This window comes from Luteimonas galliterrae, from assembly GCF_023374055.1.
Classification (GTDB): Bacteria; Pseudomonadota; Gammaproteobacteria; order Xanthomonadales; family Xanthomonadaceae; genus Luteimonas_C; species Luteimonas_C galliterrae.
This window is the reverse complement of sequence record NZ_JAMBEP010000001.1, coordinates 2155009-2270351: the sequence shown is the minus strand read 5'-3', so window position 1 is coordinate 2270351 and position 115343 is coordinate 2155009. Positions and strand designations below refer to the sequence as shown.

The 115343-nt window shown below is 65.6% G+C and carries 93 protein-coding genes and 1 tRNA gene (2 of these 94 only partly in view); 53 read left to right on the top strand and 41 right to left on the bottom strand.

From position 1 onward, the window contains the following. The 4 genes from M2650_RS10350 to M2650_RS10335 form a co-directional block, all read left to right on the top strand. Positions 1-1532 carry the 3' portion of an MMPL family transporter gene (locus M2650_RS10350; protein WP_249473952.1) on the top strand. 814 nt of this gene lie to the left of the window's left edge, so 1532 of the gene's 2346 nt are visible here — the last part of the coding sequence; its start codon lies off the left edge, out of view; its stop codon occupies positions 1530-1532. Between the two features lie 90 nt (positions 1533-1622). Beyond that, the gene (locus M2650_RS10345; RefSeq protein WP_249473949.1) at positions 1623-2045 is read left to right on the top strand and encodes a hotdog family protein; all 423 of its coding nucleotides are present in this window, start codon (positions 1623-1625) and stop codon (positions 2043-2045) included. A gap of 95 nt (positions 2046-2140) precedes the next feature. Next, positions 2141-2872 carry a 3-oxoacyl-ACP reductase FabG gene (gene fabG / locus M2650_RS10340; RefSeq protein WP_249473945.1) on the top strand — a complete coding sequence of 244 codons (732 nt, stop codon included), beginning with the start codon at positions 2141-2143 and terminating at the stop codon, positions 2870-2872. 86 nt (positions 2873-2958) lie between these two features. Further along, positions 2959-3432 (top strand): hypothetical protein, encoded by a 474-nt coding sequence (locus M2650_RS10335; protein WP_249473942.1) that lies wholly within the window; start codon positions 2959-2961, stop codon positions 3430-3432. A gap of 12 nt (positions 3433-3444) precedes the next feature. Here M2650_RS10335 and M2650_RS10330 read toward each other — a convergent pair whose 3' ends face one another. The 5 genes from M2650_RS10330 to M2650_RS10310 form a co-directional block, all read right to left on the bottom strand. Beyond that, complete coding sequence (locus M2650_RS10330) at positions 3445-4704, bottom strand: cation:proton antiporter (RefSeq protein WP_249473940.1); 1260 nt, start codon at positions 4702-4704, stop codon at positions 3445-3447. A 70-nt stretch (positions 4705-4774) separates the two neighbouring features. Then, positions 4775-6445: an NAD(P)/FAD-dependent oxidoreductase gene (locus M2650_RS10325; protein ID WP_249473938.1), complete on the bottom strand. Its 1671-nt coding sequence runs from the start codon at positions 6443-6445 to the stop codon at positions 4775-4777. Next, positions 6442-7257, bottom strand: a complete 816-nt coding sequence (locus tag M2650_RS10320) for a glycosyltransferase family 2 protein (RefSeq protein WP_249473935.1) — start codon at positions 7255-7257, stop codon at positions 6442-6444. The genes M2650_RS10325 and M2650_RS10320 overlap by 4 nt, the downstream gene beginning before the upstream one ends. Further along, the gene (locus M2650_RS10315) at positions 7250-8038 is read right to left on the bottom strand and encodes a beta-ketoacyl synthase chain length factor (RefSeq protein WP_249474379.1); all 789 of its coding nucleotides are present in this window, start codon (positions 8036-8038) and stop codon (positions 7250-7252) included. The genes M2650_RS10320 and M2650_RS10315 overlap by 8 nt, the downstream gene beginning before the upstream one ends. Positions 8039-8156: 118 nt before the next feature. Further along, positions 8157-9338 carry a beta-ketoacyl-[acyl-carrier-protein] synthase family protein gene (locus M2650_RS10310; protein ID WP_249474377.1) on the bottom strand — a complete coding sequence of 394 codons (1182 nt, stop codon included), beginning with the start codon at positions 9336-9338 and terminating at the stop codon, positions 8157-8159. A gap of 108 nt (positions 9339-9446) precedes the next feature. Here M2650_RS10310 and M2650_RS10305 point away from each other — a divergent pair, with 108 nt between their 5' ends. Beyond that, on the top strand, positions 9447-10139 hold the full coding sequence (locus M2650_RS10305) for a YdcF family protein (RefSeq protein ID WP_249473934.1): 693 nt from the start codon (positions 9447-9449) through the stop codon (positions 10137-10139). 105 nt (positions 10140-10244) lie between these two features. Further along, positions 10245-12584 carry a S9 family peptidase gene (locus M2650_RS10300; protein ID WP_249473931.1) on the top strand — a complete coding sequence of 780 codons (2340 nt, stop codon included), beginning with the start codon at positions 10245-10247 and terminating at the stop codon, positions 12582-12584. Between the two features lie 250 nt (positions 12585-12834). Here M2650_RS10300 and M2650_RS10295 read toward each other — a convergent pair whose 3' ends face one another. Then, positions 12835-13527 carry a glutathione S-transferase N-terminal domain-containing protein gene (locus M2650_RS10295; RefSeq protein ID WP_249473930.1) on the bottom strand — a complete coding sequence of 231 codons (693 nt, stop codon included), beginning with the start codon at positions 13525-13527 and terminating at the stop codon, positions 12835-12837. Positions 13528-13662: 135 nt separating this feature from the next. On the opposite strand from M2650_RS10295, the gene M2650_RS10290 reads away from it, so the two are divergent. Then, positions 13663-14292, top strand: coding sequence for a TIGR00645 family protein (locus M2650_RS10290; protein WP_249473928.1), 630 nt, complete (start codon positions 13663-13665; stop codon positions 14290-14292). Positions 14293-14527: 235 nt separating this feature from the next. On the opposite strand, the gene M2650_RS10285 is transcribed toward M2650_RS10290, so the two are convergent. Beyond that, positions 14528-15481, bottom strand: a complete 954-nt coding sequence (locus M2650_RS10285; RefSeq protein WP_249473924.1) for a M61 metallopeptidase family protein — start codon at positions 15479-15481, stop codon at positions 14528-14530. A 63-nt stretch (positions 15482-15544) separates the two neighbouring features. On the opposite strand from M2650_RS10285, the gene uvrD reads away from it, so the two are divergent. The 4 genes from uvrD to M2650_RS10265 all read left to right on the top strand — a co-directional run bounded on the left by uvrD (position 15545) and on the right by M2650_RS10265 (position 25114). Continuing rightward, positions 15545-17731 (top strand): DNA helicase II, encoded by a 2187-nt coding sequence (gene uvrD, locus M2650_RS10280; RefSeq protein ID WP_249473921.1) that lies wholly within the window; start codon positions 15545-15547, stop codon positions 17729-17731. Positions 17732-17910: 179 nt separating this feature from the next. Beyond that, positions 17911-23199 carry an RHS repeat-associated core domain-containing protein gene (locus M2650_RS10275; RefSeq protein ID WP_249473919.1) on the top strand — a complete coding sequence of 1763 codons (5289 nt, stop codon included), beginning with the start codon at positions 17911-17913 and terminating at the stop codon, positions 23197-23199. Next, a complete protein-coding gene (locus M2650_RS10270) occupies positions 23200-23670 on the top strand; it encodes a hypothetical protein (protein WP_249473916.1) in 471 nt (156 codons plus the stop codon). Positions 23671-23926: 256 nt separating this feature from the next. Further along, complete coding sequence (locus M2650_RS10265) at positions 23927-25114, top strand: threonine aldolase family protein (protein ID WP_249473913.1); 1188 nt, start codon at positions 23927-23929, stop codon at positions 25112-25114. Between the two features lie 19 nt (positions 25115-25133). On the opposite strand, the gene M2650_RS10260 is transcribed toward M2650_RS10265, so the two are convergent. The 6 genes from M2650_RS10260 to M2650_RS10235 all read right to left on the bottom strand — a co-directional run bounded on the left by M2650_RS10260 (position 25134) and on the right by M2650_RS10235 (position 28740). Then, positions 25134-25382, bottom strand: coding sequence for a hypothetical protein (locus M2650_RS10260; protein ID WP_249473911.1), 249 nt, complete (start codon positions 25380-25382; stop codon positions 25134-25136). An 87-nt stretch (positions 25383-25469) separates the two neighbouring features. Further along, the gene (locus tag M2650_RS10255) at positions 25470-26213 is read right to left on the bottom strand and encodes a 2OG-Fe(II) oxygenase (RefSeq protein WP_249473908.1); all 744 of its coding nucleotides are present in this window, start codon (positions 26211-26213) and stop codon (positions 25470-25472) included. Then, positions 26210-26989 carry a methylated-DNA--[protein]-cysteine S-methyltransferase gene (locus tag M2650_RS10250; RefSeq protein WP_249473906.1) on the bottom strand — a complete coding sequence of 260 codons (780 nt, stop codon included), beginning with the start codon at positions 26987-26989 and terminating at the stop codon, positions 26210-26212. The genes M2650_RS10255 and M2650_RS10250 overlap by 4 nt, the downstream gene beginning before the upstream one ends. Before the next feature lie 78 nt (positions 26990-27067). Beyond that, on the bottom strand, positions 27068-27901 hold the full coding sequence (locus M2650_RS10245; RefSeq protein ID WP_249473902.1) for an alpha/beta hydrolase: 834 nt from the start codon (positions 27899-27901) through the stop codon (positions 27068-27070). Between the two features lie 102 nt (positions 27902-28003). After that, the gene (locus M2650_RS10240) at positions 28004-28432 is read right to left on the bottom strand and encodes a GNAT family N-acetyltransferase (RefSeq protein ID WP_249473899.1); all 429 of its coding nucleotides are present in this window, start codon (positions 28430-28432) and stop codon (positions 28004-28006) included. Positions 28433-28434: 2 nt separating this feature from the next. After that, a complete protein-coding gene (locus M2650_RS10235) occupies positions 28435-28740 on the bottom strand; it encodes a DUF2782 domain-containing protein (RefSeq protein ID WP_249473897.1) in 306 nt (101 codons plus the stop codon). 118 nt (positions 28741-28858) lie between these two features. On the opposite strand from M2650_RS10235, the gene polA reads away from it, so the two are divergent. Then, the gene (gene polA / locus M2650_RS10230) at positions 28859-31618 is read left to right on the top strand and encodes a DNA polymerase I (protein WP_249473895.1); all 2760 of its coding nucleotides are present in this window, start codon (positions 28859-28861) and stop codon (positions 31616-31618) included. Between the two features lie 424 nt (positions 31619-32042). Then, positions 32043-32531, top strand: a complete 489-nt coding sequence (locus tag M2650_RS10225; RefSeq protein ID WP_249473892.1) for a DUF421 domain-containing protein — start codon at positions 32043-32045, stop codon at positions 32529-32531. Positions 32532-32685: 154 nt separating this feature from the next. Here the strand turns inward: M2650_RS10225 and hemF are convergent, their stop codons facing one another. Next, the gene (gene hemF / locus M2650_RS10220; protein ID WP_249474375.1) at positions 32686-33597 is read right to left on the bottom strand and encodes an oxygen-dependent coproporphyrinogen oxidase; all 912 of its coding nucleotides are present in this window, start codon (positions 33595-33597) and stop codon (positions 32686-32688) included. A 302-nt stretch (positions 33598-33899) separates the two neighbouring features. Here hemF and M2650_RS10215 point away from each other — a divergent pair, with 302 nt between their 5' ends. Then, complete coding sequence (locus tag M2650_RS10215; protein WP_249473889.1) at positions 33900-34487, top strand: cysteine dioxygenase family protein; 588 nt, start codon at positions 33900-33902, stop codon at positions 34485-34487. 157 nt (positions 34488-34644) lie between these two features. On the opposite strand, the gene M2650_RS10210 is transcribed toward M2650_RS10215, so the two are convergent. The 3 genes from M2650_RS10210 to M2650_RS10200 all read right to left on the bottom strand — a co-directional run bounded on the left by M2650_RS10210 (position 34645) and on the right by M2650_RS10200 (position 40613). Next, complete coding sequence (locus tag M2650_RS10210; RefSeq protein WP_249473887.1) at positions 34645-37026, bottom strand: S9 family peptidase; 2382 nt, start codon at positions 37024-37026, stop codon at positions 34645-34647. A gap of 383 nt (positions 37027-37409) precedes the next feature. Further along, a complete protein-coding gene (locus M2650_RS10205) occupies positions 37410-39203 on the bottom strand; it encodes a hypothetical protein (RefSeq protein ID WP_249473886.1) in 1794 nt (597 codons plus the stop codon). A gap of 360 nt (positions 39204-39563) precedes the next feature. Further along, positions 39564-40613, bottom strand: a complete 1050-nt coding sequence (locus M2650_RS10200; protein ID WP_249473884.1) for a YadA-like family protein — start codon at positions 40611-40613, stop codon at positions 39564-39566. 248 nt (positions 40614-40861) lie between these two features. On the opposite strand from M2650_RS10200, the gene M2650_RS10195 reads away from it, so the two are divergent. From M2650_RS10195 to M2650_RS10180, 4 genes are all read left to right on the top strand, one after another. Next, positions 40862-42268 (top strand): cytochrome ubiquinol oxidase subunit I, encoded by a 1407-nt coding sequence (locus tag M2650_RS10195; protein ID WP_249473882.1) that lies wholly within the window; start codon positions 40862-40864, stop codon positions 42266-42268. Positions 42269-42424: 156 nt separating this feature from the next. Continuing rightward, entirely contained in the window at positions 42425-43432 is a 1008-nt protein-coding gene (gene cydB / locus M2650_RS10190; protein ID WP_249473880.1) for a cytochrome d ubiquinol oxidase subunit II, read from the top strand. 280 nt (positions 43433-43712) lie between these two features. Next, entirely contained in the window at positions 43713-43970 is a 258-nt protein-coding gene (locus M2650_RS10185; protein WP_249474373.1) for a YcgL domain-containing protein, read from the top strand. Further along, a complete protein-coding gene (locus tag M2650_RS10180) occupies positions 43963-47229 on the top strand; it encodes an ankyrin repeat domain-containing protein (RefSeq protein WP_249473878.1) in 3267 nt (1088 codons plus the stop codon). Before M2650_RS10185 ends, M2650_RS10180 begins: the two co-directional genes overlap by 8 nt. Positions 47230-48018: 789 nt before the next feature. Here M2650_RS10180 and M2650_RS10175 read toward each other — a convergent pair. Further along, on the bottom strand, positions 48019-49866 hold the full coding sequence (locus tag M2650_RS10175; RefSeq protein ID WP_249473876.1) for a monovalent cation:proton antiporter-2 (CPA2) family protein: 1848 nt from the start codon (positions 49864-49866) through the stop codon (positions 48019-48021). An 89-nt stretch (positions 49867-49955) separates the two neighbouring features. Here M2650_RS10175 and M2650_RS10170 point away from each other — a divergent pair, with 89 nt between their 5' ends. Next, positions 49956-51170: an NAD(P)/FAD-dependent oxidoreductase gene (locus tag M2650_RS10170; protein ID WP_249473874.1), complete on the top strand. Its 1215-nt coding sequence runs from the start codon at positions 49956-49958 to the stop codon at positions 51168-51170. Here M2650_RS10170 and M2650_RS10165 read toward each other — a convergent pair. Next, a complete protein-coding gene (locus tag M2650_RS10165; RefSeq protein ID WP_249473873.1) occupies positions 51151-51681 on the bottom strand; it encodes a GAF domain-containing protein in 531 nt (176 codons plus the stop codon). The two genes, M2650_RS10170 and M2650_RS10165, sit on opposite strands and share 20 nt — an antisense overlap. A gap of 180 nt (positions 51682-51861) precedes the next feature. On the opposite strand from M2650_RS10165, the gene M2650_RS10160 reads away from it, so the two are divergent. The 3 genes from M2650_RS10160 to M2650_RS10150 are packed head-to-tail and all read left to right on the top strand — an operon-like array spanning position 51862 to position 55143. Next, positions 51862-53112: a hypothetical protein gene (locus tag M2650_RS10160; protein ID WP_249473872.1), complete on the top strand. Its 1251-nt coding sequence runs from the start codon at positions 51862-51864 to the stop codon at positions 53110-53112. Between the two features lie 22 nt (positions 53113-53134). Then, a complete protein-coding gene (locus M2650_RS10155; protein ID WP_249473871.1) occupies positions 53135-54544 on the top strand; it encodes a peptidoglycan-binding domain-containing protein in 1410 nt (469 codons plus the stop codon). A gap of 8 nt (positions 54545-54552) precedes the next feature. Beyond that, positions 54553-55143 (top strand): hypothetical protein, encoded by a 591-nt coding sequence (locus M2650_RS10150; protein WP_249473869.1) that lies wholly within the window; start codon positions 54553-54555, stop codon positions 55141-55143. 130 nt (positions 55144-55273) lie between these two features. Here M2650_RS10150 and rho read toward each other — a convergent pair whose 3' ends face one another. After that, complete coding sequence (rho, locus tag M2650_RS10145) at positions 55274-56962, bottom strand: transcription termination factor Rho (RefSeq protein ID WP_249473867.1); 1689 nt, start codon at positions 56960-56962, stop codon at positions 55274-55276. Positions 56963-57267: 305 nt separating this feature from the next. Further along, on the bottom strand, positions 57268-57600 hold the full coding sequence (gene trxA / locus M2650_RS10140; protein ID WP_249473866.1) for a thioredoxin: 333 nt from the start codon (positions 57598-57600) through the stop codon (positions 57268-57270). Positions 57601-57763: 163 nt separating this feature from the next. On the opposite strand from trxA, the gene rhlB reads away from it, so the two are divergent. The 7 genes from rhlB to M2650_RS10105 all read left to right on the top strand — a co-directional run bounded on the left by rhlB (position 57764) and on the right by M2650_RS10105 (position 66689). Then, entirely contained in the window at positions 57764-59458 is a 1695-nt protein-coding gene (gene rhlB, locus M2650_RS10135; protein WP_249473864.1) for an ATP-dependent RNA helicase RhlB, read from the top strand. Positions 59459-60328: 870 nt separating this feature from the next. Further along, positions 60329-61018 carry a cell division ATP-binding protein FtsE gene (ftsE, locus tag M2650_RS10130; RefSeq protein WP_249473862.1) on the top strand — a complete coding sequence of 230 codons (690 nt, stop codon included), beginning with the start codon at positions 60329-60331 and terminating at the stop codon, positions 61016-61018. Then, entirely contained in the window at positions 61011-61949 is a 939-nt protein-coding gene (gene ftsX / locus M2650_RS10125) for a permease-like cell division protein FtsX (protein WP_249473860.1), read from the top strand. Before ftsE ends, ftsX begins: the two co-directional genes overlap by 8 nt. Next, complete coding sequence (locus M2650_RS10120) at positions 61949-62791, top strand: response regulator (protein WP_425602520.1); 843 nt, start codon at positions 61949-61951, stop codon at positions 62789-62791. Before ftsX ends, M2650_RS10120 begins: the two co-directional genes overlap by 1 nt. A gap of 107 nt (positions 62792-62898) precedes the next feature. Next, entirely contained in the window at positions 62899-63606 is a 708-nt protein-coding gene (gene ung, locus M2650_RS10115; protein WP_249473858.1) for a uracil-DNA glycosylase, read from the top strand. 181 nt (positions 63607-63787) lie between these two features. Continuing rightward, positions 63788-65380: a DUF418 domain-containing protein gene (locus M2650_RS10110; RefSeq protein WP_249473856.1), complete on the top strand. Its 1593-nt coding sequence runs from the start codon at positions 63788-63790 to the stop codon at positions 65378-65380. Positions 65381-65420: 40 nt separating this feature from the next. After that, positions 65421-66689 (top strand): DUF418 domain-containing protein, encoded by a 1269-nt coding sequence (locus tag M2650_RS10105; RefSeq protein WP_249473855.1) that lies wholly within the window; start codon positions 65421-65423, stop codon positions 66687-66689. A gap of 789 nt (positions 66690-67478) precedes the next feature. Here M2650_RS10105 and M2650_RS10100 read toward each other — a convergent pair. Further along, positions 67479-68459, bottom strand: coding sequence for an alpha/beta fold hydrolase (locus M2650_RS10100; protein ID WP_249473853.1), 981 nt, complete (start codon positions 68457-68459; stop codon positions 67479-67481). Positions 68460-68596: 137 nt separating this feature from the next. On the opposite strand from M2650_RS10100, the gene M2650_RS10095 reads away from it, so the two are divergent. The 9 genes from M2650_RS10095 to M2650_RS10055 all read left to right on the top strand — a co-directional run bounded on the left by M2650_RS10095 (position 68597) and on the right by M2650_RS10055 (position 76802). Beyond that, entirely contained in the window at positions 68597-69430 is an 834-nt protein-coding gene (locus M2650_RS10095) for a helix-turn-helix domain-containing protein (protein ID WP_249473851.1), read from the top strand. A 282-nt stretch (positions 69431-69712) separates the two neighbouring features. Then, positions 69713-70336, top strand: a complete 624-nt coding sequence (locus M2650_RS10090; RefSeq protein WP_249473849.1) for a hypothetical protein — start codon at positions 69713-69715, stop codon at positions 70334-70336. Between the two features lie 70 nt (positions 70337-70406). Further along, positions 70407-71048: a hypothetical protein gene (locus tag M2650_RS10085; protein ID WP_249473848.1), complete on the top strand. Its 642-nt coding sequence runs from the start codon at positions 70407-70409 to the stop codon at positions 71046-71048. After that, complete coding sequence (locus tag M2650_RS10080; protein WP_249473847.1) at positions 71045-71512, top strand: hypothetical protein; 468 nt, start codon at positions 71045-71047, stop codon at positions 71510-71512. Before M2650_RS10085 ends, M2650_RS10080 begins: the two co-directional genes overlap by 4 nt. Beyond that, positions 71512-72309, top strand: a complete 798-nt coding sequence (locus M2650_RS10075) for a COG1470 family protein (protein ID WP_249473846.1) — start codon at positions 71512-71514, stop codon at positions 72307-72309. The genes M2650_RS10080 and M2650_RS10075 overlap by 1 nt, the downstream gene beginning before the upstream one ends. Before the next feature lie 35 nt (positions 72310-72344). After that, complete coding sequence (locus M2650_RS10070; RefSeq protein WP_249473844.1) at positions 72345-74276, top strand: carboxypeptidase-like regulatory domain-containing protein; 1932 nt, start codon at positions 72345-72347, stop codon at positions 74274-74276. Between the two features lie 29 nt (positions 74277-74305). Further along, complete coding sequence (locus M2650_RS10065; RefSeq protein ID WP_249473842.1) at positions 74306-75073, top strand: EAL domain-containing protein; 768 nt, start codon at positions 74306-74308, stop codon at positions 75071-75073. A 260-nt stretch (positions 75074-75333) separates the two neighbouring features. Further along, complete coding sequence (gene rpoH, locus M2650_RS10060) at positions 75334-76209, top strand: RNA polymerase sigma factor RpoH (protein ID WP_425602519.1); 876 nt, start codon at positions 75334-75336, stop codon at positions 76207-76209. A 125-nt stretch (positions 76210-76334) separates the two neighbouring features. Then, positions 76335-76802 (top strand): DUF1203 domain-containing protein, encoded by a 468-nt coding sequence (locus tag M2650_RS10055; protein WP_249473839.1) that lies wholly within the window; start codon positions 76335-76337, stop codon positions 76800-76802. Positions 76803-77140: 338 nt separating this feature from the next. Here M2650_RS10055 and M2650_RS10050 read toward each other — a convergent pair whose 3' ends face one another. The 3 genes from M2650_RS10050 to M2650_RS10035 form a co-directional block, all read right to left on the bottom strand. Further along, positions 77141-78400: an NAD(P)/FAD-dependent oxidoreductase gene (locus M2650_RS10050; RefSeq protein ID WP_249473837.1), complete on the bottom strand. Its 1260-nt coding sequence runs from the start codon at positions 78398-78400 to the stop codon at positions 77141-77143. Positions 78401-78439: 39 nt separating this feature from the next. Further along, positions 78440-79504 (bottom strand): double zinc ribbon domain-containing protein, encoded by a 1065-nt coding sequence (locus tag M2650_RS10045; RefSeq protein ID WP_249473836.1) that lies wholly within the window; start codon positions 79502-79504, stop codon positions 78440-78442. Between the two features lie 165 nt (positions 79505-79669). Beyond that, positions 79670-82033, bottom strand: a complete 2364-nt coding sequence (locus M2650_RS10035) for a primosomal protein N' (RefSeq protein WP_345779850.1) — start codon at positions 82031-82033, stop codon at positions 79670-79672. Between the two features lie 443 nt (positions 82034-82476). Between M2650_RS10035 and M2650_RS10030 the strand changes: the two genes are divergently transcribed. Both M2650_RS10030 and M2650_RS10025 read left to right on the top strand, forming a co-directional pair. Then, a complete protein-coding gene (locus M2650_RS10030) occupies positions 82477-83463 on the top strand; it encodes a hypothetical protein (protein ID WP_249473834.1) in 987 nt (328 codons plus the stop codon). After that, entirely contained in the window at positions 83450-84088 is a 639-nt protein-coding gene (locus M2650_RS10025) for a DUF3106 domain-containing protein (protein ID WP_249473832.1), read from the top strand. Before M2650_RS10030 ends, M2650_RS10025 begins: the two co-directional genes overlap by 14 nt. 7 nt (positions 84089-84095) lie before the next feature. Here the strand turns inward: M2650_RS10025 and M2650_RS10020 are convergent, their stop codons facing one another. Both M2650_RS10020 and M2650_RS10015 read right to left on the bottom strand, forming a co-directional pair. After that, positions 84096-84443, bottom strand: a complete 348-nt coding sequence (locus M2650_RS10020) for a DUF4286 family protein (protein WP_249473830.1) — start codon at positions 84441-84443, stop codon at positions 84096-84098. A 7-nt stretch (positions 84444-84450) separates the two neighbouring features. Next, the gene (locus M2650_RS10015; protein WP_249473828.1) at positions 84451-85731 is read right to left on the bottom strand and encodes a DUF3667 domain-containing protein; all 1281 of its coding nucleotides are present in this window, start codon (positions 85729-85731) and stop codon (positions 84451-84453) included. A 99-nt stretch (positions 85732-85830) separates the two neighbouring features. Between M2650_RS10015 and M2650_RS10010 the strand changes: the two genes are divergently transcribed. Further along, on the top strand, positions 85831-87216 hold the full coding sequence (locus M2650_RS10010; protein WP_249473827.1) for an MATE family efflux transporter: 1386 nt from the start codon (positions 85831-85833) through the stop codon (positions 87214-87216). 52 nt (positions 87217-87268) lie between these two features. Next, entirely contained in the window at positions 87269-89155 is a 1887-nt protein-coding gene (sppA, locus tag M2650_RS10005) for a signal peptide peptidase SppA (RefSeq protein WP_249473826.1), read from the top strand. Positions 89156-90044: 889 nt separating this feature from the next. Here sppA and M2650_RS10000 read toward each other — a convergent pair. Beyond that, a complete protein-coding gene (locus tag M2650_RS10000) occupies positions 90045-90272 on the bottom strand; it encodes a hypothetical protein (protein ID WP_249473824.1) in 228 nt (75 codons plus the stop codon). Between the two features lie 60 nt (positions 90273-90332). Between M2650_RS10000 and M2650_RS09995 the strand changes: the two genes are divergently transcribed. Beyond that, positions 90333-91109 (top strand): SDR family oxidoreductase, encoded by a 777-nt coding sequence (locus M2650_RS09995; protein ID WP_249473822.1) that lies wholly within the window; start codon positions 90333-90335, stop codon positions 91107-91109. A gap of 32 nt (positions 91110-91141) precedes the next feature. On the opposite strand, the gene M2650_RS09990 is transcribed toward M2650_RS09995, so the two are convergent. The 7 genes from M2650_RS09990 to M2650_RS09960 all read right to left on the bottom strand — a co-directional run bounded on the left by M2650_RS09990 (position 91142) and on the right by M2650_RS09960 (position 99075). Next, a complete protein-coding gene (locus M2650_RS09990; RefSeq protein WP_249473821.1) occupies positions 91142-91792 on the bottom strand; it encodes a DUF4124 domain-containing protein in 651 nt (216 codons plus the stop codon). Next, positions 91792-92460: a DUF4124 domain-containing protein gene (locus M2650_RS09985; protein ID WP_249473820.1), complete on the bottom strand. Its 669-nt coding sequence runs from the start codon at positions 92458-92460 to the stop codon at positions 91792-91794. Before M2650_RS09985 ends, M2650_RS09990 begins: the two co-directional genes overlap by 1 nt. A gap of 91 nt (positions 92461-92551) precedes the next feature. After that, the gene (gene tsaC, locus M2650_RS09980; RefSeq protein WP_249473818.1) at positions 92552-93115 is read right to left on the bottom strand and encodes an L-threonylcarbamoyladenylate synthase type 1 TsaC; all 564 of its coding nucleotides are present in this window, start codon (positions 93113-93115) and stop codon (positions 92552-92554) included. 262 nt (positions 93116-93377) lie between these two features. Continuing rightward, the gene (locus M2650_RS09975; protein ID WP_249473817.1) at positions 93378-95882 is read right to left on the bottom strand and encodes a DNA topoisomerase I; all 2505 of its coding nucleotides are present in this window, start codon (positions 95880-95882) and stop codon (positions 93378-93380) included. A gap of 293 nt (positions 95883-96175) precedes the next feature. Next, positions 96176-96649: a DUF494 family protein gene (locus M2650_RS09970; protein ID WP_249473816.1), complete on the bottom strand. Its 474-nt coding sequence runs from the start codon at positions 96647-96649 to the stop codon at positions 96176-96178. Beyond that, complete coding sequence (gene dprA / locus M2650_RS09965) at positions 96646-97827, bottom strand: DNA-processing protein DprA (RefSeq protein WP_249473815.1); 1182 nt, start codon at positions 97825-97827, stop codon at positions 96646-96648. Before dprA ends, M2650_RS09970 begins: the two co-directional genes overlap by 4 nt. Before the next feature lie 72 nt (positions 97828-97899). Beyond that, positions 97900-99075 carry a LysM peptidoglycan-binding domain-containing protein gene (locus M2650_RS09960; RefSeq protein WP_249474367.1) on the bottom strand — a complete coding sequence of 392 codons (1176 nt, stop codon included), beginning with the start codon at positions 99073-99075 and terminating at the stop codon, positions 97900-97902. Between the two features lie 143 nt (positions 99076-99218). Here M2650_RS09960 and def point away from each other — a divergent pair, with 143 nt between their 5' ends. The 4 genes from def to M2650_RS09940 all read left to right on the top strand — a co-directional run bounded on the left by def (position 99219) and on the right by M2650_RS09940 (position 103922). Beyond that, positions 99219-99734: a peptide deformylase gene (gene def / locus M2650_RS09955; RefSeq protein ID WP_249473813.1), complete on the top strand. Its 516-nt coding sequence runs from the start codon at positions 99219-99221 to the stop codon at positions 99732-99734. A gap of 121 nt (positions 99735-99855) precedes the next feature. Further along, positions 99856-100776 (top strand): methionyl-tRNA formyltransferase, encoded by a 921-nt coding sequence (fmt, locus tag M2650_RS09950; RefSeq protein WP_249474365.1) that lies wholly within the window; start codon positions 99856-99858, stop codon positions 100774-100776. Then, positions 100773-102065: a 16S rRNA (cytosine(967)-C(5))-methyltransferase RsmB gene (gene rsmB / locus M2650_RS09945; protein ID WP_249473812.1), complete on the top strand. Its 1293-nt coding sequence runs from the start codon at positions 100773-100775 to the stop codon at positions 102063-102065. Before fmt ends, rsmB begins: the two co-directional genes overlap by 4 nt. Positions 102066-102212: 147 nt before the next feature. Continuing rightward, positions 102213-103922: an ArnT family glycosyltransferase gene (locus M2650_RS09940; protein ID WP_249473810.1), complete on the top strand. Its 1710-nt coding sequence runs from the start codon at positions 102213-102215 to the stop codon at positions 103920-103922. Positions 103923-103960: 38 nt separating this feature from the next. On the opposite strand, the gene M2650_RS09935 is transcribed toward M2650_RS09940, so the two are convergent. Genes M2650_RS09935 through M2650_RS09920 form a run of 4 tightly spaced genes read right to left on the bottom strand, consistent with a single transcriptional unit; the run spans position 103961 to position 107640 of the window. After that, the gene (locus M2650_RS09935; RefSeq protein ID WP_249473809.1) at positions 103961-104716 is read right to left on the bottom strand and encodes a glycosyltransferase family 2 protein; all 756 of its coding nucleotides are present in this window, start codon (positions 104714-104716) and stop codon (positions 103961-103963) included. Between the two features lie 8 nt (positions 104717-104724). Next, entirely contained in the window at positions 104725-106227 is a 1503-nt protein-coding gene (locus M2650_RS09930; protein WP_249473807.1) for a PH domain-containing protein, read from the bottom strand. Beyond that, on the bottom strand, positions 106214-106723 hold the full coding sequence (locus M2650_RS09925; protein WP_249473805.1) for a PH domain-containing protein: 510 nt from the start codon (positions 106721-106723) through the stop codon (positions 106214-106216). Before M2650_RS09925 ends, M2650_RS09930 begins: the two co-directional genes overlap by 14 nt. Further along, the gene (locus M2650_RS09920) at positions 106723-107640 is read right to left on the bottom strand and encodes a lauroyl acyltransferase (protein ID WP_249473803.1); all 918 of its coding nucleotides are present in this window, start codon (positions 107638-107640) and stop codon (positions 106723-106725) included. Before M2650_RS09920 ends, M2650_RS09925 begins: the two co-directional genes overlap by 1 nt. Before the next feature lie 1011 nt (positions 107641-108651). Here M2650_RS09920 and dtd point away from each other — a divergent pair. Further along, positions 108652-109092, top strand: a complete 441-nt coding sequence (gene dtd / locus M2650_RS09915; RefSeq protein ID WP_249473800.1) for a D-aminoacyl-tRNA deacylase — start codon at positions 108652-108654, stop codon at positions 109090-109092. 57 nt (positions 109093-109149) lie between these two features. After that, on the top strand, positions 109150-111000 hold the full coding sequence (rpoD, locus tag M2650_RS09910; RefSeq protein WP_249473798.1) for an RNA polymerase sigma factor RpoD: 1851 nt from the start codon (positions 109150-109152) through the stop codon (positions 110998-111000). Between the two features lie 165 nt (positions 111001-111165). Here the strand turns inward: rpoD and M2650_RS09905 are convergent, their stop codons facing one another. Beyond that, positions 111166-111537: a nuclear transport factor 2 family protein gene (locus tag M2650_RS09905; protein ID WP_249473796.1), complete on the bottom strand. Its 372-nt coding sequence runs from the start codon at positions 111535-111537 to the stop codon at positions 111166-111168. 70 nt (positions 111538-111607) lie between these two features. After that, entirely contained in the window at positions 111608-112486 is an 879-nt protein-coding gene (locus tag M2650_RS09900) for an alpha/beta fold hydrolase (RefSeq protein ID WP_249473795.1), read from the bottom strand. Between the two features lie 126 nt (positions 112487-112612). Here M2650_RS09900 and M2650_RS09895 point away from each other — a divergent pair. The 4 genes from M2650_RS09895 to M2650_RS09880 form a co-directional block, all read left to right on the top strand. Next, a tRNA-Ile gene (locus tag M2650_RS09895) sits at positions 112613-112688 on the top strand. Positions 112689-113425: 737 nt separating this feature from the next. Next, positions 113426-113998 carry an RNA polymerase sigma factor gene (locus M2650_RS09890; RefSeq protein ID WP_249473794.1) on the top strand — a complete coding sequence of 191 codons (573 nt, stop codon included), beginning with the start codon at positions 113426-113428 and terminating at the stop codon, positions 113996-113998. A gap of 6 nt (positions 113999-114004) precedes the next feature. After that, positions 114005-115012: a FecR family protein gene (locus M2650_RS09885; protein ID WP_249473792.1), complete on the top strand. Its 1008-nt coding sequence runs from the start codon at positions 114005-114007 to the stop codon at positions 115010-115012. Positions 115013-115252: 240 nt separating this feature from the next. Then, positions 115253-115343: the start of a TonB-dependent receptor gene (locus M2650_RS09880; RefSeq protein WP_249473791.1), read on the top strand. It continues 3134 nt past the right edge of the window; only the first 91 of its 3225 coding nucleotides appear in the window; the start codon lies at positions 115253-115255; the stop codon falls past the right edge of the window.

Here is a 115343-nt window from a genome sequence, read left to right as displayed (position 1 = left end):
CGCTGCTGGGCGTGCTGCCGCTGGCCAGCGCGGGATTGGCCGGGCTCGGCGCGGTCGCGGCGCTGTTCGACGGCGTGCACGGCATCACCGTCGCGTTCGGCTTCACCCTGATCGGCGTGGTGCAGGATTATCCGATCCACCTCTTCAGCCACCAGCGCCCCGGCCTGTCGCCGAAAGCCAACGCGCGCGCGTTGTGGCCCACGCTCGCCACCGGCGTCGCTTCGACTTGCATCGCTTATTTCACGTTCCTGTTTTCGGGCGTCGACGGCCTCAAGCAACTGGCGGTGTTCACCATCGCCGGGCTCGCCACCGCAGCGTTGGCGACGCGGTTCCTGTTGCCGGCGCTGATCGACCCCGCGCCTCGCGACTTCGCCGATTCGCGCCTGCTGGCGCGGATGTGGGCGCAGGTCGCGCGGCTGCCGCGTCCGCGCTGGTCGCTGCTCGCGGTCGCGCTGGTCGCAGCGGCGGCCGCCGCCTTCGCGCCCGGCGCGTTCTGGCAGAACGACCTGGCCAAGCTGACGCCGGTGCCGGCCGACGCGCTGGCGCGCGACGCGCAGTTGCGCGATGCGCTCGGCGCGCCCGACGTGCGCTACGTGATGACCGTGCAAGGACGCGACGCCGAGAGCGTGCTGCAGGCGTCGGAGAAGTTGCGTCCGGCATTGGACCGCCTGGTCGCCGACAAGGCGATCGCCGGCTACGACATGGCCGCGCGTTATCTGCCGAGCGCGCAGATCCAGCGCGCACGCCAAGGCAAATTGCCGGATGCCGCGACGCTCGGGCCGACGCTCGTCGATGCGGTCGCCGCCAGCCCGTTCCGCGCCGACGCTTTCGACGAATTCGTCGCGGACGTCGCCGCGGCAAAACGCGCGCCGCCGCTGGCGCCGCGCGATCTCGAAGGCACGCCGCTGGCCACCAGCGTCGCCGGCCTGCTGCTGGTCAGCAGCGACCACGCCACCGCATTGGTATCGCTGAGCGGACTGACCGATCCCGCCGCGGTGGCGCGCGCGGCGCAGGCCCGCGGCGCGCAGCTGCTCGACTTGAAGGACGCGTCCGAATCGCTGGTCGCGACCTACCGCAGCCGCGTGCTGGCCGCGCTCGGCATCGCCGCGCTGCTGCTGGCGGGGACGGTATGGATCGCGCTGCGCTCGCCGCGGCGCGTATTGCGGGTCTTGCTGCCGATGGCGCTGACCACGCTGCTGATCGTGGCGGTACTACGCGCGCTCGGCGTGGAGCTGACCCTGTTCCACTTGGTCGCGCTGATCCTGGCCGCCGGCCTGGGCCTGGACTATGCGTTGTTCTTCGACCACGCCGGCGACGATTACGCCGACCAGCTGCGCACGCTGCACGCGCTGATCGTCTGCAGCCTGATGACCCTGCTGGTGTTCGCGCTGCTGGCGCTGTCGTCGATACCGGTGCTGCGCGCGATCGGCAGCACGGTCGCGCTGGGCGTGGCGTTCAATTTCGCGCTGGCGCTGCTGGTGTCTCGCCAGCCAACCGCTTTTGTGGGAGCGGCTTCAGCCGCGAGCTCTTGATCTCGATTTTCGCGGGATCCGTGAAAAGCTCGCGGCTGAAGCCGCTCCCACAAAAGCCGCTCCTGCCATTGGATTGAGGGTCGAAGTTGCATGATAGGACGCGACGAAATCCAAGCAATGATCCCCCACCAGGGCGCGATGTGCCTGTGGGACGAAGTCTTGGAATGGGACGCGACGCGGATCCGGCTGCGCGCCGACAACCATCGCGACCCGGCGCATCCGCTGCGTTCGGGCGGCTTGCTGCGCGCCGTGCATCTGTGCGAATACGGCGCCCAGGCGATGGCGGTGCATGGCGGCCTGTGCGCAAGCGGCGCGGCCAAACCGGGTCTGCTGGTGGCGCTGCGCGGCGTGGCGCTGCACGTCGCGCGCATCGACGATCTGCCGGGCGCGCTCGAGTGCGAGGCCGAAGTGCTGGCCGAGGCCGAAACCAGCCAGCAGTATGCGTTCCGCATCCTGCATGCCGGAAAATTGCTGGCCGAAGGCCGCGCCGCGGTCATGCTGCAAGAGACGTAGCCCGGGTGGGGCCGCAGGCGATACCCGGGGCTTTCGCGAGGCCTCGGGTATCGCGTGCGGCCCCACCCGGGCTACGGGTCCGTTAGGATTGCCGGATGAATACGACTATGAAACGTGCGCTCGTCACCGGCGGCAGCGGCGATATCGGCGGTGCGATCTGCCGCCGGCTCGCCGTCGACGGCGCGCACGTGATCGTGCATGCGAATGCGAACCGCGAACGCGCCGAAGCGGTCGTCGCCGATATCGTCGCCAACGGCGGCAGCGCACAAGCGATCGCATTCGACGTGGCCGATGGCGAAGCGGCGCGCGCCGGCATCGAAACGCTGCTGGCCGATGGCCCTATCCAGATCCTGGTCAACAACGCCGGCATCCACGACGACGCGCCGCTGGCCGGCATGACCGAAGCGCAATGGAAGCGGGTGATCGACGTTTCGCTGCACGGCTTCTTCCACGTCACCCAGCCGCTGCTGCTGCCGATGGCGCGCACGCGCTGGGGACGCATCGTCAGCGTGTCGTCGGTCGCGGCGGTGCTCGGCAACCGCGGCCAGGCCAATTACGCGGCGGCCAAGTCCGCCCTGCACGGCGCGACCAAGTCGCTGGCGCGGGAGATGGCTTCGCGCGGCATTGCCGCCAATGTGGTGGCGCCCGGCGTGATCGCGGGGCGGATGGCGGAGGCGGCATTCCCGCCCGAAACGGTCAAGCAACTCGTGCCGGCGGGCCGCGCCGGTGCGCCCGAGGAAGTCGCCGCGCTGGTCGCCTTCCTGTGTTCGGATGCGGCCGGCTACGTCAACGGGCAGGTGATCGGCGTCGACGGCGCGATGACTTGAACGCTTCAGCAACCGCGGCCATGCGGTGACGATCGGTTCAGCCGAAGCGCGGGATGATCGCCGCAGGCCATCCTGAGGCTGCCGCCATGCGCCTGTCCCACGCCTTCGCCATTGCCGTCGTCGCGCTGTCGGCGGCCGCCTGCGCCAGTTCCGCACTGGTCACCGGACGCCCGCGCCCGCCGATCGACCCGGCCCAGGTGCGGGTTTATTTTTCCGCGCCGCCGGGTCCCTACGAAGAGATTGCGCGCCTGCAGACCGGCAGCGGCGCCTTCACTTACGGCGAACAGAACAAGATGAATTCGGTGATCGCCAAGCTGCGCAAGGAAGCCGCGAAGCTCGGCGCCAACGGCGTATTGTTCACCGGCACCGAAGACGGTTATGGCGGCAGCAGCGTCGGCGTCGGCGCGGGCGGCGGCCGTGTCGGCGGCAGCAGCTTCAGCAGCGGCGGGATAGGCGTCAGCATCAGCCCCAGCCAGAAATACGCGTACGGATTGGCGATTTACGTGGCCAATCCGCCGCCGGCGCAATACGGCACGCCGGTCCCGCCGCCGAACAAGTGAACCGGCGGCGGATCAGGCGTTGCCGTTGCGCCGCGCCTGCGGCACGACGGCGTCGCGGGCGCGGCCGGCGAACAGGTTCAACAGCGGTCCGGTCATCACCGTGGTCAGCAGCGCCATCACCAGCAGCATGGTGAACAGTTCGGGGCCGATCAGGCCGGCATCCAGGCCGACCTTCATCACGATCAGTTCCATCAGGCCTCGCGCATTCATCAGAGAACCGGTCGCCAGGCTTTCGCGCCAGCCGTAACCGGTCAGCCTTGCGCCCGCCGCGCCGCCGGCGAGCTTGCCGAAGATGGCCGCGAACAGGATCAGGGCCAGCGCGCCCAGCCCGGCGCCGGCGAAAGCGTCCGCGGTCGTGTTCAAGCCCGCGAGCGCGAAGAAGATCGGCATCAGCAGCACGACCGCCAGGTATTCGACGCGTTCGGACAGGTATTGCAGCAGGCGATCGTCGCGCGGCAGGCAGGCGCCGAACAGGAAGGCGCCGAATACGGCATGCAGGCCGAGCCATTCGGTGAGCGCAGCGCAGACGAGCAGGGCGATCAGCATCGCCGCCAGCAGCATCAGCGAAGGTTGTCCGTTCGGCGCGTGCGCGCGCAGCAGGTGCGCGAACAAAGGTTTGAGCAAGCCGAATACGAGGGCGCACAGCGCCAGCAGTCCCAGCGTGGTCTTGGCGAAACCCAGGTAACCCTCGCCCGAGCCGATCAGCGCCACCACGAAAGCGAGCACGATCCAGGCGAACACGTCGGCGATCGCCGCCGAGCTCAGCGCGAGCCGGCCGAGCCGCGTCTGGGTCATGCCGCGATCCTTCAGGATCCGCGCCATCACCGGAAACGCGGTGATCGACATCGCCGCCGCCATGAACAATGCGAACGGCCAGAAGTCCACGCCCGCCGGCGCCAAGGTCGGGTACAGCCAAGGCGAAATGCCGACGCCGAGCGCCATCGGCAGCAGCACCCCCAGCGCGCCGACCGCACCGGCCGCTTTCAGCTGCGCGCGCACGCCGTCCGGCGCGCGCAGTTCGGCGCCGACGATGAACATGAAAAGCACCAGCCCCAGCATCGACAGCGACGACAGGCCCGGCAGCGATTCTTTGGCGAACAGCGCCGTGTGGAATTCCGGAAACAGCGCGCCGAACACGATCGGCCCGAGCAGGATGCCCGCGGCCATCTCGCCGATGACCGCCGGCTGGCCGAAGTAGCGCAGCAGCAAACCGCAGGCGCGCGCGGTGACCAGGATGATGACGAGTTGGAGCAATAGCGGGCTGTGCAGCATGAATCCCCTCGGTCCCGTCATCCCAGCGAACGCTGGGGCCCATTTTGATTTGTTTTTTGGCTTCTCGGTATTACGGCACAGCAACAGCAAAGCGGGTCCCAGCGTTCGCTGGGATGACGGTTTGAGGTTCAATCTCCGCATACCATTTCGGCGCCAACGACGGCGGTTCCGCGGTCGCGGCCCCAAGCAGCGCGTCGAGCCCATGATCGCCGATATCGGCATGCGCCTGCCGTGCGTGCGCCAGCAGTTCCCTGGCCAGCCAACCCATGCGCGCCACGTTGGCGCGAATGCGGTCCGCGAAAGCATCGTCGTCGAGCGTATCGTTCAACGCGCGGTTCATCTCGTGGAACCAGTCGATGCCGTACTGGTCCAGCATCCGCAGGTCCGGCGTCAATGGCCCGGCATTGCGCCCGCCCCATTCGTGCAGCAGGGCCTGCACGCTTCGGTTGAGCGCGCGGCCCTGCGCGAATTCCGCCTTCAGACGGCCCAGCATGCGCAGATCGGCGATCCGGCCGGCGAAGAACAGCGGCGCCAGCAGCGCCCAGTAGAAGGTGTAGTCCCAGATCACCTTGACCGGCATCACCTGCGCATCGCCGAACAGCGGGTACTGATCCTGGTAGAGCGACAGCGTGTTCTCATAGAACGAGAAATACAGCTGCTGGTAGATCGCCGCGTAAGGCGCGAAATCATCGCCGGCGCGGTCCTTGCCGATCAGCTCGCAGATATAGGTGTTGCTGATCGCGATGAAATCGCTGCCGGGCGAATAGAACGGGTCCAGGAACAATCCCGCTTCGCCGGTCAGGGCCCAACGCCCGCCGGAGAACACCTGTTTGCAGCCGTACGAGAAATGGCGGAAGAACAGGAAGTCCTGCAGCTTGTGTTCGGGCTTGTCCACGGACGCGGCGACCTGCGGCTGGTGTTCGTACAGCCATGCCATCGCTTTGTCGAAGGTGTTCATCGTTTCCAGCGGATGCATCTTGGCGTCGCAGACGATGCCCAGCGAATGCGCGCCGGACGCCAGCGGTATCAGCCAGAACCAGTAGCCGGGGCCGCACATGTGGTTGGTCGAGCGCCAGCGGTCCGGCGGATCGCAGCGCCGCAGCCAATCGGCGTCCGCCGACCACTGGTTGGGATCGACGAAGCCGTCCACGCGCCACCACACCGCGTTGGCATCGTGGTCGTTGGCTTGGGCGAGATCCAGCTTGCGCTTGATCAAGCCGGCGCGGCCGCTGGCGTCCACCAGCCAGCGCGCGGCGATCGCATCGCTGCCGCGCGCGGCTTCGAAACTCACCGTATGCGGCTGCTCGCCTTCGCCGAACGCGATGCCGCGCACGGTCGCGCCGTCGACGAAATCCACGCCCAGGCCGCGCGCCTGCTCGCCGAGGAAATTCTCGAAGCGGCCGCGGTCGAGCTGCCACGACGGCGTCGGCAACAACTGGCTGACGCCCAGTTCGGTGCAGCGGTCGATATCGTTGCGGCCTTCTGAAAAGAAGAAGCGGAAACCGAATTTGCGGATCTGCCGCGTTTCCAGGTGTTCGCGGAAGCCGAGCACATGAGCGAAATAGTGGGCGCCGATTTCCACGGTCGATTCGCCCACTTTGAACGCCGCTTCGCGCACCGGATGGCTGCGCCGCTCTATCACCGCGACTGCGAGCGATGGATCGCGTTGCTTCAGCTGGATCGCCAGGGTCAGCCCGGCCAGTCCGCCGCCGAGGATCGCGACATCGCTCGTGCGGCTCATATCCGTCTCGCTGTCGTCAGTCCCGGTTCGAAAGCGGTGCCGAATTCGCCGCTGGGGTCGTCGATCACCGGCGGGTTGGCGCGGATGCGGCGGTACATCGCAGGGATGCCGCCGCGCTTCACACATTGCAGGACGATATGCGAAGTGATGCGGGTGAAATCGCGCACCGGCTTGAAATGGCTGGCGCGGAACTGCTCGCCGCCGTGCACGGTCTTGTAGCGCGATTCTATCGGCACCGACACGCAGCGCGTGCCCAGCTGCTGCGCGGCCGAGATCAGGATCTGCGCTTCGAACACGAAATCCTCGCCGGGCACGCGCTCCAGCGCGGCGACCGCGGCCGGATAGAAGCGCTGTCCGCTCTGGCTGTCGGCGATCTGGTAACCGGTGCCCCAGGCCACGCCCCAGTCGCCGAATTCGTTGGCCAGGCGCCGGTAGGTGGGTTGTTGCGAACGCTTGCGCAGACGCGCGCCGATCACGATGCAGCCGGGATGGCGGTTGGCGGCGTCGAGCAGGCGCGGCAGGTCTGCGGCGGAATGCTGGCCGTCGCCGTCCATGGTCAGTACGCCAGCGTGGCCCTGGCGCAACGCTTCGCGGAAACCGTCGCGCAGCGAGGCGCCCTTGCCCATGCGCCGCGCATGGCGCAGCAGCGTGACCGGCAGATCGGAAACGCAGTCGGCCGTGCCGTCGTCGGAGCCGTCGTCGACGACGATCACGTGCGGGCATTGCGCGAGCGCGCCTTGCACCACTTCGCGGATCCGCAGTGATTCGTTCAGCGCGGGGATCACGACGGCGACGTGGTTGCGGTCAAGCATCGGCCAGCTCCACCCGCAGCACGCGCCCGGGTCCGGCCTTGAGTATCACCGAATCGGCCGTGTGCGGAGCGTCTAAGGCCAGCGCGTCGAACAGGGGCAGCATCGGCGCCATGGCATTGCCGCCGGCCCGCCGCGCCAACGGTCCTCGCGCGGGCGGCGGTTCGCCTGCGGCTAGGCTCGCCCCCAGCCGAAGCGCGCCTGAACGCGGCGCCGACAGCAGCAGCGCGCCGCCCAGCAACCCGGTGCTGCTCCATACCGAGGTCAGCGCCCCGGTGGCGGCGCTGTCGTAGCCGACCAGCAATACCGCTTCGCTGCCGGCCGCCAGCTGCGCCAGCGCTTCCAGCAGGCCTTGCGCGAAACTGGCGTCGAAGGACGAGATCGCGGTGGTCGGCGCCATGCAGCCGGCGCCGATGGTCCAGTAGCCGGCGGCGGCGTTGTGCACGGAATTGTGGAAGCGGATCGGCGAGATCGCGCGCGGATCGCTGGCCAGGGTCGCGGCCATGTAATCGGTGATGCCCAGATCGCCGTGGGTGGAGGCGAACACCGACGGCAGCGTTTTCGGATCGCGGCCTGCGGCCTGGCACGCGGCGAGCGCGACGTCCAGCGCCACCGCGACGGTATCGGGCGCGCGGCGGCGCTCGTTCGGCGGCAGCAGTTGCGGCGACGGGCGCGCCGGCGCGCCTTCGGGCAGCGTCCCGTCGCGCGCGAAATCGCGCGCGGCCTGCCACGAGGGCAGGCCATTGCTCCAGAAGCCAATGCCTTCGATGGAAGCCGAAAGCATGCTCATCAGGGCAGTGCCCTTCGTAAGAGCGGCTTTAGCCGCGAGCTCTTCAAGGTCGCCGCCGTGTCGCAAAAGCTCGCGGCTAAAGCCGTTCCTACGAAGCGCCGGTTCGTCGTCTTCATGCGCGCCCGAACACCAGCGAACAGTTGTTGCCGCCGAAGCCGAACGAATTGTTCATCGCGTAATCGATCTCGCGTTCGGCATTGCCGAAGCGGATCTGCGGTCCGTTGTTCGGATCGGGCGCACCGCTGTTGAGGATGCCAGGCAGCAGGCCGCGCTCGAGCGCCAGCAGCGCGAACACCGATTCGACGATGCCCGCCGCGCCCAGCGTATGGCCGGTCCAGCCCTTGGTGGAACTGGCATGCAATGTCGACGGAAACAATGCGGCCACCGCGTGCGCTTCGATCGTGTCGTTGGCCGGCGTAGCGGTGCCGTGCAGGTTCAGATAACCGACCTGCGCGGCATCGATGCCCGCGCGCGCCAAGGCGTCGCGCATCGCCAGCTGCGCGCCCAGGCCCTCGGGATGCGGCGCCGACATGTGGTGCGCATCGCTGGATTCGCCGTAGCCACGCAACTGCAATCCGGATTCTCCGGCCGCCGCGCGTTCCAGCACCGCGAAGCCGCCGGCTTCGCCCAGCGACAAGCCGTTGCGTGCGGCGTCGAACGGCCGGCACGGCTGCGCGGAAACCAATTCCAGCGAGTTGAATCCGAACAGCACGCTGCCGCACAAGGTATCGACGCCGCCGACCAGCGCCGCATCGGCCAGGCCGGCATCGATCAGGCGCGACGCCTGGGCGAACACTTTCGCGCTGGAAGAACAGGCGGTGGCCACGGTCACGCAAGGTCCGTCGAGTCGCAGCGCCTCCAGCACGAAGCCGCCCAGCGAATGCGGCGTGTGCACGCGCGGCCGTGCCAGGTCCGCGGGAAAGCGGTTTTCCGCGTCCAGCCGTTCGTAGGCTTCTTCGGTTGCGCCGATGCTGGCGGTCGATGTGCCCAGCACCACGGCGATGCGGTCGGCGCCATGGCGGCGCTTGAGCGTTTCGACGGCGTCGATCACGCCGTCCTGCTGCAGCGCCAGCCAGGCCAGGCGGTTGTTGCGGCAGTCCCAGGGCGCCTGCGCCGCGGGCAGCGCCGCCGCTTCCAGGCCGTCGACGCGGCCGATCCAGGTGTCCAGCGGGTCCTTGCCGAAATCGTTGCGGCGCAGGCCGCTGCGGCGTTCGCGCAGCGCATCGGCTTGGGCATCGCGGCCGCGGCCGAGCGCGGTGGTGGCGGTGTAAGCGCGGATGGCCAGCGGCTGGATCGGCGGCACTTGCGGCTCCGTTGGTCGTGGCCGCGGAGTATAGCGAGCGTCGCACAACCGTCTCTTCGCATCGCTAAACTAAACTCCTCGGTCCAGTTTGCCCGCCGAATGTCCAGCCGAACCGCCCACCGCTTCCGCTTGTTCAGCGACCCCGACGTATTGCATGCGATGGCGGTCAGCACGGCCGCCTGCGTGTTCAGCGCCGGCCTGGTGTACGTCGCCTATTTCGTGCACGTGCTGCGGGTGGCGCGCAATGCGCCCTGCGCGCCCGAGCACGCGCGATGCGTGCTGCTGTTCGGCAAGCATTCGCCGCGCGGCAGGATCGACCGCGATTTCGACGCCCGCCTGGAACGCGCCGCCCGGCTTTGGCATGAACGCTCACCGCGCACGCTGGTGCTGCTGGGCGGCGGCCCGCCCGGCGTGGCCAGCGAGGCGGAAGTGGCCCGCGCCGCGTTGTGGGCGCGCGGCATCGCCGCCGATGCGCCGCTGCAACTGGAAGCCGGCTCGCGCGACACGCTGCAGAACCTGCGCAACGCTCGCCAGATGCTGGCGCAGGCGCCGCAAGCCGGCATGGGCCGCGTCACCCTGCTCAGCAGCCGCTATCACCTGGCCCGCTGCGCGCTGTTCGCGCGCCAGCTCGGTTTCGACTGGGAATTGTGCGCAGCGGAAACCCGCCTGCGCTGGTCGCCGGGCACGCTGTGGCGGATCGCCGGCGAAGCGGCCTATGTCTGCTGCACCGACCTGGGCACGCGTTGGGCGCGGCTGATCGGCTCGCGAAGGATGCTGGCGCGGGTGACCTGAGCGCGGACGGGACATCCGGCAGGGGCGCCCGCCGGAACGTCGGGTTAGCATGCGGACTCTTGCGGCAGCCCGGGTGGCCGCCGGCTTCGACTCGTAGGGGACAGCATGGTTTCGACGACAGTGGGTATCCGACCGCGCCTGCTCGGCGCATTGGCCTTGGCCTTGTTCGCGACGGTCGCCGTCGCGCAGACCAAAGCCTTGACCAAAGACGATTACGCCCGCGCCGAGCGCAAGCTCGCGTACAACACCGCGCCGCTGGTCGACCATGCTGTGGATCCGAACTGGCTCGACAACGGCAAGCTCTGGTATCGCGACCACGACGCCAAGGGCGACCGCTTCCTGCAAATGGATGTGGCCACCGGCAATATCGCGCCGGCCTTCGACCAGGCCAAGCTGGCCAAGGCCTTGGGCAAAGCCACCGGTAAGCCGGTGAAGGCCGAAAAACTGCCGGTCACCGGTTACGAGATCGCCGCCGACGGCCGTTACGACATCTCCCTGCGCAGCGGCAGTTACCTGTGCGACCTGAAAGGCCGTGGCACCTGCGTCGCCAAGGACGGTAAGGAGAAATCCGGCGACGCCAAGAACGACGGCCCGGGCGTGCGCTCGCCGGACAAGAAGCGCGAAGCCTTCATCCGCGACTGGAACCTGTGGGTGCGCGACGTCGCCGGCGGCAAGGAAACCCAACTCACCCGCGACGGCGTGAAGGATTACGGCTACGCCACCGACAACGCCGGCTGGACGCACAGCGACCGCGCGATCCTGGTCTGGTCGCCCGATTCCAAGCAGATCGCCACCTTCCAGCAGGACCAGCGCAAGACCGGCGAAATGACCCTGGTCGGCACCAACCTCGGCCATCCCAAAGTCGAAACCTGGAAATATCCGCTGGTGGGCGACAAGGACATCACGATGATCGAGCGCGTGATCATCGACGTCGACGCCGCCAAGGTCGTGCGCCTGAAGATGCCGCCCGACCAGCACCGCTCCACCCAGTGCGACGACGTCAGCTGCTTCGGCGGCTGGGAAGACGTGCAGTGGGCGCCGGACGGCAAGACCCTGGCGTTCGCTTCGAGCTCGCGCGACCACAAGCAGGCCTGGCTGCGCGTCGCCGACGCCGCTACCGGCGCGGTGCGCGACGTGTTCAACGAGAAAGCGAAGACCTGGTTCGAGAGCGGCATCGACGCGATCAACTGGCGCTACCTGCCCGAAAGCAATGCGGTGCTGTGGTGGAGCCAGCGCAGCAACTGGGGCCATCTGTATCTGTACGACCTGTCCACCGGCAAGCTGAAGCATGCGATCACGCAGGGCGACTGGAACGTCGCCGAAGTGATGCGCGTGGACGAGAAGGCCGGCGCGATCTGGTTCACCGGCACCGGCCGGGAAGCCGGCCGCGATCCTTATTTCAAGCACTTCTACAAGGTCGGCATCGACGGCAAGGACCTGACCCTGCTGACCCCGGAGAACGCCGAGCACCGCATCAAGATGTCCGAAGACGGCCGCTATTTCGTCGACACCTATTCGACCACGGCCGCGCCGCCGGCGTCGGTGTTGCGCGACAGCGCCGACGGCAAAGTGGTGAAGGAAATCGCACGCGCCGACATCGCGCGCCTGAAGGCGGCCGGTTGGGCGCCGCCGGAAGATTTCACGGTCAAGGCGCGCGACGGCAAGACCGATCTGTACGGTTTGATGTTCAAGCCGTCCGACTTCGATCCGTCGAAGAAGTATCCGATCATCAACTACGTGTATCCCGGCCCGCAGGTCGGTTCGGTGGGCCGCCGCGGCTTCTCGCCGGCGCGCGGCGACCATCAGGCGCTGGCCGAACTGGGCTTCATCGTCGTCGCCATCGACGGCATGGGCACGCCGTACCGCTCCAAGGCGTTCCACGACGCCTACTTCGCCAACATCATCGACAACACGCTGCCCGACCAGGTGGCGGGCATGAAGCAGCTGGCGCAGCGCCATCCGTGGATCGACCTGTCGCGCGCCGGCATCTGGGGCCATTCCGGCGGCGGCAACGCCACCGCGACGGCGATGTTCAAGTACCCGGATTTCTTCAAGGTCGGCATCGCCGAAAGCGGCAACCACGACAACCGCATGTACGAGGACGACTGGGCCGAGAAGTGGCAGGGCCTGCTGGTCAAGAACAAGGACGGCACCGACAACTACGACGCGCACGCCAACCAGAAATACGCCAAGGACCTGAAAGGCAAGCTGCTGCTGGCGCACGGCAACATGGACGACAACGTGCCGCCGTACAACACCTGGCTGGTGGTCGATGCCCTGGTCAAGGCCAACAAGGACTTCGATCTGATCCTGTTCCCGAACGCGCGCCACGGCTACGGCGAAGACTCGCTGTACATGACGCGCCGGCGCTGGGATTACTTCGTGCGCAACCTGCTCGGCGCCGAGCCGCCGAAGGAATACGCGTTGAAGATGCCGGCGCCCTGAGCGCTGCGCTCAAAGCCCTCTCCTGCGAAGCGGGAGAGGGTTGGGTGAGGGCGCGAACTCGCCGTCGCGGTTGATCCAACATGGCACGGCGCTTTTCGTGGGAGCCGCTTCAGCCGCGAGCTTTTCGAGCCGCGATGAAGCGACTCAGAGCTCGCGGCTAAAGCCGCTCCCACAAAAGCCGCTCCCACAAAAAAGCCGCACCTAGCGAAGAGCGTGAGCAGTGGGGCAAGCCCGCTCTACAAAGCGGCGATTACCTCGGGCCCTGCCCGAACAGGTGCTTGCGCTCCTCCTCGGTCAGCGGCGCGCCCGCATTCGGATTCACCTTTTCGGTCAGCGCGTACGCGCGCCGCACCGCCGGACGCGCGTCGATCGCCGCGTGCCAGCGCCGCACTTCCGCGTACGGTTCCAGATCCAGCGGCGCCTTCTTGTAGGCGTTGATCCACGGGTGGATGGCCATGTCGGCGATGCTGTACTCGCCGGCGACGAATTCGCGGCCCCCGAGCCGTTTGTCGAGCACGCTCAGCAACCGGTGCGCTTCCTGGGTGTAACGATCGATCGCGTAGGGAATCTTCTCCGGCGCGTACACGGTGAAATGGCCGTACTGGCCGTTCATGGGTCCCAATCCGCCGACCTGCCAGAACAGCCATTCCAGCACCGCGTTGCGGCCGCGCAGATCCTGCGGCAGGAAGCGGCCGGTCTTGTCGGCCAGGTAGACCAGGATCGCGCCGGACTCGAACACGCTGATCGGCGCGCCGCCGTCCGCAGGCGCCGTGTCGACCATCGCCGGCATCTTGTTGTTGGGCGAAATGGCCAGGTATTCGGGCCGGAACTGGTCGCCCTTGCCGATGTCGACCGGCTTGATGACGTATTCCAGGCCGGCCTCCTCGAGGAAAATCGGGATCTTGTGGCCGTTGGGCGTAGGCCAGTAATGCAGTTCGATCATATCCGCGCCTTCGCGTGTGGGGTGCCGGGACTGTAGCGCGGACCCCGCCGCGCTGCGCGCAATGCTGTGTTGCGCTTGGCAGCGTCATCGCGGGCCGCTACCCTGCGCGCTGTCTTCGTCCTTATTCCGGCCCGCATGACCGACGTCCGTTCGCCCCGCCTGAATCCGCTGCCCGCGCTCATCTTCAGCTCGCGCTGGCTGCAATTGCCCTTGTACCTGGGATTGATCGTTGCGCAGGGCGTGTACGTGTTCCTGTTCGTCAAGGAACTCTGGCATCTGATTCACGGCGCCAACAGTCTCGACGAGCAGGGCATCATGCTGATCGTGCTGGGCCTGATCGACGTGGTGATGATCTCCAACCTGCTGGTGATGGTGATCGTCGGCGGCTACGAGACCTTCGTGTCGCGGCTGGGCCTGCAGGGCCATCCGGACCAACCCGAATGGCTCAGCCACGTCAACGCTTCGGTGCTGAAGGTGAAGCTGGCGATGGCGATCATCGGCATCTCGTCGATCCACCTGCTCAAGACCTTCATCGAAGCCGGCTCGCTGGGCCTGCCGGTCTGCACCTCGCCCGAATTCGCTGCGATGAGCGAGGCGGCCGCCGCCACCGCCTCCAAGCTGCGTTGCACCACCGCGACCAGCGTCGGCGTGATGTGGCAGACCATCATCCACTGCGTCTTCATCCTGTCGGCGATCGGCATCGCCTACACCGACAAGTTGATGACCGGCACTTCTAGCAAGCGCGAGCAGGCCCACGCACACTAAGTCGGCTCTTAGTAAGAGCGGCTTTAGCTGCGAGCTCTTAGATGGGCCGCCGTTGCTTTTGAGCCGTCATTCCCGCGAAGGCGGGAATCCAGTGACTTTAACGCTGCCACCAGATAACGACGGCACTACCTGCCATACCGTGCGCCCTCACCCAACCCTCTCCCGCAAGCGGGAGAGGGCTAAAGCGAGTCACTGGATTCCCGCCTTCGCGGGAATGACGGCTTGAAAACATAGCTCACCGTGCTGCGCTCACATCCGCACCGCGTCCACGCCCCGTCATGACCGCCTCGCGCAAACGCGAGCCTGCGTCGCCGCGCGAGAAAACCAGCCGTCCATCCGCGGCCCCAATCCCCAGCTCGCGATAAGCCGCATCGAGCAAGGGAAATTCCTTCGCAGCCGCATACCTCCGATACCGGCTGGCGAAAATATCGCCACCCGCGATCCGGTCCAATTCCGCCATGAATGCTTCAGGCTCGACCAACGCCGTGCCGTCGCCCAGACAGCACGCCGAATACGCCGCCAGCACCGTATCCAACGAACGGCCCGGCTGTTTGCGCAAAGCCAGATCCGCTTCCAGCCAGAACGCCGCGCCGGCCCAGTACACGCGCATCGTGCCGCCGCGGCGCCGGCCCAATTCGTCCAACGGCACGCCGGAGAGCGCCTTGCGGCCGCGCTGGAAGCCGCCTTCTAGCCGTCGCCACGCTTCGTCCCCGTCCAGCACGCCGATCCGCGCGCGCAGCACGTTCTGGTAATAGCTCGCCAAGCCTTCGGCCAGCCAGCGGCCGCGGTCGCCCAGGTAAGGGTGGAACAGGTGCGAGAGTTCGTGCACCGCGGTCCAGTCGTCGCGCAATTGCTGCAGCGACGCGTCGCGGCGCACGAACAGCAGCACCGCCACGCCGTCGCTGCGCAAAGTCTGGCCCCAGGGCACCGGGCTGCGGTCGTCGCTGTCGATCTGCTTGATCCGCACTTGCGCATCGCGCAGCGGGAAGCGGCCGAACACCGACAGCGGCGCGGCGGTGGTTTCGGCGATCCAGCGCTGCAGCAGCTCGGCGCGCGCGCGGTCGGGGACCTCGACCACCTCCACCCGCAGCGCCGTATCGCCCGCCCGCAGCACGCGCTCGTCCGCATCCTGCGCGAGCGCGGCGGCGCTGGCGAGCAGCAGCAGGGGCAGGAGGGGACGCAGATCCATCCCGGGATTGGATGCCGCACCCCGGCTAAGGTTCCGTGAAGCCGGCTCACGTAAAATGCCGGCATGGATGTTTCTTATTTGCTGGACGGCCTCAACCCCGCCCAACGCGAGGCCGTCACCGCACCGCCCGGCCATTACCTGGTCCTGGCCGGCGCCGGTTCGGGCAAGACCCGCGTACTGACCCACCGCATCGCCTGGTTGAACGAGGTGCACCGGGTGCCCGCGCACGGCATCTTCGCGGTCACCTTCACCAACAAGGCCGCCGGCGAGATGCGCGCGCGCGCCGATGCGCTGCTGCGCAATGGCAGCCGCGGTTTGTGGATCGGCACTTTCCACGGCCTGGCGCATCGCCTGCTGCGCCTGCACTGGCAGGACGCGAAATTGCCCGAAGGCTTCCAGGTGCTCGACAGCGACGACCAGCTGCGGTTGGTCAAGCGCGTAGTGCAGCAATTGGAATTGGACGAGGCGCGCTTCCCGCCGCGCCAGATCGCCTGGTGGATCAACGCGCAGAAGGACGAAGGCCGCCGCCCGCAGCACATCCAGGCCGAAGGCGGCGACGAATGGGCCGGCGTCATGCTGCGCAGCTACGCGCTGTACCAGGAACGCTGCGACCGCGCCGGCCTGGTCGATTTCGCCGAACTGCTGCTGCGCGCGCACGAACTGCTGCGCGACAATCCGGCGCTGCTCGCGCACTACCGGCAACGCTTCGGCGAATTGCTGATCGACGAGTTCCAGGACACCAACAGCATCCAGTACGCGTTCGTGCGCGTGCTCGCCGGCGACACGGGCCACGTGTTCGTGGTCGGCGACGACGACCAGGCCATCTACGGCTGGCGCGGCGCGAAAGTGGAGAACGTGCAGAAATTCCTGCAGGACTATCCGGACGCGCAGACTTTCCGGCTGGAGCAGAACTACCGCTCCAGCGCCAACATCCTCAACGCCGCCAACGCGGTGATCGCGCACAACCCGGCGCGCCTGGGCAAGCAGTTGTGGACCGATAGCGGCGAGGGCGATCCGGTCGACCTGTACGCCGCCTACAACGAAGTCGACGAAGCGCGTTTCGTGATCGAACGCATCGGCCAGTGGGTCCGCGACGGCGGCAGCTACGGCGATTGCGCCATCCTCTACCGCAGCAACGCGCAGTCGCGCGCGTTCGAAGAGAACCTGCTCGCGGAACAGATCCCGTACCGCGTCTACGGCGGCGTGCGCTTCTTCGAGCGCGCCGAAATCAAGGACACGCTGGCCTACCTGCGCCTGATCGCCAACCGCGCCGACGACGCGGCCTTCGAGCGCGCCGTCAACACGCCCACCCGCGGCATCGGCGAACGCACCCTCGACGAAGTGCGCCGCCGCGCCCGCGCCGACAGCGTCTCGCTATGGGAAGCCGCGCTGCGCGTCGTTCGCGAGAACGTGCTGGCGGGGCGCGCGCGCAATGCGCTGGCGACGTTTCATGCCTTGATCGATACCTTGTCCGGCGAAGTGCACGACCTCAGCCTGCAGGACAAGATCGACCACGTGCTGCTGCGATCGGGCCTGCGCATGCATTACGCCAACGAGTCGAAAGGCCAGCTCGATTCGCGCACCGACAACCTGGACGAACTCGTCTCCGTCGCCTCGCGTTTCGTCCGCCGCGACGACGACGAAGAAGCCGCCGACATGTCCGAGCTGATCGCCTTCCTCGCCTATGCCGCGCTCGAAGCCGGCGAAGGCCAGACCCAGGCCGGCGAGGACGGCGTCCAGTTGATGACGCTGCACAGCGCCAAGGGCCTGGAATTCCCGCTCGTTTTTCTCGCCGGCATGGAAGAGGGCCTGTTCCCCAACAACCGTTCGATCGAAGAGAGCGGACGCTTGGAGGAAGAACGCCGCCTGGCCTACGTCGGCATCACCCGCGCGCGCCAGAAGCTGATCCTCAGCTACGCCGAAGCGCGCCGCCTGCACGGTCAGGACATGTACGGCCTGCCGTCGCGCTTCCTGCGCGAGATCCCGCCGTCGCTGCTGCACGAAGTGCGTCCGCGCGTGCAAGTATCGCGCCCCCTGTACGCGCCGCGCCCGCCGCGCGACTACGGCCACGCCGTGGTCGACGCGTCGCCCGGCATCCGGCTGGGGCAAAACGTCACCCACGCTAAGTTCGGCAGCGGCACCGTCACCGACATCGAGGGCAATGGCGCGCATGCGCGTGTGCAGGTGAATTTCGATGAGGTGGGGAGCAAATGGCTGGTGCTGGCGTATGCCAACCTGCAGCCTGCGTGAGCACTACTGCATGCAGTGAGGTAGTCCGCATCAATATCAGAAACGCTTATAGATCATGGGTTTGCCAGGATATGTTCTGGCTTATCACAAGCAGGAGTTGACGCAAACCAAGCCAAACTAGAATATCCGCCCGGGGCGTCACTCGACTATCGGCACAGTCTTAGGGACAGGGGAAGTAAATGGACTTTACGGCTAGGCAGCCGGCGCTTGTTGCGCGGCTTCGTTACCTTGTGTTTCCGCTGATCTGTTTGCCGGCGATGACATGGCCGCTCGCGGCTAATGCGCTGCGCACTATATGCGAAGAGAGTACTGGCAATTGCTCGGCGAGTGGCCCAGAAGGTAATTGCACGGTCACTGGAGGGAGATGTTGGCAGGAGCTTGATTCCGGCGACTACGAATTTCTTTCCCACAGCGGGAGAGAGCCGAAAATATGGGATTCCAACTTCGGTAATGGCAGCGGCGGCCCGAGATCTTCATCTCAGGTGTCGCGCAACGTACAGGTACAGAACGTAAAGGAGCCTTGCGAAACTACAGCCAAGCCCGTCGTTATCGCAACCGGCAACAAGATTCTGACCGAGCTGGACTTTCTTGTCCCGCCGGATGCCATGCCATTGGTCGTCAACAGGTTCTACGACAAATCGCTGGATCGCCTAGGCATATTCGGCAAAAAGTGGTCGTCCACCCTCGAATACACGCTGAGTTTCGACTACGGCGGATCTCAATGCCATGGGCGCTTGGATACGGTTGTTTCGTGCGCGGCAAGCGGGCAGCCTTTGACCAAAATCTTCGCCAATCGCACCAACGGTTTCGCCACGGTGTTCACCAAAGACACGAGTGGTCTTTGGCGCGATGGCGGAGGTCGCATCATCGTTCCTAACGGTTCCGGCTGGAAGTTGACCACCAAAGGCGGCGAGCAGCAGACCTATGATGCGCATGGCCGCCCTCTCACGATCAAGAATGAACGTAACATCGGCCTTACCTATGGCTACAATGCCAGTAACCAATTGTCGACAGTCACCCATACTTCGGGTCGCGCGATCCAGTTGACATGGAGCGGTAGCAAAGTCGCATCCATCATTGCGCCGAATACAAAGACGTATGCGTACAGCTATAACGCAGCAGGCTATCTCGCTAGCGTCATTTATCCGGACAATCTAGGTGTCCGCACTTACCATTACGAAGATTCCGCACAACCAGGCGGATTGACAGGCATTTCGATCAATAGCGTGCGCTATTCCCGTTATGCTTACGGCACCGACGGACGAGCTGCCTGGTCCGGGCTGGAAAACAATGTCGAAAAGAGCACATTCACCTACGGCGCGGGCTATACCGATGTGCGCAATGCGCTAGGCCAGACTACCCGCTATTTGACTGCCGACTTCAGCGGCAGCAAACGTGTTATTGCAGTAGATCGTCCCGCAAGTCCGACGTGTCTGGCTGGGGGTACCGATACAACGTACGACGTCAACGGCAACCCGGACGATGAGACCGATGCGTACGGCGTAAAAACCGACTACACCTATAATGCCGACGGAAACATCACGCAAAAAATCGTTGGTATAGGCCCGGCCGGCGAGACCGGTCAGCAGCAGATCACCCAATTCGTTTGGGATCCGTCTCAGAACAACCGCTTGCTTTCGATCAAAACCATTGGCAATACAAGCCAACCGGTCAACGAAACTAGCTACGACTACTATCCCGATGGCGACGCCCGGGCACGACTGTTGAAATCGGTTTCGGTCAAGAACCTGATGACGTCCGTGGGGCTTACCAACAGCGTTCAGGCTACGGCCTACGCGTACACGCTCCATCCAAGCGGGATGGTAGCCACCATGACGGTGGATGGCCCGATCGCGGGATCGGGCGATGCCATCGTCTACACCTATGACACCGCCGGTAATCTGCTGGAACAGCGCCAGGTTATCGACGCCAAGACGATAAAGACGGTTTACGCTGGCTATAACGAGCTCGGTCAACCCGGTCAGATCACCAATCCCAACAGCGGCAGCGTTTACTACACGTACAACGCCCGCGGCCAAGTGCTGACCGAGAAGCTCTATGTCAATGGCGCCTGGCAGACAACGACCAATACCTACGACAACCGCGGCCGCTTGCAGACGAGAAAGGCACCAGACGACGTCGTCACCAACTACGAGTACGACAACTACGATCGGCTGATCAACATATTCAGAGTTGAACCGGAATCGGTGCTGGCTTCGATGCAGACCCTGACCGGTGCCAGCTCGTCGGTCGGGTTTGTGGGCGGCTTCGATGGTTTGACCGCTGGAGGCGATATTTCGGGAACCGGTGAAATGGGTCCAATGTCCTGCCACCCGCAGCCCGATTGCGAGTTGGATCCCGACCCGCCGACGCCGCCCGCCAATGCTGCAAGCTTCGTTGATCAGACGGTTCCGGCAACGATGGTGGCTGGGCAGACATATCCTGTCACCATCAGGATGACCAACACCGGCACCGCGACCTGGACCACGGCCAACAATTACAAGCTTGGTTCGGCCAATCCTCTCGACAACACGACATGGGGTCTTCATCGCGATGAGTTGACGACATCGATTGCACCGCAACAGACCGCGACTTTCAGCTTCAACGTCACCGCGCCCAGCACAGCCGGCGCTTACAATTTCCAATGGCGAATGGTGCGCGACGGCGTAGCTTGGTTCGGGGTATTCACGCCCAACGTGCAGATTGCGGTTCAAGCCGCGCCGACGGATGGCGCGACATTCGTCAGCCAGTCCGTGCCTGCTTCCATGACCACGGGTAAAACGTATCCGGTTACTGTCACCATGAAGAACACCGGTACGACCACATGGACAACAGCCAATAACTACAAACTCGGCTCCGTCAATAATGTCGCTACGTGGGGCACGACGCGCGCTGCGCTTCCATCGACGATAGCGCCGGGCGTGACGGCGACTTTCAATTTCAACGTCACCGCACCAGCAACAGTTGGCATGCATAATTTTCAGTGGCGGATGCTGCGCGAAGGCGTTGCCTGGATCGGCCCGAATACCACCAATGTAGCCGTCGGCGTAAACGCACCGCCGCCGCCGCCGATCGGCTTCCAGCGCTTCACCTACAATTTGGCCAGCCAGATCACCAAGATCGAAACAGGCGTCGAGTACACGCCCGAATCCTCGGGGCAGGCCACCGACACCAACGCTGTGGCGGTGGACGATGGCACGATGCACCCGAACATTTGCTATCCATATCCGGACTGCATTCCCGATCCACCGGACCCCGGTCCGACCGCGCCGCCGCGCGAGGAAGTCATTCTGACCAGTACTTTCATCGACTACGACGAAGGCGGCTTCGTCAAGGCCAGGCGCGGCAACAACGGCCAGAACATTCGCTACCAATACAACCAGAACGGCGATCTGGTGAAGGTCACCGATTCGTTGAACTATGAAACGACGTATGCCCATGACCGGCATCGCCGCGTCGTCCGCATCATCGATGCGAAGACCGGCAACACGTTCATGAGCTACGACGCGCTAGGCAACGTGAAGACGGTTGCCGACCCGAAGGGCAGCGTCACCACTTACAGCTACGACGGCTTGGGCCAGCTGTGGTCGCAGATCAGTCCGGACACCGGCATCACGACGTTTGCCTACAACGCCGACGGTCAACGCACCTCGATGACTCGCGCCGATGGCGCGCAAACCACGTACGGCTACGATGCCCTGGGCCGACCTACCACCATCACCGCCGGCGGTCTGGTCCACAGCTTCGTCTACGATACCTGCAGCTACGGCTTGGGCCTGCTGTGCCGGGTGGTGGATCCGAAGGGCACCCTGGATTACGCCTATACCCCGCATGGCTGGTTGGCCTCGCAGAAACAGGCCGTCGGCAGCAGCGTTGGCTGGGACCAAACCTTCACCTACGACGGCCTGGGCCGGGTGACCAGTGTCGCTTACCCCAACAGCGTCAGCGTCGGCTACAGCTACGCTTACGGCCGGCTGGACAAGATGACGACGACCTTCGGCGGATCCACAAAAACGGTGGTCAGCAATCTGACTTATCGACCCTTCGGTCCGGTGACCGGGTTGACCTACGGCAATGGCCTTCAGCGCAACTACAACGCCGACACCGATGGCCGCATCAAAGGCATCAGCACGCTCAACGGCGCCACGCCGATCCAAAGCCTGACGTTCGGTTACGACGCCAACGACAACATCAAGGCCATCACGAACGCGATCAACGCCAGCCTGACTCAGACCTTCAACTACGATCAGCTATCGCGGCTGACGTCGGTTTCGGCGACCAATGCGACGCAAAGCTTCCAATACGACGCAAATGGCAATCGCAGCAGTCATACCTGGGGCGGCGCCACTGACACGTATGGAGTTCCCCTCGATAGCAACCAGTTGAACGGGATCACAGGGCCACGGGCGAAACTCATCTCGGTCGACGACAACGGCAACATCACCGTTGCAGGCGATGCGTCATACGTCTACAACCCGTTCAACCGCTTGACCCAGGCCACTCGCGGCGGCGTGACGACGACTTATTGGGTGAATGCGCTAGGCCAGCGCACGTACAAGACCCAAGGTGCGCCTAAGGCGAATGGATACGGCTACAGTCCGGATGGCTCGCTAGTCATGGAGTATGACTGGAATGGCCTGGGCTGGACTCATTATCTGCGCCTGGGCAGCGAGCCGATCGCCTTGGTTCGCGGCAGCCAACTGTATTACTTGCATAACGATCAACTCGGGCGGCCGGAGATCGCCACCAACAGCGCCAAGAGCGTGGTCTGGCGGGCAAGCAACTACGCCTTCGACAGAACGGTGACGCAGGACAGCATTGGTGGCCTCAACCTGGGCTTCCCAGGGCAGCACTACGATGCCGAGACGGGGAATTGGTACAACGGATTCCGGGACTACGATACGCGGCTGGGGCGGTATTTGCAGAGTGACCCGATCGGGCTTGCTGGTGGCATGAATACGTATGCCTACGTGGATAGCAATCCAATCATCGGCATTGATCCGTTTGGGTTGTTCGATCCGCGCAATGCGCAAGGAATGGTGAATCAGGCGAGGGCGTCTGAAGCAACGGCAGTGGCGCGTTTTTACGGTTCGCCAGACTTTATAAACATAAGCGTAAGTTACCTCCATTTCTCAGGGACATACTCCCTTACGAAGTATGGCAAGAGCTTCCTTGGGATATCCCTTTCAAAAAACTTGATTCCGTCCGGTAAGAATCCATTTAAATCTCCTTCTGCAAGTATAAATGTCGGATACGTTTGCGAGACGGAAAGCAATAAGTTGCAGACTGAAGAGGACATCAATGAAACGCTACGAGGCGCAGGGTCGACTATATCCGGCTACTATGGAGTTGGTGGTGGAACGAGCGTTAGTTATCCTTCAGGCAGCAAAACGGTTTTTGGTGGCGTAGGCGTGGGCGCTAGAGGCGATTTGACGGTATCTGGTTTTGACTACAATTTTGAGTGGTAGATGATTAGAATAATTCTCTCGCTCGCCGCCGCACTATTCATCGCGACAATCGCAGCGCTTGCGATACTAGATTATTTAGACGCCCAGAAAAGCGCGGTTGCAGTAGGCGTTATTGAGGGCGAGTACGCGAATTTATATGAAGTTGGCTTCTGCAATACCGCATCTTCGAAACCGAAGAAAATCATGTCGCCTGTCCAACGGGTACTCGTTACGGAATGTGAGTCTAATTTGACTACCGGCGAGATAGCTTCAGAACACCGGGCCAACCTTCAAAAAGAGAAGTATTTGATACTCAGCGACGGCATCGGGAAAGATGGAATTTTGTCGGTCAAAGGATGCCGTCGAGGGCTAATCGCCTCAATAAATGCAGGGGTGGTTGGAGGAGTGACCGTGGTTGAACAACGCGTGTATTGGGCTAGCGCGGAGTACCGCAGATTGCCGAAAAGCTGTAAGAACGATCGAGAACAGTAGTCTTCCTGCTTTCCTCTATGATTGGTAACGGAGGCGATCACAACCCGTAGCGAGGCAGTATAGGTTGAGCGCAGCGATACCCATCGTGATGCCGCATGTGGATGCTGCTAGGAAAGTCCGTGATCTGAACTCAACGGTGTTTTACAGAAGGGCGATGTGGGGGTTTCACCCCAACCTACGCCGGGATGACGACCGACACTGGCGACTGGCACAGTAGGGCCTCAACGTCTTCCGATCCGGAACCGAGCGCACCGCCATGACCTTCGAAGCCCGCTGCACCGACCCGTCGCGCCGCCGCCTGCTCGCCGCCACGCTGCCGGCCGGCCTGATGATGTTGAACTTCGATGCGCTCGCCGCTGCAGCGCAAGCCGCGCCCGCTGCGGCTCGGCCGCGGCCGGCGCTCACCGAGCGCAGCGTGATGCTGATGGGTGACGCGGTGCCGCAGAAGGCGCAGGACTGGGTGCGCCATCTGCAGCAATTGGTGGATGCCACACCGGATGTACGCGACAGCTACCTGGCCGAAGGCGCGGTGCACACACTTGAAGCGCGTTTCGCGGCCTTGTTGGGCAAACAGGACGCCGCCTTCCTGCCCACCGGCACGTTGGCCAACAACCTGGCCGTGCGCGTGCTCTGCGGCGAGAACCGGCATGCGCTGGTGCAACACGACAGCCATCTATATCTGGACGAGAGCAACGCCGCGTCCACGCTCAACGGCCTGCACCTGGTGCCGCTGGCCAAAGGCCGCGCCGCGCCGACGCTGGAAGAAGTGAAGGCGGCCATCGACGAGGCCGAGAATGGCCCGTATCCGCTGCGCGTCGGCGCGATTTCGCTGGAAAGCCCGGTGCGCCGCGCCGACGGTGCGATGGTGCCGTTCGAGACCGCGCGGGCGATCTCGCAGCTGGCGCGGTCCAAGAAGATCGGCATGCATCTGGACGGCGCGCGCCTGCTGCTGGCCTATGGCACGCCCGGCTTCGACGTCAAGGCGTATAGCGCCTTGTTCGATACGGTTTACGTGTCGCTGTACAAATACCTGGGCGCGCCGTTCGGCGCGGTGCTCGCCGGCGACAAGGAAACGATCGCCAAGATCCGCGATCTGCGCCATATCTTCGGCTCTACGATCTATCAGGGCTGGCCCGCGGCATTGCCGGCGCTGCATGCCTTGGAGGGGTTCGAAACGCGTTTTATCGCGGCCAGGCGCAATGCCGAGAGCGTGTTCGCGGGGTTGGCGGCGGCCGGCGGGTTTACGGTGCAGCCGGTGGAGCACGGCAGCAACATCCAGTTCTTGCAGATCGCGCCGGAGCGGAGCGCAGGACTGGTCGATCGCCTGCGCCAAGCCGACATCCATATGCGCGAGCCGCGCGAGGCCCGGGTGGAGATCGCGATCAACGAAACCTGGTCGCGGCGCGGCGCCGACGAGATCGTGCGGGCGTTCGTCGGCGCTTGAGCGCCGAACTCCGCGCGGGCTAATCGCGGACCTTGAAATCCGGGCTCTCGTCCAGCGTGCCGTCCGCCCTGAGCACGGCATGCCGCTTGCCGGTGCGGTCCACGACCACGGGGATGGGTTCCATGAACATCGGCCGGCGCACGAAGCGCAAGGTCCACTGGAACTGCTCGAGCGTTTCCAGGGCCGAGAGCTGTTGCGGCGTGAGGCCGGCGCGCAGCGCGGCGGCATCGCGGTTTTCGGTCTGGCGGCGGCGTTCGCGTCCGAACATGGGGCGCCCGCATCGGTGGGACCGGCGCAGTGTGGCCAACCGCGGCGCTAAAGGATGTGAAAGCCGTTCCAGATCGATGCGCGGAACTCAGGCCGCATCGTGGAATATCACGCCCAAGGTGTGCCGATGGCCCGCGCGCACGCGGCTCACGCCATGCCGCATGTTGACGCGGTACGCACCGCGCGCGCCGCGTACCGGGCGCTGGTGAACGGCGAAGACGACGCCGTCGCCCCGCCGCAGCGGCACCACGTCCACGCGCGACTGCATGCGCGGACGCTGTTCGGTCAGCACGAATTCGCCGCCGCTGAAGTCCTCGCCCGGTTGCGACAGCAGTATCGCGACCTGCAGCGGAAATACGTGTTCGCCGTACAGGTCCTGATGCAAGCAGTTGTAGTCGTCCATCCCGTACTGCAGCAGCAAGGGCGTGGGCCGCGTCTGGCCGGCGTCGTGGCAGCGCGCGATGAATTCATCGTGCCGGTCCGGATAACGCGCATCGATGCCCATCGTCCGGTTCCAGCGGTTGGCGATCGGAGCCAGTAGCGGATAAAGACGGGTCCGCAGCGCCGCGATCGATTCCGGCAATGGATAAGCGAAGTACCGGTATTCGCCGCGGCCGAAACCGTGCCGGGCCATCACCACGCGGCTGCGGAAGCGTTCGTCCTGGCCGTACAGTCCGGCCAGCGCCGTGCATTCCTCGGGCGTGAGAAGCTGCGGCAGCAGTGCGTTGCCCTGCGCGTCGAGATCGGTGCCGACACGATCCCAATCCATGCCCCGAACGCGCGCCGCGATATCGCGGCGCGCGCCGGGAGTTACGACAGCGTTCGCATTCATGCCTGCGCTTCGCGTGCCAGCAGCGCGCGCTTGCGCTCCACGCCCCAGCGAAAGCCCGACAGGCTGCCGTCGCGCTTGATCACGCGATGGCAGGGGATGACCACAGCCAGCGGATTCGCTGCGCAAGCCGCGGCCACGGCACGCACCGCGTGCGGCGATCCGATGCGTTGCGCGATGTCCGTGTAGCTCGCCGTGGCGCCCGCCGGAATGCTGCGCAAGGCCTGCCATACGCGCTGCTGGAAGTCGCTGCCGTGCGCATCCAGCGGCACATCGAGATCGCCCTGCGGTTGGTCGACGAAACCGGCGACCTGAGCGAGCACCAGTTGCAAGCTGACGTCGTCGCGGGTCAATTCGCTGTTTGCGAAGCGTTGCTGCAGTTGGCTGGCCAGTGCGTTGTCGTCGTCGCCCAGAAGGATCGCGCAAACGCCGCGTTCGCTGCGTGCGACCAACACACGGCCGATAGCGCTTACGCCGATCGAAAAAGCGATCTTCTGCGGCGTTTGCGGTGCTTGTTCCGCGTCCGCTGCGTAGCGATCGGGCTTGCAGCGTTTGCAGGCGCGAAAACCGGCCTGTTCCGCGGCTTGCGTGTTGGTGTGGAAACGCACGTTTTCCGGTCGAGCCAGACGGGCAGCGCAGGAAGGCCGGCAATACACGCCGGAGCTTGCGACAGAGTAATAGAAGCTGCCGTCGGCCTGAGCGTCGCGCGAGACGACGGATGCCCAGCGCGGATCGTTCTGGGTGGCGACAGCGAGTTGGGTGCGGTAGATCGTGTTCATGGCCTGCTCCTGTTGCTAGGAAGGTGTGCAGGCAATGTAGCGACGCGTGGCGCGCGTCGATATCCGGGTCTTGCTATGTCATCCGTTGTTTTTGCGGGGTTCAGGCCGCCCGCGCGCTCGTGTGTTGACGCGCAGGAAATCGAGCGTGGCCTCGAGTATCCGAGTCGTATCCGCACCGGGATTGCGTATCTCGAACACGTGCAGCCCCTGCGGATGCCGTAGCACCTCCACATCGGCGCCTGCGGCCTGCGCGGCCGCGACGAAAGCCGGCGCGCTGGTGTCCGGAACGATCTCGTCGCGACCGGCGCGCACGACTAGGATCGGCAGCCCGCGCACATTTTTAACGTCGGGCAACGCCTTCATCGCCGGCTGCCAATCGCCATATAGGCCGACGATGCAACGCGGCGCGATCGTCGCGCTGCGCAGCGCATGCGGCACCACCGCCGCCACGCCGGCGGAGAAAGTCAGGATGCAGGGCCGCGCGGCATCGATGCCGTATTCGCCGGCGCGCGACTTGATGTGCGCGTAGGCGGTATCGATCTGGCCGGTGAGGCGCTTGTCGCCGTCCCATCCGATCACGGCCACCGCGGCGCCGCTGCGTGACGCTATCTGCAGCGCCCAGCTGCGAAATAGTGGCGATTTGCGCAGCCCGGATACGGCGGGCGCACCGCCGTGGATCATCAATACCAGTGGACGCGGCGCCTTGCTGTCGGGCAGATACAGGTCGTAGGCGTGATCGGGCTTGGCCGCATCCAGATAAGTCTGGTCGGCGATTTCGCGCATTGCCGGTACTTCCGCCAGCGGCAGCGGATGCATGACCGATTCGCGCAGCGACATTTCCGCGGCGATGGCCGCGGGGGCGAACAGCAAGCCAACCAGTAAGGTCGCGTTTCGTGCCGCAATCGCAAGCATGCCGTTCTCCGCGTGTCCGCCGCGCATTAAGGATAGCCAATGCCTCGGCCATGCCGGAAGGAGCCAATTCGCGTTTGCGCGCGTATCGGCCCTCCGGCCCGGCTAAAGCGGTATGCCGAAGTGGAACGCCTCGATCCGCAGCCCTTCGCGCAAATAGAAGGCATGCGCGTCCTTGCGGTGCGTGCCCGAATCCAGCTGCAATTTCGCGCAGCCCTGGCGCCGCGCTTCGTCCTTCAGCCAATCGAGCAGCTGCTTGCCATAACCACGGCTGCGCACGGTCTGGTCGGTGACCAGATCGTCCACGTACATATGCTTGCCGTACACGAGGTTCTCGTGCACGCGCCAACCGGCGTAGGCGCGGGCGATGCCTGCGTCGTACAGCGCCGTGGCGCGGAAGCCCTCGCCGAACTGGCGCAAGGCCTGCGCGACGAAGCCTTCCTCGTTCAGGTGCGGACGCAACTGCTGCGCCACGGGCCAGGCGCCGCGCAGCGCGGCCGCATCGGCCAACGGCCGGATCTCGATATCGGTCATGGTCAGAAACTGAAGAGTTTGAAGTACACCGGCGAGATGCCGTCCTGCTTGTTGTTGTCTATCTGGCCGTCGCCGTCCGCATCGGTCAGGTAGTAGGTGGGGCCGCGCGCGGGCGTCACTTTGACCGTATGCAGGCGGCCGGCGACGCGGTATTCCTCGATCACGTCGCCATTGGGCTCGGTATGCATGCTGCGCTGCGCATCGGCGGGTATCGGCACGCTGGCGTCGCCGCCGGCGAAGGTGGCGCAGGCGCCGAGCAGCAGGGCGGCCGACAGCGCACCGGCGCGGAGGAGAGTGGATGCGTTCATGGCGGGGGTTCCCTGCTTCGTCGGCGGCCATTATTGCCCAGCCAGGGTGTGCGCGGCGTGGAAAGGTCCATCACCGGGCGACGCCGGACAGGCCGCCCCAGGCAGGTAGAATCGCGGTATGAAGCGACTCGTACTGATCGACGGTTCCAGCTACCTCTACCGCGCCTTCCACGCCCTGCCGCCGCTGAGCAACGCGGCCGGCGAGCCGACCGGCGCGCTGTTCGGCGTGGTCAACATGCTGCGCGCGACGTTGAAGGAAAAGCCGGATTTCGCCGCCTTCGTCGTCGACGCGCCCGGCAAGACCTTCCGCGACGACCTCTACGCCGAGTACAAGGCCAACCGGCCGCCGATGCCCGACGACCTGCGCGCGCAGGTGATGCCGATGTGCGAGATCGTGCAGGCGCTGGGCTTTCCGATCCTGCGCGTGGACGGCGTCGAAGCCGACGACGTGATCGGCACGCTGGCGCTGCAGGGCGCGGCGCAAGGCATCGAGATCACCATCTCCACCGGCGACAAGGATTTCGCGCAGCTGGTGCGGCCCGGCATCGCGTTGGTCAACACGATGAGCGGCAGCCGGCTGGATTCCGAAGCGACCGTAGTCGACAAGTTCGGCGTGCGTCCCGAGCAGATCGTGGACATGCTGGCGCTGATGGGCGACGCGATCGACAACGTGCCGGGCGTGGAGAAATGCGGCCCTAAAACCGCAGCCAAATGGCTGGCCGAATACGGCACGCTGGACGGCGTGATCGCGCACGCCTACGACATCAAGGGCAAGATCGGCGACAACCTGCGCGCCGCGGTGGACCGGCTGCCGCTGAACCGCGAGCTGGTGACGATCAAGACCGACGTCGAACTCGGCGGCGGCCCCGACACGTTGCTGCTGCGCGACCGCGACGTGGACACGCTGCGCAACCTGTACGCGCGCTACGGCTTCAACCAGGCGCTGAAGGAACTCGACGGCGCCGCCGCTGCCGGCGGCGTGCCCGAGAAAGAGCCCGGCCGCGCGCGCGGCACCGGATTCGTCAGCGCGCCGGCGCCGGTTGCGGCCGTCGATCCGGCGCTGTCGGCGCCGGGCGAGTACGAAACGATCCTGCTGCCGTCGCAGTTGCGCGCCTGGATCGAGCGCTTGCAGGCCGCCGACGAATTCGCCTTCGACAGCGAGACCGACAGCCTCGATCCGATGCAGGCCAACCTGGTCGGCCTGAGCTTCTCGGTCGAACCGGGCAAGGCCGCCTATCTGCCGCTGGCGCACCATTATCCCGGCGCGCCCGAACAACTAGACCGCGCGCAGACGCTGGCCGCACTGGCGCCGCTGTTCGCCGATGCCGGCAGGAAGAAGCTGGGCCAGCACGGCAAGTACGACCTGCACGTGCTGCGCAGGCACGGCATCGAGGTGAAGGGCTACGCCGACGACACCATGCTCGAAAGCTTCGTGCTCAATTCGGGCAGCAGCCGCCACGACATGGATTCGCTGGCGCAGCGCTACCTGGGCTACGAGACGATCAAGTACGAACAGGTCGCCGGCAAGGGCAGCAAGGCGATCCCGTTCTCGGCGGTCGCCATCGACGATGCCACGCGCTACGCCGCGGAAGACGCCGACGTCACCCTGCGCCTGCACCGCGTACTGGCGCCGAAGCTGGCCGCCGAGGCCGGGCTCTCCTTCGTCTACCGCGACATCGAAATGCCGCTGGTGCCGGTGCTGGAGCGGATCGAAGCCAACGGCGTGATGATCGACGCCGACGAACTGCGCCGCCAGAGCGCCGACCTGAGCAAGCGCATGCTCGCCGCGCAACAGAAAGCCACCGAACTGGCCGGCCGCACCTTCAATCTCGATTCGCCCAAGCAGCTGTGCGCATTGCTGTTCGAGGAACTGAAGCTGCCGGTGCTGGTGAAGACGCCGTCCGGACAGCCTTCGACCAACGAAGAAGCGCTGGAAGCGATCGCCGACCAGCACGAACTGCCGCGGATCATCCTGGAATACCGCGGCCTGGCCAAACTGCGCAGCACCTATACCGACAAGCTCGCGCAGACGGTGAACCCCGATACCGGCCGCGTGCACACCAGCTATCACCAGGCCGGCGCCGCGACCGGGCGGCTGGCGTCTTCCGAACCCAACCTGCAGAACATCCCGATCCGCACCGAGGACGGCCGCCGCATCCGCCGCGCCTTCGTCGCACCGCCGGGGCGCAAGCTGGTGGCTTGCGACTATTCGCAGATCGAATTGCGGATCATGGCGCACCTGTCCGAAGACGCAGGTTTGTTGCGCGCGTTCGAATCCGGCGTCGACATCCACAAGGCCACGGCCGCCGAAGTGTTCGGCCGCAAGCTGGACGAAGTGACCGGCAACGAGCGCCGCGCCGCCAAGGCGATCAACTTCGGCCTGATGTACGGCATGAGCGCGTTCGGACTGGCGCGGCAGCTGGGCATCGCCCGCGGCGAGGCGCAGGATTACATCGCGCTGTACTTCAGCCGCTACCCGGGCGTGCGCGACTTCATGGAACGCACCCGGCAGCAGGCGCGCGAGCAGGGCTATGTCGAGACCGTGTTCGGCCGACGCCTGTACCTGGACTACATCAACAAGGGCACGCAGGGCCAACGCGCCGGCGCCGAGCGCGCGGCGATCAATGCGCCGATGCAGGGCACCGCGGCGGACATCATCAAGCGCGCGATGGTGTCGATCGATGCGTGGCTGGCCGATCATGCCGCGCGCGCGCTGATGATCCTGCAGGTGCACGACGAGCTGGTCTTCGAGACGGAAACGGGCTTCGTCGAAACGCTGCTGACGGAGGTCGGCAGCCGCATGTCGGGCGCCGCTGAACTGCGGGTGCCGCTGGTGGTGGATAGCGGCGTGGGCGACAACTGGGACGAGGCGCATTGAGCGGCGCCTTATGGCGCGGCTTGGCTCTTCGTAGGAGCGGCTTTAGCCGCGAGCTTTTTTACCTCCGCTGCGGCTAGATGGCCGGAACCGGCGCGAAAAGCTCGCGGCAAAAGCCGCTCCTACGAAAAGCAAGAATTGCGCCGGCTGCTGGGTGGGTAAACAGCAGCTGAACCCAACGGTTTATTAACCCCGGGCTTCACGAACTATCAATCCGGCAAGTGGTCATATACCCCCGTGACGGACGCAATGTCCGCCACAGATCTCTCCCTCCCCTGGAGTGATCCCGGAACGACGACTACTCCCCAAGTCCCGTTCCCCGAGCCCCGCCGGCCCCCCCTGCCTGCGGGGCTTTTTATTGCCCGATGTCCGGGAATTCGGCCTTTCCCAGTCATTCCGCTAAGTTGCCGGCAACGAAGGAGGCGATATGAACGACCTGTTCCAGCTGTCGGCGCCCTGGTGGCACTTCGTCCTGCGCGCGGTGGCCATCTATCTGATGGTGATGCTGCTGGTGCGCCTGTCCGGCAAGCGGGCGGTGGGCCAGTTCACGCCCTTCGATCTGGTCCTGCTGATCCTGATCGGCAACGCCGTTCAGAACGGGCTGAACGGGGGCGACAACTCCATGACCGGCGCGGCCATCCTGGCCGCCTGCCTGATCGGGCTGAACTACCTGGCGGCGTGGCTGTCCTCGCGCAACACGACGGCGCGTCGGCTCATCGAGGGCGCGCCGACGGTGCTGGCCAAGGACGGGCACATCTTCCACGACGTGCTGCGGCGCGAGCTGGTCAGCAAGGCCGACTTCCACGAAGCGATGCGCCAGGCGGATTGCCAGGACGTGGAGCAGATCTATATGGCCACGCTGGAAACCGATGGGCATATCAGCGTGATGAAGCGCAAGCGCGGCGAAACTCTGTAGAGCGGAGCTCGCTCCGCTGCTCTTGTTGTCTCCTTCCCCTTCAAGGGGAAGGCCGGGATGGGGATGGGTTTGATGTTGTTACGAAGGTCAAACCCATCCCCATCCAACCCTCCCCTTGAAGGGGAGGGCTTCAAGCAGCGGAGCAAACTCCGTTCTACAGAGTTAGCTCCGCCAGCCAATCGCGCGGACGCAGGTAATCTTCCAGCCGCGCTTCGACGCTGCCGGGTTCGGGCGCGTAGCCGTATTCCCAGCGCACCAGCGGCGGCAGGCTCATCAGGATCGATTCGCTGCGGCCGCCGCTCTGCAGGCCGAACAGCGTGCCGCGGTCCCAGACCAGGTTGAACTCGACGTAGCGCCCGCGCCGGTACAGTTGGAACGCGCGCTCGCGTTCGCCATAAGGCGTATCGCGGCGGCGCTCGACGATCGGCAGCCAGGCGTCCAGGAAACCGTCGCCGACCGCGCGCAGATAGCCGAAGTCGCGGTCGAAGTCTTCATGCAGATCGTCGAAGAAAAGGCCGCCGACGCCGCGCGTTTCCTTGCGGTGCTTCAGGTAGAAGTATTCGTCGCACCAGCGCTTGTGCCGGGCGTAGCGGTCTTCGCCGAACGGCGCGCACAGTTCGCGCGCGGTGCGGTGCCAGTGCAGCACGTCCTCGTCGAAAGGATAATAGGGCGTCAGGTCGAAGCCGCCGCCGAACCACCAGGCGATCGTCTCGCCGTCGCGCCGCGCCTGGAAATGGCGCACGTTGCAGTGCGTGGTCGGCAGGTAGGGATTCAGCGGATGCAGCACCAGCGATACGCCGACCGCGCGCCACGACGCGCCGGCAAGCTCCGGGCGGGCTGCGGTGGCCGAAGGCGGAAGCGTTGCGCCGGACACGTCGGAAAAGCCGACCCCGGCCTGTTCGAACACCGCGCCGTCGCGCATCACGCGCGTGCGCCCGCCGCCGCCCTCGTCGCGCGTCCACGCGTCTTCGGCGAAGCGCGCGCGGCCGTCGGCCTGTTCCAGCGCGGTGCAGATGCGGTCCTGGAGGCCGGTGAGGTAGTTGCGGACAGTGCCGATGTCGGTCATGCCGGTATTGTAAGCCACGCCCGGTTCCCGCCCACCGCAGGGCGGGCCCGCTTCACCGCGGCTTTCGTAGGTGCGAATTCATTCGCACGCTTTTTCGATCAAGAGCGTGCGAATGAATTCGCACCTACAGTTAGGGTGCCAATCGTTCGAAAACGGAACCGGCAAAAAAAGTTATCCGCTTATAACCGCGCCGAAGCACACAGTGTTCCAAATCATTCGCGTTGTTTAACCCGACGCTAACCCGCTCGGCATCGATCTCCGCGATAGTCGCATCCAGTCGAACGCCCAGAAGGGGAATGCGCATGACCCAACCCGCACTCGCGGTCCGCCGCGAATCGTTTCCGCTGCTCGACGACGTCATCGTACTCACCGACATCGCGATGGCGTCGAACCGCCCGGAACGGATCGTGCCGGCGCTGGTCGCGGCGCTGCAAGGCGCGCTGGCCAACATCGGGACATTGCCGTCCTGGCTGCTGGCGACGGACGCGGATGCGCCCGTGCGCCGCGAGCTGTATCGGTCGCCGCAATTCGGTTACCAGATCGTCGCGATCACCTGGGCGACGGGACAGGGCAGCAGCGTGCACGACCATGCCGATACCTGGGGCGTGGAAGCCGTGCTGCGCGGGCAGCTGGAAGTCCTGGACTATCGCATCGCCGATCGCCAGGGCGCGCTGACGGAACTGCACCCCGCCGACCATCGCCCGCTGCCCGCCGGCAGCGTGATCGGCCTGTTGCCGCCGCACGATCTGCATTCGTGCCGCAATGCCGGGGCGCGCGCCACGGCGGTGACTTTGCATATCTACGGCACGCGGCTCGATCGGGTGACGCGCTATACGCATGTCGAAGAGGCGTTGTACCGGGCCGAGCAGGTGCGGCTGGTGAGCGTGTAGGCGGCAGCGGTTTCCTCTCCCGCTTGCGGGAGAGGGATGCGAACGTAGCTACGCGTGCTTTTTTGCCTTTGCTGCTGTCCGGCGCGAAAAGCCGAACCCTCTCCCTGGCCTTCGGCCTGTCCCTCTCCCGCAAGCGGGAGAGGGGAAACGCCGTCGGTTACGGCTGTTTCAGCGTTTTCTCAAACAATTCGAGGATGCGCCGGTATTCGTCGTACCACGCATCCGGATGGCTGAACGCATGACGCTCCAGCGGATACGGCGCGATCTCCCACTTGTCCTTGCGCAGCTCGATCAGCTTCTGCGACAGCATCACCGAATCCTTGAAGAACACGTTGTCGTCGATCATGCCGTGCGCGATCAGCAGATGGTCCTGCAGGCCGGCGGCGTATTCGATCGGCGAGGACTTCTTGTACGCCTCGGGGTCGATCTGCGGCGTGTTGAGGATGTTGGCGGTGTATTCGTGGTTGTACTGCGACCAGTCGCTGACCGGACGCAGCGCCGCGCCGGCCTTGAATACGCCGGGCTTGCGGAACAGCGCCATGAACGCCATGAAGCCGCCGTAGCTGCCGCCGTAGATGCCGGCGCGATCGCGGTCGCCCTGCTTGTTGGCGACGATCCAGTCCAGGCCGTCCAGATAATCCTCGAGCTCGGGATAGCCCATCTGCCGGTAGATGGCGGTGCGCCACTCGCGGCCGTAGCCTTGGCTGGCGCGATAGTCCAGATCGAGCACGATATAGCCGCGCTGCACCAGCAGGTTGTGGAACATCTGTTCGCGGAAATAATTCGGATATCGCGCGCTGACGTTCTGCAGGTAACCGGCGCCGTGCACGAACATCACGATCGGATACTTCTTGCCGGCTTCCGGCTGCTTGGGGCCGTAGTACTTGCCCCACACCGTGCCGGCGCCGCGCTTGGACGGCACCTGCACGATTTCCGGCTGCACCCAGTCGGCGATCGCCTCGAACGCCGGCTTGCGCGTGTCCGTGAGTTCGCGCGCGCCGTCGCCATCCGTGTTCACCACGGCCAATTGCGGCGGCGTGTAGCTGCTGGAATGACGCACGAGCAGTTTGCCGCCGTCGGGCGACAACGCGAAGCTCTCCACGCCGTCGAGCGCGGTGACTTCGCGCAAGCCGCTTCCGTCGGCGCCGACCGCGCACACTTCGTAGTCGCCGGGCCACCGACGGTTGCAGAGGAAGTAGAAGCCGCTGCCGTCCGCGGACAGCACCGGCGACGACGCTTCCCATTCGCCCTGCGTGAGCGCTTTCGTCCGCGCGCCGTCGGTGACGTACAGATGCGACCAGCCGCTCTGCTCGGACAGGTACCACAGCGTGCGGCCGTCCGGCAGCCAGCCGAAATCGTTGAACGTCCAGTTGATCCAGGCCGCGTCGTGCAGGCGATGGCGCGGCTGCAGCGCCGCCTTGGCCAGGTCGACCGCGGCGATCCAGCGGTCCTTGTTGTCGATGGCGCGCACCAGCACTGCGGCGTTGCGGCTGTCGTCGCTCCAATGGATCGACGGGCTGCCGCCTTCGCCGTCGCTTTCGATGCGCACGTCGCGGTTGCCTTTGAGCGGATCCTGCTTGGCCGCCGCGCGCAACGCCTTCAGCGGATCGTCGGCGATGCCCGGCAGGGCGTCGAACTTCAACGCGCTGGCCTTGCCGCTGGCCATGTCCACCAGCCAGAGCTTGTGCGGCAGCGGCGCGTTGCGGCCGACGCGGGTGCGCACTTCCTCGAATTCCTCGTAACCCGATTCGGTGACGTACTTGGGCATCTTGCCTTCCTGGCCGATGTCGCCGTCCTTGGCCTGCGTCACCGCCAGCAGCCAGCGGCCGTCGGGCGACAGCGCGCTGTCGTGGATCTCGACGTCCTTGCCCAGGTAGACCGGCGGCGGCGTGCGGGTGGGGTCGGCGCGGCGCCAATCCTCGTTCTGTTTGCGTGCGGCGTCGCTGCGGTCGCGGTCGTTCTTGAGCGTGGCGATGAGGCGCAGTTGCCGGTCGCGCAAGTCGTCGGCCTTGGGCGGCTCGGCCGGATCGTCTTCGGCCTTGAGCACGGCGGCCTGGACCACGCCGTCGCGGGCGTTCCACCGGTACCAGTCGTTGTCCACGCGCCATACCAGGCCGCCGTCGCGGCTCCACTGCGGTCGGGACTCTTTCGCTTCCGAACGCGTCAGCTGGGTCAGCGCGCCGCTGCGCAGGTCGCGGACGAAGACATCGTCGTTGCGGATGTAGGCCATGCGCGCGCGTTGCGCGTCGTACACGGGATCGCCCGCGTCCATCTGCGCGCGCGCGGCGCCGTCGATGCGCGCGGCGATGCCGCCGTCGATGCTTTGCTGGTAGAGGTCGCGGATGCTGCCGCCATCGCGTTTGAGCTGGTACTGCGCCTGCCGGCTGTCCCAGCGCCACCACGCGTCCTCCACCGGCGGCCCGATCCAGTCGGGGTCGGCCATGATCTTGTCCAGCGTCAACGGGGTAGCGGGCTGGGCGGCGGCAGCGCCGGCAAGCAAGCAGGCGGCGAGCAGGGCGGAGCGGGCGTAAAGGCGCATCGGCAGCGTCGGGCGGCGAAAGACGGGCAAGGGTAGCAGCCGGGAAGCGGGCCGCTATCGGTCATCGGTCATGGCTGCATTTCCTTCTCCCATCGGGAGAAGGTGCCCGAAGGGCGGATGAGGGTACGGCGAAGCGATAGCAAGTTCCGATCGCCGCTGTCGTCGTCAGCTGACGGCTTTCTCCGTTGTTCCGACAATGTCGCTTCGCCGAACCCTCACCCCAACCCCTCTCCCGCGGGGAGAGGGGCTTCAAACAAAAAAGCGGGGCGACGAATCGCCCCGCCCCGGGCTGCCGCCTGCGTGAGTACGCAGGCGGCTCGATGCGACCGAGCCGACCAGTTCCCGGCCGCATCACCCGTAAAACGAACTTCTGGTCGGTGAACTTAAAGATCGAAGCCGAAGCCGGCGTTGACCGCTTTCTCGCTGCCGCTGAACGCGCCGCCCAGCGTGAACGAGGCGCGGTCGAACTTCTTGCCATAGCCGAACGCCGCTGCCCGCTTGCCGCCCTGCGCGCCCACGCCGATCGCGATGCGGCCGTTAGGGCCGGAGCCGGCCACGGCATTGGCGCTCATGCCGGCGAGCGCCGCACCCATGGCGTTGCCGCGGTTGATGCGCTTGTCCAGTTCGCCGACGCGGTTCTCCAGTGCGCCCAGGCGGCCGTTGAAGCTGGTGGAATCGAAGCCGGTCAGTTGCTGGATCTTGCTGTCGGTATAGCTGTTGGCCGACGACAGCGTTTTGGTATCGCCGGCATCGGCATGGGCATTGGCCTCGGCCAGGGTCTGGGCGTCTCCGGCGTCTGCATAGTCGTGGGCTGCGTTCAGCGTTTGCTGGTCGCCCAGATCGGCGTAGTCCTTGATCGCATCCAGGTCGACGGGATCGACGCCGATGTTGTTCACCACCATGTCCGTGTACGCATTGGCCAGATCCAAGGTGTTCTGCAGACCGGTGTTGAGCTGCGCGACGTTGACCGCATCGGTGTCTTGCGTGCCGGCTGCGACATTGGCGATCTGGCGCTCGTTGCCGGCCGAGCCGACCGAGAGGGTGTTATCGCGATCGGCGATCGAGAAACTGCCTAGCGCGACGCTGTCGAAGGCCGGAGCGAAGGCTCCCGCGCCGAGGGCGGCGCTGCGGTCGCCGTCGGCCCTGGCGCCGGAGCCGATGGCGGTGGCGTATTGGCCAAAGGCAATGGTGAACTCGCTGGAAGCGTCGTCGACGCCATCCAGATCGGTATCGATGTCAATAGGGGAATTGCCATCGCCATCCCTATCAAACCAGCTGCCAAAGGCGACGCTAGCCTTACCGCTGGAGGTGCTGAAGAAACCGAGCGCGCTGCTGTCTCCGCCGCTAGCCACGTTGGAGATGCCGAGCGCCGTGCTGTTAAGACCGCTGGCTGTGTTGATAACACCGAGCGCCACGCTATTAGTGTTGCTAGCTATATTGCTTGTGCCTAACGCCGTGCTGGAAAAACCACTAGCCGTATTGGAAGTGCCTACTGTCGTGCTGGAACCGCCGCTGGCCGTGTTGGCCCTTCCAAGCGCTGTGCTGTTATTGCCGCTGGCTGTGTTGCCAGCGCCCAATGCCGTGCTGGCATTGCCGCTGGCTGTGTTGCCAGCGCCCAATGCCGTGCTGACATTGCTGCTGGCTATGTTGCCAGCGCCCAATGCCGTGCTGGCATTGCCGCTGGCCGTATTGCCACGGCCCAACGCCGTGCTTGATGGCCCGGCTTCATTGAAAGAACCGATGGCAGTGCCGTCCGTACGAGCCAAGTTACGGAAGCCCATTACCACCGCGCGATCACCGATAGCCTGGCTCGCGCTGCCGATAGCGACAGCGTTGTTGCCGAGGGTAATGAGGAATTCGCTACTGATATCAGGGACATTATTGCCATCAATATCAATGTCTAAGGTGTCACCTGCGATGCCGCTGCCGTCGAGATCGAACGAATCGCCCACGGCCACCGAGTTAAAGCCAAACGCAAAAGCCTTATTGCCGCACGCCAAGCCACTATCCCCTAAAGTCGTACCACTACCGCCAGTGTTTTCGGTATTCGGATCGTTGTTGGCTAAGTCGCAAGTGCTGGCCCAAACGGGGGTTACGCTAAATACAGAAAGCAAAGCCATTGCCAGCAACGTAGGGCGATAGCGCGGGAAACGCGTGTTTTGGAAGGTGGTATTCATCTGGTCGGACTCCACATGGAAGGGCTGCCGCAATCCCGGCAGTGGCATGAAGGACGGAATCTCTCGGAAAAAGTGGCCTTCTCGAATGCTTAAGCCGTCATTCCCGCGGAGGCGGGGATCCAGTGACTTTGGCGTTGCACCAGATCGCGACGTCGCTATCGGAAATATCGCGCGCCCTCACCCAACCCCGCTCCGCGCCCCAGCTCGCACTTGCGTGCGGGCGCTCAGCCGCACGCGCGGCAGTGCCGCGCAAGCGTGTGCAGCCTCGCCCCGCAAGCGGGAGAGGGCTTAAGCCAAGTCACTGGATCCCCGCCTTCGCGGGGATGACGGCTTAAAAAGGCATCGGCGCGGGAGTGGCTGCTACAACTTCAACCCGAAGCCGACGCCGCCCGAACTTTCGGAACCACTGAACGCACCGCCCAGCGTGAACACCGCGCGTTTGCCCACGGCCTTGCCGTAACCGATCGACAACGCGCTTTCTCCGCCGTGGAAACCGGCGCCCACCGACAACATGCCGCGCGGCGCATCGGGAGCGAACGCACCCGCCGCAGCGATGCCGCTCATTTGCGACATCGCCGCGCCCAGCGCGCCGACGCGGCCGATCTGGCGGTCGACTCGTCCCACCATCGCATTCAATTGGTTGAGGTTGACCGCGTCGGTGCCCTGCGTGCCGGCAGCGACATTGGTGATCTGCCTTTCGTTGCCCGCCGAACCGACCGACACGGTGTCGGCGCGGTCGGCCACCGATTCCGAACCCAACGCCACGCTGCCATCGGCCAGGGCCCGGCTGTTGAAGCCCATGGCCACGCTGCGGTCGCCGTCGGCGATGTTGCCCTGACCGATGGCCGTGCTGAGCGCGCCGCTGGCGATGTTGGCGTTGCCGATGGCCACGCTGTTGGTGCCGGAGGCGAGGTTGGCTCGGCCGACCGCAGTGCTGCTGTCGCCGCTGGCTTCGTTTTCCGCACCGAAGGCGCTACTGGTTTCGCCGCTGGCCACGTTGAACGCGCCGAATGCGCTGCTGCCCTGATTGGAGGCGACGTTGTTGTTGCCCACAGCCGAACTGCGTTCGCCGCTAGCTTCGTTGAGGGAGCCGAACGCGCTGCTCCTGAAGCCGCCCGCGAAGTTGACATCGCCGACGGCAGTGCTCTCCTGACCCGTAGCGTGACTGCCGAAGCCGACGGCGACGGCGCCCACGCTGCCGGCCTCGCTGGAAAGACCGCAGGCGAAAGCGAAGCCCGTCGCCGAACTGTCGCCATCGTTTTCTGCGTCGTTGTCCACGTCGTTATTGATATCGCAGGTGCCGGGGTTGCCGGCATGGACCGGTGCGACTGCCGCAATGGCGAGCAGCGCCAACGCTAAGGCCGCAGGACGCAGTCGCGCCATGCGGGTGTTACGGTGGTTAACGTTCATCTGGTCGGACTCCGTCGAGGAAACTGCCGCAAGATCGGCAGCGGGTTACAGGACGGAAATCCGCGGAAATGCGGCCATGCGCGGGCGGCAATTCCCCAATTCGTTATGGAAATGGACGGTTTCGCCGGAGAGGCGCCGCGGCTGAGAAATGGCAGCGGTGGGCCTAGGTCCACCCTACGGTTTACGGAGCTCTTGATGCGGCGCACAATATCCGGCGCGGCACCACCCCGCGTGCCGCGGAGCGCGTCGTGGACGCATTGATGCTGTCGCGGATCCAGTTCGGGTTCGTCATCTCGTTCCACATCCTGTTTCCGGCCTTCACCATCGGCCTGGCCAGCTGGCTGGCCTTCCTGGAATGGCGCTGGCTGCGCACCCGCGACAGCGTCTGGCGCGACCTGTTCTTCTTCTGGACCAAGATCTTCGCCGTGTCGTTCGGCATGGGCGTGGTGTCCGGCATCGTGATGAGCTTCCAGTTCGGCACCAACTGGGCGACGCTCAGCGAACAGGCCGGCAACATCCTCGGGCCGCTGCTGAGCTACGAAGTGCTGACCGCGTTCTTCCTGGAAGCGACCTTCCTGGGCGTGATGCTGTTCGGCTGGAGCCGGGTCAGCGAGAAACTGCACTTCCTGGCCACCTGCATGGTGGCGCTGGGCACGTTGATCTCCACGTTCTGGATCATCTCGGCCAACAGCTGGATGCAGACGCCGGCCGGCTACACGCTTGTCAACGGCGTGTTCGAACCGGCGAGCTGGTGGGACATCGTCTTCAACCCGTCTTTCCCCTACCGGCTGGCGCACATGGTGCTGGCCGCGTTCATCACGACATGTTTTGTGATCGGCGGCGTCAGCGCCGCTTATCTGCGCCGCGGCGAGCACGTCGATGCGGCCAAACGCATGCTCAAGGCTGCGGTGATCTTCGCCGCGATCACGGTGCCGTTGCAGATACTGGCCGGCGACCAGCATGGCCTCAACGCGCTGGAACACCAGCCGATCAAGGTCGCGGCGATGGAAGGACATTGGCAGCACGAGCCGAAAGGCGAAGGCGTGCCGCTGGTGCTGTTCGCGGTGCCCAACGAAACCGCCGAGCGCAACGATTACGAAATCGCGATCCCGCGCGTCGGCAGCCTGATCCTCACTCATTCGATGGACGGCGAGATCACGCCGCTGAAAGCCGTGCCCGCCAGCGAGCGGCCGCCGGTGAAGCCGGTGTTCTACGCGTTCCGGGTGATGGTGGGCCTGGGCGTGGCGATGCTGCTGCTGGTGCTGGCGTCGTTGTGGGCATGGCGGCGCGGGAAACTCTACGAATCCAAGTGGGTGTTGAACGGCTGGCGCGCGCTGACCTTGTCCGGCTTCGTCGCCATCCTGGCCGGCTGGTACGTGGTCGAAATCGGCCGCCAGCCTTACGTGATCTACGGCCTGCTGCGCACCGCCGACGCGGTGAGTCCGACGATCGCCGCGGCCAGCGTGATGACCTCGCTGATCGTTTATGCGCTGGTGTACGCGATCGTGTTCGGTTCGGGCGTCTGGTACCTGCGCAAGCTGCTGCTGAAAGGCCCGCAGGCGCACGAACCGCCGCCACGGCGCGATGCCGGCGAGAAGACGCCGGCGCGGCCGTTGTCGGCGGCGGGCGATGCGATCGAGGAGAACGCGCAATGAAGTGCGCCCCGAACCCGGCAACCTCCTTGATCCGTCATCCCGGCGAAAGCCGGGATCCAGTGAGTCGCGGCGACCGTGCCTGGATCCCGGCTTTCGCCGGGATGACGGGTAGGAGAGTGCGCGCAGTTCGTGCAACCACCGAGGCGAGGTGACGCGATGGAATATTGGTTGCCCGTATTGTGGTTCGGCGTAATCGGCTTCGGCGTGCTGATGTACGTGCTGCTCGACGGCTTCGTGCTCGGCCTGGGCATCCTGGCGCCCTTCGCGGAAGACGAAGCGCAACTGGACCATATGATGAACACCGCCGCGCCGATCTGGGACGGCAACGAAACCTGGCTGGTGCTCGGCGGCGCCGGGCTGCTCGCCGCGTTTCCCAAGGCGTACGCGGTCGTGTTGTCGGCGCTGTACCTGCCGGTGCTGCTGATGCTGATCGCGCTGGTGTTCCGCGGCGTGGCTTTCGAATTCCGCTTCAAGGCGCAACGCAGCAAGCCGGCCTGGGGCGCGGCGTTCGCGTTGGGTTCGATGCTCGCCGCGTTCGCCCAGGGCGTGATTCTGGGCGCGCTGATGGAAGGCATGCCGCTGAACGGCGGCAAATATCTCAGCGGCGTGTTCGGCTGGTTCAGTCCGTTCTCGATGCTGACCGGCATCGCGGTGCTGTTCGGCTATGCGCTGCTCGGCTCGACCTGGCTGATCCTGAAGACCGAAGGACCGTTGCAGAAAGTGGCGCGCAATCTGACCCGGCCGCTGGTGCTGGTGGTGGTGGCGTTCATGGGCCTGGTCAGCGCCTGGCTGCCGTTCCTGGACTCGCGGATCATGGCGCGCTGGTTCGAAGGCGGTAATTTCTGGTGGCTGGCGCCGGTGCCGGCGCTGGCGTTGCTGAACGCCTTCGCGCTCTGGCGCGCGGCGATGCAAAAGGGCCGCGACGCGGCGCCGTTCGTGCTGACGCTGTGCTTCTTCGCGCTGGGTTTCGCCGGGCTGGTGTTGGGCATCTGGCCGAATATCGTGCCGCCGGGGCTGACCATCTGGCAGGCGGCCTCGCCGCCGTCGTCGCAGGGCTTCGTGCTGGCGGGCCTGATCGTGCTGCTGCCGGCGATCCTGGGCTACACCTACTGGTCGTACAGCGTGTTCAAGGGCAAGGTCGCGACCGACGCCGGGTATCACTGAACGGATGCCCCTGCTGTTTTCCCCCTTTGAAAAAGGGGGATTGAGGGGGATTTGCTTTTGATCTGTCGCCCGACAGAGCAAGATCAAAAGCAAATCGCTGCGCGATTCCCGGTCCTCGCTCACGCGAGGGCGCCTTCGGCGATTCGCCCCTTTTTCAAAGGGGGCAACAGCAAAAAACTGGAATCGCGACGGCCGACGCCATTTGCCGGGAAAATCAGGCATAGATTCCCTATTCCCGGCCTTTCCGACACAATCGACACGGTTCCCCGCCGTGCCCCCGATGCAAGCCTACGTCTACAAAAGCCAGCGCAAGGACGACACCTTCGTCTATCTCGCCCAGCGCGATGCGTTCACGCAATTGCCCGAACCGCTGCGCACCCAGCTGGGTCCGCTGCGCTTCGTGCTGGAAGTGGCGCTGACGCCGGAGCGCAAGCTGGCGCGAGAGGACGTGGCGGTGGTGCGCGAAAACCTGGCCGTGCGCGGTTTCCACATCCAATTCCCGCCGCGCGCGGAAACGGAGACCGCCGCCGATGCCTGAATTCCGGCGCATGCCGGCCGTGGCGCTGGCGATCGGGCTGATCTTGGCCGTGCTGACCGGCTTCGGCGGCGCGATCGCCGCGGTATGCGCGTGGCTGGCGCAACCGACGCTGGCGCTGGCGCTGTCCTGGTGGCAGGGCAGCCGCAGCCAACCCGCTTTCGACAAGGCCGGCCGCGAATCGATCATGCGCGATGCGGGCGCGCTGCTCGCGTTGTGGGGCGCGGGCCTGGCGCTGACCGCATTGCTCATCGCCTGGCCGCTGACCGGATTGCGCCAGAGCGGCAGTCTGGGCGCGGCGATCGGGCTGAGCCTGGTGGCGGGTGTGGTCTGGCTGGGCCTGTGGCGCACCTGGCCGATCTGGCGCGCGCTGGAACGCAAGGGCGGCGACCTGCGCGAGCGGTGGCAGCGGCTGGACGAGGTGCAGATCGGCATTTCCACCGGCTGGCGCGCGGCCACGCTGGTCGGCGCAGCGATCGCTTTCGCCGTGATCCTCGCCTGGCCTGGGTTGCTGACGTCATCTGCGCGCTGGATCGCGGCCGGTCTGTATGCGATCGCTTTGCCGGTGCTGCATGGGTTGTTGCAACGCACGCCGCCGGCGCCCCTGGCCGTGGCCGAGGATTTCGCGGCGGACGACGAAGACGTCGCTGCGGACGCGGAAGAAGATCCCGACGCCGCGCTCTATGCCGCCGCGCGCGCCGGGCGGGTGGAACGCGCGCTGGAACTGCTGGCGGCCGGCGCCGACCCGCATGCCGCACCCGCTGCGGACGAACGCGACCAGCGTACGCTGCCGCTACTGGCCGCGGTATTGCCCGACCTGCGCCTGCTGCGCGCGCTGATCGCGCAAGGCGTGCAGGTGAACCAGGCATACGGCGGCATGACGCCGCTATTGGCCGCCACTCGCGACAGTTGGCACGGCCGCCCGGAAGCGGTGATGACGCTGCTGGCCAACGGCGCCGATCCGCGTGCGGCCGATGCCGACGGCAACACGCCGCTGCACCACGCCGCGCGCAGCACCGATCCCGGCGTGGCCGCGCTGCTGCGCGATGCCGCCGCCGAAATCGATGCATTGAACAACGAAGGCCAATCGCCGCTGGCGATCGCCTGCGCCGCCGGCAACTGGCGGCTGGCGCGTTTCCTGTTGGAACGCGGCGCGCGCACCGAGCCGGCGCAGGGCCAGCCGGCGCTGCTGTCGGCCGCGGCTACCGACGAGGACGATCCCGCCGGCGTGCAGCTGCTCCTCAAGCACAAGGCCAAGGTCGACGCGCGCGACGCGCGCGGCCGCAGCGCGCTGCACGCGGCCAGTTTGGCCGGGCATGCCGAAATCGTCGCCATCCTGCTGGCGGCGGGCGCCGACGCGCAGGCGCGCGACGATGCCGGCCGCACGCCGTTGCTGGATGCGGCGCAGGGCGGTTCGCTGGCCGCGATCGAACGCCTGGCCGCAGCGCATGCCGATGTCGCCGCCGCCGACAACGACGGCCGCAACGCGCTGCACTGCGCCTGCGCTTCCGAGCAGGGGGCGCCGGCCTTGATGCGGCGGCTGCTGGAGCTCGGCGCCGATCCCGACCATCTGGATCGCGACGGCAAGCGCGCCATCGACCGCGCTGCGGAATCGGGACGTTGGGCGATCGTGACCGCGCTCGATCCTGGTTATCCGTTGCCGAGCAATGTCGGCACCGGCGACGACGAAGACGCGCCGCCCGACCGCGCGCCGCTGGCCTTGCTGCGCGAAGCGCTGCACGAGGGCCGCGACGACGGCAACGATGCGTTGGCGAAACTATTGAACCCTTCCGAACTGGGCAGCTTGCTGCACGACACGGAATTGTCCACGCAAGCATTGGAATGGCTGCTGTCGCGCGGCGCCGATCCGGAAACGCGCGATGCGCAAGGCGACAACGCCCTCTTCGCGGCATTGTCGCGCGGCCGTGCGGGATTGCCGGTCGCGCAAACTCTGCTGCGGCGCGCAGCGTCGCCGGCAGGCGCAGGCGGACTGGCGCGCTTCGTGGCCGGTTGCCATGCCGAGGACCAGGCCGATCTGTCCCTCGAGCATTGCGCGCTGGACCTGCTCGAACGCGGTGCCGATCCGTTCGCGGCGGCGCCGTCGGGCGATCCGGCGCTGGCGTTGTCGGTGCGGCTGGGTTGGCTGCGCTTGGCCGACCGCTTGATCGCGCACGGCGTCGATCCGGATGCGCGCGATGCGCACGGCATGACGCCGCTGCACTTGGCCGCCGCGCTCGGCCGCGAGAGCGTGCTCAAGCAATTGATCGCACGGGGCGCTTCGCCCGACCTGCGCGCCGCAGACGGGCAGACGCCGCTCGGCGTGGCCTTGTCCGGCGGCCGCCGCGACCTGGCCGATTGGCTCGATTGGCGCGGCTGGCCCTTGCCGCATCGCGCCTTGCAACCCGGCGACGTGCCGGCCGCGGCGATCGTCGGCGATGCCGATGCGGTGCGGCGCCTGCTCGACCTGGGCCTGCCTGTCGACGCCACCGACAACCAGGGCTGCACCGCGCTGCTGCGCGCGGCAGGCGGCGGCCATCGCGCCACCGTCGATCTGTTGCTGGCGCGCGGCGCCGATCCCGGCCGCGCGGCCAACAGCGGCGCGACGCCGTTGTCGGCCGCGGTCAGCATGCGCCAGACCGATATCGTCGACGGTCTGCTCGCCTCCGGCGCCGAACTCGAGCAGCGCCTGCCGGGCGATGTGACGGTGCTGATGCTGGCGGCCGCGCTCGGCCTGCCAGATCTGACGGCGCGCCTGCTCACCGCCGGCGCGCAGGTCCATGCCAGCGATGCGCAGGGTTTGATGCCGTTGCATTGCGCGTCGCTGTACGGTTTCACCGCGCGCGAACGTCCGCGCCTGCTGGCGCTGATCGATACCTTGCTGTTGGCGGGCGCCGAACCCGATGCGGCCGCGGCCGGCGGCGTTACGCCGCTGCTCTTGCTGCTCGGCGCGCGCGCCGAGCCGGGCACGGCCTGCGACGAGGACACCGTGCTGGTCGCGCTGGACCGATTGCTGGACGAAGAAGTGTCGCTGGACGCGCAGGATCCGCGCGGCTTCGGTCCGCTGCACCTGGCCGCGCTGCACGGCCTGCTGCGCGTCACCCAACGCCTGCTTCGCGCCGGCAGCGACCCGGGCCTGCGCGACGCGCTCAACCGCACGCCGCGCGAGATCGCGGTGATGCGCGGCTTCGTCGACGTCGCCGGCGAATTCGCGCCGCTGCAGTCCGGCGTGTCGATGGCCCGGTTCCTGCGCGAGCCGCGCTGACCAGCGTTTCTGCAGATCGGAGCTTGCTCCGCTGCACTTCGCTCTTAAGCCGTTCGCTCTTAAGCCGTTCGCTCTTAAGCCTTTCGCTCTTAAGCCTTTCGCTCTTAAGCCTTCGCTCTTAAGCCTTCGCTCTTAAGCCTTCGCTCTTAGGCCGTTCGCCCTTAAAGCCGTCATCCCAGCGAACGCTGGGACCCATGTTGCTCTGGCGCTTGCCCTTAAGCCGTCATCCCGGCGAAGGCCGGGATCCAGGCCCGCGTCCTGGCGGCCTGCGCTGCGGCTCGCGCCATGGATAAGGCTTCCGGGCTGCGCCCGGGTCACTTTCTTTGCTGGCCCAAAGAAAGTAACCCAAGAAAGGGCCTGAACTGCGGTGCGATGCGTCGCAACTAAAAGTCCGCCAGCTACCTGGCTTTCGTCGTGGGTGACCTTCTTAGGCAGGTACTAGATTTTGATTCGCAGCCTATGGGTGACGTGGCTTTTGCGGAGTTGCGCTAAGGAGGCGTTCGGGTCGATCGCCCCGAATCTGAATGTCGAAGCGACGGAGGAATCCCGAGGGCGGGCGAGCGGTGGCCAAGAACACGAGGTAACCCCATCGCCGGGATACCTTCCACAGGCCCTTTTTCTTTGGTGACTTCTCTTTTTGGGCCCCTCAAAAAGAAAGCATGCCCTGAGCTTGCCGAAGGGTCACTCGACCGCGGTTTTAGCGGACGAAACCCCGGCCTGAAAGGCCGGCAGGTCGCCAGAACCCATCAGCAAAGGCAGCGGGGCAAGTTCCGCTCTACAAAGCAAGGGTTAGCCGCGCAGGTCGGAATCGCGGGAAATGCCGCTGGCGACGCTGAGCGCATCGCTCTCCGGATCGCCGCCGTCGTCGGCGATGTCGGCTTCGAACAGCTGCTCCAGTTCCGCGCGGCCTTGCAGCGCCGTTTGCAGCAGCGCGTGTTCGTCGTCGTAGATCAGGTGCTGGGTGGCGAGCAGGCGCTCGTCGTGGTCGCGGAAGCGCTGGGCGCGGTCGATCGCCACGTCGCGCGGAACGCCCAGCGACACCAGCACTTCGCGGCCCATCTCAAGACCCGAAGCGAAAGTTTCGCGGAACACTTCCACGCCCAGGTCCATCAGCTGCCAGGCGTGGCGGCGGTCGTGCGCACGTGCGAAGACTTTGAGGTCCGGATACAGCCGGCGCACGACGCGCGCAGTGCGCAGGTTGGCTTCCGGATCGTCGATCGCATCGATGAAGATGCGCGCATGCGCCGCGCCGGCGGCGCGCAGCAGTTCCGGGCGCGCCGGGTCGCCGTAATAGATCTTGTTGCCGAAGCGGCGCATGAAATCGACCTGCTGCGCATCGGTCTCCAGCGCCACGAACGGGATGCGTTGCGCGATCAGCAGGCGCGCCACGATCTGGCCGAAGCGGCCGAAGCCGGCGATGATCACCGGCGGATGCGCGTCGTCGGGCAGCTTGTCGAATTCCCGCTCCTGCTTGATCGCCGGACGCAGGCCGATCAAGCGGTCCACCGCGATCATCAGCAACGGCGTCAGGCCCATCGACACGCCGACGATGGCCACCAGGCGATCGTGCATGGCCGCATCGATCAGCGCGGCGCGGTCGGCTTCGGTGAACACCACGAACGCGAACTCGCCGCCCAGCGCCATCACGCTGCCCAGGCGCAGCGCTTCGGGCACGTTGAGGTTGCCGGGGCGCAGGCCGATGCCGAACAGCACCGCGAACTTCACCGCCAGCAGCAAGGCCACGCCGGCCACGATATGCACCGGCTCCATCGCCACCCGGTCGATGTCGATGCTCATGCCCACCGCCATGAAGAACAGGCCCAGCAGCAGGCCCTTGAACGGCTCGATCTGCGATTCGATCTCGTGGCGGAATTCCGAATCGGCCAACAGCACGCCGGCCAGGAACGCGCCCAGGCCCATGCTCAGCCCCGCCAATTGCATCACCCACGCCGCGCCCAGCACCGCGAACAACGCGCTGGCGGTCAACATCTCGGGCACGCCGATGCGCGCGGCGCCGCGGAACAGCTGCCGCAACAGATAGCGGCCGCCGACGATCACCACGGCGATCGCGGCGATCGCCTTCAGCGTGGCGATCCAGATCGGTTCCGGATGGGTGGATGCCGCTTGTCCGAGCAGGGGGATCGCCGCGATCAGCGGAATCGCAGCCAGATCCTGGAACAGGAGGATCGCGAACGCCAGGCGCCCGTGCTCGGTGCCCAGGTTCTTGCGTTCGGCCAGCAGTTGCAGGCTGACCGCCGTCGACGAGAACGCCAGGCCCAGGCCGATCACCAGTGCAGCCTGCCAAGCCAGGCCGCCCATCAACGCGATCGCACCCAGGGCGATGGCCGACAGCGCCACCTGCAACCCGCCGGCGCCGAACACCGACTTGCGCATCACCTTCAGCCGCGGCAGCGACAGTTCCAGGCCGATCACGAACAGCATCATGACCACGCCGATCTCGCTGGCGGCCAGCACCGGTTCGGCATCGGCGATCACCTGGGCGCCGTCCGGGCCCAGCGCCACGCCCGCCGCCAGATAACCGAGCACCGCGCCCAAGCCGAAGCGCTTGAACAACGGCACCGCGATCACCGCCGCGAGCAGGAACACCAACGCCAATTGCAGACCGCTGCCGTGCATGCCGACCTCCGCTGCCGATTATGCCCGCTCACGCGGCGCCGACGCGCCGGCTGGCGATATGGCCGGGTCGCCGGATGGGCGGAATGCGCATGGATTTGAAGAGCGGCTACCCTTGGTGGGCCGTCAAGAACGGCCTGATGCACGCGTTTCCGACGCTGCGCGCAGACCTGCGCGTCGAGGTCGCCGTGCTGGGCGGCGGCATCACCGGCGCGCTGATCGCCGACGAACTGGTCAAGCACGGCCATGACGTCGCCGTCGTCGAGCAGCGCGACATCGGCTGGGGCAGCACGGCGGCCAGCACGGCGTTGCTGCAATACGAAATCGACACGCACATGACCGACCTGGCCGGGCGCTATGGCGAGGCCGATGCGGCGCTGGCCTATCTGGCCTGCGCCGAGACGATTCCCATGCTGCAATCGTTGGCACGCGAATTGCGCGACGTAGGCTTTTCCCGTGGCGACAGCCTTTACTACGCCAGCAAACGCCGGCACCGGCGCGCGCTGGAGCGCGAGTTCGCGCTGCGCGCCCGATACGGCCTGCCGGTGGAATGGCTGGACCGCGACGGCGTGCGCGAACGCTACGGCTTCGACGCGCCCGGCGCGATCCTCAGCCGCCTGGCTGCCTGCGTGGATCCGTACCGCTTCGCCTACCGGCTATTCATGCGTGTGGAGAAGCGAGGCGCCGGCGTCTACGACCGTTTCGAAATAGCGCGCATCGCCGCGGATGCCCGCGGCGTCACGCTGCACGCCGCGGCGGGTCCGCGGATCCGCGCCCGCCATCTGGTGCTCGCAGCCGGATACGCCAACCAGCGCTGGCTCAAGCAACGGGTAGCGCGCAATCGCAGCAGCTACGCGTTGGTTACCGACCCCATCGATCCGGATCTGCTGAAGCCGCTGAAGGGCGCGATGATGTGGGAATCGGCGCGGCCCTATCTCTACCTGCGCACGACCGCCGATGGCCGCCTGATCGTCGGCGGCGAGGACGATGCCGTCGACATTCCGTCCAAACGCGACGCGCGCGTCGGTAAGAAGGCGCGCATCCTGGCCGCACGCGTGCAGGACCTGTTTCCCGCGTTGCCCGTGCAACCGGCGTTCTCGTGGGCGGGCACTTTCGCCGAAACCGAAGATGGCCTGCCGTTCTTCGGCCCGCATCCGCAATACGGCCCGCGCATCCATTTCGCGATGGCCTACGGCGGCAACGGCATCACCTACAGCATGCTCGGTGCAGGCTTGCTGCGCGCGCTGATCGAACGGCGCCGGCATCCGCTGGCGGCGTTGTTCGGTTTCAAGCGCCTGGCGCGCTGACCGCGTTCAACTGCCGCAGGCGCAAGGCCCCGCGTTCGGCGATGGCGGCCATCGCGTGTTCGTGCGCCATGCGGTAGTAGTCGGCCTCGGGGTGCTCGCTGTCGAGCACGCCGTAGAGCGCATCGCCGGCCAAGATCGGCACCGCCAGCTCGGACAGGTTGGGCTGGTCGTCGGCCACGTAGCGTTCGTCCAGGCGCGCGTCCACGGTGCGTTGCGGCAGGCGCAGCTGCGCACAGCGGCCGACGATGCCCACGCCCATGGCCAGTTGGATGCGCGATTCCAGTACGTGGTCCGCAGCCCGTTTCGGGCCCCAGGCGGCCTGCTGGGTCAGGCAGGCGCCGCCGGGATCCAGCAGATAGACCACGCAGTCGGCCAGATCCAGTTCGCGCCCGCAGAAATCGCATAACGCCCACGCCACTGCCTGCGGGGAAGGCGCCCGTGACAGCTCGCCCGACAGTCCGGCCAGCCGGGGCTGGGCCTCTGCGAGGAATGCGGCGGCGGTTAGCGACATGTCGTTCCCGCTCCCACGGAACGCTTGGCCGGAGGTTACCTCAAACTACGTTATGCGACGACTGCGCCGGGTTGCCCCGATGGTCGCAGCTCTGTCTGGATTGCCAGATTTCCCTGATAGACAGGCGGCATCTCCCGCGCTAGCGTCGAAACCTCGGGGAACGAACCAAGGGCTGGCGCCATGGGGCTGTTTTCCGTTTGTCTGTTAGAACCCATTCCAATCATCGGCTTGAGGGGCTGTGCCCGCGCCGAATCTTACCTGTCCAGCATGAAAAGCCGCCCGCGCGGATCAGCGCGTTGGCAGGTGGCCCGGCTTACCGCGGGCCACCTGAGCGCACGCTCGGTCGCGCTATCGATGCTCATCGTTTTGAGCGTAAGCCTACTGTCAGGCTGCGAAGACGCACAGCCAACGCAGCCGACCGTGCGCGTCCGTGAAGAGACCACTTTAAATAGCGGTGAAGCCAAAGCGGCCGAAATCCAGATCCTCGTTCCGTCACTGATTGCAATCGACGACGGTAAGCAGGCCCCGGAGGTAAGTACATCTCGCGGCCACGCGTCGAGCGCAGCCATCCCACTTGAAGACAAACCGGTGTCAGTCGCGACGCAGCAACTTGCCGATCAGGCAGCCCTTCCGCCAACGGATAAGAAAACGAGGTATGCCGGAGCGGAAGTACCGAAGAAGCTCCACGGCGTTTGGTCCGATAACGATGCTGAAGGAAAAATACAGTGCGACCGATACAAGCTGGCGAGTAAGCGTCCGCGGAACGATAACGACGACGAACTGTCCATATCCATGGTCGGAAGCCTAGTGATCACAAAGCACATGATTCATGCGTATTCAGAGTACGGCGAAGGGAATTTCTATGCAGTTAGGAAAGTCTCCAAAATCGGTAAAAGTAAATGGGTTATCGCTTCTCTGGTTGGCATAGACACGTACCCATCCGAAGAATTGGATGACGATTTGTTTGTGTTTCTACTCGATCTGGATTCAACCGTTCTCTACTGGAGAGACTATGACGACAAGGAACCGCCAGAGATCATCCAAAATCGATCTCCCGGATTCTTTAAGTGCGGACAACTACCCAAATGGCTAATGGGTTCCAACAACGATAACAGCCGGGACCATCCAGTATTTCCACCTGAACTGCGCGGCGCATGGGACCTTTCCATCAGTAAATGTAGGGCTATAAAGACAAACGATAGCGATTCAAGAATTGAGATTTTGGCCACAGAAATTCAAGCATATGAAGGCAACGAAAATTTAAAATCTATAAAGAAGATATCTCTCTCGCCACCCACGTGGAACGTGGTTTCAATTTCAAGCGTAGCCCCTGCCGAAATTCAACAAGGTGGGTATACATACATCCTTGACAAAAATAGCTTGGCTATCAGCAACGGCGATTCAATTCGTCAATTTATTAGATGCAAGTAATTACGGCGTGGAGTAATGCGCAATGAATAACGAACGAAAGCAATACCGAATTACCGAACTAGGGCCGCCAGAGGTCTTTGAAGGCGTTCAATTCAACCGAGACGTTACCAGCCTTGGTAGCCTTGCCACGCACCACCCAGGAGATAATTTCAATGGAAGGCTGGAAGATGGTGTTCCTAGATATTTTCAGAACGTGCAGACACGATCATATGCGTTTATCAGCAGAGAACTCCAGGAAGTAGAAGCGCTGCGGACAGACGAATACCGATCGCTAAAGCGCAATCAAATCCTCCTGGTTAAGGACTTCATTCTTGAACATCCAGACCACCCCGCTGCGAGTGCCGCAGCTAGGAAGGTCGATGTGCCTTCGCCAGTCGCCGGGTATATCGGCAGAATCGATGTAAGCCAAGGGCTTGTAGATGTCTACGACAAAAAATACGGCGATGTAATAGCGCGTGTTCGCCACATGCGGGATATTTCCGAGGCTGTCGCGGTCGGCCAAACAGTGGAATATGGGCAAACCTTAGGAACTCAAAGCGACGTTAAAACGAAGAAGAAACACGTCCATCTCGAAATGGACACCCGCTACTACCAACAGTTTGAAAATTACATTGCTGACTTGGTAAGCGGGCGGCTTCCAGTCGAACCCGGACATCGTAAGGGCATTCAGCCGCTTCCAGTAATCGACGATGGCGTCATGCGTCTGGGCGAATCTGGCGAGCGCGTCACGGCCGTACAACGCGCCCTTGTGGCCGATGGCTATCGCGCTGTCGGCGATAAATCCATTGAGGTCGACGGCGTGTACCGCCCCAACATGCAAGGCGCAGTCTTGGCATTCCAGCAAGACCATCGGCTGCCGCAGACCGGCGATATCGACCCGGCGACCTATCAGCTGGCGCTTCGCGTGAGCCTGGACAAGCAGCTCGGGCCTGTCGAAAGGTCTGTCGGACTCGAAGCCGTGCTTCCGCCTCGCAACGATTTCTTCCAGGAATTGCACGATATTGAGCGAGGGTTGGACCCTGCCTACACGCTTAGGCCTGAACATGCCCAATTTTGCTATCCGCCTGATCCAGCCCGCACGGGACGCGCGCCGCAGTACCACGATCACCCGGATCATCGTCCGAACTTACCGCCGACACTGGAACCCACGATCAATCAACACAGAAATCGGCAGCCTTTCAATCAGACGGAGCCTGATTCTCTTTCACGCGGCCCATTCAACGACCCATACTTGGACCGCGCCTACGCAGCCGCCATAAACGGCAACAGCGCAGAACTCGACCGCATCGGTCTGGAGTTCATCCAATCCCAGGAAGGTCAACGCATGCTGCAGTGGGGCGAGGAACTGTATGCGCAGCAGATGGAACAGCAACGTCAAGCGCAGGAGCAGCAGATGATGCAAGAGCGCCAAGGCCCCGTGATGACCCGGTGAGATAAGCTATGTACTCCAACGACGATGTGATCTCGCTCCGAGCCGCCTTGCAGGACGCCATTCAAGCGGTTCAACAGGCCGCGAAAAGCATGCTCGCCTTACGGACCGAAATGGGGCAGAGGGAGCAGGCCATCCGCGGTTTGTTCAACCAGGAGCTGCAGTCCCTGCGCAATGCGGTCACCGAAAGCCGGCGCGAAGTGAGCGGGATCGTGTCCGGCGCTAAGGATCAGATAGCCGAAGAAGCCAAGCGGGCTGTGGCCCCGGTCGCCGCCGAATATGGCCGCGCAGTCTCAGCCACGTCGGCCCACCTGCGGGGCGCAAGCAAGACCATCTGGCTCTGGTTCGCCGCTGGCGGCGGCATCCTGTTGCTGGTGCTGCTGATGGGATGGGCGCTGCTGGGCTACTACCGCCGCGAACTGGCCGCCGCCAAGGACGAACTACGGCGTTACGAGAACGCCGTGCCGGTCATGCGTGCGTTCGTCGCGTCCGACGCCATCATTTGCGGCGAGCGCATCTGCGTCAATGTCGATCCCAAGGGCCAAAAGCAGGGCGATAAGCGCCAGTACCGTCAGGCGAAACCGCGGCCCGGCGCAGGGTGACGAGCGGCACAAACAAATTATTGAAATATAAAGATCTTTATGGTTCTAGAAGGGATGCGCTGCGGTTCGACCGCATCACAAAAGGAAGCCCCGCATTGCGGGGCTTCTTCTGTCTCGTGGAGGAGATGCCTCAACGCTTCATCGAAGAGAAGAACTCGTCGTTGGACTTGGTGTTCTTCATCTTGTCCAGCAGGAACTCCATCGCCGCGATTTCGTCCATTGGGTGCAGCAGCTTGCGCAGGATCCAGATCTTCTGCAGCATTTCCGGTTCGATCAGCAGGTCCTCGCGGCGGGTGCCGGAGCGGTTGATGTCGATCGCCGGATAGACGCGCTTCTCGGTGATGCGGCGGTTCAGGTGCACTTCGCTGTTGCCGGTGCCCTTGAACTCTTCGTAAATCACCTCGTCCATCTTCGAGCCGGTCTCGACCAGCGCAGTGGCGATGATGGTCAGCGAACCGCCTTCCTCGACGTTGCGCGCGGCGCCGAAGAAGCGTTTCGGCCGGTGCAGCGCGTTGGCGTCGACGCCGCCGGTGAGCACCTTGCCCGAGCTCGGCACCACGTTGTTGTAGGCGCGGGCCAGGCGGGTGATCGAATCGAGCAGGATAACGACGTCCTTCTTGTGCTCGACCAGGCGCTTGGCGCGCTCGATCACCATTTCGGCGACCTGCACATGGCGCGCGGCAGGTTCGTCGAAGGTGGAGCTGATCACTTCGCCGCGCACGGTGCGTTGCATGTCGGTGACTTCTTCCGGGCGCTCGTCGATCAGCAGCACGATCAGGTGCACGTCCGGATGGTTGGTGGTGATCGCGGTGGCGATCTGCTGCATCATCATCGTCTTGCCGGCTTTCGGCGGCGAGACGATCAGCGCGCGCTGGCCTTTGCCTTGCGGCGCCATCAGATCCAGGATGCGGCCGGCGATGTCCTCGCTGGAACCGTTGCCGCGCTCCAGGGTGAAGCGGCGGCGCGGGAACAGCGGCGTCAGGTTTTCGAACAGCACCTTGTTCTTGGACGCTTCCAGCGGCTCGCCGTTGATCGTGTCGACCATCGACAGCGCGAAATAGCGCTCGCCTTCCTTCGGGAAACGGATGCGGCCGCCCAAATGATCGCCGGTGCGCAGGTTGAAGCGGCGGATCTGGCTGGGCGAGATATAGGTGTCGTCCGGGCCGGCCAGGTAGCTGGCCTCGGCCGCGCGCAGGAAGCCGAAGCCGTCCGGCAGGATTTCCAGCACGCCGTCGGCGGCGACGCCTTCGCCGTGGCGGGTCAGCACTTTCAGCAGGGCGAAGATCACGTCCTGCTTGCGGGCGCGGGCGACGCCTTCGGAGATGCCGAGCTGTTCGGCGATGTCCAGCAGCTTCTGCGCCGGCATCCGCTTCAGGTCGCTGAGCGAGTACTGCGGGAAGCCTTCCGGAATGGTCGGCATCGGCCGCTGTTGCTGCTGTTGGTAGTTGGCGTCGCCGTTGCCGGGGTTGTCCTGCGGCAGGCCGTCTTCGCGGAAACGGTCGCGCTGGCGGTCGCGGCGGTTGCGGAAGCGATCGCGACGGTTGTTGTTGTTGCTGAAGCGCTGCTCGCGTTGTTCGCGCGTTTCGCCTTCCGGGCCGGCGCCTTCGCTATGGCCGCCGGACTGGCCGGCATCGGAAGCGGGGGCGTTGCCGGCCGGAGTGGGCGCGGCGGACGGCTCGGCCAGCGTCGGTGCGGATGGGGCGACGGCTGCGGAAGGTGCCGGCGGCGCTGCTGCTGGGGCAGTTTCGGCGGTGGCGACACGTGGTTTGCGTACGCGCTTCACGGCGGTTTCGCCGGAGTCGGGGGTGTTCTTGGACAAGCTCGAATTCCTCGCTGATGCGAGCGCTCGCGGTCTGCGGGCGGACGTGAGTTAGAAGTGTTCGGAGAGGGGGTGCGGCGCCGAAAACGCGCCGGGTGATGTGGAAACTAGCACCGCGAAGGCGCCGCGGCAAGGGCGGCCGGGCAAATCCGTTCAGAGAAGCCCGACCTTGTAGAGTGGGGCTTGCCCCGCTGCTCGTGATCCTGCGGACGATGGATCCGAGTAATTTCCGGATTGAGCCCGCCCCTTGTTCATCGATATGGGGCGGAGAAGCAGCGGGGCAAGCCCCGCTCTACACCAGCCGCTTAAAGGGCCTTTTCGATCATCTGGTTGAGCACGGTCTTGATATTGCCCGGGGCGCCCATCTGGCTGGCCTGGACCTGGCCGTCCTTGAACAGCAGCAGCATGGGAATGCTGCGTACATTGAAGCGGATACCCAGGTTCGGAAACGCCTGAACGTCCACCTTGACCATCTTGGCGCGGCCGTCGTACTCGTCGGCCAATTGGTCCACCACTGGCCCGATCATCTTGCACGGGGCGCACCAGGGCGCCCAGAAATCGACCAGCACGGGCTCGGAGGACTGCAGCACGGTGGTGTCGAAATCGGCGTCGCTGGCGTGGATGACCTTGTCGCTCACGGGAGTCTCCTGAAGGGGCGCGCGGGTCAAGGCGCGCCGAGTACGGTAAACTGGGGCGTTAAAGCGGCGGTTTCAAGACCGTCCGCCGCCCCAAATCCAGCCGGCAGTCTGCGACGATGCCGCCGCCCACGCAAGCGCGAATCGCGCGCATCGACACCAGAGCATGTCCGACAAACCGTTAACCGATATCACCTTTTCCTCCTTCGATCTGCATCCCGCGCTGCTGTCCGGTCTGGAAGCCGCCGGCTTCACCCGTTGCACGCCGATCCAGGCCCTCACGTTGCCGGTGGCGCTGCCCGGTCGCGACGTCGCCGGCCAGGCGCAGACCGGCACCGGCAAGACGCTGGCCTTCCTGATCACGGTCATCAACCGCTTGCTGACGCGGCCGGCCCTGGCCGAACGCAAGCCGGAAGACCCGCGCGCGCTGATCCTGGCGCCGACGCGCGAACTCGCGATCCAGATCCACAAGGACGCGGTCAAGTTCGGCAGCGATCTGGGCCTGCGTTTCGCGCTGGTCTACGGCGGCGTCGACTACGACAAGCAGCGTGCGCTGCTGCAGGAAGGCGTGGATGTGATCATCGCCACGCCCGGCCGCCTGATCGATTACGTCAAGCAGCACAAGGTCGTTTCGCTGCACGCCTGCGAGATCTGCGTGCTGGACGAAGCCGACCGCATGTTCGACCTGGGCTTCATCAAGGACATCCGTTTCCTCCTGCGCCGCATGCCGGTGCGCACGGAGCGGCAGACGCTGCTGTTCTCGGCCACGCTGAGCCATCGCGTGCTGGAGCTGGCCTACGAGCATATGAACGAGCCGGAAAAGCTCATCGTCGAGACGGAATTCATCACCAATTCGAAAGTGCGCCAGGCGATGTACTTCCCGGCCGACGAGGAGAAGCTGCCGCTGCTGCTGGGGCTGCTGTCGCGCAGCGAAGGCGCGCGGACGATGGTGTTCGTCAACACCAAGGCCTTCGTCGAGCGCGTGGCGCGCTCGTTGGAACGCGCGGGCTACCGGGTCGGCGTGCTCAGCGGCGACGTGCCGCAGAAGAAGCGCGAGTCGCTGCTGAACAAGTTCCAGAAGGGCCAGCTCGAGATCCTGGTGGCCACCGACGTGGCCGCGCGCGGCCTGCACATCGACGGCGTCAGCCACGTCTACAACTACGACCTGCCGTTCGATGCCGAGGATTACGTGCACCGCATCGGCCGCACCGCCCGCCTGGGCGCCGAGGGCGATGCGATCAGCTTTGCCTGCGAGCGCTATGCGATGTCGTTGCCGGACATCGAGGCCTATATCGAGCAGAAGATCCCGGTGCAGACGGTCACGCCGGACCTGCTGATCGCCTTGCCGCGCGCGCCGCGCGCCAAGGTGGAAGGCGAGGAAGAGGAAAGCATCGGCACCATCTTCAAGGAAGCGCGCGAGCAGCGCGATGCCGACGAGCAGCGTCGCGGCGGTGGCCGCACTGGCGCCGGTTCCGGCCGCAGCGGTCCTCAGGGTCGCAGCAGCCGCGGCGGTCCGGGCGGTGAAGCGCGCCGCGATCGCGGTCCGCGCCCGCCGCGCAAGCCCGATGCGCCGCACACGCCGTCCGAGCCCGCAGTCGCGGCGGCATCGCCGGCGGCAGCGATCGAGAGCACGCGTCCGCCGCGCAAGCCGCGGCGTCGTCGCGGCGGTCGCCGCGTCGAGGGCGGCGAGGCGGTCGTGCAGAATGCAGCCAACACTGGCGTACGCGGTCCGTCCAAACCGGCAGCCACCAAGTCCGTGCCGAATGCGCAAGCTGCAGATCGCGCTTCCGGTTCGCTGTTGTCGCGCATCGGCCAAGGCCTGAAGAAACTGGTCACGCGCGCGCCGCGCACGCAGCACTAACCGTAACCTTCGCTCCGCCCCTGTAGAGCGGCGCTCGCTCCGCTGCTCTTGCTCCGGCTCTAGAGCGGAGCTTGCTCCGCTGCACTTCGCTCTTAAGCCGTCATCCCAGCGCACGCTGGGACCCATGTTGCCCTTGCTCTTAGCCGTCATCCCGGCGAAGGCCGGGATCCAGGCCCGTGTCCTCGCCAGCTGCGCTGCGACTCGCGCCATGGACAAAAGCTTCCGGCTGCGCCGGGTCACTTTCTTTGTTGGCCCAAAGAAAGTAACCCAAGAAAGGGCCTGAACTGCGGTGCGATGCGTCGCGCCTGAAAGTCCGCCAGCGGCCTAAGTTTTCGTCGTGGGTGACCTTCTTACGCAGGTACTAGATTTTGATTCGCAGCCTATGGGTGACGTGGCTTTTGCGGAGTTGCGCTAAGGAGTAGTTCGGGTCGATCGCCTCGGATCTGAATGTCGAAGCGAGGGAGGAATCCCGAGAGCCGGTGAGAAGGGCCAAGAACACGGGGGAGCCCCATCGCCGGGATACCTTCCAAAGGCCCTTTTTCTTTGGTTACTGTTCTTTTTGGGCCCCACAAAAAGAAAGTAACTCGGCCGCGGTTTTAGCGGGCGAAACCCCGGCCCAAAGGGCCGGCAGGTCGCGACAACCCCCAAGCCAAGGCAGCGGAACAAGCTCCGCTCTACACAGAGCCAAAGCAAATCTCCCCCGGCCCCTCTTTTTCAAAGAGGGGAGACAAGCCAAGTCGCTGGATCCCCGCCTGCGGGGATGACGGCTTAGGGACAAGAACAAAGCCAAAGCCGGACAGGCATCACGCTCGCGTCTTGCGGCGGTGCTGAGCCAGCCAAAATCCGGCGCCGCTGCGGCATAATCCGCGGATGGCCGTCCTGCGCTTCGACAACGTAAGCAAACGCTATCCCGGCGGACACGACGCGCTGAGCGAAGTCAGCTTCGAAGTCGCCACCGGCGAGATGCTGTTCATCACAGGCCATTCCGGCGCCGGCAAGAGCACGCTGCTCAAACTCATCCACCTGAGCGAACGGCCCAGCCGCGGCGCGGTGCTGTTCGGCGAGCGAAACCTGATGAAAGTGCGCGGCCGGCGCGTGCCGCTGCACCGGCGCGATGTCGGCGTGGTTTACCAGAACCACCAGTTGCTGATGGACCGCAGCATCTACGACAACGTCGCGCTGCCGCTGATCCTGCGCGGCATGCGCCGTGGCGATATCGGCAAGCGCGTGCGCAGCCTGCTTGAGCGTCTGGGCCTGGCCGCGCGCGAACGCGCATTGCCGTCGCAATTGTCCGCGGGCGAACAGCAGCGCGTCGGCATCGCGCGCGCCATGATCGGCGAGCCGCTGTTGCTGGTGGCCGACGAGCCCACCGGCAATCTCGACCCCACGCTGTCGGCCGAAATCATGGCGCTGTTCTCGTCGCTGCCCGAACGCGGCACCAGCGTGATCGTGGCCAGCCACGACCTGGGTCTGGTCAAGCGCATGAAGAAACGCGTGCTGGTGCTCGACCATGGCCGCCTAGCCGACGACATCCGGCCGGAGGACCTGGCCGATGAATGAGTTGCGCGAGCCGCGGTCGCGATCGGCCATCGGCACTTGGTTCGATCACCATCTTTACAGTTTCGTCGCCAGCCTCGGCCGGGTGATCCGCAAGCCGTGGTCGACCGTGCTCACGGTCGGCGTGATGGCGGTGGCGCTGGCCTTGCCGCTGGGCTTGTGGCTGGTGCTGGCCAATGTCGAGCGTTTCACCGGCGACGTGCAGCAGTCGCGCCAGATCAACCTGTTCCTGAAACCGGACATCACGCTGCAGCGCGCACGCACGCTGACCGAAGAGATGCGCGGCCGCGGCGACATCGCCGACGTCGTATTGAAGACGCCCGACGAAGGCCTGGCCGAGCTGCGCGAACGCGGCGGCCTGGGCGATGCGATCGCCGCCGTCGACGGCAATCCCTTGCCCAGTTTGCTGGTGATCACGCCGAAGGGCGACGAGACCATGCTGGCCGAATCCTTGCAAACGTTGCCCGAAGCCGACCTGGTGCAGCGCGATGCGCTGTGGCGCCAGCGGCTGGACGGCTGGTTGCGTTTCGGCAACCGCGTGTCCTGGGTGCTGGCGGCATTGCTCGGCCTGGGCGCGTTGCTGGTGGTCGGCAATACCGTGCGACTGGATATCCAGTCGCGCCGCGAAGAAATCGGCGTGCTGCAGTTGCTCGGCGCCACCGATGGTTTCATCCGCAGGCCATTCCTCTATTTGGGCGCCTGGTACGGCTTGGCTGCGGGCGCAACTGCGCTGGCGTTGCTCGCTGCGACCCACTTCGCATTAAAGGCGCCGCTGGCGACATTGGCGCAAAGCTACGGCAGCCATTTCGCGCTGAGCGGTTTCGATCTTCGTCAGTTGATCATCGTGATGCTGGCCGCAACCGCGCTCGGCTGGCTCGGCGCGGGCCTGGTGACCAACCACTATCTGCGCCAAACACGGCCGACGGAAACCTGATGGCACGCGATCTCCGCCACCTGGTCAGCGATGCGCCGCGCGTGATGGTGGTCGACGGCTCCAAGCTGGTGCGCAAACTGATCGGCGACGTGCTGTCGCGCGAACTGCCCAACACGCAGCTGGTCGCCTGCGAAGGCCTGGCCGGCGCGCGCGCGGCGCTTGCGGAGGGCCCGGTGGATCTGGTCACCACCGCGCTGGTGCTGCCCGACGGCACCGGCTTGGAAGTCGCGCGCGCGGTGCGCGCCGCCGGACAGCAGGCGTACGTGCCGGTGATCGTGGTCTCAGGCAACGCGCAGGAACATCTGGAATCGCGCAGCTTCAACGAAGACATCACCGACTATTTCGACAAGTCGCTGGGCCATAGCGCGCTGGCCGCCTTCATCCGCGGCTACGTGCAGCCCGAACCGATCCCTGGCGCGCGCGTGCTCTACGTCGAGGACAGCCGCGTGGTCGCGCTGGCCACCAAGCGCATGCTCGAGCACAGCGGCATCGTGGTGACGCACGCGATCAGCGTCGAGGAGGCGCTGGAAATCCTCGCCACCCAGCGCGACGAAGACGACTCGCCCGCATTCGACCTGGTGCTGACCGACGTCTACCTGAAAGGCGAGATGGAAGGCGGCGACCTGCTCGCGCACATCCGCGAAAAACTGGGCTACGGCAAGCGCCGCCTGCCGGTGCTGGTGATGACCGGCGACGCCAACGCCAAGAACCAGTCGGAACTGCTTCGCGCCGGCGCCAACGACCTGGTGATGAAGCCGATCGAAGAGCGTCCGCTGGTGACCAAGACGCTTTTCCAGCTGCGCGTGGCGAAGCTGCCGGAGCAGCGCAACCTCGATGCCTAGCTATGTTTCCGTCATCCCGAACGCAGTGAGGGATCTGCTTTCTCGTGTCGCAGATCCCTCACTGCGTTCGGGATGAAAAGCAACTTGAAATAGCGAACGAGCGCGCCATGCCGGAAGACCGCATCAAACTCGAACCGTCGTGGAAGGAAAGGGTAGGCGACTACCTGCTGCGCGACGACATGCACGCGCTGTCCGATTTCCTGCGCGCGCGCAAGGCGGCCGGCGCGCGCATCTATCCGCCCGGACCGCAGATCTTCGCGGCGTTCGACGCCACGCCGTTCGACAAGGTCGAAGTGGTGATCCTCGGCCAGGACCCTTACCACGGTCCCGGCCAGGCGCACGGCCTGTGTTTCTCCGTGCTGCCGGGCGTGCCGGTGCCCCCGTCGCTGGACAACATGTTCAAGGAGATCCAACGCGACCTGGGCATCGCACGGCCGGATCACGGCTATTTGATGCCGTGGGCGAAACGCGGCGTGCTGCTGCTCAACGCGGTGTTGACGGTCGAGGAAGGCCGCGCTGGTGCGCACCAGGGCAAAGGCTGGGAAGGCTTCACCGACCACGTGGTCGACACGCTCAACCGCGAACGCGAAGGCCTGGTGTTCATGCTCTGGGGCAGCTATGCGCAGGCCAAGGGCAAGGTGATCGACACGCGCCGGCATCGCGTGCTCAAAACCACGCATCCGTCGCCGCTGTCCGCGCACCGCGGATTTCTCGGCAGCGGACATTTCTCCGCGGCCAACGAATACCTTGCGCGTCGCGGCGAGAAGCCGATCGACTGGTCTTTGCCGCCACGCGCCGAACTGACGGTCGTCTGACAGGGGAGGGTACGCGGCTGAGGCCATGACGATGGTCGCGCCAAGGCGCTGACTTTCGATAGGGTGACGGTACGCAAAAGCGCCCGCCCTCACCAAAGACAGGTTGCGGCGCTGACTTGCAGGACTGCCTTCGGTCCGGAATCGCCGTCACGATTTCCGCACCCCCCGCGGCACCGCTTCCATGAACCTTCCTTCCACGCCGATGCCATCGGCGTTGTCGCCCATTGCCGAGCAGGAGCGCATCCGGACGCTCGACATCGTGCGCGCCGTGGCGCTTTTCGGCGTATTCCTGATGAACGTCGAATACTTCGCGCGTCCGCTGCAGGCGCCGGAGCGGATGATCGAACCCGGCTTGCGCGGGCTGAACCATGCGCTCGCCTGGTTCGAATACGTGTTCATGCACGGCAAGTTCTGGACCTTGTTCGCGATGCTTTTCGGCATGGGTTTCGCGGTCATGTTGGGCCGGGCGGAAATGCGGGGCGGCGATTTCGCCGCGCCCTACCTGCGCCGCACCGCCGCGTTGATGGCGATCGGGTTGGCCCATGGCGTGTTGGTGTGGGGCGGCGACATCCTGCACAGCTACGCAATCGGGGCCTGCGTGCTGCTGGTCGTGCTGCGCGGCCGCTGGTGGTGGTTGCTGCTGCCGTCGCTCGCGTTCCTGGCCGCCCAGGTGGCCTGGGGCAGCAGCCGCGCGCTGTTCACGGCGATGATCGCGTTCCTGATGTTCGCCGGCGCGGGCGCGTTCGTGCGCGAGCGGTCCGCTGCCGCAGGCACTGCGCGACGGTTCCCGTACTCGACCTTGCTGTCGTGGACGTTGTTGTTGTCCGCAATAGGCTTCGGCGTGCTCTGGATCGTTTCCCCCGGCTTCGTTCCGCTGGCGGCGATGGTCAGTTCCGCATTGCTGGGCGCGGCGAGCTTCTCCCTGCGTCCGGCCGGCCTGTCGCGGCTGTGGCGCGCGGGCGCGTCGATCTACCTGATCCTGCCGTTGGCGATCAGCGCGACGATCCTGCTGGGAAAGCTGCAACTCTCGACGCCGGCGCAGGCGCCGCCCGCCGCATCGGCCGCTTACGCCGCTGCGGAAGCTGCGGCAGCGCAGGCCGCTTCGATCAACGCCAGCGGCAGCTATGCGCAGAACGTGGCGCTGCGTTGGGACTATCTCGCCGACATGCTGACGTCCGGCGAAATCTACCTGTTGATCTCGGTCGTCGGCATGTTCCTGATCGGGTTCTGGTTCGTGCGCGCCGGCGCGATCGGCGACGTGCAGGCGAATCGCGGCTTGTTCCGTCGCATGGCGGCATTCGGCATTCCGGTCGGCATCGCACTGGCACTGTCCAGCGCGGCGTTCTATACCGGCGACGATCCGGCCAAGCGCGATCAAGCCTTCTTGGCTGCCAATCTGATGACGGTCGCCAACCTGGCGTTGAGCCTGGGCTATTTGGGCGCGCTGGTGCTGTTCGTCCACAGCCGCGAAAAACTGCGCCTGCGCTGGCTCGCGCCCGCAGGGCGCATGGCGCTGACGAACTACCTAACGCAATCGGTGGTCGGCACGCTGGTCTTTTACGGCTACGGCTTGGGCCTGCGGATGGACCGGATCGGCCAGCTGGCCCTGGTGATCGGCGTTTTCGCGCTGCAGGTGCTCGCGAGCCGTTGGTGGATGTCCCGTTTCCATTTCGGCCCGGCCGAATGGTTCTGGCGCGCAGCGACTTATGCGCGCTGGCCGCCCCTGTTCAGGCATCGCGCGCCCGCGGCCGCCATCGCCGCCGAAAGCGCCTAGTCCCGGCGCTAACGCCGCTCACGTTATTAGAGACATATCAATGAACAATCCATCCCACACGCTTCCCACGCCAGCGGCGTTGGCGCCGACCGGTCTCAACGAACGTTCCGAGTGGCTGGACGCGCTGCGTGGCTTCGCCTTGCTCGGCATCCTGCTCGCCAACATCGTGGCCTTCAGCGGTTACGCCTTCATGGGCCCCGATGCGAAGGCGGCGTTGCCGTGGAACGGCGCCGACGGCGTGCTGAACTATCTCGAGCATGCCCTGATCGAGGCCAAATTCTATTCGTTGTTCTCGTTCCTGTTCGGCTTGGGTTTCGCCGTGCAGCTGCAGCGCGCCGAGGCGCGCGGCGGCGATTTCAAGGCGGTATTCCGCCGGCGCATGGGCTGGCTGCTGGCGTTCGGCCTGGCGCATGCGATCTTCATCTGGTTCGGCGACATCCTGAATTTCTACGCTTTGATGGGTTTCGCGCTGCTGCTGTTCCGCAAGACGTCGGCGCGAGCGCTCCTGGGCTGGGCGATCTTCTTCCTGACCGCGCCGGTCTGGTTGTACGCGGCCTATCTTGGGTTCGCGCAAATGGCGCAGGCGGCGCCGATCGCGCCGCCGGAAACCACCGCGGGCATGCAGAGGATCATCGACAACTATGCGCACGGCGGCTATCCGGACGTGCTGGAATCCAACACGCTGATCTACGTGTTCGCATGGGTAAGGCGCATCTACCGCTTCCAGCTGCTGCGCATCTTCGGCATGTTCCTGCTCGGCGCATGGGCCGGCAAGATCGGACTGCTGGCCGCGCGCGATGCGCTGCGGCCGATGCTGAAACGCTGGCTGGTGTTGGGTTTCGCGATCGGCCTGCCGATGAATCTGGCCTTCGCCGCGATCGGCGGCAACGACGCGTTGGTGCCGGCCAGCCTCACGGGATTGTTGTCGATCACGCTGGGATCGGTGGGCATACCGCTGTTAAGCCTGGGCTATGCCGCCATGTTCGCTTTGTATTGGCGCAAGACGCGCGGCAGTGGCAATTTGTTCGTCGCCAGTGGTCGGATGGCGCTGACCCATTACCTCAGCCAGAGCGTGGTTTGCGTGATGCTGTTTTACGGCATCGGCTTCGGCATGTTTCAGCAGGCCAGCATCGGGGTGAGTCTGCTGTTCGCGCTGGCCGTCTGGTTGGCGCTCGCGCTGCTGTGCCGGGCTTGGCTCAAGCGCGGCGCGTTCGGGCCGATGGAGGCGTTGTGGCGTCGGCTGAGTTATGGGCCGGCGCAGCGCACGCAGAATTCCGGTGCGGTGCGCGCGCCGGACGCCGTCCTATAGCCAAATATCTTGCCGTAAGCCGTCATCCCAGCGAATGCTGGGACCCATCTTGCTTGTGCCCCCAAGTCGTCATCCCGGCGAAGGCCGGACTGCGGAGGCAGGAGGCCGGAGCGAACATCCGCGCAGCGGATGGCCCGAAGGGCATGCCGCAGGAGCGGCATGTCGTCCAGGCCCGCGCCCTGGCCAGTGGCGCTGCCACTCGCGCCATGGACAAAAGCTTCCGGCTGCGCCGGGTCACTTTCTTTGCTGGCCCAAAGAAAGTAACCCAAGAAAGGGCCTGAACTGCGGTGCGATGCGTCGTACCTGAAAGTCCGCCAGCGGACCTGCTTTCGTCGCAGGTGACCTTCTTACGCAGGTACTAGATTTTGATTCGCAGCGATTGTGGTGACGTGGCTTTTGCGGAGTTGCGCTAAGGAGGCGTTCGGGTCGATCGCCCCGAATCTAAATGTCGAAGCGACGGAGGAATCCCGAGGGCTGGCGAGCGGTGGCCAAGAACACGAGGTAACCCCATCGCCGGGATACCTTCCAAAGGCCCTTTTTCTTTGGTGACTTCTCTTTTTGGGCCCCACAAAAAGAAAGCATGCCCTGAGCTTGCCGAAGGGTCACTCGGCCGCGATTTTAGCGGACGAAACCCCGGCCTGAAAGGCCGGCAGGTCGCGAGAATCCACCAGCAAAGGCAGCGGGGCAAGCTCCGCTCTACAAAGCCAGAGCGAATCTTCCCCGGTCCCTTTTTCAAAGAGGGGAGACAAGCCAAGGCGTTGGATCCTCGGCTCTTGGGGCGATGTGCGATCAGCTTACGCCCCACAATTTGCGCGCTTCCTCCGCGATCAGGTCCGGGAACTCTTCGGGGAAGAACAGCTTGGCTTCGGCGATCCTGCGCACGCCGCGCGATGCGCCGAAAGCGCGGTCCAGATAATCCGGGCTCGACGACAGGAAAATATCGTCGGCCATCCCCCAGACGATTCGCGTCGGCACGCGGCTGGCTTTGAGCTTGGGTTCGATCCCGGCCAGGAAGTTGCGCTCCAATCCCAAAGCGTAAGCGTGGGTGTTGTCGGGATCGCGAACCAAGGGCCCCAGGTACATGTCCACCGCCTCGTCGGTCGGGCTGACGCGGAACGAGAACGTCGCCCCGCCCAGGCCTTGCGCCGAGCGCGCACGTCGCTTGTCGGCCAGATCCGGCGCCAGCCATTGCTCGACGAACTTGCCCTCGCGCGACAAATCCAGCACCGGTTTCAGCGCCGGCGGCGGACAATCGGGTTCGGTGTCGCAATTGGTCAGCAACAAGCTGCGCACGCGCTGGGGATGCTGCACGACGAACAACTGGGCGACGCCGCCGCCGCTATCGTTGGCGACGAGATCCACGGCGTCCACGCCGCGCTCGTCCAGGAATGCGAGCAGCATGTCCACTTGCGCTTGCGGATCGCGGCTCTGGCCCGCTGCGACTTTCGTGTAGCCCAGGCCCATGAAATCCGGTGCGATGCAGCGACGGCGATCGCCGGCGAGGCAGTCGAACGCGCCGCGCCATTGGAAGCCGTTCAACGGAAATCCGTGCAGAAACAGCGCGGCAGGGCCGCTGCCGCGATCGACGTATGCGATTTCGCCGAAGCGGGTCTTCGCGAAACGACGCGCGGCGTTCCAAGCGGCGGCATCGGTCGTCGCGGCCGGTGCCGCCCCTGCGCCTGCGGAAGCGGCCTGCGCCATAGCGGGTAGGCCGGCAGCGGCCATCGCCATCGCACCGCCCGCCCATCCCATGAATTCTCTGCGTTGCATGTCTCGGCTCCGATGGGCGGTGCGCCCGGTTCGAAGATCTTGGGCGGTGGTCGACACGGACTCAATGACGCGCCGGGTCATGACGCCATGACCTCGCAGGTCATGGCGTCGCTGCCGCGGTGGCTTATGCTCGCGGCATGCATACCGTCGAACGCCGGGTCACCGGGATCGCGCCGATCGGCGCGTTGTTGCGCGAATGGCGCGCTTCGCGCCGGTTGAGCCAGCTGAGCCTGGCGTTGGACGCCGGGGTTTCGACACGGCATCTCAGTTTCGTGGAGACGGGCAAAGCGCAGCCCAGTCGCGAACTGGTGGACAAGCTCGCCGATGCGCTGGCGATGCCGTTGCGCGAGCGCAATGCGTTGCTGGTCGCGGCCGGCTACGCGCCCAAGTATCCGGAAACCGCGCTGGCCACGCCGATGATGGCGCAGGTCAGGCGTGCGATCGATTCGATCCTGGCGCAGCAGGAACCTTATCCGGCCTTCCTGCTCAACCGGCACTGGGACGTGCTCGCCGCCAACGCCGCCGCGGCGCGCGTGAGCGCCTTCGTGCTCGATGGGCGGACGAGCCCGCATAGCAACATGCTGCACAACATCTTCGATCCGGCGGATCTGCGTTCGAAGATCGTGAACTGGGAAGAGATCGCGGGCGATTTGATGCGCCACCTGCACAGCGAGGTGGCGGCCACGCCGACCGATGCCGGGGTTCGCGATCTGCTGGAGCAAACGTTGGCCTATCCCGACGTCCCGCAGCACTGGCGCAACCGCGATGTGGCCGCCGCGCCGACGCCGCTGCTGACCACCCACTTCCGCCACAACGGCCGCGACCTGCGCTTCTTCTCCACCATCACCGCTTTCGGCACGCCGCGCGACGTGACTCTTGAAGAGCTGCGGATCGAATGCGCTTTCCCGGAGGACGAAGCCACCGCCGAATTCTGTCGGCAACTGGCGCGCGGGGATGCCGTGCAGGACTAGCCGGCACCGCCCGTTCCTGAACGGGCCCGGCCCCTATCGGAGGCGGACCGGACGCAGCAATTGGACGCGCTAAGGCACAAGTTGCCGTTTCTGAGCTAAGTCATTGACCCCGTTCAGGTCACGTAATCGGTTTCACGCGGCCATAACATTAAAGTTTGACGGCCGTCATGAAAAAAATGGGCGGAATTCGCGGTTTGGCACGGTTTCTGCTGTATCCCCCGCGAGGCAGGGGAATCACTTCTCGGCCCATTACCTATAAATGACTGGGGAGTCTTTATCGCTATGCGCACCATGACCAAGACCTTGCTGGCCGCTGCTTTGCTGGCTGCCGTTCCGATGATGGCCAACGCCGATTCGCAGTTCACCACCGGCAGCACTTCGCCGATTACCGCCCGAGCGCACCTGGACTTCCAGGTGACTATTCCCAAGATCCTGTACCTGCGCGTGGGCGACGGCTTGTCGATGGCCTCGGGCGGCAATATCGAACAGATCGCCTTCAACGTCGCCGCCGGCAACGTGGGCAACGGTACGGCCGTCGCCGCTACGACGCCCTCGGGCGACCTGGACAACGGTTCGGTGACCGCTCGCGTCATCGGCAACAACGGCAACATCACCTTCACCTCCACGACCACGGGCCCGCTCAACAACGGCGCCGGCGACACGATCTCCTACAGCCAGATCACCGCTGCGGTCGCCACCTTGACCTCGACCGTCGCATTGCCGCACCCGACCTTGGCCGATGGCGCTACGACCACCGTGACGCTCAATCCGGTCAGCGGCAAGCTGGTCAATCGCGATGCCGTTTGGACCTTCTCCTACGAGAACGACAACGTCGTCGCGCCGGGCATCTACGGCGGCACCAACGCCAACGGCAGCCGCGTGACCTACACCGCCTCGATGCCGTAATCGAAGGCGGTTGCGCCCGCAAGGCCGGGGGAATCGGCCTTGCGGTTTTCTTACGGAAGCGGAGAGTCCCATGTCCTTGTCTGCGCGCGGCCTGCGAGGGCTGCTGCTGTTGTTCGCCTTGTGCGCATGCAACGCGGCCCATGCGTTCGTGGTCACCATCGATCCCGGTCCGCGTGCGGTGTACCTGCGCGTGGGCAACGGCGCTTTCAGCAACACTAACTACACCGGCGGCGGCACGCCGCAGACCGGCGGCGCGATCAATCTCGTCTCCCTCGTGGTGCCCGCTGCCGTGCTGGGCAACGGCACCGATCTGGCGATGACGACCAACGCGTCCAGCGGCGTCAGCAACTACGACGGTTACGCCTTCTGCGACGTGCCCGCCGAAATCTACATCGGCGGCTTCTACCGGCGCGCGGCTTTCAGCGGCAGCGGCACCGCTACGTTGACCGCGTCCGTGCCGGCCAATCTGACCAATGCGTCCGGCGACACCATACCGTTCTCGCAGATCAGCTGGACCAGCAGCGGCAACGGCGACGGCACCACCGCGCAACCGGTGCCTGCAGGCAGCTTCAGCAGCGGCACGCAGACGCTCGCCAGTTTCCCGTCCAACAGTTGGCGCGAAAGCTGCCACAGCTTCCGCTACGGCAACGATGCGGTCGTCGCCGCCGGCACCTACACGGGCCGCGTCGTGTACACGTTGAGCGCGCCATGAGCATGCGCGCGCTCATCTTCGCGCTCGGCCTGCTGCTGGCGGCATCCCCGGCGATGGCCCGGACCACGCATCGCGTCGACGACAGCGCCAGCCAGGTGCTGGGCAACACGTTGAAGATGAAGTGGGACTCGGTCGCGCCGCAGCGCGGCCAGCGTCCGACGGTGTCCGGCACGATCACCGTGCTGGTGCGCCTGAACCTGGCGCCGTGGCAAGGCCGCAGCGGCCGCGTCTACATGACGCTGCCCGCGCAGGCGACAGGCCCCGTGACCGCCACCTGGACCACGCGCGGCCGCTTGCTGCCCGGAACGCTGCGCGCCGGCGAACGCACGCTGGTCTACGCCGGCGCGATGCCCGGCGGACTGCTCGAAGACACGATGCGGCTGGTCATCCAGGCCGACGGCCAGCGGTTGGCGCGCTCCGAGCAACTCAATTTCACGTTCGAGATCGACCTGGAGGGTCCGTGATGTCGCGCATATCGATGCAGGCGGCGTGTTTCGCGTTCGGCTTGCTGGCTTCGGCCTCCGCCGCCGCGCAAGGTTTTTCCGCGCTGGTGTCGCCGCCGCGTTTCGAAGACACGGCCAAGCCCGGCACGACCTACCGCAACGTCGTGGAGATTTCGAACGTTTCCAACACCGCCGCGCACTACAGCTTGCGGACCGCGGACTGGACGCTGGACGACAAAGCCGCCGCGGTATTCGCCGACGCGCTGGCGCCGAACAGCTGCAGGCCCTGGGTGGGCCTGGAAGCGGCCGGGATCGACGTCGCCGCCAACGGCAAGCGCCGCTATCGCTTCGAAGTGGCGGTGCCCGCGGACGCGCCCAGCGGCGAATGCCGTTTCGCGATCCTGCTCGAAGGCGATCCGGAGCGGGTCGCCAGCAGCGCCGTGCCGGAGGTGTCGGGCCGCATCGGCATCATCGTCTATCTCACCATCGGCGACGCCGCCGCGCAGCTGTCCATGCTCGGCGGCAAGGCCGACACGGTCGACGGCCGCGTCGTGCCGGTGCTGCAGATCCGCAATTCAGGCAATGCGCACGGCCGTCTCGCCGGCTTGATCGACGGCGTCGATGCGCAGGGCCGCAAGTTCGTGTTCGCGCCTTCCAGCATTCCGCTGCTGCCCGGGGAAACGCGCGCGATTTCGCTCATGCCCGAAGGCGACGACCCCGATACGCCGGCGCCGCCGATCGCCTTCCCTGTGCAGCTGAAAGGCCGCTTGGAGTGGGGCGCGCAGCGCTTGGCCATCGATACCGCCATCGCCCAATGAAATCCCGGCGCCACTTACATCGGCGAACGCTGGCCATGGCGCTCGCCGCCATCGTCGCGAGCGTCGCGCATGCGCAGGAGGCGCCGCAGGACGCGCCCTACCGCGATCGCATCATCGCCGCAGAATCGCTGGCGCCGTTGCCGCCGGACGACGAAGAGCCCGTCGACGCCGGCGGCTTGCCGCGCGCTTACCATCTCGAAGCCGTGGCGGCGCGCACCGAGCGCGGCGACGAAACCTTCAACGAGGAAGGCATCGCCGCTGGCGGCTTCTGGGAAACGCCGGCCTGGGGCAGCTTCTCGCTCGACGCCACCTTGTTCCACAGCAACCGCGATCGTTTCGAGCAAGACAGCGGCTGGGGCGGGGCGGCGACGTTGTGGCAGCGCAACCTGTACGTCGACGGCGGTTGGCACCTCGACAACGGCCTGGGCGCGATCAATACGCCTTCGCTGGGACTGCAGCGCGGGCAATACCGCTTCTTCCTGCCGACCGTGCCTTTCGCCGGCGTCAGCAGCCAGGCGACGCAGAGCGCGAGCGGCGTCACTTTCTACGGCGCGGTCGGCCGCGCCGGCCTGTACAACGGCACGCGCGTGGTCGGATTCGATCTGGCCGACGGCTATGTCGCTTCGGCCGGCGCGCAATGGCAATGGGCGCCGGGCTGGACCGGTGCGGCGTCTTATCTCGGCACGCATGGCCGGATTGAGCCGGACGATACGGGCGAAGCCACCTTCGTCGACGACGAAACCCACGCCGTGCACGTGGCCACCGGCTGGGAAGGCGAGCGCGACACGGTGCAGTTCAACGCATTGGCGAGCGATGCCGAGGAAGGCCGAGCGCAGGGCGCATGGATCGACGCCAGCGCCAGGCGCGGGCGTTACCGCCACAACTACGGCCTGTTCTCGCTGGACCCCGGCCTGGCGTGGGGTGCGCTGCCGATCAACAACGACATCCGCGGCGGCTATTACCGCATCGCTTACCAGTTCGCGCGCTGGAGCTGGAACCTGGGCCTGGACGACATCCGTTCGATCAGCGGTGAAGGTTTCGACGGCCAGTACGGTACCGGTTTCGCGCGCTACCAGGCCAGCAGCACGTTCGGTTACGGCGGCAGCCTGAGCATGCGCCACACGCCGGAGAACACCTACGCCGCGCAATTGTTCGCCGACAAGAGCATGCGCTGGGGCCAGACGCGCCTGCAGTTCGATCTTGCAGAAGGCGGCGACGGCGGCGGAGACAGCTGGCTGGCCAGCGTCGACCAGGCGTTTCCGATGCGAGGCGGCGCGCGTTTGTCGGCGTCGCTGGCCTATGGCGAACTGAGCTACGACGGCGAGCCGGCTACCGCGACCACCACGGTCGCGCTGTACGGCGGGCGCGACCTCACCGACACCTTGTCGATCGACGGCACCGCGCGCTGGACCCATGGCGACGGCCCCAGCGCGACGCGCGGCGTGGATTTCAACATCGGTTTGAACTGGCGCATCCGTCCGCGCTGGTCGTTGGCCGCCGCGTTCTACCAGAGCCAGGGTTCGCAGCGTTCGCCCTTCATCCTGGATCCGCTGGTCACCGATACGCCTTTCATTTCGCTGCCGCGCGACCGTTCGGTGTTCCTCACCCTGCGCTACGACCGCCAGGCCGGACAGCCGCTGGCCGTGATCGGCGGCGCGCCGGGCGCGGCCGTGGGCAGCGTCGCCGGTTCGCTGTTCCTGGACGACAACAACGACGGCGTGCGCGCGGCGTCGGAACTGCCGGCGGCCAACGTCACCATCGTGCTGGACGGCCGCTATTCGGTGCGCACCGACAGCAACGGCCAATTCGAATTCCCGCGCGTGGCCGTCGGCCCGCATCGCGTCGCGGTGCTGCCCGACAACCTGCCGCTGCCGTGGTTCGTCGAAGACGCCGCCGCGCAGCGCACGATCGAGGTGCGCGTGCGGCAGACCACGCGGCTGGATATTCCCGCGGGGCGGCAGCGATGACTTCCCTGGACATCGCAGCGCAGCCGCCCATGACCGGCAGCTCCATGCTCGCCAACGTCAGCCCCGCTGCGAACGCGGCCTTCGAGACCGGCGCGTTCCGCCAGGTACGGATCGCGTTCCAGCCCATCGTCGACTTGCGGCGCGGCTCCGTCTACGCGTACGAGGCGCTGGTGCGCGGCGCGAACGGCGAAGGCGCGCCGGAAGTGCTCGCCGCCGTGCCTCAGGCGCGGCGCGCCGTGTTCGACCATCGCACGATGCTTTTGGCGCTGTTCGCCGCGGCCAAGCTCGATCTGCGCACGCGGCTCGCGCTCAATCTGGCGCCGAGCGCGTTCGTGCATCCGGGCACGATCATGTCGCTACGCGCCGCGGCCGAGAGCGTGGGCCTGGCGCCCAGGCACATGATCCTCGAACTGTCCGAATCCGAACCGTTGAACCAACTGCGCATCGCCGAATCCCTGCACGCCTATCGGGCGATGGGTTTCGTCGTGGCGATCGACGATTTCGGCGCCGGCCACGCCGGACTCGGTTTGCTGGCCAGCTATCAACCGCAGCTGCTCAAGATCGACATGCACCTGGTGCGCGGCGTCGGCGGCGACAGCGTGCGCCAGGCCATCATCGAGAGCGTGATCGGCATCGCCGGCAAACTCGGCTGCGCCGTGGTGGCCGAGGGCGTGGAAACCGAGGCCGATGCCCGCAGGCTGCTCGCTTTGGGCATCCATCTGCAGCAGGGCTACCTTTATGCACGTCCCGGTTTGGAGGCTTTGCCGATACCGGATTTATCCTGGGCCGCTTTCTGACGAGTGGGGAAGGGCTCGCAGGCCCCCTACGGTTGCGCCAGGCGTCCGGGCCATCCGCTCCCGGCTCAAATAAATTGATTATTTTCAATAAGTTACGATAATCCGGCCCAAACCCTTGATTTACCGGTCTGGCGTACCGAATTAGGTATCCGGAGACTGCGGGGGAGTGGTTTTTCCATCCTGGCGTTCCATCAGCGAAACGCTGGGGAACTCCAGGTGCCCTTAGCAGTCATATCTGGCGACTGCTAAAATCGGAACCCATGAAGACCCCCATGTCCCAAGCCCTCGTCGCCAACAACCTGCCGATCCCCAGTGCGCTCGGTTCGCTGGACGCCTACATCGGTGCGGTCCACCAGATCCCTGTCCTCACCGTCGAGGAAGAGCAGGCGCTGGCCCAGCGTTTCCGCGAAGAAGACGATCTCGAAGCCGCCCGCGAGCTGGTCATGTCGCATTTGCGCTTCGTGGTGCACGTCGCCCGCGGTTACAACGGCTACGGCCTGCCGCTCGGCGATTTGATCCAGGAAGGCAACATCGGCCTGATGAAGGCCGTGAAGCGTTTCGATCCGGACGTGGGCGTGCGCCTGGTCTCGTTCGCGGTGCATTGGATCCGCGCCGAGATGCACGAGTTCATCCTCAAGAACTGGCGCATCGTCAAGGTCGCCACCACGAAGGCGCAGCGCAAGCTGTTCTTCAACCTGCGCAAGAGCAAGACGCGCCTGGGCTGGTTGAACGCCGAGGAAGTGCGCGCGGTCGCCAAGGATCTCAACGTCTCCGAGCGCGAAGTGCTGGAGATGGAGTCGCGCCTGTCCGGCCGCGATATCGGCTTCGACCTGTCTTCGGACGAGGACGACGACCACGCGCCGCCGGCGCCGGCCGCCTACCTGATGGCGAACGAGGAAGATCCCTCGCAGGCCTACGAGCGCAACGACAGCGAGGACCATCAGCTGGAACTGCTGCGCGAAGGCATGAGCCAGCTCGACGCCCGCTCGCGCGACATCATCAAGCGCCGCTGGCTGGACGCCGACAGCAAGATCACGCTGCAGGAACTGGCCGACGAGTACGGCGTTTCGGCCGAGCGCATCCGCCAGGTCGAGGCCAACGCGCTGAAGAAGATGAAGGCCTTGTTCGTCGCCTGATCCAAACGCCATCGAAAGACCAGAACGGCCCGGGAAACCGGGCCGTTTTTTGTTGCGCATGATTCGGATATCGGGTCCGGTTCGCGGCATTTAGCCTGCACCTATTCCAATGACGGAGCAGGGCAATGGACTACATCGTAAAAGGTCTGCCTATAGAGGATTTCCGGCCGTTGTTCGGTTTGAGCGACGAAGCGCTGAGCGCGCACGGCGTGAAGCGTTACGTCGCCGAGGCCAAGCCGGGCTTTCCCTGCCGAATCACCCTGCAGGACGCGGAGCCCGGCGAATCGCTGCTGCTGCTCAACTGGAGGCACCAAGACTCGGATACGCCCTATCGCAGCGACGGTCCGATCTTCGTGCGCGAATCGGCGCTAGCGACGTTCGAGGCCCGCAACGAAATCCCGGAACAGCAACGCAGCCGTTTATTGTCCGTGCGGGCTTACGACGAAGCCGGCTGGATGCATGCCGCCGATGTGGTCGAAGGCGCGGATCTGGAACCGTTGATCGGAAAGTTCTTCGGCTATCCGAAGATCGGCTATCTGCACGTGCACAACGCGCGTCGCGGCTGCTATGCGTGCCGGATCGATCGCGGCTGATCGCCCGCTTTTCGTTTTCGTAGGTGCGAATTCATCCGCATGTCTTTTTCGATCAAGAGCGTGCGAATGAATTCGCACCTACGAAAATCAAGGCGTAGCCCGGATGGAGCCGCAGGCGATATCCGGGAGATCGGGGTCGCCGCAAAGCCCCGGGTATCGCTTCGCTCCACCCGGGCTACGGATCTTGAGCCCTCTCCAGCCATGCGGGAGAGGGTTGGGTGAGGGCGCGCGGAATGGCGGGTCGCGTCAAACGTTGGAAGGCGGAAGCCACTGGATGACCAGCCATTCGGCTGTTAAAAACCCCGCCTTCGGGGAATGACGGCTTAAAAGGCAAAAAGCTAATCGTTCCGGCCGACGATGATCCGCGCGTTGCGCTGGTGCGTCCAATACGCCACCGCCCAGTCGAGCAGCACGACCACCCGGTTGCGGAAGCCGATCAGGAAAAAAATGTGCGCCACCAGCCAGAACGACCAGGCCAGGAAGCCCGAGAAGCGCAGTTTGCCCAGGTCGACGATCGCGGCGCGGCGGCCGATCGTCGCCAGATTGCCCCAGTCCCGGTAATGGAACGGTTTCGTCGCGCGTCCGGCGATGCGCGCTCGGATCGCGGCGGCGACGTGATTGCCCATCTGCTTGGCCGCGGGCGCCACGCCGGGCACGGGCTTGCCGTTTTCCCGTTGCAGCGTCGCCAGGTCGCCGGCGACGAAAATCCGCGGTTGTCCGGGTACGCTCAAATCGGGTTCGACCGGTACGCGTCCTGCGCGGTCTAACGGCACGCCGAGCGATCGCGCCAGCGGCGACGCCGCCACGCCAGCCGCCCACAGCACGGTGTGCGTGGCGATGCGCTCGTCGCCGAGCGTCACGCTGCCGGCGTCGATGTTCGTGACCGCCGAGCCCGTGCGCACTTCGACGCCCAATCGCTCGAGCTGCAGGCGCGCCTTTTCCGATAACGATTCTGGAAAGCTCGACAGCACCCGCGGCCCGGCTTCGAGCAGCAGCACGCGCGCGTGCTGAGGATCGATGCGGCGGAACTCGTGCTTGAGCGTATGCCGCGCGATTTCGCCGAGCGTGCCCGCCAATTCGACGCCGGTGGGACCGCCGCCGACGATCGCGAAGGTCAGCAGCGCTTTGCGTTCGGCGTCGTCGTCGCTGGCTTCGGCGCGTTCGAAAGCGGACAGGATGCGGCGCCGGATCAGCAGCGCGTCGTCCAGCGTCTTCAGCCCCGGCGCATGCGCGACCCAGCCGTCGTGGCCGAAATAGGCGTGGGTCGCGCCGCTGGCCAGCAGCAGGAAGTCGTAGCCCAGCGTACCGCCATCGGCCAGGCGCACGATTTTCTGCGCGCTGTCGACGGCGACCGCTTCGCCCATCAGCACGGTGACGTTCTTCTGCCTGCGCAGGATATGGCGCAGCGGCGCGGCGATGTCGGGCGAGGACAAGCCCGCAGTCGCGACCTGATAGAGCAGCGGCTGGAACAGATGATGGTTGCCGCGGTCGAGCAGGGTGATGCGCACCGGCACCCGCGCCAACGCGCGCGCGGCCCACAGTCCGGCGAAACCGCCGCCGACGATGACCACGTGTGCTGGAGATGGGTCCGACGTCATCCGCATTCCCGCCGCTAGAGCGTGCGTTCCGGCATAGGATTACATATTCGACGGCGATGCAGTCAGCGAGGTCGGGTTGCTGATGCCGCAAGCGTGGCAGAACTTGGCGAACGCGCTCTTCCGCGTTTGGCATCCGTTGCAACGGTCGTAAAGGCTAATGCCGCAGTGTGGGCAGAAATCGATTTGCGCATTCTTCATGTCGACAGGTCTCTCGCAGCCTGGACACACGCCTTTAGCGAGCCGCGCCAGCGCGGTGTCGTAGCTCAACTCGTTGCGGCGAACGGTGTCAGGCTGCGCTTCCGCCATTCGCTGGCGCTCCAAATAGCGGTTGAGGGCGAGGATCGCGTAGCGCCCCACCAGCACCGTCACCACGATGCCGACCGCATAGCGCACGTAGCCGCCGTAGCTCGGCAGATAGGGCACCAGTTCGACGAAGAAGGCGAACAACGCAAAAAATATGAAGCCCCAGACGAAAGGCCACCAGGTGCTCTTGCGTTTCTTCGCGAACAGCCATCCGGCGATCACCAGCAACGGCAAGGTGAGGGCGAGGCGGTAACCGAAAACGCGCAACTCCACACGACGATTTTCCTGATCCAGCCTGGCACGGGCGTCGTTCTCCAACGCGGCGAGCTGCAGCCTGGCTTGTTCGCCCGATTGACGGGCATCGAGCGCGGCCTGGCGCTCCTTCGCCACGTCTCGCCTGGCTTCGGATTCTTTCGCTTTCAGCGCATCCAGCGCCTTCGTGCGCGCGATCAGCTCGGCGTCCTGGTCCGGCTGCGCGGTGGCTTGGCGTGTGGCGAGCCAGTTGGCGAAGGTTTCGCGCGCCGCGCCGCTCGCCTGGGTGGCCGCGGTCAATTTCAGGTCCGCCTGTTCGAGTTCCCTTTCGGCTTGCCGCTGGGCCGATTCGGCCAAACGGATCTTGTCGCGCAAGGGCTCGGCGGTCGCAGGATCGATGAAATCGTCCAGCCCAATGCTTTGTTCCACTCGTGGCAGATCGCCGACGAGCGTGCTGCCCAGACCGATTAAGAAGCCGGCGAAGACCAGGGCCACGAGCCACAAGCCGCGGTGGAACCATTTTTCGGACAAGCGCAGGGATTTGTTCATCGTAATCCTCGTCGGCGTCGGTTTTTCCAGATGTCTACGTTGTCCAGCTCGTTGCGTGGCGCGATCTCAGGCAGTCATTAGGACGGCAAAGCGCCGCGCCGACGGCCAACGCTTTGCGCAGAGCAGTGCGCGCAGCGAATGGAAGTGTGCGGCGGGTTGGATCAGTCAATACAAATCCATCGGATCCACGTCCAGGGACCACCGCACTTTACGAGCTTCCGGCAACGCATAGACGGCCGGTAAAGCCGCGTCCAGCGCGGCGTGCAATTCGCGCCGGTTCGGCGCGGACAGCAGCAATTGCGCGCGGTGCATGCCGGCGCGTTTGGGCATCGGTGCGGGCAATGGGCCTTGCAGTTGTACTCCCCCCTTTGGAAAAGGGGGGGCGGGGGGGATTTGCTTTTGCTTCGAACGCTCCGAAGCAAAAGCAAATCGCTCCGCGATTCCCGGCCCTTGCTCACGCAAGGGCGCTCCCGCAGCCGCAAGCCCTTGGCTTGCAAGCAGCTGCGCTCGCCCCCCCTTCCCCCCTTTTTCAAAGGGGGGAAAGGCACGCTTTGCGGCGCTCAAAAACGCCATCGGCGCATCGGCATGTTTGGCTTCGGCGCGCAACAACGCCAGGTACGCGAATGGCGGGAAACCGGCGGCTTCGCGCTGCGCCAGTTCGGTTTGCGCGAAGGCGTGATAACCGCCGTTGATCAGCGTCTGCAGCAGCGGATGTTCGGGATGATGCGTCTGCAGCCACACTTCGCCAGGCTTCTCGGCGCGTCCTGCGCGGCCGGACACCTGGATCAGCAATTGCGCGAGCTTTTCGGCGGCGCGGAAATCGGCCGAGAACAGACCTTCGTCGATACCGACCACCGCGACCAGCGTCAGGTTGCGCAGGTCGTGGCCCTTGGCCAGCATCTGCGTGCCGACGATCACGCCGGGCTGCGCGCCGAACTTCTCGAACAGCCTCTCCAACGCATCCTTGCGCCGCGTGCTGCCGCGGTCGATGCGCAGCACCGGCACGTCGGCGTATTTTTCCGCGAGCGCGGCTTCGATGCGTTCGGTGCCCACGCCCTGCGGCTGCAGCGCCAGGCTGGCGCAATCCGGACAGGCGGGCGGGGTGGCCTGGCGGGCGCCGCAATGATGGCATTGCAGCCTGCGTCCGCCGGCGTGCACCGTCATCGGCCGGCTGCGATCGGGCGTGCTGCATCGTTTGCAGTGCGCGCTCCAGCCGCAGTCGTGGCAGAGCAGCACCGGCGCATAGCCGCGCCGGTTCTTGAACACCAGGACCTGGCCGCCGGCGTCGAGCGCGGCGCGGATCGCGCCGTGCAATTCCGGCGACAGGCCCGCGTCGAGCGGCCGCTTGCGGATGTCCAGGACGCGCACCGACGGCGGCCTGGCCTCGCCGGCGCGCTTGTGCAGGCGCAGGTGCCGATAACGGCCCTGCTGCGCGTTGTGCAGCGATTCCAACGATGGCGTGGCGCTGCCCAGGATCACCGGCACGTCCAGCGCCTTGCCGCGCACCAGGGCGAAATCGCGGGCGTGGTAGCGGATGCCGTCCTGCTGCTTGTAGCTGGCGTCGTGCTCTTCGTCGACTACGATCAGGCCGGCATCGGGCAGCGGCGTGAACACCGCCGAGCGCGTACCGACGATCACCCGCGCCTCGCCGCGCCATGCAGCGGCCCAGGTGCGGGCGCGCTCGCCGTCGTTGAGGCCCGAGTGCAGCGCGTGCACCGGCACGCCCAGGCGCGCGCGGAACCGCGCCAGCATCTGCGGCGTCAGCCCGATCTCCGGCACCAGCACCAGCGCCTGCTTGCCGCGCGCCAGGCAATCCGCGATGGCGCGCAGATAGACCTCGGTCTTGCCGCTGCCGGTGACGCCGTCGAGCAGGAACGGCGCGAAGCCGGCCGCGGCTTCGATCTGCGCCATCGCTGCCGCCTGTTCTTCGTTCGGCGCCGGTCCGGCTTGCGGCTGCGGCGCCAGTTGCGAGGCCGGCACCGCGACGCGTTCGGCCAGCCCGCGCTGCGCCAGCGTGCGCGCTGCGGTGCGCCAGCCTTCGACTTCGGCATCGAGCGCGTCTTCGTCGCGCCGTTGCGCCTGCAACCCTTCGGCCAGCCGGCGCGGGCGGCTGCCGCTGCGCAGGCGCTCGACCTGCGCCAGGCCTTCCTGGGTCAGTTGCCAGGCCCAGAGATGCGTGTCGGGCAAGGCTTCGCCGCGACGCAGTGCAGCCGGCAGCGCGGTAGCCAGCACCTCGCCGAGCGGCGCATGGGTATAGGCGGCCAGCCAGCGCAGCGACGCGAACAGCTCGGCGTGGAACAACGCCGTCTCGTCGGGAAAGGCGAGGGCGGATTTGAGTTCGGCCACGCTGTCGTCGCGCGGACCGACCGCCGCCACCAGGCCGATCAATTCGCGCGTGCCGAACGGGACGCGCACGCGCCGGCCGATGTCGTCTGCCGACGGCGCGGCCTGGGACGGCGCCGCGTAGTCGAACAGCCGCGGCAGGGGCAGCGGCAGCGCGATCTTGAGCACGGGTTCGGCGTCGGACATCGCACCAGTCTAGCGACCGCCGCGCTCGTGCCGCGAGACGCGCGCAGTTGCGCGCTAAACCTGTCGCGCATCACAGATAAGCCATGCAACTTGCGGCCGCATAAGGAGATTCGTCCTTATCCACACGAGCTGTGGATAACCCTGTGCAAGCCGGCCGGGCCGCATCGCGCAAACACGTGAAAGCAAGCATTTAACGCACGCTGGTGAAAAAAGCGCCAATCCGCATAAATCCTTTGCGATCAACCACATGGCTGTGAAACACAAGCGAAATACGGGTTAAGGCGCCTGTTAAACCCGGATCGGTGACAGTTTATTGACCGCTGTGAACAACTGGATTTTCGCCAAAGCCTTGTCCCGCCTCGGGGAGCGCCATTCGTGCGGTCTGTCAAGCATGGTTTGCCGGGTCGCCGTCGGTATCATGCGGCCACGATGAAATCTGCCCGATGACCGCACGCTCCCTTTCCGACGCCAGCGGTGCGCCGGCCGCAATCAATGCCTTCCTGCGCGGCGTCGAACGGCGCGGCGCGGTCTTCGCGGAGCTGCAATGCGGCGATGCCATGGCCGGCGACGCCGCGCTGGCCGCGACCATGCGCGCCTTCCATGCCGGCGCGGCCCGCGCCCCGTTCGGCGAGTGGCCGCAGCGCTTCTGGAGTTTGTTGCTGGCCACCCCGATGCTGCGCCGGGCTGCCGCCCTGCCGGCCCGTGCCGACGCCCTGGCGCCGCTGGCCCAGGTCGGCCATGGGCCACGCGCTGCGCTGCTGCTGCGGCTCGCCGCGGGGCTGGGCGAAACCGAAGCGGCGGCGGCGCTGGGTATCGCGCCGGCCACCTATCGGCTGGCCTTGCAGCGGGCTTTGCCGCACCGCGCCGACGGCACGCCGCATGCCGAAGCCTGGCGCGGCATGGCGGCCGCAGTACAGGAGGCGATCCGCAACTTGCCGCCGCAACGTCTTGCGCATCTGGCGAAGTTGCGCGAAGCCGCCCTGCAGCCGGTCCCGGTCAGGCGAACGGTCATGCCGGCGGTCGCGGCCACGGTGACGGCCGTTCGCGCCCGGCCGCGCTGGGTATCGCACCTGCTCTGGCTGGGCGTGGCGGCCTGCGCGGCGGCGTTGGCAGTCAGCTTCCTATGGCCGCAGCCGCCGCGCCAGGAGACGGCCGGCGGCGCGCCGGACATCCGCACGGTATCGCTGCCGAACGTCGAAGCGCCGGCGGCGCGCTTCGATGCGGACATGGCGCTGTTGAGCGACCGCGATTTCGAACTGCTGCTCGAGCGGCAGGACGAGGCGGTCTACCGCGAACTGGATTTCTACGCTTGGTACGCCACGCAAACCGGGGCGGAGGCGACGCAGGCGGCCGCGCCAGGTGCTTCGTCGGTTGCGCCGCCGCCGCACAACGTCAGCGAGGAACCGGAGACCAGCGATGACACGCTTTAACCGGACCACGCTCACCCTGGTGCTGGCCTTGGCTGCGATCGCATCGACGGCGGCGATCGCATTGTCGCCGTCGCTCGATACTTGGCTGGAGCGCTTGCCCGCGGCGCAACGCGTGGAGCTGGAGCAACGCCAGGCGCGCTGGCAGGCGTTGACGCCGGTGGAACGGGCCGTTTACGGGCAGCGGCAGCTGCGCTGGCAGTCGTTGCCGATCGAGGAGCGCCGTCGGCAACGCGAACATTGGCAGGCCTGGCGCGAACTGTCCGAATCCGAACGCGCGCGGATGCGTCGCACGGCGGCGCAGTTCGCCGCGTTGCCGGTCGACGAACGCCGGCGCCTGCGCGCGCAGTTCGATGCCTTGGACGGCCTTGCGCGCCGAGGCTGGCTGCTCGGCCCGGTGCTGGGCGCCGAGTACGTGCGGTTGCAGCCGCTGCTGGGTTTCGTCGAAGCCGACGAGCGCGCGCAGCTGCTGGAAGCGCTGCGGACGATGACGCCGGCCGAGCGCAACGACCTGGCGACGCTGGCCCAGCGCACGCCGCCGGAAGCGCGCGACGCTTTGCGGCGCGAACTGCTGTCGACAGCCTCCGCGCAGCGCAGCGAGTGGCTGCGACAGCGCCTGGACCGGTAAATAGCCGTTACCGTTCCGGATCGTAGATCGTGGTATGCCGCATCACCCGCCGGGTAGTGCGGAAGCGGTCGCCGAACATCTGCAGGCTGCTGGCGCGGAAGCGTAGCGCGTGCTCGCGCAGGTAGCTGTCGAGCGCGGCGGTATCGCGCAGGAAGAACTGCACGGACATCGCCTGCGTGCCGGCCGGCGGCGCCGGCGCAAGCACGTTGTGCACGTAGGCGCCGAAGAATCCGGGCAGCGACACCATCTCGCGCACGTGCGTGTCCATCCAGGCGCGGTAGTCGTCGGCCAATACGGCGTCGACTTCCACGTTCACCTCGTAGACGATGTGGCCCGGGGGAGCCTGCTGCGTCATTTCGCCGTCACATGTTGACCAGGCTGAATAGCATGGTGAACGCGGCGCCGGTTGTCAGCAGCAGGAAGTAACAGAAGCCCAGAACACAGTATTTGACCAACGTCATCGGCCAGCCCTGCGCGTACACCCGTTTTTGCATGACCAGCAGGTAGACCGGCATCCATAGCCACAACAGCCCCTCGATCCAGCCGAACAGGCTGTGCAGGGCGCCCGATTCGGGCGCAAGCCAATTCTGCAGCGCGATGATGACGAACATCAGCAGCAGCGCCAGGCACAGGAAGGCGTGGCTGTGCAGCGCCACGATGAGGTGTTCCATGTACAGGCGTCGTTTGAAGACGTACAGGATCTTCAGCATCAGCGCGAATAACGGCAGCAGGATGAACAGCGTCGACGGCACCGCGCTCAGCATCGCGTCCTTCAACGCGTTCGGGTCTTCCTTCAGCCGCTTGAAGTTGGCCTTGGCGCGGCCGGCCTGCGAATTGAGCCAGTCGTTGGCGAAGCGAGGCAGCCAGGCCACCGCGATCGGATTGGTCTTGGCATCCCAGGGCTCGCCGTTGAACGAGATGTCGAAGTCTTCTTCGTCCTCGTCGTTCGTGGCCGCCGTCGCTTTTGCCGGTGTCGTGGGTGCCGCAGCGGATGTCGCCGTCGCGGAATCCGCCGGCGCCGTCGTTGCCGCCGCCCCTTCCGCTTCCGCCGCAGCTCCCGACGGCCCGGCCGATCCGGCCTGCGCTTTACGCAAGGCTTCGATGCGCCTTTGCGCCTTTTTCCTGAGTTCCTTTTCGCCCATGCGGATGCCCGTGTCGGCACCCGGCACGCCGGCGACGTTGTTTCGCGCTTCGGCCATTTGGGCCAAGGCCTGGTCGCGGATTTTCTCCACTTCCTGGACGGTGGTCGCACGGCTGATGCTGTCGCCGTCGTCCTCGAACTTGACCGTGCCGTCGCCGAAGCTGACCGTGAACTGCGCGACGAAGAACGTCACGATGCTGAGGAACACGAACAGCCGCACCGGGCTGACGTAACGCACGCGGCGGCCGGCGAAATACTCGGTGGTGAGGAATCCCGGCTTGGCCAGAAGCGGCCACAGCGTGCGCGGCAGGCGCGTGTCGAGATTGAGCACGCTGTCGGCGAAGTCGCCGATGATGCTGGAGAAATGCCGCACCAGCCCTTTCACCGGTTGGCCGCAGGCGTAGCAGTAATCGCCGAGCAATGCGCGGCCGCAATTCTCGCATTCGCGCGCGGGCGCCGCCGCGGGCGCGTGCGGAACCGCGGTTTCGTTGTTTTCGGTCATCTGTGGCCTCTCCTGACCCGTTAAGATAGGGTCAGCCGCGACCCGGCGCCAGCGCATGCCTCCCATTCGCGCGGCCGAAGTCGCCCGGGTTCTCTTCCCATGTCGCATTCGACGCCTTCGCAGGCGCGCTTCGGTCGCGAAGTGCGTACCTCCGCCACACTCGCCGCACCGCTGGTGGCCGGGCACATGTCGTCGGGCCTGATCGGTTTCGTCGACAGCGTGATCGCCGGCCACCACGGCACCGACACGCTGGCGGCGGTGGCGGTCGGCACGGCGCTGTTCTGGCTGCCGATGATGATTCCGATGGGCACGCTGATGTCGCTGCCGCCGTCGGTATCGCAGTTGGACGGCAGCGGACGCCGCGATCTGGTCGGGCCGCTGTTCCGCCAGGCGATGTGGCTGGCCGCAGGCCTGGGCCTGGTGCTGTTCGCGTTCCTAAGCGTCGTGGTCTATGCGTTGGAGCCGATGGGCATCGCGCCGGAGATCCGCCCGGGCGCGACTGCCTTCCTGCACGGCATCCGTTGGGGCATCCCGGCGTTCACGCTGTACCTGTGCATGCGTTACCTGAGCGACGGCATGCATTGGACGCTGCCGACCATGCTGCTCGGCTTCGGCGGCCTGCTGGTGCTCATTCCGCTCGGCTATGCGTTCACCTACGGTTTCGGCGGACTGCCCGAGCTCGGCGCCGGCGGCCTGGGCATCGCGTCGGCGATCATGATGTGGGCGCAGGCGATCGCCTTCGCGCTGTATCTGCGGCGGGCGAAGCGTTTCGCGGACCTGGGCCTGTTCGCGCGTTTCGACGGGCCGCAGTGGCCGCCGATCCGCAACTTGCTGGCCAACGGCCTGCCGATCGGCATCACCGTTGCCATGGAAGGCGGCCTTTTCATCACCACCGCGCTGCTGATCGGCCGCCTCGGCGACGTGCCGGTGGCGGCGCACCAGATCGCGATCAACGTCGCCAGCCTGTGCTTCATGATTCCGCTGGGCCTGGCCGAGGCGACCACGGTGCGCGTGGGCCACGCGCTCGGCCGCGGCGACCGCGAAGCGCTGCGCCGCGCCGCTTTCGCCGGCTACACCATCGTGCTGGCCACGCAATTGCTGTCCGGGCTGGTGCTGCTGTTCGGCAACGACGCGATCGTGTCGCTGTACACCGCCGACGCGACCGTGGCCGCGTTGGCGGCGACGCTGCTGCTGTACGCCGCTGCGTTCCAGTTTCCCGACGGCATCCAGGTGCTGTCGGCCGGCGCCCTGCGTGGGCTGAAGGATACGCGGGTGCCGATGTTCCTGGCGGCCTTCGCTTATTGGGGCCTGGGCATGCCGCTGGGGGCGGGGCTGGGGTTGGGCCTGGGCTGGGGGCCTAAAGGCATGTGGATCGGCCTGATCGTGGGTTTGTCGGCGGCTGCGGTGCTGCTGGGCAGCCGCTTCTTGCGCTCGTCGCGAACAGCCCCCATCGTGCGGGAAGGCGCAGTGACCAACGACGCATGAAACCCCTGCGGGCGCGGGCTAAGCTGCGGTTCTATTTATGGAGTGACAGGTAATGAACGAAGTCCGCCGCCGCGGCCCGATCGCCCGCGTTTTCGTCGGCATTTGGGATGCGATGAATTTCACGCGCCGGTTGGCGTTCAACCTGGTGTTCTTCTTCCTGCTGCTGCTGTTCCTGGTCGCGCTGGGCGCGGGCGACCGGGTCAAGCCGATGGTCGGCCGCACCACGCTGGTGATCGCGCCGGAAGGGCGGCTGGTGGAGCAGTACAGCACCGACGCGTTCACCCGCACGCTGGCCAAGGCGATGGGCGACGACGACGCCAAGGAAGTGCAGTTGCGCGACCTGTTGCGCGCCATCGAAGCGGCCAAGGACGACAAGCGCGTCGAACGCGTGCTGCTGCGCGTGGACGAGCTGGAACCCAGCGGCTACGCGCAACTGCGCGAAGTGGCCGCGGCGCTCGCGCGACTGCGCGCGTCGGGCAAGCAAGTGGTCGCCTTCGGCAACCAGTACGGCCAGGGGCAATATCTGCTGGCCGCGCAGGCCAGCGAGGTCTACCTGGATCCGATGGGCGGGATGCTGATCGAAGGCCTCGCCGGCTATCGCCAGTACTACCGCCAGGGCCTGCAGGACAAGCTCGGCGTCGACGTGCACCTGTTCAAGGTGGGCGAGTACAAATCCGCGGCCGAGCCTTTCATCCTCGACGCCGCTTCGCCCGAATCCAAGCAGGCCGACCTGTTCTGGATGAGCGACGTGTGGCAGCGCTATCTCGACGATATCGCCAAGGCGCGCAAGCTGACCGCGCAGCAGTTGGCGGCCGGCATCGACACGCTGCCCGAAGGCATCGCCGCGGCCGGCGGCGACCTGGCGCGCTTCGCGCTGCAGCAGAAGCTGGTCGACGGCCTCAAGACCGAGGAGCAGGTCGACGATCTGATGGCCGAGCGCGGCGTCGCCGACAGCGATGCGCCGCGCGGTTTCCGCCAGATCGATCTGGAAGGCTATTTGAAGCAGGTCGACAGCGGCCTGTCCGCGGTCGACGAGCGCCCGCAGGTCGCGGTGGTCGTGGCCGAAGGCGAGATCACCGGCGGCGAGCAGCCGCCCGGCCGCATCGGCGGCGAATCCACCGCGGCGCTGCTGCGCGCGGCGCGCGACGACGAGAAAGTCAAAGCCGTGGTGCTGCGCGTGTCGTCGCCGGGCGGCGAGGTATTCGCGTCCGAGCAGATCCGGCGCGAAGTGGTCGGCCTGAAAGAGGCCGGCAAGCCGGTGGTGGTGTCGATGGGCAACGTGGCCGCGTCCGGCGGCTACTGGATCAGCATGAATGCCGATCGCATCTACGCCGATCCGTCGACGATCACCGGTTCGATCGGCATCTTCGGCATCTTCCCGACATTGCCGCGCGCGCTCGACAAGATCGGCGTGCATACCGACGGCGTGTCGACGACGCGTTTCGGCGGCGCGTTCGACATCACCCGCAAGCTGGATCCGGATGTCGGCCAGGTGATCCAGTCGGTGATCGACAAGGGTTACCGCGATTTCACCGGCAAGGTGGCGCAGGCGCGCAAGAAGAGCGTCGAGCAGATCGACGAAGTCGCGCGCGGCCGCGTATGGACCGGCGCGCAGGCGAAGGAGCGCGGGCTGGTCGACGCGTTCGGCGGCATCGATGCGGCGGTCGCCGACGTCGCGCAGCGCGCCAAGCTCGGCAAGCCAGCCGAGTACCGCGTGCGCTATTACGAAGACGGCGGCACGCCGTTCCAGCGCTGGTTCAGCGGTTTCGCGGAAAGCCGCATTGGCGCGATCTGGTTGCGCGATTCCGATCTCGCCCGCACGTTGCTCGCGCGCGCGGTGCCGCGCAGCGCAGACGACCTGCGCTTCATCGAGAATGCGATGAAGCCGGGGCAGGGCATGCGCGTGAAGGCGCTCGCGTACTGCTTCTGCGGTTTCTGACCGTTCTTTCAGCCGTCGTCCCCGCAAACGCAATCCAACGCCTCGGCTTGTCTCCCCTCTTTAAAAAGAGGGGCCGGGATTCGCTTTGGCTCTTAGAGCGGAGCTTGCTCCGCTGCCTTGGCTTGGGGGTTGTGGCGACCTGCCGGCCCTTTGGGCCGGGGTTTCGTCCGCTAAAACCGCGGCCGAGTTACTTTCTTTTTGTGGGGCCCAAAAAGAGAAGTCACCAAAGAAAAAGGGCCTTTGGAAGGTATCCCGGCGATGGGGTTACCCCGTGTGCTTGGCCACCGCTCGCCAGCACTCGGGATTCCTCCGTTGCTTCGACATTCAGATTCGGGGCGATCGACCCGAACGACTCCTTAGCGCAACTCCGCAAAAGCCATGTCACCCATAGGCTACGAATCAAAATCTAGTACCTGCGTAAGAAGGTCACCTGCGACGAAAGCAGGTCCGCTGGCGGACTTTCAGGCGCGACGCATCGCACCGCAGTTCAGGCCCTTTCTTGGGTTACTTTCTTTGGGCCAGCAAAGAAAGTGACCCGGGCGCAGCCCGGAAGCCTTTTTCCATGGCGCGAGTCGCAGCGCAGGCCGCCAGGACGCGGGCCTGGATCCCGGCCTTCGCCGGGATGACGGCTTTAGGGCAAGAGCAAGATGGGTCCCAGCGTTCGCTGGGATGACGGCTTAAGAGCAAACGGCTTAAGAGCAAACGGCTTAAGAGCGAACGCTTAAGAGAGAACGGCTTAAGGGCAAACGGCTTAAGGGCAAACGGCTTAAGGGCAAACGGCTTAGGGGCAAGAGCAGCGGGGCAAGCCCCGCTCTACGAAGGCGGAGCAAAGCTCAGAGCAAAAGAAGGGCGGCGGAGCAAGCTCCGCTCCACAGAGCTAGATCGACGGTCATCCGCCCGCGGCTTCGATTTGTGCCCTCTGCTGGTCCGTCGCTTTCTGCACCGAATCCTCCACCGCCTTGGCCTTGTCGATCGGCTCCTGTACCGCATCGCGCAGTTCGGTGTGCTGCGCTTGCGGCTCCGGCTGCTGTTCGGTCGGCGGCGGCTTGGGCCGGCTGCAGCCGGCCGTCGCGGCGAGGACGATCGCGAACAGACAAACGCGTGCGGGTAGCGCCATGGGAGCGTCCTGAAGGGGCCTGGCGCTATGCTACGCCCAACCGGTGCAGGCGAGACGAGCATGGATCCCAACCGCTGGCGGCTTGATGGACAACTGGCGCTGATCACCGGCGGCAGCGCCGGCATCGGCCGCGCGATCGCGCGCGAACTGCTCGGCCTGGGCGCTCGCGTGCTGATCGTGGCGCGCGACCCCAATGCGCTGGAATCGGCGCGCGACGAACTGGCCGACGAATTCCCCGACAGCGATATCCGCGGCCTGGTAGGCGACGTCGTCGACGAAGAACAGCGCCGCGAAGTGCTGGATTGGGTCGAGGACCGCGGCGAAGGCCTCAACATCCTGGTCAACAACGCCGGCGGCAACCTCACCAAAGCGGCTACCGACTACACCGAAGACGAGTGGCGCGAGATCTTCGAAGTCAACCTGTTTTCGGCATTCGAACTGTCGCGCTACGCGCATCCGCTGCTCACCCAGCATGCCTCGTCCAGCATCGTCAACGTCGGCAGCGTGTCCGGGCTCACCCATGTGCGTTCCGGCGCGCCGTACGGCATGAGCAAGGCGGCCATGCACCAGATGACCAAGAATCTGGCGGCCGAATGGGCCGAGGACGGCGTGCGCGTCAACGCCGTCGCACCGTGGTACATCCGCACGCGCCGCACCTCCGACAAGCTCGCCGATCCGGATTACCTGGACGAAGTGCTGATGCGTACGCCGATCGGCCGCATCGGCGAGCCCGAGGAAGTCGCCGCCGCGGTCGCCTTCCTCTGCCTGCCCGCGGCCAGCTACATCACCGGCGAATGCATCGCGGTGGATGGCGGCTTCCTGCGTTACGGCTTCTGAACGGTCACTTCTCGTGCGCATGCCGCCGCGGTTCAACCGCCGCAGCTGCTCTCACGCATGACTTTCTCTGCCCGGATGAATTCGTAGCGCGCGTCCGCCGCTTGTTCGGGTGTGCCGAAGCGCACCGCGGATTCCGCATCGCGCAGGCGTTGCTGCCAGGCTTGGCACAAGTCGGCGTCGGCGATGCGCTGACAGGCGTCGCGGACCATTTCGCAGGCCGCTCCGGCGCCGGTGCCGGGGTTGCCGTCCAGGCCGGTCGTCTGCAGCGGCAGGCAGCGCGACGGCGGCAGGTCGGTGTCGCTGAAATAGATTTCCCGGCGATAGTTCTGGCAACGATAGAGGTCGGGCGGCGCCGGTCGTTCGGCGATCGCCGATGCCTGTGCGTTTTCCGGCTTCGGGGCGGCAGGCGCGATCGGGGCGCCCGCAGGCGCAGCAGCCATGGCGGGCGTCGCGCTCGTCGGCGCTGGCGTCTGTGGCGGGGTCGATACAGGCGACGATGTGGCCGCCGGTGCCGGTGCCGTTTCGATCACGCGTTTCACTTGCTTGCTGCCTTTGGGGCAAGGCACGTCGTTCTGCAAGGTCACCGCGCCTTGGGCGTCGGTGCAGCGGTACATCACAACGCTTTGCGTCCAGGCCCCGGTACTCGTCAGCGTCAGCAGCGCGAACGCGATGACCGTGCGCATCAGTAGGCGCCGCAATCGCTGTTCATCCGCGCCACCACGGCGCGCTCTTCGTTGTCCAGCACGGCGCGCTCGCTCGGCATGGCGTTGAAATAGCGGCGCTTGATTTCGTAGCGCCGGTCGTTGAGGCGCGAGCAGACTTCTTCCTGCGGCAGGGCATGGCATTCGTCCGCGATGTAGGTGCTGGAGGCGAAGAACGCCGGATGCACCGGGTGCGGCCGTCCGGGCGGGCGTACGTCCGGCGGGCGCGGCGCCGGTGTGCTGACCGTCAGGCCTTCGCTGCGGAAAGTGCGTTGCGGCCACATCGGATAGCCCAGCGTCCACAGCGGCACCCAACGCGGATTGCCGGCGTCGGTATCGCTGGTGTAACGCTCGCCGTCGGGCGTGACGCATTCGTACAAGGGGCGCGGCGTGTTGACGGTCACGTAGCGCACTTCGGGCGGCTTGGCGGGTGCGGACGGCGCGGGCGCCTGCGCGGCCGGGCGCGGTGGCGGATCGACAGGCCGTTGGAAGGTGCGCGTCTCTTGCGTTTCGCCCTTGGCGCAAGGCGAGTCGCGCAAAGTCACTTTGCCTTTGGCGTCGACGCAACGGTACAGCGTGATTTCCGCCGCCTGTACAGCGAGCGGCAGCAGCAGCGTACCGGCGATGGCGATGAGGGACCCAGAACGCATGGGCCTTATCTTGCGCGCTTAAACCGGGGCCTGGAAGCGGGCCTCGCAAGGCCGCGCATGGCGCTTTCGCCGGTGTTCATTTCCGCCGAATTCAGGCGCGCAGCTCCGCACCGGTGCGCGCGTCGCGGATGGGCGTGGGTCGCGCGAGGCCGGTGGTATCGCCGTCCATGATCCCGTCGACGGCCGCCAGCAGGCCGGGATCGAATTCGCCGCGCGTGCGCGGCGGCGGGGCGCCCGCGGCGTTGGCGCTGGTAGATACCAGCGGACCACCGAAAGCCAGGCACAAGGCGACTACGATCGGATGCGCGCTGACCCGCACCGCGATGCCGTCGTGCGCGCCGGTAATCCAGCGCGGCGCCTGGCGGTGGGCCGGCATCACCCACGTATGCGGGCCGGGCCAGGTCGCGAGCACCTCGGCCAAGCGCTCGCTCGGCAGTGCCGGCAGATCGAGATAGGGACGCAGTTGATCGAGATTGGCCGCGATCAGGATCAGGCCCTTGTCGACCGGACGCTGTTTGATGGCCAGCAGGCGGATGACCGCGGCCTCGTTATTGGGATCGCAGCCCAGCCCCCACACGGCTTCGGTGGGGTAGGCGAGGACGCCGCCGCTTTTGAGGACGTGGGTGGCTTCGGCGAGAGTCGGACTTGAGGTCATTTCGAATGTCGCTTGCTTTTCAGCCGTCATTCCCGCGAAGGCGGGAATCCAGTGACTTTAACGCTGCCACCAGCTCGTTACGAGGCTATTCGCAACTTCGCGCGCCCTCACCCAACTCCGCTCCGCGCCCCGGCCCGCACTTGCGTGCGGGCGCTCAGCCGCACGCGCGGCCGTGCCGCGCAAGCAGTGCGTCTTCGCCCCGCAAGCGGGAGAGGGCCAAAGCAGGACTGCCGCCATTGCGGAAACTGCGGCTTTTTAAGGCTTAAAACGGCGCATCGTCTCCGGACGACGCCGTCGCAGCCTTCTTCGCCGTCTTCTTGACGACTGTTTTTTTCGCAGCCTTTTTTGCAGCCTTCTTCGCCGTTTTCTTGGCGGCCTTCTTGGTTGCGGTCTTCTTGGCGACTTTCTTGGCAGCCTTCTTCGGCGCAGCTTCCTTCTTCGCCGCCGCCTTCTTGGCCCCGAAACGGCCGCGCCCGCGCATCGGCTTGCCGGTTTCCTCCATCAGCTTCTGCACTTCCTCCAGGGTCAGCGACGCGGGTTCGCGGTCCTTGGGAATGCGGCCGTTGAGCTTGCCGTCGCTGATGTAGGGGCCGTAACGGCCGTTCAGCACCTGGATGTCGCTGCCTTCGAAGGCCTTGATGATGCGGTTGCGCGCGATTTCTTCCTTTTCGTTGATCAGGAATACGGCGCGGGCCAAATCGATGGTGTAAGGATCGTCTTCCTTCTTCAGCGACGCGTACACGCTGCCGCGCTTGGCGAACGGACCGAAGCGGCCGATGCCGACGCTTACTTCGTGCCCGCCGTCCTCGCCGAGCTTGCGCGGTAGGCGGAACAGGTCGATCGCGTCTTCCAGCGTGATCGTATGCATGCTCTGGCCTGGACGCAGGCTGGCGAAGGTCGGCTTGTCCTCGTCTTCGGCGGTGCCGATCTGCGCATACGGCCCGTAGCGGCCCAGGCGTACGCTGACCGGCTTGCCCGATTTGGGGTCGGTGCCGAGCTCGCGCGCGCCGGTGGCTTCGCTGCGATCGACCGATTCGGTCTTCTCGTCGACCAGCTCCTTGAACGGGCCCCAGAACCTCTCCATCAACGGCACCCATTCTTCCTCGCCGCGCGATACCGCGTCGAGCTCGTCTTCGAGCTTGGCGGTGAAGTCGTAATCGACGTAGCGGGTGAAATGCCCGCTGAGGAAATTGGACACCGCGCGGCCGACATCGCTCGGCCGGAAGCGCCGGTTCTCGAGTTCCGCGTACTTGCGGAACTGCAGGGTCTGGATGATCGACGAATACGTCGACGGCCGGCCGATGCCGTATTCCTCCAACGCTTTCACCAGCGAAGCTTCCGAGAAGCGCGGCGGCGGCTCGGTGAAATGCTGGTCGGTGTGGATGCGGTCCAGCGGCACGCGCTCGCCGGGCTTCATCGCCGGCAGCTTGCGGCCTTCGTCTTCGTCTTCGCTGGTCTTCTGGTCCTTGCTTTCCTCGTATACGGCCAGGAAGCCCGGATCTATCACGGTGGTGCCGCTGGCGCGGAAGCTGTGTTCGCTGCCGGCGGCCAGGTCGACGCTGACGGTGTTGAGGATGGCCGGCACCATCTGGCAGGCGACGGCGCGCTTCCAGATCAGTTCGTACAGGCGGCGGCCGTCGTCGTCCAGATACTTCGCCACCTGCGCCGGCGTGCGCAGCGCGGAGGTCGGGCGGATCGCTTCGTGCGCTTCCTGCGCGTTCTTGGACTTGGTCTGGTAGAAATTGGGCTTGTCCGGCACGGCCCTGGTGCCGAAGTCGCGCGCGATCACGTCGCGCAGCTCGCTCAGCGCTTCGGCCGACAGGTTCACCGAGTCGGTACGCATATAGCTGATCAGGCCGACGGTGCCTTCGTCGCCGATCGATACGCCTTCGTACAATTTCTGCGCCACGCGCATCGTGCGCGAGGTGGTGAAGCCGAGCTTGCGCGAGGCTTCCTGCTGCAGCGTGGACGTAGTGAACGGCGGTGACGGCCGGCGCTTGCGTTCCTTGCTGGCGACGTCGGTGACGTGCAACGCGCCGTTGGCGGCGGCCACGATGCGGCGGCGCGCGTCCTCGGCGGTGTCGCCGTCGGTAATGGTGAACTGCTCGAACTTCTTGCCGTCCAGCTTGGTCAGCTTGGCGGTGAACGACTGCGACGGATGCGCGCATTCGGCCTCGATCGACCAGTACTCGCGGGCGACGAAGGCTTCGATCTCTTCTTCGCGCTCGACGATCATGCGCAGCGCCGGCGATTGCACGCGGCCGGCGGACAGGCCGCGCTGCACCTTGCGCCACAGTACCGGCGACAGGTTGAAGCCGACCAGGTAGTCCAGCGCGCGGCGGGCCTGCTGGGCGTCGACCAGATCGCTGGCGATCGCGCGCGGCTTCTGCATCGCTTCCTTGATCGCGCGCGGCGTGATCTCGGTGAACACGACGCGCTGCAGGGTCTTGTCCTTGAGCAGGCCGCGTTCCTTCAGGATCTCGGCGATGTGCCAGCTGATCGCCTCGCCTTCGCGGTCCGGGTCGGTGGCGAGATAAATGCCATCGGCGGCCTTGGCGGCCTTGGCGATCGCTTCGACGTGCTTCTCGTTCTTGTCGATCAAGTCGTAGCGCATGCGGAAGCCGTCGGACGGATCGACAGCGCCTTCTTTCGGCACCAGGTCGCGGACATGGCCGTACGAGGCCAGGACGGTGAAATCCTTGCCGAGATATTTGTTGATCGTCTTGGCCTTGGCCGGCGATTCGACGATGAGGAGGTTCTTGGCCATTGCGGGGGAGGTTTCCGGGCGGGCCGTGAAGCCGACGCCAAACATGGGTACAGAAGGCAACGCCCGAGGCAGGTGGCCTCGGGCGTTCAGGTTCTCTCTATTTATAGTGGAATCACGCCGGGGCGGGCCCTGTCAAGCGCCGGGCCAGTCAACCGCGTCTGGAATCACAAATCATCGGGCCCGTTCGAAGCCGGGACTTTGCAGGAACGGCTTTAGCCGCGAGCCTTTCAATCCAACGGCTGGCGATCTGCGGGAAAGGGCTCGCGGCTAAAGCCGCTCCTACGAAAAACGGGTCAGTGCACCGGCTCGGGCTCGTCCGCGAACATCTGGGTTTCCATCCAGGCGTAGGCGGCTTCGGAGCCGGGCTGGTTGAACAGCACCATCAGTACGACCCATTTCAGATCGTCCAGGTCCAGTTCGTCCTGATCCAGCGCCATGGCGCGGTCCAGCACCAGTTCGCGCTGGTCGGCGTCGAGGATGCCGTGCTGCTCCAGGAACAGCAGGAAACCGCGGCATTCCACGTCCAGCTTGTCCAGTTCGGCGCCGAAATAGATGCGGGTCGGGCCGTCGCTGCGCGCGCTGCCTGCGAGCGGGCGCTGCTCGGCCAAAGCATCGAGCCAGTCGAAAGCCTTGCTGATCTCGGCCGGGCTGAAGCCGGCTTGGATCAATCCGTTCTGGAGGGAGTCGCGATCGCGGACGGGATCGGCGTCGTCGGTGAAGTAGTGCTCGAACAGGTACAGCAGTACATCCAGGATGCTCTCTTTCATTTCCCTCGGCCTGCGCCGGTCTCCGGCGCGTTGGGGGACAGGGTCTTGCGGGTGTATCGCCCGTGGTGGTTGCTCACGTGGCCCTCAAGCTCCATGACCAGCAGCATGGAGGACAGTTCCGCGGCCGTCAATCCGGTACGTTCGATCAAACGATCCATACCGGTGGGGTCGTGGCCGAGAGCTGTCCACAAGTTCTGGTAGTCCGGGTCGTCGAGGCGGGTCGGCTGAACGACCGTTTCCCGGGTCTCGACGGGCATAGAAATGGGGGTCTCCAGGCGGCTGCGCAAGGTCGCGGCCAATTCTGCGGCGACCGGGATGACAGCCGCGATCACTTCGTCGGCGCGTTCCACTAGGCAGGCCCCGTCGCGGATCAGCTGGTGGCAGCCGCGGATCATCGGGTTGTGGATCGAGCCGGGCACCGCGAACACTTCGCGGCCGTAGTCGCCGGCCAGCTTGGCTGTGATCAGCGCGCCCGAACGCAGCGTGGCCTCGATCACCAAGGTGCCCAGCGCCAGCCCGGCCAGAATCCGGTTGCGGCTGGGGAACTGCGAGGGCCGCGCCAGCGTGCCCGGAGCATGCTCGCTGACGACCGCGCCGCGAGCGGCGATTTGCGCCATCAATCCGGCGTTTTCGCGCGGATAGGGCACATCCGGGCCGGTGCCGAGCACGGCGATCGTCAACCCCGATTCGACGGCCAGGGCGCCCTGATGCGCGGCGGCATCGACCCCGGCGGCAAGCCCGCTGGCCACCGCGAAGCCGGAAGCGGCCAGCATGTGCGCGAAATCGTAGGCGGTGTCGCGTCCGCCAGCGGTCGGCACGCGGCTGCCGACCACGGCCACGGAGGGATGCCACAGCAGCGCCGGGTCTCCATCCACGAACAGCGCCAGTGGCGGGCTGGGGATGCGGCGCAGTTGGGGCGGATAGTCGGGATCGTGCCAGCCGAGCAGGTGGTGGCCGGGTTGCGCCAGCCAAGCACGGCTCGCGGCGAGCGCGTCGTTATCGGCTCGCTCGAGCGCGTGGATTTGCGCCTCGCTCAATTCGGCTTCGCGCCAGGCGCGCTTGCCCGCGGCCAAGGCGTCGGCAGGGGTGGCGTGGTTGTCCAGCAACCGCCGCCGCGGCACGACCGCGCCGCCGGCGTGATGCAATTTCAGCAGAGCTTCCTGGGATTCGGCGCGCATCGGCCCAGCCTAGGCCCGAAACGACGACGGCGCCCTGGGGCGCCGTCGCATGGAAACGTAGGAAAACCCCGCTCAGTAAGTCGCGTCGGGATGCTTGAGCGAATAGCCCACGCGGGTCGGCTTGATGCCTTCCATCACCAGGCCGTAGCTCATCTTGTCGAAGGTGCGGAACACCATCACATGGCCGGTGAACTCGTCGGGCAGCTGCACGCGCGAGCCCTTGGGCACGGACAGGTCGCTGCGGTCGTCGCCGTATTCGACGCGGTCGATGACCTTGTTGCCGTTGCTCCAGATCGAGAACACGGTGCCGTTGTCGATGCCGTCGCGGGCGCCGGCGGAGATCGCCACCACATCGCGCGGGCCGCCGTAGTTGTTGGCGTCGGCCACGGCCAGCACCTGCGCCTTGCCGACCGGCAACTGGGTCTTGGGCGGATGCGGGAAGAACTGCAGGTCGTAGGCGAGGGCGTCGACCGGAATCACGCGGTCGCCGACGCGGACTTCGCGGCCGACTTCGTCGAGCAGCAGCGTGGTGACCTCGATATTGCCCACTTCGCCGCGGGTCACGGTGCCGGCATTGATGCGTGCCAGCTCGTAGCCGAGCTTTTCCAGCGGACCTTCGGACAGGACCATGTTGGTCCAGCCCGAATTGAAGTCGTTGGTCTGGGTCAGCAGGCGCTTGCCGCGGTAATCCAGATCTTCCTTGAACGGCAGGTACTGGCCGTTGGACATGCGCCGGGTCTGGGTGTACCGCTGGCCCGGACGGACCACCAGGTAACGCTGGCCCGGCTGCGCGCCGGTCAGGCCGCGGACGTAGACCACATGGTTCTGGGTGCCGCGCAGGCGTTCGCCTTCGAGGCTGACCACGTAAGGCAGCTGCTCGAACTCGTCGACGACGCGCATGTCCTTCAGGAAGGCCTCGACCTGATCCAACGGGATCGCATTGATCGGCGCGGCTTCGCTGCGCGGGCCGGGTTGGACGGCCAGGCGATCCAGATAGGCCAGGCTGATCACGTCGCCCGGATAGATCAGGTGCGGATTCTTGATCTGCGGGTTGGCCTGCCAGATTTCAGGCCACAGCCACGGCTTCTTGAGGAAGCGGGCCGAGATGTCCCACAACGTGTCCCCGCGCCTAACGACGTAGGTGTCGGGATGATCGCCGCGCAGCTCTACTGCCGCGGCATAGGTGGCGACAGTCAGCATCGCTACCGCAAAAACCGTACGAAGCCCCCGAGAAAGGCGCTTAAGCATGGCGGCCATGTACCCGCTCCCCTTGAGAATTTCCCCAAACTGCGGGGGCAATATAGCCCACAATCATCGCTACAAGGCAAGCCCGCCGGCGTTACAATCGCACCAGCGCTTGCGCTTGTGACCGATACCCCCATTTTCCAGCCATGGCCCTGCTCCCGATACTCGAATTTCCCGATCCGCGGCTGCGCACCAAGGCGGCGCCGGTGGATCCCTCGCGCCTGGCCGACCCGGCCTTCCAGCGCCTGTTCGACGATATGTTCGAAACCATGTACGAGGCCCCGGGCATCGGCTTGGCGGCCAGCCAGGTCGACGTGCACCAGCGGTTCATGGTGATCGACGTGTCCGAAGAGAAGGACCGGCCGCTCGTATTCATAAACCCGGAAATCCTCGAAAAGGACGGCGAGCAGGTCTACCAGGAAGGCTGCCTGTCGGTGCCGGGCATCTTCGCCGACGTGACCCGCGCCAACCGGATCCGGGTGCGCGCGCTCGACCGCCATGGCCAGCCGTTCGAGCTGGACATCGACGGCCTGCTGGCGGTCTGCATCCAGCACGAGATGGATCACCTGGACGGCAAGTTGTTCGTCGACTACCTGTCGCCGCTCAAGCGCGAGATGGTGCGCAAGAAGCTGGCCAAGCAGAAGCGGCAGGACGCTGCGTAGTCCGCCAAGATATTTCAGCCGTCATCCCGAACGAAGTGAGGGACCTGCTTGTACGCATGTTGCGTCGACAGCAGGTCCCTCACTTCGTTCGGGATGACGCCATAGAGTAGCGAGCATGTCCCTGAGAATCGTCTTCGCCGGCACGCCGGAATTCGCCGTACCTTCGCTCCGCGCCGCGATTTCGCGCGGCGAAGTGGTCGCCGTCTATACGCAGCCCGACCGTCCTGCGGGACGCGGCCGCGAGCTGCAGGCATCGCCGGTCAAGCTCGAAGCGCTGAAGCGCGGCATCCCCGTACTGCAACCGGAAACGCTGAAGACCGAGCTGTCGCGCGACGCCCTGCGCGCATTGAAACCGGACCTGATGATCGTGGTCGCCTACGGCCAGATCCTGCCGCAAAAAATCCTCGACATCCCCGCCTATGGCTGCTGGAACGTCCACGCCTCGCTGCTGCCGCGCTGGCGCGGTGCGGCGCCGATCCAGCGCGCCATCGAAGCCGGCGATCGCGAAACCGGCGTCTGCCTGATGCGGATGGAGAAGGGCCTGGACACCGGCCCGGTGCTGCTGTCGCAGAAACTCGCGATCGGCGACGAGGAAACCGCCGGCGAATTGCACGACCGCCTCGCCGAACTCGGCGCGCAGACCTTGTCCGACGGACTGGGCCTGTGGCGCGCCGGCATCCGTCCGGTGGCGCAGCCGCAGCCGGAAGACGGCGCGACCTACGCGCACAAGATCGAAAAGCACGAAGCCAAGCTCGATTGGTCGCAGCCGTCGCCGACGCTGGCGAACAAAGTGCGCGCCTTCCATCCCTGGCCGATCGCCGAAGGCGAAGTGGCCGGCGAACGCGTGCGCATCCATGCCGCGCAGTCGCTGCCGCTGGCGCATGGCGCCGCGCCCGGCACGCTGCTCGTCGCCGGCCGCGACGGCATCGACATCGCCTGCGGAGAAGGCGCGCTGCGCATCCGCAGCTTGCAGCGCGACGGCGGCAAACCGGTCAGCGCCGCGGATTATCTCAACGCGCGCCGCGACCTGAAAACCGCATGAGCGGCGCCGCATCGCGCGTCGCCGCCGCACGCGTGCTGGACGCGGTGCTGCACCGCGGCCGTTCGCTGAAGGTAGAGCTTGCTGCGGCATTGCCCAAGCTCGGCGATCCGCGCGACCGCGCGCTGGTGGAAGCGATCTGCTTCGCCGCCCTGCGCCAGCGTGCGCGTTACGACGCGGCGCTTAAAGCCTGGATCGCCAAACCTCTGCCCAAGCGCGACGGCGAATTGCGCGCATTGCTGCTCGCCGGTTTCGCCCAGATCGACGCGCTCGGCCTGCCGGCGCACGCGGCCGTCGACGCCACCGTGGAAGCCGCGCGCTCGCTCGGTCGCGCCCATCAGGCCGGCATGGTCAACGCCTTGTTGCGCCGCGCCTTGCGCGAACCCTTGCCCGAAGCGGACGACGCCGACGCGTGGCCCACCTGGCTGCGCGAACGCCTGCGCGCGGACTGGCCGCAGGATGCAGACGCGATCCTGGCCGCCAGCGCCGCGCCGGCACCGGTCTGGTTGCGCGTCAACGCGCAACGTGCGGCGCGCGACGCGTATGCGGCGCAGTTGCGCGAAGCAGGCATCGAAGCGACGGCGCTGCAGGATTTCGCCGATGCTGTACGCATCGACGGTTCGGTGGCTGTGGCCGCGCTGCCGGGTTTCGCGGAAGGCGACGTGTCGATCCAGGACGGCGCGGCGCAACGCGTAGCCGATGCCTTGTCGCCAGCTTGCGGCGCGCGCGTGCTGGATGCCTGCGCCGCGCCGGGCGGAAAATCCGCGCATCTGCTCGAACGCGATCCGTCGCTGGCGCTGACCGCGGTGGATAGCGATGCCAAGCGTTTGCGTAAAGTCGCCGAAACCCTGGCGCGTCTGCAACTCGGCGGCGACGCGGTATTGCGCGCCGCCGACGCCAGCAAGCCAGACACCTGGTGGGACGGCGTCGCTTTCGACGCGATCCTGCTCGATGCGCCCTGTTCGGCGACCGGCATCGTGCGGCGCCAGCCCGACATCCTGTTGCATCGTCGCGAAAGCGATCTGACGGCGGTCGTCGGTTTGCAGGCGCGCTTGCTCGATGCCGCATGGACCATGCTGCGGCCGGGCGGCGTGCTGCTGTATGCGACCTGCTCGATCCTGAAGGCCGAGAACGAAACGCAGATCGAAGATTTTCTCGCGCGCACGTCCGATGCGGCTGCCGAGGACTTGGGCGATCGTTTCGGCCGCGCCGCCGGTGCCGGACGGCAACGCCTCCCCGGCGAGGAGGATATGGACGGTTTCTTCTACTCTCGTTTGCGCAAAGCTCCGTAGAGCCCGCTTTTCGTAGGAGCGGCTTCAGCCGCGAGCTCTACGGCAGGCGCCGCGATCCAAGGAAAAGAGCTCGCGGCTGAAGCCGCTCCTACGAAAAGCGGCTCCCTGCAGGGGCGGGGACATCGGCTCGCGTTTATGATGGCGTCCATGCTCAAGACCCGCGCCTCCCGCGATTTCTGGCTGCTCGCCTTCACCGCCCTGCTCGTGATCGGCGCAGGCCTGGGCCTGCGCGACCCCTGGCCGGCCGACGAGCCGCGTTTCGCGCTGGTCGCCAAGCAGATGGTGGAAAGCGGCGACTGGCTGTTCCCGCACCGCGGCGTGGAACTGTATTCGGACAAGCCGCCGATGCTGATGTGGCTGCAGGCCGCGGCGTACACGGCTCTGCGCGAATGGCGCATCGCCTTCCTGCTGCCGTCGCTGCTCGCCTCGCTGGGCACGCTGTGGTGCGTGTACGACCTCGGCCGCCGGTTTTGGACGCGGCGCGTAGGCCTGTACGCCGCGTGGGCGGTGCTGTTCGCGCTGCAGTTCGCCTACCAGTCGAAGAAGGCGCAGATCGATCCGCTGGTGACGTTCTGGATCACCTTGGCCAATTACGGCTTGTTGCGCCATCTGCTGCTCGGGCCGAATTGGAAGATGTGGTGGCTGGGGTGGTTCGCCGCTGGATTGGGCACGGTCACCAAGGGCGTGGGCGTGCTGGCGCTGGTGATGATCGTGCCGGCGTTGTTCGCGGTATGGCGCGATTGGCCGCGCGTGCGGCTGCACGTCCGCGACGCGCGCTTCTGGCTGGCGCCGCTGGCGTTCGCCGCCGCCGCGTCGTTGTGGCTGGTGCCGATGCTGATGGCGGCGCTGTCGCATCCGGATCCGGCCTATCGCGCCTATCTCGACGACATCCTGTTCAACCAGACAGCGAACCGCTACGCGCGTTCGTGGGACCACGCGCAGCCGCCGTGGTATTTCCTGGGCGTGATGCTGACCATGTGGCTGCCGCCGATGCTGGCGCTGCCGTGGGCCTTGCCGGCGTGGAAACGGCGGTTGCAGCGGCGCGACGCGCGCTACCTGCTGCCGCTGGCCTGGTGGCTGCTGCTGATCGTCTTCTTCTCCATCCCCAGCGGCAAGCGCGACGTCTACGTCATGCCGGCGTTGCCGATGGCCTGCCTGGCGCTGGCGCCGCTGCTGCCGGGCATCGTGCGCAAATTGTGGCCGCGGCGGCTGGCGATCGCATTCGCTGCGTTGATCGCTGGTGTCGCGCTATCGATCGGGTTGACGCTGCTGTTCGGCGATACCTCGTTCGAACGTCGTCTGGTCGAACAGCGCGGCTTCAGCAACGGCGCGCAGGCGCTGGCCTGGTTGTTGGTCGCGATCGGCGCCTGGGGCGCGGGCAGCCTGTTGTGGTTCGGGCGCAGACGCGCGATCGCCGCCATGCTCAGCACGCTGGCGGGGTTGTGGGTGCTGTACGGCGTGGTCGGCTATCCGCTGCTCAATCCTTCCAGTTCGGCGCGGGAACTGATGGAGAGCGTCGCGCGCCGCATCGGCCCGCAGTCGCAACTCGCGCTGGTGGCATGGAAGGAACAGAACCTGCTGATGTCCGCGCCGATGGCGACCACCTTCGGTTTCGTGATGCCGTGGCCGGAACAATTGCGGCGCGGCATCGAATGGCAGAAGCAGGCGCCGCGGACGCGTTGGCTGCTGGTGCAGGAACCGGCGCTGGGGCGTTGCGTGGACCGGTCGAAGGCAGAACTCGCCGGCTTGTCGAATCGTCGCCGGTGGTGGCTGGTGCCGGCGGCGGCGGTCTTGCCGGATTGCATGCCGGAAAAGTCGGACGTGCCCGGTAATGCGGTCGACCCCGATTCCGATTGAAGCCGCTCCTACGAAAAGCCGGCCGCAGAAAAACGGAGTCAGGTCCTCATGCGCAGCAGCCGGTATTTGTCGAACACATAGCGCGTATGCAATGCGTGGTAACGCGCGGCCATCGCGCCATCCAGAAAGCCGCCGCGCAACACATAATTCTTGAGCCAATAGGCAGCCGCGTGCAGCGGCGCCGACAACGGGCCCGCATGGCGGCCCGCGGCGCGTTTCTGGTTCGCCCACAATTGCGCGTAGCGCCGCAGCTTGGCGGCGTACTCGTCGTAGCTGCGCGCGGTGTCGTGCTCAATGCGCGCATCCAGCGTCGCCGTGCGCCGGCCTTGCAGGTCCAGTTTCTCGTGCACTTCGGCGGGGCGGTAACGCAGGTCCGGCAGGAAAAGGCGTTCTACCTTCTCGCGGCCCCAACCGCCGTGACCCAGCGCCGTGCCCAGGAAGTGCGTGCGTCGCAGCAATCGCCACACGTCGGCGCGCTCGATCTCGCCGCTGGCGAACAAGGCCCGCAGCTCATCCGCGGTGCCGTCGCCGAGCCATTCGTCGGCGTCGAGCAGTAATACCCAAGGCTGCGTGGCGCGCGCGATCGCCGCGTTCTTCTGTGCGGCGAATCCGAGCCACGGCTGCTGTTCGACGCGAGCTCCCGCGGCCGTAGCGACCGCGGCCGTATCGTCTTCGGATCCGGAATCGAGCACGATCACCTCGTCGCAGACCGCGGCCAGGCTGGCGACGCAGCGGCCGATCCGGTCCGCCTCGTTCTTGGCGATGACTACGCCCGAGATCGGCAGCTTATGCATGGGGGCATTCACCAGCGCAGCGGCCGCCGCGCGACATCGCGCGCCAGGCGTTCGTACAGCGCGTTCGCCTCGGCGTCCGGCAGATAGCGGATGCGCAGCGGCGGCGCCATCGCGCCGGCGCCGGCGGTATCCAGATGCACGGTCGCCATGCCGAAGCGCCGGTCCAGCGGCGAACGCGTCAGGCGCAGCGCCTGCAGCTTGTCGATTTCGGCGAAACGCCAATGCCGTGACCACCAGCCTTCGCGCACGGCAACCACTTCGTCGTTGACCGCGTAACCGGCGCGGCGCGCATGCTGCCGCGCCACGAACGCGGCCCAAGGCAGCCACAGCAACCCCAGCGCCCCCCACATGCCAAGCCGCCAGAACAGGATCGCGCTGAGCGCGAACGCGAACGCGATGCCGGGAAGCCACAAGCGCAGCCACGCATCGCGATGCAGGCCCGACCAATCGGCAAGCGGCCATCGCGCGCGCGGCAACAGGTGCTGCAGGAGCGCGTCGCAAGCCGGCGGCGTGGCGACCGGCGCTAGTTCGCCCATGCCGCGGGTGTCGTCCTGCTTGCCGGCTACCGCAGTGTCGATCTGCAGCGTGCGGCGCTTGAGCAAGCGGTGCACGATGCCTTCGCGCAAGGTCCAGGCCTGGATGCGGCGCCGCGGCACGCTGGTGCGCAGTTTCGTCAGCAAACCGCGCTCGACGGTCAGGCGCCGGCCCTGCCGCACTAGGCGGAAGCCGAAATATTGCAGCAGCGCCAGCAGCATCGAAAACAGCCGCATCAGCGCGATGAAGCCCAGCACCAGGCTCAAGCCGGCGAGCGCGTATTCGGCCGGCCCGAAATGATGGCTGCCGGCGTAACCGAACAGCATTTTACCGGCGCTTTCGAACAGGTTCGGGATCAGCCGCGGGCTGAATTGCGACGACGCGGCCACGGCGCCGCCGACCACGATCAGGCCGCGATTGGAGATCAGCCCCAGGCGCAGCACTTCGGCAAGCGGCAGCTGCAGCAGCAACTCGCCTTGTTCGTCCGCCGCTTCCGCGCCCGCAACGTCCGCCGCCGCGGCGCCGCGGCGGCGCAGCAGCGCCTCCAGCGCCATCGCATCGGACAGTTTCAGCACGCGCATCTGCGCTTCGGGCTTCTCGCCGCCGGCCGATTCCAACCGCACTTCGGCCACGCCGAAAATCCGGTGCAGCAGCGACTGGTGCAGGGCGACGTTGTGTATCCGCGCGAACGGAATCTGGCGCAGGCTGCGGTGCAGCAGGCCGCTGCGCACCACGAGGCGATCGCCGTCGATGCGGTAGCGGTAGGTGAAGTATTGCCACACCGAGGCCAGCGCCAGCACGCCGACGCCGATCAGCGGCCACAATTCGTTACGGTCGCCGCGGCCGAAGAAGAACAGCGCGATCAACGGCACGATGAACTGCTTGAGCTGCTTGATCAGCACGAACAGCCACGACAGCGGATGCAGCCGCCGCTCCGGCGACGCGCCTTGCGCGGGCATCGGCTCAGGCGTCGTCATCGTCGTCGATCTGGTGGGCCAGTCGGTCGCGCAGGGTTTCGGCATCGGCCTCGTCCAGGCCGGTGACGGACACCGCGCTGTTGCGGGTTCCTGCCGTATGCACGACCAGCGTCGCCAGCTTGTAGCGGCGTTCCAGCGGGCCGTGCTTCAAGTCCAGATGCTGCACGCGCGAGGCCGGCACGCGCGTCTCGCTGCGCAACAGGTTGCCGCGCCGCAGCGCGAAGCCGTCCGCATCCAGTTTCCAGCGCGTGTAGCGGTATTGCTTGCGCGCCAGCCAGACGCCGAACAAAGGCAGTGCGACTAGTTCGATCAGCGCCGCCGTCAGCGCCAGCGACCGCGTCGGCATCAGCAAGCCGATCGGAACCATCGCGACCAGGGCGATCATGCCGAAGCCGAGGATATTGGCCAGCACGAACAGGTTGAGCGCGCGCGGCGGCAGCGGTTGCCAGCCGTTGCCAACCGTGGGCGGTGCGTTGTCGGCGGGCGTGTCGCTCATCAATGCGTTTCCAGGTCCCGGTACGGGTTGGTTTCGCCGCTGTCCGGCGGACGCAGCGTATAGCGCTTGTAGGTCCACTGGTACTGGGCCGGATCGCGGCGTGCGATGCGCTCGACGGCAGCGTTCAAGGCGGCCACGCCTTCGCGCGGATCGTGCGAGGCGATCGCGGGCGGCGCGGGTTCGATGCGCAACGCGAATTGCGGGCCTTCGCCCAGCCGCTCGCAATAGGCGAACAGCACGGCGGCGCCGCTGCGTTCGGCCAGGCGGTTGAGCAGGGTCATGGTCAGCGCCTGCCTGCCGAAGAACGGCGCGAATTCGCCGTCGCCGGCCTTGGGTTGCTGGTCGGGCAGGATGCCGGTGACGCCGCCGACCTTCATCAGTTTCCACAACTGGCGCACCGCGGGGCCTTCGGCGCGGATCTGGGTGACGCGGTCGCCGTCGTCGGCGCGAACGATGCGCAGAAAGGCTTCGCCGACGGCCGATTGCGGCGGGCGATACAGGATCGAGATCGGCGTCTTCGCGGCCAGCCACTGGTTGAGCAGTTCCCAGTTGCCGTAGTGCGGTGCGGCGACGATCAGGCCTTTGCCCGCGGCGACGGCGGCGTCGAACAGGTCCACGCCGTGGTTTTCGCGGATCAGCGCGAGGTTTTGCGCGTGGGGGCGGGTCCACAGGCGCATGGTTTCGAAGGTTTGGCGTGCGGTGGCGCGCAGGATCGCGCGGTGCATGCGGTTGCGTTCGTCCGCAGGCAGCTGCGGATAGGCGATTTCGAGATTCCGGCGCGCGACGCGGCTTTCGCGCACGTCGAGCATGCGCATCGCCGCCGCCATCGCGTCGCCCATGCGCATCAGCCACGACCAGGGCATGCGGGTCAGGCTGGCGACGAAGATGTACAGCAGGCGGGCCGCGAAATCGGTCATCGGATCAGTCTAGCGGGTGGCTGGGAAGAGTGAGCGCCGATAGGCGGTCAATCGATTCTGCCGATCTCGCTTCCTCCTAATATTGCAAAGAGGGGGCGGTTTTGAAAAAGGACCGGGGGGGTTGCTTCGGCTCTGTGGAGCGGAGCTCGCTCCGATGCTCTTCGCTCTTAGGCCGTTCGCTTTTAAGCCGTTGCTCTCATGCCGTCATCCCAGCGAACGCTGGGACCCATCTTGCTCTTGCCCTAAAGCCGTCATCCCGGCGAAGGCCGGGATCCAGGCCTGCGTCCTCGCGGGTGCGCTGCGACTCTCGCCATGGAAAAAGGCTTCCGCGCTACGCGCGGGTCACTTTCTTTGTTGGCCCAAAGAAAGTAACCCAAGAAAGGGCCTGAACTGCGGTGCGATGGGTCGCGACTGTAAGTCCGCCAGCGGACCTGCTTTCGTCGTGGGTGACCTTCTTACGCAGGTACTAGATTTTGATTCGCAGCGTATGGGTGACGTGGCTTTTGCGGAGTTGCGCTAAGGAGGCGTTCTGATCGATCGCCTCGGATCTGAATGTCGAAGCGACGGAGGAATCCCGAGGGCTAGCGAGCGGTGGCCAAGAACACGAGGTAACCCCTTCGCCGGGATACCTTCCAAAGGCCCTTTTTCTTTGGTTACTGTTCTTTTTGGGCCCCACAAAAAGAAAGCATGCCCTGAGCTTGCCGAAGGGTCACTCGGCCGCGGTTTTAGCGGACGAAACCCCGGCCTGGAAGGCCGGCAGGTCGCCACAACCCCCAAGCCAAGGCAGCGGAGCAAGCTCTGCTCTACAGAGCCAAAGCAAATCTCCCTCGGTCCCTCTTTTTCAAAGAGGGGAGACAAGCCAGCGCGCGGGATCTCCGCCTTCGCGGAGATGGCGACCTGAAAACAAAGAGCAGCAAGCCTCGCGCTACAAATCAAAGACACCGATACCGGCTTTTACCGGGACGACGGGCATGAGAGGCTTCCTCGATTCCCGATTCCCCGATGCCGCCCATGCTCGCCTTGATCCAGCGCGTCACCCAGGCCTCGGTCGTCGTCGACGGCGACACCGTCGGCGCCATCGGCCCCGGCCTGCTGGCCCTGATCGGCGTGGAGCCCGGCGATGGCGAGGGTCAAATGGCCCGCATGGCCGAACGTCTGCTCGGGTACCGGGTATTCGCGGACGAAGAGGGGCGGATGAACCGTTCCCTGGCCGATACCGGCGGCGGGTTGCTGCTGGTCAGCCAGTTCACCCTGGCCGCCGATACCCGCTCCGGCATGCGCCCAAGCTTCAGCACGGCGGCGGCGCCGGCCGAAGCTGAACGGATTTTCGACCAATTGGCTGCGATCTGCCGCGAAAAACATCCGCCAGGGGTGGAAATCGGACGGTTCGGTGCCCATATGGTGGTCAGCCTGGTCAATGACGGCCCGGTGACCTTCCTGCTGAAGTCCTGACCCGGACCGCAGGCTGGTATAATTACGGGTTCACTTTCTCTCCCGGTGGCGCCGCACATGGCCAACGAACGTCAGGCCCCCCAGTCCGACATCAAGCAACTGATCAGCAAGGGCCTGGAACAGGGTTACTTGACCTATGCCGAGGTCAACGACCACCTGCCGGACGACCTGGTCGATCCCGAGCAGATCGAAGACATCATCGGCATGATCAACGGCATGGGCATCGAGGTGCATGAAATCGCACCGGATGCCGAAACGCTGTTGCTCGCCGGCGCCAGCGACGGCGGCCGCGAAGTCGACGACACCGCGGCCGAAGAGGCCGCGGCCGCATTGTCCGCGCTCGATACCGAAGCCGGCCGCACCACCGACCCGGTGCGCATGTACATGCGCGAAATGGGCACGGTGGAGCTGCTGACCCGCGAAGGCGAAATCGCCATCGCTAAGCGCATCGAGGAAGGCCTCACCCAGATGCTGTCGTCGCTGGCCAGCTTCCCCTGGTCGGTGAAGCTGCTGCTGGACGACTACGACTTGCACAAGGCCGGCAAGAAGCGCTTGGCCGAAATCGTCGCCGGTTTCAACGACGTCGAAGAGGAAGTCCCGGAACCGCCGGCGGTCGAAGTCAGCGATGCCGACGTCGAAGCCGACGAAGAAGAAGACGACACCGCCGCCGATGCGGAAGAAGCCGGCCCCACCGGCCCGGATCCGGTCGAAGTCGCCAACCGCATGGAGGCGCTGGGCCAGCTGTACGTCAAGTTCGAGAAGGCCTACGCCAAGAACGGTCCCAGCCACAAGACCGTGGTCAAGTTGCGCCAGGACATGGCCGACCTGTTCATGACCTTCAAGCTGCCCCTGCCGCTGACCGACACCCTGGTGCGCAAGCTGCGCGAAGTGGTCGGCCAGATCAAGGAACACGAGCGCCGCATCCTCGACCTGTCCACGCGCGTGGCCAAGATGCCGCGCAAAGACTTCATCCGCGCCTGGGAAGGCAACCAGACCAACCTGGAATGGGTCGACGAAGTCCTCAAGCGCAAGCAGAAGTGGTCCTCGGGCCTGCGCGACGTCAAGGACAAGATCATCGCCGAACAGGAAGCGACCATCGCGACCGAAAAGGCGCTGCACCTGACCTTGGCCGACATCAAGGAAATCAGCCGCGCCATGGCTTACGGCGAGGCGAAGGCGCGCAAGGCCAAGAAGGAAATGGTCGAAGCCAACCTGCGCCTGGTGATCTCGATCGCCAAGAAGTACACCAACCGCGGCCTGCAGTTCCTGGACCTGATCCAGGAAGGCAACATCGGCCTGATGAAGGCGGTCGACAAGTTCGAATACCGCCGCGGCTACAAGTTCTCCACCTACGCCACGTGGTGGATCCGCCAGGCCATCACCCGCTCGATCGCCGACCAGGCGCGCACCATCCGCATCCCGGTGCACATGATCGAGACGATCAACAAGTTGAACCGCATCAGCCGGCAGATGCTGCAGCAGTACGGCCGCGAGGCGACGCCGGAAGAATTGGCGAAAGAGATGGACATGCCCGAGGACAAGATCCGCAAGGTCATGAAGATCGCCAAGGAACCGATCTCGATGGAAACCCCGATCGGCGACGACGAGGATTCGCATCTGGGCGATTTCATCGAGGACACCAACGTCGAGTCCCCGATCGAGAACACCACCAACATCAACCTGTCCGAAACCGTGCGCGACGTGCTGGCGGGCCTGACGCCGCGTGAAGCCAAGGTGCTGCGCATGCGCTTCGGCATCGACATGAATACCGACCACACGCTGGAAGAAGTCGGCAAGCAGTTCGACGTCACCCGCGAGCGCATCCGCCAGATCGAAGCCAAGGCGCTGCGCAAGCTGCGTCATCCGAGCCGGTCGGAGCAGCTGCGCAGTTTCCTCGATATCGAATAAGCGATCGCCGCAAGCACCAAACGAAAGCCCCGCCTAGTGCGGGGCTTTTGTTTTCTCCCCCTTTGAAAAAGGGGGGGAAGGGGGATTTGCTCTTCGCCGCGATCTGCTGCGTCGCGTAAATCCCCCTCGGTCCCCCTTTTTCAAAGGGGGAGGAACAGCAGCGGCTCAGCCTACGTTGTAGAAAAACTGCTCATGCACGATCTTCCCATCGCGCACCTGGTACACGCAGATCTCCTTCATATCCATCCGGCCCATGCCCTTGTAGGTCGCATCGATCCCCATCGCCACGCTGAACCAGTCGCCCGCGACGATCGGATCGCCGACGCTGCCGCCGTGGATGGTTTCGATGCTTTCCTGCCATTTGCGGCCCTTTTCGCGGATCGCGTCCAGGCCTTTGACGTTGCCCGACGCGCCGCCGGGCGCGCCTTCCATTTCGATGCTGACCGCGTCCTGCGCGTACAGCTCGTCCTGGGCCTGTTCGTACTTGCCTTCGCGGCACAGCTCGACCAGGCGCTTGGCGATTTGTTCGGTGTTCATGGCCTATCTCCTTCGGTGGGGAGCCCAGCCTACGCCCGCTTCCTGACAACGTATTGTCAGCAGACCGGCGTCAGCGCCCTGCTTTAGGCGCCGCTGCGGTCTCCGCTACGAACTTGCGGAAAATCGCGGCAGCGGGCGCGGCGTGCGTCTCGAGCAGGAAATGCCCGCCATCGAGGACATGCGATTCCATCCGCGGCAGATCCTGCATCCACGACACCGTTTCGTCGATCTCGAAGAACGCGTCGTGGCGCCCCCACACCATCACCGCAGGCGGTTGCCTGCCGGCGAGGTACTCGGAGATTTCGCCGAACCGCGCGACGTACTTTCCATAGTCGAGGAGGAGCGCACGTTGGGTCTCCATCCGCCCGGGTAGCTGCATGATCCGCCAATCCTCTTCCCACACCTCCGGCGATATGCGCGCGGCCACGTCGGAGGGAACGCCTTCCACGTACTGTGCGCGCACGCCTTCGTAATTGAGGAACGTGAGGGAGGCCGCTTCGTTTTTTGCGTTCGGATGCGCCCAATAAGTGAGCGTGTCGGCCCATTGCGGCCCGAAGCCGGAGCGATGCGCGTTAGCGTTCTGCACGATCAGGCCAAGCACGGCGTCGGGTTCCTTCATCGCCACGTGCAGGCCGACCGGCGCCCCCCAATCGTGCAGATAGACGTGACGCGGCCCGACGTTCAAGTGCGCGAGCAGTTCGAAGACCGCTTCGCCGAAGGCATCGAACGAGGGCTGTTCCAAAGGTTCGGACGCACCGTAGCCGGGCAGGTCGGGCGCGATCACATGGGCGACTTCCGCCAGTGCGGGAATCACGTCGCGGAACGTGTCCGCCGAGCTGGCGAAGCCGTGCATCAGGAGCACGGCGGGAGCGGCGGGATCGCCGGCCGACACGAAGGCGAGCTTCGTGCCGCCGGACAAGCGCAAGTGCTTGCGGGGCGCGGCATCCATCTGGCCTCCACGGCTGTATCCGCCGGAACGATGGGGCCGTACCATGTATCGCAGCGGACGTCGCGGCGCGGTGATGGCGCCACAAAAGCTGACGTCCGCCCCGCGCCCGCCTTAAACTGCGCGCACGGGCCTATAGCTCAATGGTTAGAGCAGAGGACTCATAATCCTTTGGTTCCAGGTTCGAGTCCTGGTGGGCCCACCAACCATGTCGCATGCGCGATCCAATAAAGTTTGGCCGCTTTGGCCAACTTTTCTGAAGCGGCAACCATAAGTTGACCTGTCCAGGGAGGCTGATAACCCGCCCTCGGAGCTGGTTAAGGTCCACGGGCTGAGCCGTTGCCAGCCAAGACGCTTGAGACCCGGCCGCCCTCGGCCAAAAGCAGTCATCAGTCGTGACTTTCCGTGTCGTGCACGCGATGCTCGGTATTGCATTTAAATAGGATTTCTTTCCAGGGGGGACGATCGCTGGGCCCGGCCGCTAAACCGAGCCGGCCGCGCTACAGTCGGCCTAGAAGTTGGGATTTAAAGAAGAACTCGGAGCTAGAGGGATTCCTGCTCAGGCTGTTTAAGAAAACTATCTGTCCTTCACGGTCGGCCTCGACACGGGCGTCGCATCCAGAGGATCGTGTCTTCCTGGAGGGTGCGCCGGCCGCTCGCTCAGATCGGCTACCCCACCGACGGCATTCTGCTGACACCGGGCGACTCAAGCTGGTTCACGAGACAAATCGGCCTTGGCGAACGGGCCGCGTATGTCAACCTCTCTGACCGAGGTAGGCTTTTCTACAGCAACCACGTTCTAGGTAAAAATGTATTTGTTCCGGATTCACATGCTCGCTGGGCGGAGTTAAGGTCAAGCGGTGTTTTTCTTGCCGGGGCCGCTTGCGGACGCTGCAAATTGGGTTAACTATTCGTGAGTAGATCTCAGGTGCAAAGCCCGATATGGCGAACGGCCACGACAACGTGCTCAGCGTGACGTTGCAGGACGATCAGCCGCGCATCGAAGCCGGAGGCTTCGACGGCTTCCTGCGCGACGAGTATCGTGGCCTGGTGCAATTCCTGCGCCGACGCACGGCTACAGAGCAGGATGCCGAAGATGCGGCGCAGGAAAGCCTGACCCGGCTGTTGCGCTACAAGGAGTCCGAGCCGGCTTCGGCATGGAAACCGCTGCTGTACCGCATCGCGACCAACGTCGCCAACGACCAGTCGCGCATAGTGGTAACGCACCGGACAGACAAGCACGTATCGCTGGAGAACCAAGAGGTCGCCGCCGAGGCACCCACGCCAGAGCAGCAGGCGGTGCGCGATCAAGAGATCGCCCGGCTTACCCGGGCCATCCTGCAACTACCGCCCAAGTGCCAGAGGGTCTACCTGCTCAAGAGGATGCATGATCTCAGTAGGGCGCAGATCGCTAAGCGCTGTGGCATTTCTGTGAAGATGGTCGAAAAGCACCTCGCCACGGCGCTCGTTCAACTGCGGCGCAGGGTAGGCGATGAAGCCTCGGGCGCGTTTTAGATGAGAATGAGCAGGAATGTAGGTACGGAGGCCGGCAAAGGCTCTCATGGCGAGGCCGAAAGCTGGTTCGTACGGTTGCTGGAACCCGATTGCCCGGCCGAGGAACGTGCCGCTTTCGAAAGCTGGCGTGCTGCGGATCCGGGGCATGCCGCTGCTTATGATGAAGTAGAGCGTCTCTGGAACCGAAGCGAACAAGCCGTCAAGGACCCCGCCGTCGTGGCGGCAGCAATGCGGGCGCTGCGGCATACCGAGTCGGAGCACGGCGCATTTCGATGCTGGTTTCTGCCGACGGCAGCCATGGCCGCAATGGCTCTGATCGCTGTTGTGATCGTGCCCCGCTGGATTCCGGATGCTGGTCCGCCGGTCGGTACCCGCTACGCCACAGTCGCCGGCGAACAGCGCAACCTCATGCTGGAAGATGGGTCATCTGTGGTGCTTGATACCGCCACGGTACTAGTGGAGCGCTATAGCGACGGTCAACGGCGTGTAGACCTGCAGAAAGGGCAGGCGCAGTTTCAAGTACGGGGCAATCCCAACAGACCGTTTGTCGTGCATGTACAAGGTGGCACCGTCACCGCCATCGGCACCCGATTCCAGGTGCGCGTCGACGCTGCCAGGACAGCCGTGACGCTGCTCGAAGGCAAGCTGAGGGTCGCTACCGAGCCGCAGCATGGCGCAGATTCCCGTACGGCTGCGCTTATCGCCGGACAGCGGCTGACGTTCAATCGCACCGGCGCGATCGGCGCTGTGCAGGCGGCAGACTTGAAAGCTGCGCAAGGTTGGACCGAAGGCAAACTGTTCGTCGATAACTGGATGTTGGAAGACCTTCTTGTCGAGATGAACCGCTACACAGACACACAGCTTCGCATTGGGGATCCCTCGCTACGCACCATCCCCATTAGCGGCATCTTTCGTACGGGCGATCCGGAGACACTGACACTGGTGCTGCAGCAAGGCTGGCCTATCCGGGCGAAGCGCATCTCCGCGAGCGAAGTCGTTTTGATCAGGGAATAGTCACTTCCCGGACATCTGCAATACCGTGTCCTCCGCTGTGCCGCCAGTGCAGGTGCCCGCCGAAGACCACGTGCATCCTGTAGCCTCTCCATAAAAAGGTGAGCGGACTCCGGCGCAATCCAGCGCCAGGTAGGCTTTACCTCCAGGTTCCCGTTACAGGTGAATGACACGGCCGCGAGAATTGCATTGATATCTCGTGATCGCCGATGCCGTTCATCCACTGGTTCTGGAGGAAGACACGTGAATGCAAGCGTTCTGCGCAAGGGGAAGCGTGCCAACCAAGCAGCGATCTGCAGGCTCAGCGAATCGCGGCGTAACGCGATCGCAATAG

Coding starts and splice junctions, on each gene's coding strand:
- M2650_RS10265 (WP_249473913.1), top strand. CDS start 23,927: ATGACCTTCGAAGCCCGCTGCACCGACCCGTCGCGCCGCCGCCTGCTC.
- M2650_RS10260 (WP_249473911.1), bottom strand. CDS start 25,382: ATGTTCGGACGCGAACGCCGCCGCCAGACCGAAAACCGCGATGCCGCC.
- sppA (WP_249473826.1), top strand. CDS start 87,269: ATGAACGAAGTCCGCCGCCGCGGCCCGATCGCCCGCGTTTTCGTCGGC.
- M2650_RS10240 (WP_249473899.1), bottom strand. CDS start 28,432: ATGACCGATATCGAGATCCGGCCGTTGGCCGATGCGGCCGCGCTGCGC.
- M2650_RS09900 (WP_249473795.1), bottom strand. CDS start 112,486: ATGGATGCCGCGCCCCGCAAGCACTTGCGCTTGTCCGGCGGCACGAAG.
- polA (WP_249473895.1), top strand. CDS start 28,859: ATGAAGCGACTCGTACTGATCGACGGTTCCAGCTACCTCTACCGCGCC.
- ftsE (WP_249473862.1), top strand. CDS start 60,329: ATGGCCGTCCTGCGCTTCGACAACGTAAGCAAACGCTATCCCGGCGGA.
- M2650_RS10110 (WP_249473856.1), top strand. CDS start 63,788: ATGAACCTTCCTTCCACGCCGATGCCATCGGCGTTGTCGCCCATTGCC.
- M2650_RS10165 (WP_249473873.1), bottom strand. CDS start 51,681: ATGTCGCTAACCGCCGCCGCATTCCTCGCAGAGGCCCAGCCCCGGCTG.
- M2650_RS10065 (WP_249473842.1), top strand. CDS start 74,306: ATGACCGGCAGCTCCATGCTCGCCAACGTCAGCCCCGCTGCGAACGCG.
- M2650_RS10020 (WP_249473830.1), bottom strand. CDS start 84,443: ATGACGCAGCAGGCTCCCCCGGGCCACATCGTCTACGAGGTGAACGTG.
- rhlB (WP_249473864.1), top strand. CDS start 57,764: ATGTCCGACAAACCGTTAACCGATATCACCTTTTCCTCCTTCGATCTG.
- M2650_RS10270 (WP_249473916.1), top strand. CDS start 23,200: ATGATTAGAATAATTCTCTCGCTCGCCGCCGCACTATTCATCGCGACA.
- def (WP_249473813.1), top strand. CDS start 99,219: ATGGCCCTGCTCCCGATACTCGAATTTCCCGATCCGCGGCTGCGCACC.
- M2650_RS09905 (WP_249473796.1), bottom strand. CDS start 111,537: ATGAACACCGAACAAATCGCCAAGCGCCTGGTCGAGCTGTGCCGCGAA.
- M2650_RS09925 (WP_249473805.1), bottom strand. CDS start 106,723: ATGAGCGACACGCCCGCCGACAACGCACCGCCCACGGTTGGCAACGGC.
- M2650_RS10285 (WP_249473924.1), bottom strand. CDS start 15,481: ATGGATCTGCGTCCCCTCCTGCCCCTGCTGCTGCTCGCCAGCGCCGCC.
- M2650_RS10105 (WP_249473855.1), top strand. CDS start 65,421: ATGAACAATCCATCCCACACGCTTCCCACGCCAGCGGCGTTGGCGCCG.
- M2650_RS10250 (WP_249473906.1), bottom strand. CDS start 26,989: ATGAACACGATCTACCGCACCCAACTCGCTGTCGCCACCCAGAACGAT.
- M2650_RS10200 (WP_249473884.1), bottom strand. CDS start 40,613: ATGAACGTTAACCACCGTAACACCCGCATGGCGCGACTGCGTCCTGCG.
- M2650_RS10235 (WP_249473897.1), bottom strand. CDS start 28,740: ATGAACGCATCCACTCTCCTCCGCGCCGGTGCGCTGTCGGCCGCCCTG.
- cydB (WP_249473880.1), top strand. CDS start 42,425: ATGGAATATTGGTTGCCCGTATTGTGGTTCGGCGTAATCGGCTTCGGC.
- M2650_RS10305 (WP_249473934.1), top strand. CDS start 9,447: ATGTCCAGCCGAACCGCCCACCGCTTCCGCTTGTTCAGCGACCCCGAC.
- dprA (WP_249473815.1), bottom strand. CDS start 97,827: ATGCGCGCCGAATCCCAGGAAGCTCTGCTGAAATTGCATCACGCCGGC.
- ung (WP_249473858.1), top strand. CDS start 62,899: ATGCCGGAAGACCGCATCAAACTCGAACCGTCGTGGAAGGAAAGGGTA.
- dtd (WP_249473800.1), top strand. CDS start 108,652: ATGCTCGCCTTGATCCAGCGCGTCACCCAGGCCTCGGTCGTCGTCGAC.
- M2650_RS09960 (WP_249474367.1), bottom strand. CDS start 99,075: ATGCTTAAGCGCCTTTCTCGGGGGCTTCGTACGGTTTTTGCGGTAGCG.
- M2650_RS10345 (WP_249473949.1), top strand. CDS start 1,623: ATGATAGGACGCGACGAAATCCAAGCAATGATCCCCCACCAGGGCGCG.
- M2650_RS09990 (WP_249473821.1), bottom strand. CDS start 91,792: ATGCGCACGGTCATCGCGTTCGCGCTGCTGACGCTGACGAGTACCGGG.
- M2650_RS10335 (WP_249473942.1), top strand. CDS start 2,959: ATGCGCCTGTCCCACGCCTTCGCCATTGCCGTCGTCGCGCTGTCGGCG.
- M2650_RS10015 (WP_249473828.1), bottom strand. CDS start 85,731: ATGACCGAAAACAACGAAACCGCGGTTCCGCACGCGCCCGCGGCGGCG.
- M2650_RS10315 (WP_249474379.1), bottom strand. CDS start 8,038: ATGCTTTCGGCTTCCATCGAAGGCATTGGCTTCTGGAGCAATGGCCTG.
- M2650_RS10050 (WP_249473837.1), bottom strand. CDS start 78,400: ATGACGTCGGACCCATCTCCAGCACACGTGGTCATCGTCGGCGGCGGT.
- M2650_RS10010 (WP_249473827.1), top strand. CDS start 85,831: ATGTCGCATTCGACGCCTTCGCAGGCGCGCTTCGGTCGCGAAGTGCGT.
- M2650_RS10095 (WP_249473851.1), top strand. CDS start 68,597: ATGCATACCGTCGAACGCCGGGTCACCGGGATCGCGCCGATCGGCGCG.
- M2650_RS09985 (WP_249473820.1), bottom strand. CDS start 92,460: ATGCGTTCTGGGTCCCTCATCGCCATCGCCGGTACGCTGCTGCTGCCG.
- rsmB (WP_249473812.1), top strand. CDS start 100,773: ATGAGCGGCGCCGCATCGCGCGTCGCCGCCGCACGCGTGCTGGACGCG.
- M2650_RS10205 (WP_249473886.1), bottom strand. CDS start 39,203: ATGAATACCACCTTCCAAAACACGCGTTTCCCGCGCTATCGCCCTACG.
- M2650_RS10170 (WP_249473874.1), top strand. CDS start 49,956: ATGGATTTGAAGAGCGGCTACCCTTGGTGGGCCGTCAAGAACGGCCTG.
- M2650_RS10255 (WP_249473908.1), bottom strand. CDS start 26,213: ATGAATGCGAACGCTGTCGTAACTCCCGGCGCGCGCCGCGATATCGCG.
- M2650_RS10290 (WP_249473928.1), top strand. CDS start 13,663: ATGACCGACGTCCGTTCGCCCCGCCTGAATCCGCTGCCCGCGCTCATC.
- M2650_RS10180 (WP_249473878.1), top strand. CDS start 43,963: ATGCCTGAATTCCGGCGCATGCCGGCCGTGGCGCTGGCGATCGGGCTG.
- M2650_RS10030 (WP_249473834.1), top strand. CDS start 82,477: ATGACCGCACGCTCCCTTTCCGACGCCAGCGGTGCGCCGGCCGCAATC.
- uvrD (WP_249473921.1), top strand. CDS start 15,545: ATGGATGTTTCTTATTTGCTGGACGGCCTCAACCCCGCCCAACGCGAG.
- M2650_RS10075 (WP_249473846.1), top strand. CDS start 71,512: ATGTCGCGCATATCGATGCAGGCGGCGTGTTTCGCGTTCGGCTTGCTG.
- M2650_RS10150 (WP_249473869.1), top strand. CDS start 54,553: ATGTACTCCAACGACGATGTGATCTCGCTCCGAGCCGCCTTGCAGGAC.
- M2650_RS09970 (WP_249473816.1), bottom strand. CDS start 96,649: ATGAAAGAGAGCATCCTGGATGTACTGCTGTACCTGTTCGAGCACTAC.
- M2650_RS09935 (WP_249473809.1), bottom strand. CDS start 104,716: ATGCATAAGCTGCCGATCTCGGGCGTAGTCATCGCCAAGAACGAGGCG.
- M2650_RS10300 (WP_249473931.1), top strand. CDS start 10,245: ATGGTTTCGACGACAGTGGGTATCCGACCGCGCCTGCTCGGCGCATTG.
- M2650_RS10295 (WP_249473930.1), bottom strand. CDS start 13,527: ATGATCGAACTGCATTACTGGCCTACGCCCAACGGCCACAAGATCCCG.
- M2650_RS10070 (WP_249473844.1), top strand. CDS start 72,345: ATGGCGCTCGCCGCCATCGTCGCGAGCGTCGCGCATGCGCAGGAGGCG.
- M2650_RS10245 (WP_249473902.1), bottom strand. CDS start 27,901: ATGCTTGCGATTGCGGCACGAAACGCGACCTTACTGGTTGGCTTGCTG.
- M2650_RS10175 (WP_249473876.1), bottom strand. CDS start 49,866: ATGCACGGCAGCGGTCTGCAATTGGCGTTGGTGTTCCTGCTCGCGGCG.
- M2650_RS09995 (WP_249473822.1), top strand. CDS start 90,333: ATGGATCCCAACCGCTGGCGGCTTGATGGACAACTGGCGCTGATCACC.
- rpoD (WP_249473798.1), top strand. CDS start 109,150: ATGGCCAACGAACGTCAGGCCCCCCAGTCCGACATCAAGCAACTGATC.
- M2650_RS09975 (WP_249473817.1), bottom strand. CDS start 95,882: ATGGCCAAGAACCTCCTCATCGTCGAATCGCCGGCCAAGGCCAAGACG.
- M2650_RS10185 (WP_249474373.1), top strand. CDS start 43,713: ATGCAAGCCTACGTCTACAAAAGCCAGCGCAAGGACGACACCTTCGTC.
- M2650_RS10025 (WP_249473832.1), top strand. CDS start 83,450: ATGACACGCTTTAACCGGACCACGCTCACCCTGGTGCTGGCCTTGGCT.
- hemF (WP_249474375.1), bottom strand. CDS start 33,597: ATGACCGACATCGGCACTGTCCGCAACTACCTCACCGGCCTCCAGGAC.
- M2650_RS10225 (WP_249473892.1), top strand. CDS start 32,043: ATGAACGACCTGTTCCAGCTGTCGGCGCCCTGGTGGCACTTCGTCCTG.
- M2650_RS10215 (WP_249473889.1), top strand. CDS start 33,900: ATGACCCAACCCGCACTCGCGGTCCGCCGCGAATCGTTTCCGCTGCTC.
- M2650_RS09930 (WP_249473807.1), bottom strand. CDS start 106,227: ATGACGACGCCTGAGCCGATGCCCGCGCAAGGCGCGTCGCCGGAGCGG.
- M2650_RS10000 (WP_249473824.1), bottom strand. CDS start 90,272: ATGGCGCTACCCGCACGCGTTTGTCTGTTCGCGATCGTCCTCGCCGCG.
- rpoH (WP_425602519.1), top strand. CDS start 75,334: ATGAAGACCCCCATGTCCCAAGCCCTCGTCGCCAACAACCTGCCGATC.
- M2650_RS10055 (WP_249473839.1), top strand. CDS start 76,335: ATGGACTACATCGTAAAAGGTCTGCCTATAGAGGATTTCCGGCCGTTG.
- M2650_RS10155 (WP_249473871.1), top strand. CDS start 53,135: ATGAATAACGAACGAAAGCAATACCGAATTACCGAACTAGGGCCGCCA.
- M2650_RS10120 (WP_425602520.1), top strand. CDS start 61,949: ATGGCACGCGATCTCCGCCACCTGGTCAGCGATGCGCCGCGCGTGATG.
- M2650_RS09890 (WP_249473794.1), top strand. CDS start 113,426: ATGGCGAACGGCCACGACAACGTGCTCAGCGTGACGTTGCAGGACGAT.
- M2650_RS10210 (WP_249473887.1), bottom strand. CDS start 37,026: ATGCGCCTTTACGCCCGCTCCGCCCTGCTCGCCGCCTGCTTGCTTGCC.
- M2650_RS10035 (WP_345779850.1), bottom strand. CDS start 82,033: ATGTCCGACGCCGAACCCGTGCTCAAGATCGCGCTGCCGCTGCCCCTG.
- tsaC (WP_249473818.1), bottom strand. CDS start 93,115: ATGACCTCAAGTCCGACTCTCGCCGAAGCCACCCACGTCCTCAAAAGC.
- M2650_RS10325 (WP_249473938.1), bottom strand. CDS start 6,445: ATGAGCCGCACGAGCGATGTCGCGATCCTCGGCGGCGGACTGGCCGGG.
- M2650_RS10045 (WP_249473836.1), bottom strand. CDS start 79,504: ATGAACAAATCCCTGCGCTTGTCCGAAAAATGGTTCCACCGCGGCTTG.
- M2650_RS10275 (WP_249473919.1), top strand. CDS start 17,911: ATGGACTTTACGGCTAGGCAGCCGGCGCTTGTTGCGCGGCTTCGTTAC.
- M2650_RS09940 (WP_249473810.1), top strand. CDS start 102,213: ATGCTCAAGACCCGCGCCTCCCGCGATTTCTGGCTGCTCGCCTTCACC.
- M2650_RS10090 (WP_249473849.1), top strand. CDS start 69,713: ATGCGCACCATGACCAAGACCTTGCTGGCCGCTGCTTTGCTGGCTGCC.
- ftsX (WP_249473860.1), top strand. CDS start 61,011: ATGAATGAGTTGCGCGAGCCGCGGTCGCGATCGGCCATCGGCACTTGG.
- M2650_RS09920 (WP_249473803.1), bottom strand. CDS start 107,640: ATGACCGATTTCGCGGCCCGCCTGCTGTACATCTTCGTCGCCAGCCTG.
- M2650_RS10160 (WP_249473872.1), top strand. CDS start 51,862: ATGGGGCTGTTTTCCGTTTGTCTGTTAGAACCCATTCCAATCATCGGC.
- M2650_RS10100 (WP_249473853.1), bottom strand. CDS start 68,459: ATGCAACGCAGAGAATTCATGGGATGGGCGGGCGGTGCGATGGCGATG.
- M2650_RS10085 (WP_249473848.1), top strand. CDS start 70,407: ATGTCCTTGTCTGCGCGCGGCCTGCGAGGGCTGCTGCTGTTGTTCGCC.
- fabG (WP_249473945.1), top strand. CDS start 2,141: ATGAATACGACTATGAAACGTGCGCTCGTCACCGGCGGCAGCGGCGAT.
- M2650_RS09885 (WP_249473792.1), top strand. CDS start 114,005: ATGAGCAGGAATGTAGGTACGGAGGCCGGCAAAGGCTCTCATGGCGAG.
- M2650_RS10330 (WP_249473940.1), bottom strand. CDS start 4,704: ATGCTGCACAGCCCGCTATTGCTCCAACTCGTCATCATCCTGGTCACC.
- M2650_RS10080 (WP_249473847.1), top strand. CDS start 71,045: ATGAGCATGCGCGCGCTCATCTTCGCGCTCGGCCTGCTGCTGGCGGCA.
- M2650_RS10320 (WP_249473935.1), bottom strand. CDS start 7,257: ATGCTTGACCGCAACCACGTCGCCGTCGTGATCCCCGCGCTGAACGAA.